General features: G+C 65.6%; 100 protein-coding genes, 1 tRNA gene and 1 riboswitch (2 of these 102 running past the window's edge). Of the genes, 51 read left to right on the top strand and 50 right to left on the bottom strand.

Annotation, left to right across the window (positions count from 1 at the left end; translation table 11 throughout):
- Nucleotides 1-675: the end of a cation:proton antiporter gene (locus EDE12_RS04225; RefSeq protein ID WP_134187991.1), read on the top strand. Its footprint begins 1173 nt before the window's first position; the window shows 675 of its 1848 coding nt (coding positions 1174-1848); its start codon lies beyond the left edge, outside the window; the stop codon is at nt 673-675.
- Nucleotides 676-697: 22 nt separating this feature from the next.
- Here EDE12_RS04225 and EDE12_RS04230 read toward each other — a convergent pair whose 3' ends face one another.
- The 8 genes from EDE12_RS04230 to pdhA all read right to left on the bottom strand — a co-directional run bounded on the left by EDE12_RS04230 (nt 698) and on the right by pdhA (nt 8275).
- Nucleotides 698-1591, bottom strand: coding sequence for a hypothetical protein (locus EDE12_RS04230; protein WP_026599586.1), 894 nt, complete (start codon nt 1589-1591; stop codon nt 698-700).
- Complete coding sequence (locus EDE12_RS04235; RefSeq protein ID WP_026599585.1) at nt 1581-3158, bottom strand: ATP-dependent DNA helicase RecQ; 1578 nt, start codon at nt 3156-3158, stop codon at nt 1581-1583. The genes EDE12_RS04230 and EDE12_RS04235 overlap by 11 nt, the downstream gene beginning before the upstream one ends.
- A 4-nt stretch (nt 3159-3162) precedes the next feature.
- Nucleotides 3163-3792: a response regulator gene (locus EDE12_RS04240; protein WP_024881382.1), complete on the bottom strand. Its 630-nt coding sequence runs from the start codon at nt 3790-3792 to the stop codon at nt 3163-3165.
- Nucleotides 3793-4107: 315 nt separating this feature from the next.
- Nucleotides 4108-4617, bottom strand: a complete 510-nt coding sequence (locus tag EDE12_RS22065) for a hypothetical protein (RefSeq protein WP_198029890.1) — start codon at nt 4615-4617, stop codon at nt 4108-4110.
- Nucleotides 4618-4669: 52 nt separating this feature from the next.
- Nucleotides 4670-4807 (bottom strand): hypothetical protein, encoded by a 138-nt coding sequence (locus EDE12_RS22070; protein ID WP_157198953.1) that lies wholly within the window; start codon nt 4805-4807, stop codon nt 4670-4672.
- 285 nt (nt 4808-5092) lie between these two features.
- The gene (locus EDE12_RS04250; RefSeq protein ID WP_026599584.1) at nt 5093-6220 is read right to left on the bottom strand and encodes a dihydrolipoamide acetyltransferase family protein; all 1128 of its coding nucleotides are present in this window, start codon (nt 6218-6220) and stop codon (nt 5093-5095) included.
- Nucleotides 6217-7197 (bottom strand): alpha-ketoacid dehydrogenase subunit beta, encoded by a 981-nt coding sequence (locus EDE12_RS04255; protein WP_026599583.1) that lies wholly within the window; start codon nt 7195-7197, stop codon nt 6217-6219. Before EDE12_RS04255 ends, EDE12_RS04250 begins: the two co-directional genes overlap by 4 nt.
- Nucleotides 7190-8275, bottom strand: a complete 1086-nt coding sequence (gene pdhA / locus EDE12_RS04260; RefSeq protein WP_026599582.1) for a pyruvate dehydrogenase (acetyl-transferring) E1 component subunit alpha — start codon at nt 8273-8275, stop codon at nt 7190-7192. The genes EDE12_RS04255 and pdhA overlap by 8 nt, the downstream gene beginning before the upstream one ends.
- A 131-nt stretch (nt 8276-8406) precedes the next feature.
- Between pdhA and EDE12_RS04265 the strand changes: the two genes are divergently transcribed.
- Entirely contained in the window at nt 8407-9543 is a 1137-nt protein-coding gene (locus EDE12_RS04265) for a Glu/Leu/Phe/Val dehydrogenase (protein ID WP_051592579.1), read from the top strand.
- A gap of 59 nt (nt 9544-9602) precedes the next feature.
- Here EDE12_RS04265 and EDE12_RS04270 read toward each other — a convergent pair whose 3' ends face one another.
- The 8 genes from EDE12_RS04270 to putA form a co-directional block, all read right to left on the bottom strand.
- On the bottom strand, nt 9603-10793 hold the full coding sequence (locus EDE12_RS04270) for an acetyl-CoA C-acyltransferase (RefSeq protein ID WP_026599580.1): 1191 nt from the start codon (nt 10791-10793) through the stop codon (nt 9603-9605).
- Nucleotides 10790-11839, bottom strand: a complete 1050-nt coding sequence (locus EDE12_RS04275; protein WP_026599579.1) for an enoyl-CoA hydratase/isomerase family protein — start codon at nt 11837-11839, stop codon at nt 10790-10792. The genes EDE12_RS04270 and EDE12_RS04275 overlap by 4 nt, the downstream gene beginning before the upstream one ends.
- The gene (locus EDE12_RS04280; protein ID WP_036291910.1) at nt 11836-12756 is read right to left on the bottom strand and encodes a hydroxymethylglutaryl-CoA lyase; all 921 of its coding nucleotides are present in this window, start codon (nt 12754-12756) and stop codon (nt 11836-11838) included. The genes EDE12_RS04275 and EDE12_RS04280 overlap by 4 nt, the downstream gene beginning before the upstream one ends.
- Nucleotides 12756-14744 (bottom strand): biotin carboxylase N-terminal domain-containing protein, encoded by a 1989-nt coding sequence (locus EDE12_RS04285; protein WP_026599577.1) that lies wholly within the window; start codon nt 14742-14744, stop codon nt 12756-12758. The genes EDE12_RS04280 and EDE12_RS04285 overlap by 1 nt, the downstream gene beginning before the upstream one ends.
- Nucleotides 14734-15534, bottom strand: a complete 801-nt coding sequence (locus tag EDE12_RS04290; RefSeq protein WP_051592578.1) for an enoyl-CoA hydratase-related protein — start codon at nt 15532-15534, stop codon at nt 14734-14736. The genes EDE12_RS04285 and EDE12_RS04290 overlap by 11 nt, the downstream gene beginning before the upstream one ends.
- 7 nt (nt 15535-15541) lie before the next feature.
- Entirely contained in the window at nt 15542-17149 is a 1608-nt protein-coding gene (locus EDE12_RS04295; protein ID WP_026599575.1) for a carboxyl transferase domain-containing protein, read from the bottom strand.
- 52 nt (nt 17150-17201) lie between these two features.
- Nucleotides 17202-18371, bottom strand: a complete 1170-nt coding sequence (locus EDE12_RS04300) for an isovaleryl-CoA dehydrogenase (protein WP_026599574.1) — start codon at nt 18369-18371, stop codon at nt 17202-17204.
- A 90-nt stretch (nt 18372-18461) separates the two neighbouring features.
- On the bottom strand, nt 18462-21527 hold the full coding sequence (gene putA / locus EDE12_RS04305) for a bifunctional proline dehydrogenase/L-glutamate gamma-semialdehyde dehydrogenase PutA (RefSeq protein ID WP_026599573.1): 3066 nt from the start codon (nt 21525-21527) through the stop codon (nt 18462-18464).
- A 247-nt stretch (nt 21528-21774) separates the two neighbouring features.
- Here putA and otsB point away from each other — a divergent pair, with 247 nt between their 5' ends.
- The 3 genes from otsB to otsA are packed head-to-tail and all read left to right on the top strand — an operon-like array spanning nt 21775 to nt 25720.
- Nucleotides 21775-22524 (top strand): trehalose-phosphatase, encoded by a 750-nt coding sequence (gene otsB / locus EDE12_RS04310; RefSeq protein ID WP_026599572.1) that lies wholly within the window; start codon nt 21775-21777, stop codon nt 22522-22524.
- Nucleotides 22521-24335: a glycoside hydrolase family 15 protein gene (locus EDE12_RS04315; RefSeq protein ID WP_024881367.1), complete on the top strand. Its 1815-nt coding sequence runs from the start codon at nt 22521-22523 to the stop codon at nt 24333-24335. Before otsB ends, EDE12_RS04315 begins: the two co-directional genes overlap by 4 nt.
- Nucleotides 24332-25720 carry an alpha,alpha-trehalose-phosphate synthase (UDP-forming) gene (gene otsA / locus EDE12_RS04320; protein WP_024881366.1) on the top strand — a complete coding sequence of 463 codons (1389 nt, stop codon included), beginning with the start codon at nt 24332-24334 and terminating at the stop codon, nt 25718-25720. Before EDE12_RS04315 ends, otsA begins: the two co-directional genes overlap by 4 nt.
- A 114-nt stretch (nt 25721-25834) precedes the next feature.
- Here otsA and EDE12_RS04325 read toward each other — a convergent pair whose 3' ends face one another.
- The 5 genes from EDE12_RS04325 to EDE12_RS04345 form a co-directional block, all read right to left on the bottom strand.
- Entirely contained in the window at nt 25835-26317 is a 483-nt protein-coding gene (locus EDE12_RS04325) for a DUF2867 domain-containing protein (protein ID WP_036291232.1), read from the bottom strand.
- Nucleotides 26318-26324: 7 nt separating this feature from the next.
- On the bottom strand, nt 26325-28145 hold the full coding sequence (typA, locus tag EDE12_RS04330) for a translational GTPase TypA (protein ID WP_024881364.1): 1821 nt from the start codon (nt 28143-28145) through the stop codon (nt 26325-26327).
- Between the two features lie 191 nt (nt 28146-28336).
- On the bottom strand, nt 28337-29257 hold the full coding sequence (locus EDE12_RS04335) for an OmpA family protein (protein WP_026599570.1): 921 nt from the start codon (nt 29255-29257) through the stop codon (nt 28337-28339).
- A gap of 112 nt (nt 29258-29369) precedes the next feature.
- Nucleotides 29370-30707: a TAXI family TRAP transporter solute-binding subunit gene (locus EDE12_RS04340; protein ID WP_245275816.1), complete on the bottom strand. Its 1338-nt coding sequence runs from the start codon at nt 30705-30707 to the stop codon at nt 29370-29372.
- A 156-nt stretch (nt 30708-30863) separates the two neighbouring features.
- On the bottom strand, nt 30864-32111 hold the full coding sequence (locus EDE12_RS04345; RefSeq protein ID WP_026599568.1) for an argininosuccinate synthase: 1248 nt from the start codon (nt 32109-32111) through the stop codon (nt 30864-30866).
- A 139-nt stretch (nt 32112-32250) separates the two neighbouring features.
- Here EDE12_RS04345 and EDE12_RS04350 point away from each other — a divergent pair, with 139 nt between their 5' ends.
- The 5 genes from EDE12_RS04350 to EDE12_RS04370 all read left to right on the top strand — a co-directional run bounded on the left by EDE12_RS04350 (nt 32251) and on the right by EDE12_RS04370 (nt 38668).
- On the top strand, nt 32251-32691 hold the full coding sequence (locus EDE12_RS04350; RefSeq protein WP_024881360.1) for a transcriptional repressor: 441 nt from the start codon (nt 32251-32253) through the stop codon (nt 32689-32691).
- Nucleotides 32692-33071: 380 nt separating this feature from the next.
- A complete protein-coding gene (locus tag EDE12_RS04355; RefSeq protein WP_024881359.1) occupies nt 33072-35015 on the top strand; it encodes a PrkA family serine protein kinase in 1944 nt (647 codons plus the stop codon).
- 37 nt (nt 35016-35052) lie between these two features.
- Entirely contained in the window at nt 35053-36360 is a 1308-nt protein-coding gene (locus EDE12_RS04360; protein ID WP_024881358.1) for a YeaH/YhbH family protein, read from the top strand.
- Nucleotides 36360-37883, top strand: coding sequence for a SpoVR family protein (locus EDE12_RS04365; RefSeq protein WP_024881357.1), 1524 nt, complete (start codon nt 36360-36362; stop codon nt 37881-37883). The genes EDE12_RS04360 and EDE12_RS04365 overlap by 1 nt, the downstream gene beginning before the upstream one ends.
- 164 nt (nt 37884-38047) lie before the next feature.
- Entirely contained in the window at nt 38048-38668 is a 621-nt protein-coding gene (locus EDE12_RS04370; protein WP_026599567.1) for a TetR/AcrR family transcriptional regulator, read from the top strand.
- On the opposite strand, the gene EDE12_RS04375 is transcribed toward EDE12_RS04370, so the two are convergent.
- On the bottom strand, nt 38665-40230 hold the full coding sequence (locus tag EDE12_RS04375; protein ID WP_026599566.1) for a ClC family H(+)/Cl(-) exchange transporter: 1566 nt from the start codon (nt 40228-40230) through the stop codon (nt 38665-38667). The two genes, EDE12_RS04370 and EDE12_RS04375, sit on opposite strands and share 4 nt — an antisense overlap.
- A gap of 205 nt (nt 40231-40435) precedes the next feature.
- On the opposite strand from EDE12_RS04375, the gene EDE12_RS04380 reads away from it, so the two are divergent.
- Nucleotides 40436-40918 (top strand): DUF2852 domain-containing protein, encoded by a 483-nt coding sequence (locus tag EDE12_RS04380; protein WP_084768588.1) that lies wholly within the window; start codon nt 40436-40438, stop codon nt 40916-40918.
- 49 nt (nt 40919-40967) lie between these two features.
- Here EDE12_RS04380 and EDE12_RS04385 read toward each other — a convergent pair whose 3' ends face one another.
- On the bottom strand, nt 40968-42056 hold the full coding sequence (locus EDE12_RS04385; RefSeq protein ID WP_036291229.1) for a metallophosphoesterase: 1089 nt from the start codon (nt 42054-42056) through the stop codon (nt 40968-40970).
- Between the two features lie 276 nt (nt 42057-42332).
- Here EDE12_RS04385 and EDE12_RS04390 point away from each other — a divergent pair, with 276 nt between their 5' ends.
- On the top strand, nt 42333-43268 hold the full coding sequence (locus EDE12_RS04390) for an extensin family protein (protein ID WP_026599564.1): 936 nt from the start codon (nt 42333-42335) through the stop codon (nt 43266-43268).
- Between the two features lie 163 nt (nt 43269-43431).
- Nucleotides 43432-44457, top strand: coding sequence for a sulfate ABC transporter substrate-binding protein (locus tag EDE12_RS04395; RefSeq protein WP_084768644.1), 1026 nt, complete (start codon nt 43432-43434; stop codon nt 44455-44457).
- A 45-nt stretch (nt 44458-44502) separates the two neighbouring features.
- On the opposite strand, the gene EDE12_RS04400 is transcribed toward EDE12_RS04395, so the two are convergent.
- A complete protein-coding gene (locus EDE12_RS04400; RefSeq protein ID WP_051592576.1) occupies nt 44503-45192 on the bottom strand; it encodes a peptidoglycan-binding domain-containing protein in 690 nt (229 codons plus the stop codon).
- Nucleotides 45185-47011, bottom strand: a complete 1827-nt coding sequence (locus EDE12_RS04405) for an ATP-binding protein (RefSeq protein WP_026599562.1) — start codon at nt 47009-47011, stop codon at nt 45185-45187. Before EDE12_RS04405 ends, EDE12_RS04400 begins: the two co-directional genes overlap by 8 nt.
- A gap of 218 nt (nt 47012-47229) precedes the next feature.
- Between EDE12_RS04405 and EDE12_RS04410 the strand changes: the two genes are divergently transcribed.
- The 3 genes from EDE12_RS04410 to cobU all read left to right on the top strand — a co-directional run bounded on the left by EDE12_RS04410 (nt 47230) and on the right by cobU (nt 48773).
- The gene (locus EDE12_RS04410; RefSeq protein WP_026599561.1) at nt 47230-47607 is read left to right on the top strand and encodes a hypothetical protein; all 378 of its coding nucleotides are present in this window, start codon (nt 47230-47232) and stop codon (nt 47605-47607) included.
- A gap of 82 nt (nt 47608-47689) precedes the next feature.
- Nucleotides 47690-48112, top strand: a complete 423-nt coding sequence (locus tag EDE12_RS04415; RefSeq protein WP_026599560.1) for a SufE family protein — start codon at nt 47690-47692, stop codon at nt 48110-48112.
- A gap of 145 nt (nt 48113-48257) precedes the next feature.
- Nucleotides 48258-48773, top strand: a complete 516-nt coding sequence (cobU, locus tag EDE12_RS04420) for a bifunctional adenosylcobinamide kinase/adenosylcobinamide-phosphate guanylyltransferase (RefSeq protein WP_026599559.1) — start codon at nt 48258-48260, stop codon at nt 48771-48773.
- On the opposite strand, the gene EDE12_RS04425 is transcribed toward cobU, so the two are convergent.
- A complete protein-coding gene (locus EDE12_RS04425) occupies nt 48752-49303 on the bottom strand; it encodes a TetR/AcrR family transcriptional regulator (RefSeq protein ID WP_026599558.1) in 552 nt (183 codons plus the stop codon). The genes cobU and EDE12_RS04425 overlap by 22 nt on opposite strands.
- A gap of 113 nt (nt 49304-49416) precedes the next feature.
- Between EDE12_RS04425 and EDE12_RS04430 the strand changes: the two genes are divergently transcribed.
- Entirely contained in the window at nt 49417-49725 is a 309-nt protein-coding gene (locus tag EDE12_RS04430; protein WP_024881343.1) for a carboxymuconolactone decarboxylase family protein, read from the top strand.
- Nucleotides 49726-49853: 128 nt separating this feature from the next.
- Here the strand turns inward: EDE12_RS04430 and EDE12_RS04435 are convergent, their stop codons facing one another.
- The 3 genes from EDE12_RS04435 to EDE12_RS04445 form a co-directional block, all read right to left on the bottom strand.
- Complete coding sequence (locus EDE12_RS04435; RefSeq protein WP_026599557.1) at nt 49854-50552, bottom strand: spore coat biosynthesis protein F; 699 nt, start codon at nt 50550-50552, stop codon at nt 49854-49856.
- Between the two features lie 84 nt (nt 50553-50636).
- A complete protein-coding gene (locus EDE12_RS04440; RefSeq protein ID WP_026599556.1) occupies nt 50637-52193 on the bottom strand; it encodes a pyridoxal-dependent decarboxylase in 1557 nt (518 codons plus the stop codon).
- Between the two features lie 43 nt (nt 52194-52236).
- Complete coding sequence (locus tag EDE12_RS04445; RefSeq protein ID WP_026599555.1) at nt 52237-52950, bottom strand: uracil-DNA glycosylase family protein; 714 nt, start codon at nt 52948-52950, stop codon at nt 52237-52239.
- A 209-nt stretch (nt 52951-53159) separates the two neighbouring features.
- On the opposite strand from EDE12_RS04445, the gene EDE12_RS04450 reads away from it, so the two are divergent.
- Genes EDE12_RS04450 through queC form a run of 3 tightly spaced genes read left to right on the top strand, consistent with a single transcriptional unit; the run spans nt 53160 to nt 55900 of the window.
- On the top strand, nt 53160-54710 hold the full coding sequence (locus EDE12_RS04450; RefSeq protein WP_024881339.1) for an ATP-binding protein: 1551 nt from the start codon (nt 53160-53162) through the stop codon (nt 54708-54710).
- Between the two features lie 58 nt (nt 54711-54768).
- Nucleotides 54769-55143: a DUF4180 domain-containing protein gene (locus EDE12_RS04455; protein WP_024881338.1), complete on the top strand. Its 375-nt coding sequence runs from the start codon at nt 54769-54771 to the stop codon at nt 55141-55143.
- A gap of 37 nt (nt 55144-55180) precedes the next feature.
- Nucleotides 55181-55900 carry a 7-cyano-7-deazaguanine synthase QueC gene (gene queC / locus EDE12_RS04460; RefSeq protein WP_026599554.1) on the top strand — a complete coding sequence of 240 codons (720 nt, stop codon included), beginning with the start codon at nt 55181-55183 and terminating at the stop codon, nt 55898-55900.
- Here the strand turns inward: queC and EDE12_RS04465 are convergent.
- Together EDE12_RS04465 and EDE12_RS04470 are read right to left on the bottom strand one after the other, a co-directional pair.
- Entirely contained in the window at nt 55876-56376 is a 501-nt protein-coding gene (locus tag EDE12_RS04465) for a GNAT family N-acetyltransferase (RefSeq protein WP_024881336.1), read from the bottom strand. The genes queC and EDE12_RS04465 overlap by 25 nt on opposite strands.
- Nucleotides 56377-56398: 22 nt before the next feature.
- Nucleotides 56399-56749, bottom strand: coding sequence for a DUF1491 family protein (locus EDE12_RS04470; RefSeq protein ID WP_024881335.1), 351 nt, complete (start codon nt 56747-56749; stop codon nt 56399-56401).
- Nucleotides 56750-56910: 161 nt separating this feature from the next.
- Nucleotides 56911-56972: riboswitch (Fluoride riboswitch) on the top strand.
- A 298-nt stretch (nt 56973-57270) separates the two neighbouring features.
- Between EDE12_RS04470 and smbP the strand changes: the two genes are divergently transcribed.
- From smbP to EDE12_RS04485, 3 genes are all read left to right on the top strand, one after another.
- Complete coding sequence (gene smbP / locus EDE12_RS04475) at nt 57271-57624, top strand: small metal-binding protein SmbP (protein ID WP_024881333.1); 354 nt, start codon at nt 57271-57273, stop codon at nt 57622-57624.
- Nucleotides 57625-57687: 63 nt separating this feature from the next.
- Nucleotides 57688-58086: a fluoride efflux transporter CrcB gene (gene crcB, locus EDE12_RS04480; protein ID WP_024881332.1), complete on the top strand. Its 399-nt coding sequence runs from the start codon at nt 57688-57690 to the stop codon at nt 58084-58086.
- Between the two features lie 2 nt (nt 58087-58088).
- Nucleotides 58089-58424, top strand: coding sequence for a DUF190 domain-containing protein (locus tag EDE12_RS04485; RefSeq protein ID WP_024881331.1), 336 nt, complete (start codon nt 58089-58091; stop codon nt 58422-58424).
- Here EDE12_RS04485 and EDE12_RS04490 read toward each other — a convergent pair whose 3' ends face one another.
- A complete protein-coding gene (locus tag EDE12_RS04490) occupies nt 58425-62759 on the bottom strand; it encodes a DEAD/DEAH box helicase (protein WP_036291223.1) in 4335 nt (1444 codons plus the stop codon).
- A gap of 191 nt (nt 62760-62950) precedes the next feature.
- On the opposite strand from EDE12_RS04490, the gene EDE12_RS04495 reads away from it, so the two are divergent.
- Together EDE12_RS04495 and EDE12_RS04500 are read left to right on the top strand one after the other, a co-directional pair.
- Nucleotides 62951-65215, top strand: a complete 2265-nt coding sequence (locus EDE12_RS04495; RefSeq protein WP_024881329.1) for a response regulator — start codon at nt 62951-62953, stop codon at nt 65213-65215.
- A 51-nt stretch (nt 65216-65266) separates the two neighbouring features.
- On the top strand, nt 65267-66385 hold the full coding sequence (locus EDE12_RS04500) for an ATP-binding protein (protein ID WP_026599552.1): 1119 nt from the start codon (nt 65267-65269) through the stop codon (nt 66383-66385).
- On the opposite strand, the gene EDE12_RS04505 is transcribed toward EDE12_RS04500, so the two are convergent.
- Nucleotides 66360-67223, bottom strand: coding sequence for an arginine deiminase-related protein (locus tag EDE12_RS04505; protein ID WP_024881327.1), 864 nt, complete (start codon nt 67221-67223; stop codon nt 66360-66362). The two genes, EDE12_RS04500 and EDE12_RS04505, sit on opposite strands and share 26 nt — an antisense overlap.
- Nucleotides 67224-67302: 79 nt before the next feature.
- Nucleotides 67303-68535, bottom strand: coding sequence for an ornithine--oxo-acid transaminase (gene rocD / locus EDE12_RS04510; RefSeq protein ID WP_026599551.1), 1233 nt, complete (start codon nt 68533-68535; stop codon nt 67303-67305).
- Nucleotides 68536-68751: 216 nt separating this feature from the next.
- Here rocD and EDE12_RS04515 point away from each other — a divergent pair, with 216 nt between their 5' ends.
- On the top strand, nt 68752-70284 hold the full coding sequence (locus EDE12_RS04515) for an aldehyde dehydrogenase family protein (RefSeq protein WP_051592574.1): 1533 nt from the start codon (nt 68752-68754) through the stop codon (nt 70282-70284).
- 32 nt (nt 70285-70316) lie between these two features.
- Entirely contained in the window at nt 70317-71702 is a 1386-nt protein-coding gene (locus EDE12_RS04520) for a VOC family protein (RefSeq protein ID WP_036291898.1), read from the top strand.
- Here the strand turns inward: EDE12_RS04520 and EDE12_RS04525 are convergent.
- Nucleotides 71673-72266, bottom strand: a complete 594-nt coding sequence (locus EDE12_RS04525) for a phosphatase PAP2 family protein (protein WP_026599549.1) — start codon at nt 72264-72266, stop codon at nt 71673-71675. The two genes, EDE12_RS04520 and EDE12_RS04525, sit on opposite strands and share 30 nt — an antisense overlap.
- A gap of 223 nt (nt 72267-72489) precedes the next feature.
- A complete protein-coding gene (locus EDE12_RS04530) occupies nt 72490-72702 on the bottom strand; it encodes a hypothetical protein (RefSeq protein ID WP_024881322.1) in 213 nt (70 codons plus the stop codon).
- 400 nt (nt 72703-73102) lie between these two features.
- Between EDE12_RS04530 and EDE12_RS04535 the strand changes: the two genes are divergently transcribed.
- The 12 genes from EDE12_RS04535 (at nt 73103) to EDE12_RS04590 (ending at nt 83602) form a co-directional block, all read left to right on the top strand.
- A complete protein-coding gene (locus EDE12_RS04535) occupies nt 73103-74968 on the top strand; it encodes a methanol/ethanol family PQQ-dependent dehydrogenase (RefSeq protein WP_026599548.1) in 1866 nt (621 codons plus the stop codon).
- Between the two features lie 119 nt (nt 74969-75087).
- A complete protein-coding gene (moxJ, locus tag EDE12_RS04540; RefSeq protein ID WP_026599547.1) occupies nt 75088-75981 on the top strand; it encodes a methanol oxidation system protein MoxJ in 894 nt (297 codons plus the stop codon).
- 31 nt (nt 75982-76012) lie between these two features.
- Complete coding sequence (gene moxG / locus EDE12_RS04545) at nt 76013-76594, top strand: cytochrome c(L), periplasmic (protein WP_024881319.1); 582 nt, start codon at nt 76013-76015, stop codon at nt 76592-76594.
- 130 nt (nt 76595-76724) lie between these two features.
- Nucleotides 76725-76976 carry a methanol dehydrogenase [cytochrome c] subunit gene (locus tag EDE12_RS04550; protein ID WP_245267448.1) on the top strand — a complete coding sequence of 84 codons (252 nt, stop codon included), beginning with the start codon at nt 76725-76727 and terminating at the stop codon, nt 76974-76976.
- Nucleotides 76977-77133: 157 nt separating this feature from the next.
- On the top strand, nt 77134-78165 hold the full coding sequence (locus tag EDE12_RS04555; RefSeq protein ID WP_026599546.1) for a MoxR family ATPase: 1032 nt from the start codon (nt 77134-77136) through the stop codon (nt 78163-78165).
- 16 nt (nt 78166-78181) lie between these two features.
- Nucleotides 78182-79027, top strand: coding sequence for a DUF58 domain-containing protein (locus EDE12_RS04560; RefSeq protein WP_026599545.1), 846 nt, complete (start codon nt 78182-78184; stop codon nt 79025-79027).
- Nucleotide 79028: 1 nt separating this feature from the next.
- Nucleotides 79029-79937, top strand: a complete 909-nt coding sequence (locus EDE12_RS04565) for a hypothetical protein (RefSeq protein ID WP_026599544.1) — start codon at nt 79029-79031, stop codon at nt 79935-79937.
- A complete protein-coding gene (locus tag EDE12_RS04570; RefSeq protein ID WP_026599543.1) occupies nt 79934-80965 on the top strand; it encodes a vWA domain-containing protein in 1032 nt (343 codons plus the stop codon). Before EDE12_RS04565 ends, EDE12_RS04570 begins: the two co-directional genes overlap by 4 nt.
- Nucleotides 80962-81564: a hypothetical protein gene (locus EDE12_RS04575; protein ID WP_024881313.1), complete on the top strand. Its 603-nt coding sequence runs from the start codon at nt 80962-80964 to the stop codon at nt 81562-81564. The genes EDE12_RS04570 and EDE12_RS04575 overlap by 4 nt, the downstream gene beginning before the upstream one ends.
- A 10-nt stretch (nt 81565-81574) precedes the next feature.
- Nucleotides 81575-82576 (top strand): vWA domain-containing protein, encoded by a 1002-nt coding sequence (locus tag EDE12_RS04580; protein ID WP_026599542.1) that lies wholly within the window; start codon nt 81575-81577, stop codon nt 82574-82576.
- On the top strand, nt 82573-83097 hold the full coding sequence (locus EDE12_RS04585) for an SRPBCC family protein (protein WP_026599541.1): 525 nt from the start codon (nt 82573-82575) through the stop codon (nt 83095-83097). The genes EDE12_RS04580 and EDE12_RS04585 overlap by 4 nt, the downstream gene beginning before the upstream one ends.
- Nucleotides 83098-83101: 4 nt before the next feature.
- Nucleotides 83102-83602, top strand: a complete 501-nt coding sequence (locus EDE12_RS04590) for a hypothetical protein (protein ID WP_026599540.1) — start codon at nt 83102-83104, stop codon at nt 83600-83602.
- A gap of 41 nt (nt 83603-83643) precedes the next feature.
- Here the strand turns inward: EDE12_RS04590 and EDE12_RS04595 are convergent, their stop codons facing one another.
- Together EDE12_RS04595 and EDE12_RS04600 are read right to left on the bottom strand one after the other, a co-directional pair.
- A complete protein-coding gene (locus EDE12_RS04595; protein WP_026599539.1) occupies nt 83644-85050 on the bottom strand; it encodes a mannose-1-phosphate guanylyltransferase/mannose-6-phosphate isomerase in 1407 nt (468 codons plus the stop codon).
- 251 nt (nt 85051-85301) lie between these two features.
- On the bottom strand, nt 85302-88502 hold the full coding sequence (locus EDE12_RS04600; RefSeq protein ID WP_026599538.1) for a helicase-related protein: 3201 nt from the start codon (nt 88500-88502) through the stop codon (nt 85302-85304).
- A gap of 757 nt (nt 88503-89259) precedes the next feature.
- On the opposite strand from EDE12_RS04600, the gene EDE12_RS04605 reads away from it, so the two are divergent.
- The 4 genes from EDE12_RS04605 (at nt 89260) to EDE12_RS04620 (ending at nt 94550) form a co-directional block, all read left to right on the top strand.
- Nucleotides 89260-89655: a GtrA family protein gene (locus EDE12_RS04605; protein ID WP_024881306.1), complete on the top strand. Its 396-nt coding sequence runs from the start codon at nt 89260-89262 to the stop codon at nt 89653-89655.
- A complete protein-coding gene (locus tag EDE12_RS04610; protein ID WP_024881305.1) occupies nt 89652-90590 on the top strand; it encodes a glycosyltransferase family 2 protein in 939 nt (312 codons plus the stop codon). The genes EDE12_RS04605 and EDE12_RS04610 overlap by 4 nt, the downstream gene beginning before the upstream one ends.
- A gap of 6 nt (nt 90591-90596) precedes the next feature.
- Complete coding sequence (locus tag EDE12_RS04615) at nt 90597-92123, top strand: hypothetical protein (RefSeq protein WP_026599535.1); 1527 nt, start codon at nt 90597-90599, stop codon at nt 92121-92123.
- Nucleotides 92124-92243: 120 nt separating this feature from the next.
- Nucleotides 92244-94550, top strand: coding sequence for a Tex family protein (locus tag EDE12_RS04620; protein WP_026599534.1), 2307 nt, complete (start codon nt 92244-92246; stop codon nt 94548-94550).
- A gap of 138 nt (nt 94551-94688) precedes the next feature.
- On the opposite strand, the gene EDE12_RS04625 is transcribed toward EDE12_RS04620, so the two are convergent.
- The gene (locus EDE12_RS04625) at nt 94689-94895 is read right to left on the bottom strand and encodes an SEC-C metal-binding domain-containing protein (protein ID WP_026599533.1); all 207 of its coding nucleotides are present in this window, start codon (nt 94893-94895) and stop codon (nt 94689-94691) included.
- A gap of 38 nt (nt 94896-94933) precedes the next feature.
- Nucleotides 94934-95007 (bottom strand) — tRNA-Gly (locus EDE12_RS04630).
- A gap of 239 nt (nt 95008-95246) precedes the next feature.
- On the opposite strand from EDE12_RS04630, the gene EDE12_RS04635 reads away from it, so the two are divergent.
- Nucleotides 95247-95612: a TIGR02300 family protein gene (locus EDE12_RS04635; protein WP_024881301.1), complete on the top strand. Its 366-nt coding sequence runs from the start codon at nt 95247-95249 to the stop codon at nt 95610-95612.
- Nucleotides 95613-95676: 64 nt separating this feature from the next.
- Here EDE12_RS04635 and EDE12_RS04640 read toward each other — a convergent pair whose 3' ends face one another.
- From EDE12_RS04640 to EDE12_RS04655, 3 genes are all read right to left on the bottom strand, one after another.
- Entirely contained in the window at nt 95677-96714 is a 1038-nt protein-coding gene (locus EDE12_RS04640) for a cytochrome c peroxidase (protein ID WP_026599532.1), read from the bottom strand.
- A gap of 106 nt (nt 96715-96820) precedes the next feature.
- Nucleotides 96821-98263 (bottom strand): PepSY domain-containing protein, encoded by a 1443-nt coding sequence (locus tag EDE12_RS04645; protein ID WP_024881299.1) that lies wholly within the window; start codon nt 98261-98263, stop codon nt 96821-96823.
- A gap of 775 nt (nt 98264-99038) precedes the next feature.
- Nucleotides 99039-99434, bottom strand: coding sequence for an ester cyclase (locus EDE12_RS04655; protein ID WP_026599531.1), 396 nt, complete (start codon nt 99432-99434; stop codon nt 99039-99041).
- Between the two features lie 84 nt (nt 99435-99518).
- On the opposite strand from EDE12_RS04655, the gene EDE12_RS04660 reads away from it, so the two are divergent.
- From EDE12_RS04660 to EDE12_RS04670, 3 genes are read left to right on the top strand one after another with little or no spacing between them, the layout of a single operon-like run.
- On the top strand, nt 99519-100001 hold the full coding sequence (locus EDE12_RS04660; protein WP_166671823.1) for a MarR family transcriptional regulator: 483 nt from the start codon (nt 99519-99521) through the stop codon (nt 99999-100001).
- 34 nt (nt 100002-100035) lie between these two features.
- The gene (locus tag EDE12_RS21740; RefSeq protein ID WP_024881296.1) at nt 100036-100296 is read left to right on the top strand and encodes a hypothetical protein; all 261 of its coding nucleotides are present in this window, start codon (nt 100036-100038) and stop codon (nt 100294-100296) included.
- A gap of 21 nt (nt 100297-100317) precedes the next feature.
- Entirely contained in the window at nt 100318-100644 is a 327-nt protein-coding gene (locus EDE12_RS04670; protein WP_026599530.1) for a hypothetical protein, read from the top strand.
- 15 nt (nt 100645-100659) lie between these two features.
- On the opposite strand, the gene EDE12_RS04675 is transcribed toward EDE12_RS04670, so the two are convergent.
- Genes EDE12_RS04675 through EDE12_RS04695 form a run of 5 tightly spaced genes read right to left on the bottom strand, consistent with a single transcriptional unit; the run spans nt 100660 to nt 106748 of the window.
- Nucleotides 100660-101472: a formylmethanofuran dehydrogenase subunit C gene (locus EDE12_RS04675; protein ID WP_026599529.1), complete on the bottom strand. Its 813-nt coding sequence runs from the start codon at nt 101470-101472 to the stop codon at nt 100660-100662.
- Nucleotides 101473-102378, bottom strand: a complete 906-nt coding sequence (gene fhcD, locus EDE12_RS04680) for a formylmethanofuran--tetrahydromethanopterin N-formyltransferase (protein ID WP_026599528.1) — start codon at nt 102376-102378, stop codon at nt 101473-101475.
- Nucleotides 102366-104000, bottom strand: coding sequence for a formylmethanofuran dehydrogenase subunit A (locus EDE12_RS04685; protein WP_026599527.1), 1635 nt, complete (start codon nt 103998-104000; stop codon nt 102366-102368). The genes fhcD and EDE12_RS04685 overlap by 13 nt, the downstream gene beginning before the upstream one ends.
- A 22-nt stretch (nt 104001-104022) precedes the next feature.
- Nucleotides 104023-105657 (bottom strand): formylmethanofuran dehydrogenase subunit A, encoded by a 1635-nt coding sequence (locus EDE12_RS04690; RefSeq protein WP_026599526.1) that lies wholly within the window; start codon nt 105655-105657, stop codon nt 104023-104025.
- Nucleotides 105651-106748, bottom strand: a complete 1098-nt coding sequence (locus tag EDE12_RS04695; RefSeq protein ID WP_026599525.1) for a formylmethanofuran dehydrogenase — start codon at nt 106746-106748, stop codon at nt 105651-105653. The genes EDE12_RS04690 and EDE12_RS04695 overlap by 7 nt, the downstream gene beginning before the upstream one ends.
- A gap of 238 nt (nt 106749-106986) precedes the next feature.
- On the opposite strand from EDE12_RS04695, the gene EDE12_RS04700 reads away from it, so the two are divergent.
- From EDE12_RS04700 to prfB, 4 genes are all read left to right on the top strand, one after another.
- Nucleotides 106987-109116, top strand: a complete 2130-nt coding sequence (locus tag EDE12_RS04700) for a S9 family peptidase (protein WP_026599524.1) — start codon at nt 106987-106989, stop codon at nt 109114-109116.
- A gap of 56 nt (nt 109117-109172) precedes the next feature.
- Nucleotides 109173-109883, top strand: coding sequence for a hypothetical protein (locus tag EDE12_RS04705; RefSeq protein WP_134187992.1), 711 nt, complete (start codon nt 109173-109175; stop codon nt 109881-109883).
- Between the two features lie 83 nt (nt 109884-109966).
- A complete protein-coding gene (locus tag EDE12_RS04710) occupies nt 109967-110905 on the top strand; it encodes an outer membrane beta-barrel protein (protein ID WP_026599522.1) in 939 nt (312 codons plus the stop codon).
- A gap of 165 nt (nt 110906-111070) precedes the next feature.
- Nucleotides 111071-112202, top strand: a protein-coding gene (gene prfB / locus EDE12_RS04715; RefSeq protein ID WP_134187993.1) for a peptide chain release factor 2 whose coding sequence is annotated in 2 segments (ribosomal slippage) — nt 111071-111139 and nt 111141-112202 — 1131 coding nt in all. Because the reading frame shifts where the segments join, the coding sequence is not laid out codon by codon here.
- A gap of 104 nt (nt 112203-112306) precedes the next feature.
- Here the strand turns inward: prfB and glnA are convergent.
- Nucleotides 112307-113716 (bottom strand): type I glutamate--ammonia ligase, encoded by a 1410-nt coding sequence (gene glnA, locus EDE12_RS04720; RefSeq protein WP_026599520.1) that lies wholly within the window; start codon nt 113714-113716, stop codon nt 112307-112309.
- 98 nt (nt 113717-113814) lie between these two features.
- Nucleotides 113815-114095: the 3' portion of a P-II family nitrogen regulator gene (locus tag EDE12_RS04725; protein WP_018267758.1), read on the bottom strand. It continues 58 nt past the right edge of the window; the window shows 281 of its 339 coding nt (coding positions 59-339); the start codon falls outside the window, past its right edge; the stop codon is at nt 113815-113817.

A 114095-nucleotide genomic window follows, 5' to 3' on the forward strand; every position in this document is an offset into this window, starting at 1 on the left:
GCGCTGGCGCGCCTCGGCGAATGGGTCAATCCGGGCCGCCGCCTGCAAGACGACGAGGCCGAGTTCGGCCATCTCGCGCCGGAGCGCGAGATCGCCGCCGGCCGTGTCGTCATTGTCGGCTATGGGCGCGTCGGCGCGCTCATCGGCGCCATGCTGAGCCGTCACGAGATTCCCTTTGTCGCCGTCGACAATGACGTGAAGCTCGTCGCGCAGACGCGCGACAAGGGCGTCGATATTTATTGGGGCAATTGCATGCGGCGCGAGTTTTTGATGCGCCTCGGCGTCGCCCAGGCGCGCGCGCTGGTGGTGACGGTGGAGAATCCGCAAGCGGCGCAGGAGATCGTGCGCCTCGCGCATCAGCAGCGCGCCGATATGACCATTGTTGCGCGCGCCCGCGACGCCTGGCACGCCACGCATCTCTACGAGCTCGGCGCCAGCGACGCGATACCAGAGACGATCGAGTCGAGCCTGCAGCTCGCCGAGACGGTGCTCGTCGATGTCGGCGTGCCCATGGGCTATGTGATCGCTTCCATCCATGAGAAGCGCGACGAATATCGCAAGCTGCTGCAGCCGACCGGCGAGGCGGCGCGCCAACGCGCCGCGCGCGCTTCGACGCGGCTGCGCGAGCTGAAGAAAAGGCGCGCCCGTCCGACGCAGGGGCTGGAAGACGAGTAGGAACGGCGGTTTTGGGCGCTAACTACTGGATCAATTTGAGCAGGGCTTCGCGCATGGCGTTGCGCGCGATCTCCTGCTTGGGGCGGTAGACCTCCGGCGGCGCGAATTTCGGTTTCCAATCGGCAGGAGGCTCGACTTGAAATGTCTTGCCGAAATGCCCTGTCGAGTTTGGAACTTCGGTTTGCGTCCCTCCCTCGAAAGCTGCTTTGTATTCCTCCAAGCCGCCACGGCAGAGCAAGTCGTCATCACGGCGAGCGGACGAGGTGCGGTTTTCGATCGTGATCGCCAAATCGATCATTTTTGCTTTCGTCTCTGCCGGCTGACTCTTCACAAACGAAAAGGTCGAGGGATTGAGGCCCAACAATTGGGTCATGCGATTGCCCGGCGCCGTCAGGTCCTGGCATTTGGCGCCGTCGATCGCGATGAGCGCATAGGCGTAGAGCGCCATCGCGCCCGCCGTTTGGCGCATTCCCTCCGACTGCGACACGGTTCCGACAGTCCATAGCTCGCGCATATAGGCGTAAACGACGAAATATTCCGCGCCGCGCAAGACCCGGCGCTGTAGCCAGTTCATCGCTTTCACGCGGGTGACCGGGGTCTGATCGGCGTCCTTCAGCGCGGCTCCGAGACCGTTCCAATCTTTCATATAGAGAAGACCATTCAGGTCAGCGGCATTCGCCGGAAGCTCCGGCGAAGGAGCATCGGATGCGACTTGCGCGCTGGCAGAGCTCGTCGTCCAAAAAGCGACGAAAAGACGTAACGCGAAAATCGCGCGAAAATGTTTCATGCCACGCTCTGCGTCGTGCCGACGATAAAAAGTACCGAATATCTCCTTACGAAGACGCTTTTTTGACGGAACGCGAATGGCGGACGGCTTCTCGGGACGAAAGTTTTCGATTCGACCTTCATTCGTCATACGCTTCGATTTCGCGCAGAAAGGCCGGCGCGTCGACGATCTCGCCGGGCGGAAAATCGCCGATCATGCTCGGCCGCGTGATCGCGAGCCGACGCAGCATCATGTCGCTGGCCACCGCGCGGGGGGAGAGACGGCCGCGCCTCGCAATATCGAGCCGCAAATGCAGCAACCGCCGATAGAGCCGCTCCTCGGCCACGCTGAGCCGTTCCTCAGTCGGCGCGATGGAGAGGCCCGGCGCCACAGCGGGGATAGACGCCTCCTCCGGCTCGTCGAGCCTCTCGGCGCCGGCGCCGGAGAAGCGGGCGAGCAGCGCCACGCGCCAGCCGAGCGCGACGAGGCCCGCGCGGCGCGGCAGCGCCATCAGGCCGCCGCGGCAATTGTCGCAGCGCCCGCAGCGGCCGCTCTCCTCGCCGAAAGCGGCGAGCAGCGTCTGGAAGCGGCAGGCGGGGGTGAGGCAGAGGCGCGCCATGGCGCGTCGCCGCTCCGTCTCGCCGAGCGCGACCGGATCGTCCGCCGGCGGCGCGAAGCCGAAGCGGCCGGCGAGCTCGCGCGGATCGAAGAGGGCGAGCGCATCGGCCGGCAGTCCGTCGCGGCCGGCGCGGCCGATCTCCTGATAATAGGCCTCGATCGAATCGGGCGGATCGGCGTGGACGACGAAGCGCACGTCCTTTTTGTCGACGCCCATGCCGAAGGCGATGGTCGCGATCATCGCCACGCCGGCGCGTTCGAAGAAAGCGTCCTGATGGGCCGCGCGCGTCGCCGCATCGAGGCCGGCGTGATAGGCGAGCGCGTCGAAGCCGAGCCCGCGCAGCGTGGCCGCCATAGCGTCGGCCTTGCGGCGCGAATTCACATAGACGACGCCGCTCTCTCCCTCCCGCCGGCGCAGGAAGCGCGTCAGCCGCCCCGCCGCATCGCCGCGGGGACGGAAAGAAAGGCGCAGATTGGGCCGCGCGAAGGAGGAGACGAAAACCTCCGGCGCGCGCGTGAACAGGCTGGCGATGATGTCGGCGCGCGTGCGCGGGCCGGCCGTCGCCGTCACCGCCAGCACCGGCGCGCCGAGCCGCGCGGCGATCTCCCCCAGCCGGGCGTAATCCGGGCGAAACTCATGCCCCCAATGGGAGACGCAATGCGCCTCGTCCACGGCGAGCAGCGCCACGCCGGCGGCGCGCAAGAGCGCGATGGTTCCGTCTCCGGCGAGGCGTTCCGGCGCGAGATAGACGAGCTTCGCCCGTCCGCCGGCGATGGCGGCGAGCGCAGCGCCATGCTCTTCCTCGCTCTGGCCCGAATGGAGCGCGACGGCGGCGACGCCCGAGCGCGCGAGGCCGCGCAATTGATCGCGCATCAGCGAAATGAGCGGCGAGACGACCACGACCGGCGCCACGCCCAGGGCCGCCGGCAATTGGTAGAGCAGGGATTTGCCGGCCCCGGTGGGCATCACCGCGAGCGCGTCGCGCCCCTCGAGCAGAGCCGCGACCACGGCCGCCTGTCCCGGCAGAAAATCCTCATGCCCGAAGCGCGTGCGCAGGATGCGCCGCGCCTCTTCCATATCGGCGGGCGAGCGGCGCAATGGCTCAGAAGGATGCGGCGCGCGGGACGAGCACGGATATGCGCACCAGCTCGGACAGGCTCTTGACCTGCATCTTCACCATCAGCCGGGCGCGATGCGCCTCCACTGTGCGGACGCTGATGCCGAGCTCATGGGCGATGATCTTGTTGGGGCGGCCTTCGAGCACGCCGACCAGCACCTCGCGCTCTCGCGCCGTGAGGCTGGCCAGACGGTCGCGCGCTATCGCCGCCTCCGAGCTATGGCCATCGCCCGCGCCGCGAAGACCGAGCGCCTGGCGGACAGAGCGGAGCAGCGTCTCCTCGCCGAAGGGCTTTTCGAGAAGATCGACGGCGCCGGATTTCATCGCTTGAACCGCGAGCGACACATCGGCATGGGCGGTGATGACGATCACCGGCAAATCGAGCCCGCGCGCTTTGATCTCGGCGAGCAGCTCCAGGCCGCTCTCGCCCGGCATGCGCACATCGGTGACGACGCAGCCGCCGTCGCCGGGGCCGAGGCTGGCGAAAAACTCGCGCGCCGAGGCATGGGCGCGAACGTCGAAAGCCTCCATCTTCAGGAGGAGCCTCAGCGAGTCGCGGACGGCGGCGTCATCGTCGATGACATGAACGACCGGAGTATGGGCGAGGGCGCTCATTCGAGCGCTCCGCCGAGCCGAGGCTCCAGGGCGTGCTCGTCAGAAAAGCCGAAATCGAAATAGTCTACCGATTGCATAGAGAAGCGGGTCCGACCACCCGAGCGTTTTGCGCCTCGACAGGCGCGTCGGGCCGGGATGATCCTATGCTGCGCGTCGATTGGCAATAGCCCGCGTGACGCCCACGTGACCTCCGGCGAATGAGGCGTTCCGCTTCGGCGCCGTTCCAGAGTCCTTCCGGCTCGTTCGAATGGGAAGGACTCTGGACGCTATTGCTCTGCTCTGCGCGAGCCGGCTCCCGCTCCGCGCGAAAAAACTCTAACGCTCGCCGCGCAGATAGGACGCCCGCGCGCCGAAGCGCGCGATGATCGGATCGCCGCCACAAAGGGACTCCGGCGGCTCGCCGCGCGCGGCGCGCCGCTCGGTCCGGCGCCCCTCGCGAAAGAAGGACAGCACCACGCCCGGCTCGCGCAGAGGCGCGCCCTTGGCCCCACCGCGGCGGGCGTCGAAATAATGGCCGAGCAGCGCGGTCTCGAAAGCCGCCTCGCTCTCGGCGTGATGCGGACGTTGGGCGCGGCCCGCCTGTGGATGGGCGGTGAGCAGCAGGCGCAGCACGATCAGCAGATCGGCGGCGCGGCCCGTCACGCCGAGATCGAGAAAGCCGCGCAGATCGGCGACAATCATCTCACGCACGGCCTCGAGCCCACGATGGCCGTTGAGCAGATAGCTCTCGAGCAGCGCGTCATGCTCGCAAGAGGGGATGGCGCCGAGAACCAGCTCGTTGGAGGCCAGGCCCGCCTGGGCCGCGCATTGCGACACGGTGATCATGAGAAGCTCCTTACGCGTTACGCAAACTCGTTACAGTTCGATTGAAGGGCGATCAGCAGGCGGCAAATGGGCCGCGGCTGTCGGCGAATGGGCAAAGCGGCTCGGCAAAGACGAGAAGCCGAAAGAAACGCTTCAAATTGATCGATTGCGTGCGGAGATCAAATTGATCCATGGATGTCATCAGCGCCAATTCTCCCTGGGCGGCGAGATTGCAGCGGGCCGCGCTGATCCGTCAATACTTGTTGGCGGCCAATTCCAAAATTAGGACATGTACTTATGCGACGCATCGGCGCCGCGGGTCGTCGCAAAAATCGTTCTATATCAATATATTATGATATAAGCCGGCATGGGGTTGGACGCGGGATTTTTACGATCGTCTGTGAAAGAATAGAAAATTCTATTCATTTATCGAGCGAATATACTACAAATATATTCAAATTCTATGCGTTTTGCCCGAAGGCGCCGCCTCGCTCTTTCACGCGGCGCGGCTAAGATCGGCGATCACCGCGCCGAGAAAGCGCGCGGCCTCGCCGCCGGTGACGACCCGATGGTCGAAGGTGAGGCTCAGCGGCAGCATGCGCCGCGCGACGGGACGGCCTTCGTCATCGGCGACGATCGCGCGGCGGATGCGCCCGGCGCCGAGAATGGCGACGGTCGGCGGCAGCACGATCGGCGCGGCGTAGCGCCCGGCGATCATGCCGAAATTGGAGAGAGTGATGGTGGCGCCGCGCAATTCCTCCGGCGGAATGCGCCGCGCCTCTATATCGGCGCGCATTTTGTTCAGACCGGCGCGCAGATCGGAAGGATCGCGCTGGGCGACATTGCGCAGCACGGGCACGAATAATCCGCCTTCCGCCGAATCGACGGCGATGCCGAGATCGATGGCGGTGAGCACGCGTCGCGCCAGCGCATGGGATTCGAACCAGGCGTTGAGCCCCGGCTCGACGCGGCAGCCGGCGACGAGCGCGCGAATGAGCCGCAATGTCGTATCTTCGCCCTGCGGCCAAGCGTCTATGTCAGCGTCGTCCACCACTGTCGCCGCCGCCACCTCGGCTTGCGCCAACGCCATATTCTGCGCCATGGCGCGACGAAAGCCGCGCAGAGGCTCGGGCGGCGCCGTCTCCGCCAATATGCGCGCCACGCGCTGCACATCGCTCGCGGTGATGACGCCATCGGCGCCGGAAGGCGTCACCATTGCGAGATCGACATCGAGCCGCCGCGCCAGCGCGCGCACTGCCGGCGTCGCGCGAAGGCCGGCGCCATTGCGCCCGAGCGGCGCCGCGCCTTCCTGCAGCACGCGGCCGCTCGTCTCCATCGCGCCGACGACGGTTCCCTTGTCCTCTCGCGTCGCGAGAGGCGCCGCTTCCGCATCGCCCGCAAAGGCGATGAGCGGGCCGCCGATGCGGATGATCTCGCCCGCCTGCGCGAACAGCTTTTCGATGCGTCCGGCTTGCGGCGAAGGAATCTCGACGACCGCCTTCGCCGTCTCCACGGAGACGAGCGGCTGATCGATCGCGACCTCCTCGCCGGGCGCGACATGCCATTGCACCAGCTCGGCCTCTTGCAGTCCCTCGCCGAGATCGGGAAGCTTGAAGACGCTCATGCCGCCTCCATCGTTTTGCGCACGGCGTCGGCGATGCGCGCGACGCTCGGCAAATATTGTCCCTCGAGCCGCGCCAGCGGCATCACGACGTCATAGCCGGTGACGCGTCGCACCGGCGCTTGCAGAAAATACAGCCCGCGCTCGACGATGACGGCGGCGATCTCCGCGCCGAAGCCCGCGGTGCGCGCGGCCTCCTGCACGATGACGCAGCGGCCGGTTTTCTCGACGGATCGCAAAATGGTCTCGGCGTCGAGCGGCTTCAGCGTCGCAATGTCGATGACCTCGCAATCGACGCCTTCGCTCGCGAGGGTTTCCGCCGCCGCAAGCGCCTCGTGCAGCATGCCGCCCCAGGCGATCAGCGTGACGTCGCGTCCCTCGCGCGAGACGAAGCATGTGTCGAGCGGCAGGCTCTCGCCATCATCGATCACCTCCTGCTTGAACAGACGATAGAGCCGCGTCGGCTCGAGGAAGACGACCGGATCGGGATCGCGAATGGCGGCGAGCAGCAGGCCATAGGCGCGCGCGGGCGAAGACGGAATGACGACGCGCAGGCCGGGCGTATGCGCGAGCATGGCCTCGGGGCTTTCCGAATGATGCTCCGGCGCATGAATGCCGCCGCCATTGGGCGCGCGCAAGACCATGGGACAGCTGAGCCGTCCGCGCGTGCGATTGCGCAGGCGCGAGGCGTGATTGATGAGCTGATCCAGCGCCGGATAGATGAAGCCGCTGAATTGAATCTCCATCACCGGCTTCAGCCCCATCGCCGCCATGCCGACGGCGACGCCCGCGATCGCCGCCTCGGCGAGCGGCGTATCGAGAACGCGCGCCGAGCCGAAGCGCTGCTGCAGGCCGAGCGTCGCGCGAAACACGCCGCCATTGACGCCGATATCCTCGCCGAGAAGCAGCACGGTGGGATCATGCTCCAGCGCATGCGCGAGCGCGCGATTGACGGCCTCGACGAGAGTGAGCTCAGCCATGGCCGCCATCCTCCGGCGCGAAGCGCCGCGCCTCCTCATATTGATCGCGCATCGACTCCGGCAGCTGCGCGAAGAGATGATCGAACATTGCCGAGAACGCCTGCGGCGGTGTCGCGAGATAGGCGGCGACGGCGCGCTCCACCTCCTCCGCGCAATCTTTCGCGAGGCGCCTCTCCTGCTCCTCGCTCCACAATCCGCGCGCCGCGAGATATTTGCGCAGCCGCGCGATCGGCTCCTTCTCCGCCTCGCGCCGTACGACCTCGACGTCGCGATAGCGCGACGCGTCATCGGCGGTCGTATGATCGCCGAGCCTGTAGCTCAGCGCCTCTATGAGCGTTGGCCCGCCGCCGTCGCGCGCTTTCGCTATCGCCGCATGCGCGACATGGCGCATGGCGATCACATCATTGCCATCGACCTGACGTCCTTCGACGCCGGCGGCGACGGCCTTTTGCGCGAGAGTCGCCGTCGCCGATTCCATTTCGCGCGGAGTCGAGATCGCCCATTGATTATTATTGATGACCACGACGAGCGGAACGCGCCAGACGGCGGCCATGTTCAAGGCGGAATAGAAATCGCCTGTCGAGGCGCCGCCATCGCCGAGGATCGTCACCGCGACGCGCTTCTCATTACGCAGCTTGAAGGCGTAAGCGGCGCCGGCCGCATGCGCCACCTGCGTGCCGACGGGAACGCAAATGGGAAAGTCGCTTCGAGGCACAGCGTAATCGCTGCCGCGCTCGTCGCCGCCCCAATAGACGAGATTTTCCACCATGGTCATGCCGCGCAGCAATTGCGCGCCATGATCGCGATAGGATGGTGCGAGCACATCCTCGCTGCGCATGGCCGCGCCTATGCCGACGCCGATCGCCTCCTGCCCCAGAGCGGAGGCGAAAGTGCCGAGCTTGCCGGTGCGCTGCAGAGCGATCGCTTTTCCGTCATAAGCGCGCGTGCGCGTCATGGCGCGATAGAGGCCGAGCAAAAGCTCGGGGTCTATCGCTTCGCGCGGCGTCGCGGGGTCGAGCTCGCCCGACGCGGAGAGGAAACGAAGAAAGTCGATCTGGAAGGAGACGCCAATGGTCATCGGGCCTGCCTCGAGCTTCGTCAGAGTGACGTAAGGCGCCGCCGCGTGCTTTTCATCCGCTCTAAGGAATTTTTTGCTGCATACGCCGAAGAGCGCTTGATTCGCGCGCGCTCGCGCCCAGTTCATGATCCATGTCCGCGTCGTCCCTGTCCGCGTCGTTCAAATCAGACGCTTTCCCCTTCGTCGACGAGTTCGGCCCGGCGAAGATCGTCTATGTGAGCACGCCGGGCGTCGGCCTCGAGGCGATCGTCGTCATCGACAATATCGCCGCCGGCCCCGCCATAGGCGGCGTGCGCATGGCGCCGGATGTCGGCGTCGAGGAATGCTTCCGCCTCGCGCGCGCGATGACGTTGAAGAACGCCGCCTGCGGCCTGCGCCATGGCGGCGGCAAATCCGTCATCTTCGGCGATCCTGCGATGCCGCCGCAGGAGAAGGAGCAGCTCATCCGCGCCTTCGCCAAGGCGATCGAGCCTTTGACGGATTACATTCCCGGCCCGGACATGGGCACGAATGAGACATGCATGGCCTATGTGCATGACGAGATCGGCCGCGCCGTGGGATTGCCCGCCGAGCTCGGCGGCGTTCCGCTCGATGAGATCGGCGCGACAGGCTATGGCGTCGCAATAGCCGCCGAGGCCGCTGCGCCATCCGCCGGGCTGAAGCTCCAAGGCGCGCGCGTCGTCGTCGAAGGCTTCGGCGCCGTCGGACGACATGCGGCGCGATTCCTTTCACGCAGAGGCGCGAAATTGGTGGGCGCTTCCGATAGCCGCGGCGCGATCTATGACGCGGCGGGACTCGACATAGAAGCATTGGCGCAAATTCGCAGCGAAGGCCGCAGCGTCGCCAGTTATCCGCGCGGCGAAGCGCTGGCGCCCGATGCGCTGCTCGCCGCGCCTTGCGATATTTTCATCCCCGCCGCGCGGCCTGATGTGCTGCGCGCCGACAATGTCGGCGGCTTGCACTGCAAGCTCGTGGTGCAGGGCGCCAATATTCCCGCGACAGCCGAGGCGGAGCGCATCATGTTCGAGCGTGGAATCGTCGTTGTACCAGATTTTATCGCCAATGCCGGCGGCGTGATTTGCGCTTCCGTGGAATATGCCGGCGGCGACGAGAAGGCCGCCTTTGCGGCGATCGAAGAAAAAATCTCCCGCAACATGCGAGAGATCATCGCGCGCGCCTCCGCAATGCGTGTCTCGCTGCGCGACGCCGCCACCGCGCTGGTGCAGGAGCGTCTGCGTAAGATGATGGCGACGCAGCGCTGGCGCTAGAGTTCTATTCTATCGCGTTTTCTTCACGCGAACCGGTTCCCACTTCGCTCGAAAACACTCTAATTCACGGTCTCTATCGCCACTGCCGCCGCCTCGCCGCCGCCGATGCAGAGCGCGGCGACGCCGCGTCGCAGCCCATATTTGCGCAGCGCCGCGAGCAGAGTAACGACGATGCGCGCGCCCGAGGCGCCGATCGGATGACCGAGCGCACAGGCGCCGCCATGCACATTCACTCTGTCGCGCGGCAGATCGAGCTCGCGCATCGCTGCCATGACGACGACGGCGAACGCCTCGTTGATCTCGAAGAGATCGACGCTCGACAGCGGCCAGCCCAGGCGCTCGGCGAGCTTGCGCATGGCCGAGATCGGCGCCGTCGGAAACAGATTGGGCGGCCCCGCATGCGTCGCATGCGCGCGAATGATTGCGAGTGGCGTGAGGCCGGCGCGCTCGGCGCGATCCCGCCGCATCAAGGTCAGCGCCGCGGCGCCGTCGGAAATGGCGCTGGAATTGGCCGCCGTCACCGTGCCGCCGTCACGAAACGCAGGCTTCAATTTCGCGATCGCCTCGATCTTCGCTTTCGCCGGCAATTCGTCACGCGCAATCGTCGTCGAGTCACGGCCCTGCGTTTCGAGCGGCGCGATCTCCCAGTCGAAGTCGCCCTGCTGCGCCGCACGCCGCGCGCGCTCGAGCGAGAGCGTCGCATAATCATCCTGCATTTGCCGCGTGAATTGATGAGTCGTCGCGCAATCCTCGGCGAAATCGCCCATCAGCCGGCCTTTGTCATAGGCGTCCTCGAGCCCGTCGAGAAACATATGATCGAGGAGCCTCTTATGGCCCATGCGATAGCCTTCGCGCGCGCGCTCCAGCAGATAGGGCGCATTGCTCATGCTCTCCATGCCGCCGGCGACGATGGCGTGCGAGCTGCCGGCGAGCAATTGATCATGCGCGAGCTGGATCGCCTTCATGCCAGAGCCGCACATTTTGTTGATCGTCACGCAGCCCGCGGCCTCCGGCAGACCGGCGGCGAGCGACGCCTGCCGCGCCGGCGCTTGGCCCAATCCCGCCGAGAGCACGCAGCCCATGAGCACATCGTCGATCTGATCTGTCGGCGCATCGGCGCGCGCCACCGCGGCGCGAATCGCCGCTGCGCCGAGCCCCGGCGCCGAAACACTCTTCAGCTCGCCGAGCATCGCCCCGATCGGCGTGCGCGCGGCGCCGATGATGACGACGGGATCGAATGTCTCGCTCATGTCCACGCCCGAAATTCGAGGTCCGGCGCCGCGCCGCCGTCGAGCAGCGCTTTCACCGAGGCGTCGTCCACTTCCGCGAGCGTCGCCGGCGACCAATGCGGATCGCGATCCTTGTCGATGACGGCGGCGCGAATGCCCTCGTAGAGATCATGCGTCGAAAGAAGATTGCAAGCCGTGCGCAACTCCTGACGCAGGCAGGCCTCGAGATTTTCCGCATCGGCGGCGCGGCGCAGCAGCTGCAGCGTCACCTTCAGGCTTGTCGGCGAGCGCATGGCGAGCGTCGCCGCCGCCTCCCGTGCGAATTCCGAACCATCGGCCTCGAGCGCGGCGATGATGCGCTCGACGCTCGAATGCGCCATCACGCGCCGCAGCAAAGTCTCGTGCCGCGACAAAGCGCCGAGGCCGGATGATTTCGCGAAGCGCGCCAGCAGCGACCGCACCTCTTCCGCCTCGCCAATGTCGCATAGAAGGGCGAGCAGCTCGGGAAGCGAGGCCGAATCCACGAGCACATCGGCGAGCCCGGCGAAGATCGCGTCATGCGGACCGACGGTCGCGCCGGAGAGCGCCATGAAGCGTCCGACGCCGCCATTGCGTGTGAGCAGCCAGGAGCCGCCGACATCTGGAATGAAGCCGATTCCCGTCTCCGGCATTGCGAAGCGCGTGCGCTCGGTGACGATGCGAAAATTGCCATGCGCGGAAAGCCCAACGCCGCCGCCCATGACGATTCCGTCCATCACCGCGACATAGGGTTTCGGAAAGGCGGCGATGCGCGCGTTCAACCGATATTCCTCGCGCCAGAAAGTCTCATAGAGGCTGCGCTCGCCATTGCGCAGCTCATAGAGCGCGCGAATGTCGCCGCCGGCGCAAAAGCCGCGCTGACCTTCGCCCGTCACGACGACGGCGACGATCTCCCGATCGGCGCCGAAGCAGTCGAGCGCGCTGGAAAAATCGCGCACCATATCCAGCGTCAGGCTGTTCAGCGCCTTCGGCCGGTTCAAAGATAGGCGCCCGACATTGCGCGTGCGGGAGACGAGAATATCGCTCATGCGACGCGCCTTCTCTCTCGTTGGAGAAGCGATGCGCGCGCGGCGCGGCTCTGACTCTCGCGTCCCAGATTTTCGCAAATGAACGCTCCGGCCTCGATCAGCGCGGCGAGATCGACGCGCGTCTCGATTCCCGAACGCTCGAGCATATAGACGACATCCTCCGTTGCGACATTGCCGCTCGCGCCCGGCGCGAAGGGACAGCCGCCGAGGCCGGCGACGGATGCGTCGACGATGCCGACGCCCATCTCGACGCAAGCGAATATATTGGCGAGCGCCTGGCCATAGCTGTCATGAAAATGAACCGCGATCTGCGCCAATGGAATGTCGCGTCCGACCTCTTCCACGAGCCGCCGCGCTTGCAAAGGCGCGCCGACGCCGATCGTGTCGCCGAGCGAAATCTCGTGGCAGCCGAGCGCGGCGAGATCGCGGGCCAGCGTCGCGACGGCGCGTGGCGCGACCTCGCCTTCATAGGGACAGCCGAGCGCGCAGGAAATATAGCCGCGCACCGCGAGCCCAGCGCCGACCGCCGCTTCGACGACGGGCGCATAACGCGTCAGGCTCTCCGTGATCGAGCAGCCGATATTTTCTTCGGAGAAGCTCTCGCTCGCCGCGGCGAAAATGGCGACGCCGCGCACGCCGCAAGCGAGCGCTTCCTCGAGCCCGCGCATGTTGGGAATGAGGACGGAGAGATGAACATGCGGCGGCAAACGAAGATGTGCGAGCACGCGCTTCGTATCCGCCATTTGCGGAACGCGCCTCGCCGAGACGAAGCTTCCCGCTTCTATGTCGCGCAGCCCCGCCGCGGCCAGCTTTTCGATCAGCGCGACCTTGGTCTCCACTAACACCATTGCGCTCTCGTTCTGCAGGCCGTCGCGCGGGCCGACCTCGACGATTCGCACGCGCTGCGGAATGCTCATCATGCCGCTTCTCCCTCGGCGAAGACGATCAGCCGCTCGCCCTGCCGCACCATATCGCCGATCGTCGTCCGAATCTCCGATATGCGTCCGTCGCGCGGCGCGGACAATGCGATTTCCATCTTCATGGCCTCGAGCATGACGAGCGGCGCGCCTTTCTTCACGCTCTCGCCGACGCTGGCGAAGAGTCCGGTGACGCGCGCCGGCAGCGGCGCCGCGAGCGCCGCCTCATCGTCGCGCTCCGCGCGCGGCGGCGCGAGCGGATCGACGAGCGAAAGCTCGTGGGTGCGTCCATTCCATATGATGACGAAGCCATTCGCGCGCTCGACGATCGAAAGCTTTCGCGCGACACCGTCCACGCGTAGGCTCATGCGACCTGCGTCGCTCTCGAGCGCGACGCAATGCAGCGACTTCGGCGTTTGCAAGCGAAAGGCGCCCTTGGGCAGAGGCGCGAGCGTCAAGGGAATGTCGCGATCCTCGAGGCGGACGAGCAGCTTCTGCCGCGCCGCGCCATTGAGGCGCCAAGCGTCGCACGCGTTCCAAGGCGATTCCTCATTGCGCTCGGCGCGAAGACGGCGCAGCCAAGCGGCGGCGCCCGCAGCGAGCACGATCGTCTCGGCGTCCTCGTCCAGCGCTTCCGATCCCGCGAGGATAAGCTCGAGATGACGCGGAAGAAATCCCGTGTCGATCTCGCCCGCAGCATGCGCTTCGCTGTCGAGAATTGCGCGCAGCAAAAGCAGATTCGTCTCCACGCCGACGATCTCGCAATCGCGCAGCGCCGCGGCGAGCTTTGCGCGCGCGGTCTCTCGGTCTTCGCCATGCGCGACGATCTTGGCGAGCAGCGGATCGTAGAAAGGCGTTACCGCATCGCCTTCACGCACGCCGGTTTCGACACGAATAGCGCCATCCTCGCGCGGCGTGCGCCAGTGCTCGAGCCGGCCGACGCAAGGTAGAAAATCGCGCGCCGGCGCTTCCGCATAGAGCCGCGCCTCGATCGCATGTCCATGCCGCGCGATCTCGTCCTGCTGCGCAGGCAGCGGCTCGCCGGCTGCGACGCGCAGCTGCCATTCGACGAGATCGACGCCCGATATCATTTCGGTGACCGGATGCTCCACTTGGAGCCGCGTGTTCATCTCGAGAAAATAGAAGCTGTCGCCCGTCACGAGAAATTCGACGGTCCCGGCGCCGATATAGGAGACCGCGCGCCCGGCGGCGAGCGCGGCCTCGCGCAAGGCGCACCTCAGCTCCGTCGAAAGGCCCGGTGCGGGCGTCTCCTCGATGATCTTCTGATGACGGCGCTGGATCGAGCAGTCACGTTCTGGGAAAGCGACGAGGGCGCCATGCGTGTCGCCGAAAATCTGCGCTTCTATATGCCGCGCGCCATCGAGCGCCTTCTCGATCAGCAGCGAATCGTCGCCGAATGCGGACGCCGCCTCTCGCCGCGCGCTCTCGATCGCGCCGCGCAGCTCGCCCTGCGTCGCGACGTGGCGCATGCCTTTGCCGCCGCCGCCCGCGGAAGCCTTGACGAGCACGGGAAAGCCGATGCGCGTCGCCGCCGTGACGAGGCTCTCCGTATCTTGCGCGCCGTGAAAGCCCGGCACGATCGGCACGCCGGCGCTTTCCATCAATGCGCGTGCGTGCGTCTTGGAGCCCATGAGACGCATGGCTTGCGGCGTCGGTCCGATGAAGACGAGGCCGGCCTCGGCGCAACGCTCGGCGAAAGCTGCGTTCTCGGAGAGAAAGCCATAGCCGGGATGCACGGCTTGCGCGCCCGCGCGGCGCGCGACGGCGATGATCTTGTCGATTGCGAGATAGCTCTCACGCGCAGGCGCTGCGCCCAGCGGATAGGCTTCGTCGGCGAGCGCCACATGACGCGCATGCGCATCGACGTCGGAATAGACGGCGGCGGCGATGATGCTCATGCGCCGCGCCGTCGCGATCACGCGGCACGCGATCTCCCCGCGATTGGCGATGAGAATCTTACGAAACATCGTCGCGATCTCGTCTCCAATAGGGGGCGCGCTTCTCGAGGAAGGCCGCGAGACCCTCCTTTCCTTCCGCAGACGCGCGCCGTGCGGCGATCCGCTGCGCTGTCTCGCGCATCAGCGCTTCGTCGATTGGATGCTCGGCAAAGAGCGCCATGGAGGCTTTCGCCTCTGCTTGCGCGCTGGGCGCGCCGGCGAGCAGCGCGTCCACGATGCGCGCCAGCCGCGCGTCCAGCTCTGCCGCGGGAGCGATCTCGTGAACGAGGCCGAGCGCGCGCGCCTGCATCGCGGAGATCGTCTCGGCGCTGAGAAAATAGCGCCGCGCCTGGCGCGCGCCGATAGCGCGCTGAACATAAGGACCGATCACCGAGGGCGTGAGGCCGATCCTCGCCTCGCTCAAGCAGAAGCTCGCTGCATCGCTCGCGACGGCGATGTCGCAGCAGGCGACGAGGCCGACGCCGCCGCCATAGGCCGCGCCATGGACGCGCGCGAGCGTCGGCTTGGGCAGCGTGTCGAGCGCGCGCATCGCACGCGCGAGTAGAAGCGCATCCTCCTCATTGGCGCGTGGCGTGTCGGCGGCGACGCGCTTCATCCATTCTATGTCGCCGCCGGCGCAAAAGGCGGGGCCCTCGCCGGCGAGCAAGAGAATGCGCGTCTGCGAATCGTTCGCGGCGCTTTCCAGAGCCGCGATGAGCTCGACGACCATTGCTTGGTCCAGCGCATTGCGACGCTCCGGTCGCGCGAGCGTGAGAGTGGCCAAGCCGCTGGAATCGAGGGACGAGCGAATAAGGGACATTTGCGCCTCACATGCGGAACACACCGAAGCGCGTCGCCTCGAGGGGCGCATTGGACGCCGTGGCGAGAGAGAGCGCAAGCACGCGGCGCGTATCCGCCGGGTCGATGACGCCGTCGTCCCAAAGACGCGCGCTCGCATAATAGGGATGGCCTTGCCGCTCATATTGCGCGCGGATTTGCGCCTGATAGGCGTCATGGTCGGCTTGCGGCCAATCGCGGCCTCTGGCGGCGTAGCTCTCGCCGCGCACGCGGGAGAGAACCTCGGCCGCCTGCTCTCCGCCCATCACGGAAATGCGCGCATTGGGCCAGCTCCACAAGAAGCGCGGACCATAGGCGCGGCCGCACATCGCATAATTGCCGGCGCCGAAGCTGCCGCCGACGACGACGGTAAATTTCGGCACAGCGGCGGTCGCCACCGCCGTCACCATTTTTGCGCCATCCTTGGCGATGCCGCGCGCCTCATAATCGCGACCGACCATAAAGCCGGTGACGTTCTGCAGAAACAGCAAGGGAATCCCGCGCTGCGCGCAGAGCTCGATGAAATGCGCGCCTTTGAGCGCGCTTTCGCCGAACAGCACGCCATTATTCGCGAGCACGCCGATGCGATAGCCGCAAATATGCGCGAAGCCGGCGACGAGCGTCTCGCCATAGAGCTTCTTGAACTCGTCGAAATCGCTCGCATCGACGAGCCGCGCGATCAGCTCGCGCGCGTCATATTGGCGGCGGCGATCGGTCGGAACCAGACCATAGATCTCCATCGGATCATAGAGCGGCTCGCGCGCCTCGCGCTTGTGCAATGAGGGCGGCGGCGCCGCGCCTAGCGTCGCGACGATGTCACGCGCGATGCCGAGCGCATGGCCGTCATTCTCCGCATAATGATCGACGACGCCGGAGCTGCGCGCATGTACTGTGGCGCCGCCCAATTCTTCCGCCGTGACGATCTCACCTGTCGCGGCGCGCACCAGCGGCGGCCCGGCGAGAAAAATCGTGCCGGTATCGCGCACGATGATGGACTCGTCCGACATGGCGGGCACATAGGCGCCGCCGGCCGTGCAAGAGCCCATGACGACCGCGATCTGCGCTATGCCCGCAGCGGACATGTGCGCCTGATTATAGAAAATGCGGCCGAAGTGATCGCGATCGGGAAACACCTCGTCTTGACGCGGAAGATTGGCGCCGCCGCTATCGACGAGATAAAGGCACGGCAGGCGGTTCTGCGCGGCAATCTCTTGCGCGCGCAAATGCTTCTTCACCGTCAGCGGAAAATAGGCGCCGCCCTTCACGGTCGCATCATTGGCGAGGATCATGCAGGCGCGGCCGCAGATACGTCCGACGCCGGCAACGACGCCGGCGCAAGGCGCCTCGCCGTCATAGAGATCATAAGCTGCGAATTGGCCGATCTCGAGAAAAGGCGACATGGGATCGATGAGCGCGTCTATGCGCTCGCGCGCCGTCATCTTGCCGCGGGCGACATGCTTCTCGCGCGCCGCGGCGCCGCCGCCTTCGGCGATGCGCGCAGCCGTTGCGCGCAGATCGGCGACGAGGCCGCGCATCGCCCGCGCATTGGCCGCGAATTGCGCAGAGCTCGTATCCAAGCTCGTCTCCAGAACTGTCATTGCCAAATTCTCTCTTGGCCAATTCTTTCGTCGCGGCAGCTCGCCGCGACCGTCACGCAGTTTCGCTGTAAAGCTCACGGCCGATCAGCATGCGACGAATCTCGCTGGTGCCGGCGCCGATCTCATAGAGCTTGGCGTCGCGTAGCAGCCGGCCGGTCGGATAATCATTGATATAGCCATTGCCGCCGAGGCATTGGATGGCTTCGAGCGCCATGCGCGTCGCGCTTTCGGCGGCGAAGAGAATGGCGCCGGCGGCGTCCTTGCGCGTCGTGCGGCCACGGTCGCAGGCGCGCGCGACGGCATAGACATAGGCGCGCGCTGCATTTTGCGCCGTATACATGTCGGCGAGCTTGGCCTGCATGATCTGGAACTCGCCGATCGGCTGGCCGAACTGCTTGCGATCATGCACATAGGGCACGACAATATCCATGCAGGCGCGCATGATGCCGATGGGGCCTCCGGCGAGAACGGCGCGTTCGTAATCGAGCCCGCTCATCAGCACGTTCACGCCCCGCTCCGGCAGGCCGAGCACATTCTCATCCGGAACCTCGCAATCGCAGAACAGCAATTCGCAAGTGTTGGAGCCGCGCATTCCGAGCTTGTCGAGCTTTTGCGCGGGCGTGAAGCCTTTGAAGCCTTTCTCTATGATAAAAGCAGTAATGCCATGCGCCCCGGCGGCGGGTTCGGTCTTGCCATAGACGATGACGACATCGGCGTTGGGACCATTCGTCACCCACATCTTATCGCCATTCAGCACATAGCGGTCACCGCGCTTTTCCGCGCGCATCGACATGTTGACCACATCGGAGCCGGCGTCCGGCTCGGACATGGCGAGGGCGCCGATGTGCTCGCCGGAAACGAGCTTGGGCAAATAGCGCCGCTTCTGCTCGCATGTGCCGTTGCGGCGAAGCTGGTTGACGCAGAGATTGGAATGCGCGCCATAGGAGAGGCCGACGGAAGCGGAGGCGCGGCTCAGCTCCTCCATAATGACGACATGCTCGAGATAGCCGAGCCCGGCGCCGCCATAATCTTCCTCGACCGTGACGCCGAGCAGGCCGAGCGCGCCCATCTTGAGCCAGAGATCGGAAGGGAAGTCATTCTCGCGATCGATCGTCGCGGCGCGCGGCGCGATCTCTCGCGCGGCGAAAGATTCGACCTGGTCACGCAGCATGTCGGCGGTTTCGCCGAGCGCGAAATCGAGCGAGGGAATCCAGTGACGCATCGGTCCCGTGCCTCCGGACGCGATAGAAGCGTATATTTGGCGGGCGCGCGGCGTTTCAAGACCGAGAACGCGGGCGGACCCTCTTTTGCGTCACTCCTTCATCGCCAACAGCCGCGCGTCGCCGCCGAAGGAGGCGGTGTTGATCGTCACCGTCTCCTCGCGCAGGAAGCGGCGCAGATAGTCGGGGCCGCCGGCCTTCGGCCCGGTGCCGCTCATGCGCGATCCGCCGAAAGGCTGGCTGCCGACCACGGCGCCGATCATGTTGCGATTGACATAGAGATTGCCGGCAGGCGTCGCCTCGGCGCACAGGCGCATGCGCGCCTCTATGCGCGTGTGCAGACCCATGGTGAGGCCGAATCCATTCGCCGAAATTTCATCGATGAGAGTCGACAAATCCTTTTCATCCGCTGCGCGCCAGGTTGCGATATGGAGGACGGGACCGAAAATCTCCTCGCGCAGATCGCCTGCGCGATCGAGCTTCACGATGTGCGGCGCGACGAAGCTGCCGCTCTGTGGCGCCTCGCCGGCGTAGAGCACGCGCCCTTGCGCGCGGCGCTGCGCCAGATAATCGCAAAGCCGCGTTTTCGCCGCGCTATCGATTACGGGGCCGATGTGTGTGCAGGGATCGCGCGGGTCGCCTAGGCGCAGCTCCTTCGTTGCGCCGATCAGCATGGCGAGCGCGTCCTCTGCGATATCCTCCTGCAGGCAGAGAAGCCGTAGCGCCGAGCAGCGCTGGCCTGCGGAACGAAATGCCGAGGCGAGCACATCGTCGACCACTTGCTCGAGCAGGGCCGTCGAATCGACGATCATCGTGTTGACGCCGCCGGTCTCGGCAATGAGCGGAACGATCGGCCCATTCGACGCCGCGAGCGCGCGGTTGATGGATTGCGCGGCTTCGCTCGAGCCGGTGAAGACGACACCGGCGACATGCTCATCCGCCACGAGCGCTGCGCCGAGCGCGCCGTCGCCCGGCATATAATGAAGAGCGTCGCGCGGGACGCCCGCTTCATGCAGAAGCGCGACGGCCTCGCGCGCGACGAGCGGGGTCTGCTCCGCGGGCTTTGCTATGACGCTATTGCCGCTCACGAGCGCAGCCGCGACTTGGCCGAGAAAAATCGCCAAAGGAAAATTCCAGGGCGAGATGCAGACGAAAACGCCACGCCCGCGCCGACGCAGGCGATTGTCTTCGCCCGTCGGACCGGGAAGATTCTCTTCAGCGCAGAGCCGTCGGGCCTGCTCCGCGTAATACCGGCTGAGGTCGGCAGCCTCGCGTATTTCCGCGAGCGCATCGTCGAGTGTTTTGCCACCCTCTCGTTGCAGCAATGCGATGAGAGGGCCGCTGTGCGCCTCGACGAGATCGGCGGCGCGCTCGAGAATGGCGGCGCGCGCTTCTACAGGCGTCGCCTCCCATGCCGGAAAGGCGCGGGATGCCATCGCCATTGCGGCGCGCGCGGTTTCGACATCGGTCTCGACGATGGAGCCGATGAGCGAAGAATCGATCGGGGAACGCAATTCGCGCGGCGCCAGCGCGCTGCGTCCAGACGATGGCGTGGCGGTCAGAATGGCGGGCGCCGCGTCTCTCTCGGCGAGCAATGCAGCGAGCGCGTCACGGTCGCCGAATTCGACGCCTTTGGAATTCGCGCGCAGGGGCCGATAGAGATCGGCCGGGAGCGGCAAGCGCGAATGGCGCGCGCGCGAGGCGTCGGCGATGATCGCGCCGGGGGAGGCGAGCAATTCGCTCTCCGGCGTTGCGGAGTCGGCGGCGCGCGCGATGAAGGATGAATTGGCGCCATTCTCGATGAGGCGCCGGACGAGATAGGCGAGGAGATCGCGGTGCGGGCCGACCGGCGCGTAGACGCGGCAGCTAGAGTTCCTCTGCTCTTCGAGCAACGCGCCGAACAGTTCTTCGCCCATTCCATGCAGACGTTGGAACTCATATTGCGCGGGATCGCCCGCGCGCTCCACGATCGTCGCCACTGTGGCGGCGTTATGTGTCGCGAATTGCGGGAATATGCGCGGCGCGGCGAGCAGACGATCAGCGCAGGCGATGTAATTCAAATCCGTCATCGCCTTGCGCGTGAAGACAGGATAGTCGGCGAGGCCGCGCTCCTGCGCGCGCTTGATTTCCGTATCCCAATAGGCGCCTTTGACGAGGCGGACCATGAAGCGCCGATCATGCGCTTGCGCGAGCGCCTCTATATGGTCGATCACCGCGGCGGCGCGCTTCTGATAGGCTTGAATCGCGAGGCCGAATCCGTCCCAGTCGGCGAGCGACGAATCGGCGACGACGGCGTCTATGACGTCGAGCGACAGTTCGAGACGATCCGCCTCTTCGGCGTCGATGGTGAAGACGAGATCGTGACTGCGGGCGAGGCGCGCGAGCTCTAGCAGCCGCGGCGCCAGCTCGCGCAGCACGCGCGCGCGCGACAAGGGTTCGAAGCGCGGATGCAGCGCGGAGAGCTTGACGGAGACGCCTGGCCGCTGTGGAAGCGTGCGCGCGCCGGCCTTTGCGCCTATGGCGTCGATCGCCGCCGCATAGGCTGCAAAATAGCGCTCGGCGTCCGCGGCGCTGCGCGCGCCTTCGCCGAGCATGTCGAAAGAATAGCGCCAGCGCTCATCGGCGGACGCACGCGCGAGCGCCTCGTCGATCGTCTGGCCGAGCACGAAATGACCGCCCATCAGCTTCATCGCCTGCCGCGCGGCGCCGCGCAGCGCGGGCATGCCGAGACGCCGCGCCGCTTGCGCGACGAGTCCGCGCGGAGTCTCTTCTGTGGCGAAAATCTTGGTCGACAATCCGAGCGCGAAGGCGGCGGCTTGCACGAGCAGCGCATCGGAAGCTGGCGCATGGCGATCGAAGGCGCCGGCGGCGAGCTTGTCGGCTATGAGAAGATCGAGAGTGGAATCGTCGGGCACGCGAAGCAGCGATTCGGCGAGCGCCATGAGCGCGAGCCCTTCGCGCGTCGACAGCGAATATTCCTGCAGCAGCTTCTCCACATTGCCGATGCGCTTCGGCGTGCGCATGGCGGCGAGCAGGCGTCGCGCGAGCGGCTCGACGCGGGCGCTCCGCTCGGCGTCGCCTGGCTGCGACAAGAGTTTCGCCGCGATCTCTTCATCGGCGGGAAACCAAGGCGCATGAAACGGCTCGACAGGCGGCATATCATTCGTCCCGAACGATGGCGCGCCACCGGCGAAGCTCGCGGAGAAGAGACGCGAGCTCTGCTGTCGTGATGGTCGCACATCGTCATTGAAAAGGTGGAAGTCGTCCATAGTTGTTTCACAAGCGAAGGCGGGAACACGCCGTTCGCGAGAGGGCGAGCCGGCGCGAACGTCGCCGTTCCTACCATTCGACATGAGCACGACAAGTCGTTGCGGCAAGATGCGGCCAGAGGGAGACGCTCGAATAATGTTGCCCAATGTCGACGATATCGGTCGCTTCGCGCTGTTTCTCGATCTCGACGGCACAGTCGCAGAAATCGCCGAGCGGCCGGAGGCTGTGCGGGTGGAGGCGGCCACGATCGCGCTGCTCGATGCGTTGCGGCGCACGGCGGGCGATGCTCTCGCTGTTGTCTCGGGCCGCGACATCGCCGTCATCGACGCGCTTCTCAGCCCGCTGCGGCTGCCGGTCGCCGGCGTGCATGGATTGCAGCGTCGCGACGCCGCCGGCCGTATGCATGGCGCCGCTGAAGCCGGCGGCGATCTCGACTCTGTCATACGTACGATCACGCAAGGCCTCGATGGCGAGGAGGGCGTGGTCGTGGAGCGCAAGACGGGCGCGGTCGCGCTGCATTATCGCCTTCGGCCGGAGCTCGAGGAGAAATGCCGCGGCGTCGCCGAGCGCGCGACGCGCGAGCGTCCCGATCTCGAGATTCTGCCGGGAAAGAAGGTTTTCGAGATTCGCCTGCAGGGGGCCGACAAGGGAGACGTCATCGAGGCCTTTTTGAAGGAGGAGCCGTTTCGCGGCCGCATGCCGATTTTCGCGGGCGACGATGTGACCGATGAGGTCGCCTTCGGCGCCGTCAACGCGCTCGGCGGCCTCTCCATCAAAGTGGGGAGAAGCGCCACTCTGGCGCGCTATAGAGCGGCCGATCTGCGCGAGTTGCATCGCTGGCTCGCCGATCTCGCGCGCACATCGCAAGCGGAGCGCGCGAGATGAGCGACGCGCAGCAGAACGAACGCAAGATCAGCGATCTCGAGCTCGGCGTGGTCGGAAATTGCTCCTTCGCCGCGCTGATCGATCGCGACGCCAGCGTCGTTTGGTGCTGCCTGCCGCGTTTCGACGGCGATCCCGTGTTCCACAGCTTGCTCGGCTCGCCGCCGGACATGGAGGATGGCGGCTTTTTCGCGATAGATCTCGAGGATCGCGTGCACAGCGAGCAGGATTATTGCGGCAACACGGCGGTGCTCGAGACTGTGCTACATGGCAAGCAGGGCTCGGTTCGCGTCACTGATTTCGCGCCGCGCTTCTTCTGGCGCGATCGTCTCTATCATCCGAACATGCTGATCCGTCGGCTGACGCCGGTATCCGGCACGCCGCGCATTCGCATTCGGCTGCGTCCGCGCTACGATTATGGCGCGGCTCTTCCCAGCCTCACCTTCGGCTCGCATCACATTCGTTATGTCGGCCCGCATTCGGTTCTGCGGCTCACCACCAATGCGCCGCTCGATTATGTGCGCGAGGAGACGCTGTTCAATCTGAGCAGCCCTGTCGATCTCGTGCTCGGTCCGGACGAGACATTGCACGAGGGCATTGCGCATACGGCGCGCAATTTCGAGGAGCGCACGCGCGACTATTGGCGCCGCTGGGTGCATCGGCTGGCGATTCCCTTCGAATGGCAGAGCGCGGTGCTGCGCGCCGCGATCACGCTGAAGCTCTGCACCTATGAAGGAACGGGCGCCATCGTCGCCGCGCTGACGACGAGCATTCCCGAGGCGCCGGGAACGCAGCGCAATTGGGATTATCGCTATTGCTGGGTGCGCGACGCTTATTTCGTCGTGCGGGCGCTCAATCGCATGGCGGCGATGCGCAAGATGGAGAATTACTTCGATTGGTTGATGAATGTCGTCGCCTCGGCGGCGGGCTCGCATATTCAGCCTGTCTATGGGCTCGGTCTCGAATCGGAGCTCACCGAGCGCATCATTCCCAATCTTCCCGGCTATCGCGGCATGGGGCCGGTGCGCGTCGGCAATCAGGCCTATCAGCATTTTCAGCATGATTCCTACGGCAATGTGATACTCGGCGTCGCGCAGGCCTTTCTCGATCGGCGCCTGTTGTCGCCGCCGACGCGCATGGATTTTCTGCGGCTCGAGGATATGGGCCGGCAGGCGCTCGCCTGCTACGACAAGCCCGACGCCGGCATGTGGGAGCTGCGCTCGCGCGCCCGCATCCATACGACGTCGAGCCTCATGTGCTGGGCGGCCGCGGATCGGCTCGCGCGCATCGCCGATTACATCGGCGAGCCGGAGCGCGCGCGCGATTGGCGCATCGAGGCGGAGCGCATCAAGCAGGTGATTCTCGAGCGTGCCTGGTCGCAGAAGCGCCAGGCCTTCGTCGAATCGTTCGACGGCGAGCATCTCGACGCGGGCGTGCTGCTGATGACGGAGGTCGGCTTCATCGATCCCAATGATCCGCGCATGGTCTCGACGCTCGAGCAGATCGAATCTGCGCTCGGCCGCGGCGCTCATATGATGCGCTATGAGGCGGCCGATGATTTCGGCGAGCCGACGACCGCCTTCACCACCTGCTCCTTCTGGCGCATCGACGCGCTCGCCCGCATGGGTCGGCGCGAGGAGGCGCGCGACTATTTCGAGGCGCTGCTCGCACAGCGCAATCGGCTCGGCATCATGTCCGAGGACATAGACGTCAAAACCGGCGAAGCCTGGGGAAACTATCCGCAGACCTATTCCATGGTCGGTATCATCAACTGCGCCATGAGGCTGTCGCGTTCTTGGGAGAAAGCCATATGAAACGCCTGGTCGTCGTCTCCAATCGCGTCGCCGATCCCGGCTGCAGCCAGGCCGCCGGCGGGCTCGCGGTGTGCATTCTCGACGCTCTGCGCAAGCGCGGCGGCTTATGGTTCGGCTGGAATGGCGAGATCGTGGCCGATGACGCGGAGATCGACGTATCCCGTGTGAAATTCGACGAGCTGACGCTCGCCACCATGCCGCTCAGCGAGCGCGACTATCGCGATTATTATCTCGGCTTCGCCAATGCGGCGCTTTGGCCCGTGCATCATTACCGGCTCGATCTCGCGCGCTTCACGCAAGAGGCGACCGACGGCTATCGCCGCGTCAATGATCGTTTCGCGGAAAAGCTTGCGCCCATGCTGAAGAGCAATGATCTCGTCTGGGTGCATGATTATCATTTCATTCCGCTCGGCGCGGCGTTGCGCGAGCGTGGCGTCTCCAATCGCATCGGCTTCTTTCTGCATATTCCGTTTCCGCCGCCGGATGTGCTCTGCGCCATGCCGGAGCACGAATGGCTGATGAAGGCGCTCGTCGAATATGATCTCGTGGGCTTTCAGACGAAGACCGATCAAGCCAATTTCTTGCGCTTCATGTGCGACTTCATGCAGGGCGAGATGCTGACGCCCGATCTCGTGCGCGTCGGCGGCAAGACGGTGACGGCGTCTGTCTTCCCTGTCGGCATAGACGTCGATTCTTTTGCCGCCATGGCCGAGAGCCCGAGCGCGGCGAAGCGCATCGAGCGCCTGCATCGCGCCGGCGAGCCGCGCATAAATGTCATTGGCGTCGATCGGCTGGATTACACCAAAGGCCTGCCGGATCGCTTGCGCTCCTTCAAGCGGCTGCTCGAAATCTATCCGCAGAATTGCAAGGCGGTGACGCTGATGCAGATCGCGCCGCCGACGCGCGAGGATGTGCAGGCCTATGCCGACATACGTCATGAGCTGGAGGCGCTGTCCGGCGAGATCAACGGGCAGTTCGGCGATTTCGATTGGACGCCGGTGCGCTATCTGCATCGCCGCGTCGACCGCGACACTTTGGCGGCGCTCTATCGCGGCTCACAAGTGGGGCTGGTCACGCCTCTGCGCGACGGCATGAATCTCGTCGCCAAGGAATATGTCGTCGCGCAGGACGCCGAGAACCCCGGCGTGCTGGTGCTGTCGCGCTTCGCCGGCGCGGCGGAGGAGCTGCAGGAAGCGCTGATCGTCAATCCGTACGACGCCGACGAGGTCGCGAATGCGATGCAGAGGGCGATCGTGATGCCGCTCGCCGAACGCCGACAGCGTCACGCGGCGCTGCTCGCGCGCGTGCGCAAGCATGATTCCTTCAATTGGATGGATGGATATTTGCGCGCGCTCAGCGCTTGCCGCATGCCGCTGGCGGCGTGAACACCCGGTCTGTCAGCCGCCGCTGGCGCGCGACGCCGGCGATGCAGAGAATAAGAGAATATTCGCGTGGGCGGGCCGCATAGCATCACATATGCGTTCGGAATCCGCACGGCGTCAGGGAACGCGCGCCAGCATGGCTTTGACGATCACGCGATGAAAAGGCAGGATCGTGGCCAGATAGACGCGGCCGAGCAGATTGTGGGTAGCCACCAGCGTGGTCGCGACGACGCTGCATTCCACGCTCGTTTTGCGAAGCTCGACGATGACGCGGAAGTCGAGATGCTTGTCGTCGAGCCCTAGGACGATGCGATCGGCCGATTGCTCGAGGACCGGAAAAATCCCCACGCGATCGCGCGCCTCGGAAGTGTCGGTCACGAGGCCAAAGGGCGCGACGAGGATATTGCGGAGCGTCATCAGAGCGCCGATCCACGCCGGTCGATCCGACACCATTCGGAGCGCCGCCGTGCGCGCGTCCGGCGCGGCCGAGAGGCCGATCGACACGCTATAAGCGTCGATGAAATCGGAGCCGGGAAGCACGCCGGCCGCATCGTCCGACGGCGCAATCTCGATGATCTCGATTTCGCGGCCGCCGAACATTGCGTTTTTACGCCACCGCGGCCGATTTGCCGCGCGCGCGCTTGCGCTCATTGGGGTCGAGATAGGTCTTGCGCAGGCGGATCGACTTCGGCGTCACCTCGACCAGCTCGTCGTCCTCGATATAGGCCAGCGCCTTCTCCAGCGTCATCTTGATCGGCGGGGTGAGGCGCACGGCCTCGTCCTTGCCCGCGGCGCGGATGTTGGTGAGCTGCTTGCCCTTGAGGACGTTGATCTCGAGGTCGTTGTCGCGCGTATGCTCGCCGACGATCATGCCGCGATAGACCTTCCAGCCCGGCTCGATCATCATCGGACCGCGATCCTCGAGCTTCCACATGGCGTAGGCGACGGCCTCGCCCTGCTCATTGGAGATCAGCACGCCATTGCGACGGCCGACGATCTCGCCCTTGTGGTGCGAATAGGAGTGGAACAGGCGGTTCATGATCGCCGTGCCGCGCGTGTCGGTCAGCAATTCGCCCTGATAGCCGATGAGACCGCGCGTCGGCGCATGGAACACGAGACGCAGGCGATTGCCGCCCGAGGGGCGCATCTCGATCATCTCGGCCTTGCGCTCGGACATTTTCTGCACGACGACGCCGGAATGCTCCTCGTCGACGTCGATCACGACCTCCTCGATCGGCTCCAAAATCTCGCCGTCCTCGTCCTTCTGGAACACGACCTTCGGACGCGAGACGCCGATCTCGAAACCCTCGCGGCGCATGGTCTCGATCAGAATGGAGAGCTGCAATTCGCCGCGGCCGGAGACGATGAAGCTCTCGCCGCCGGGCGAATCTTCGACGCGCAGCGCGACATTGCCCTCGGCTTCCTTGAACAGGCGGGCGCGGATCATGCGGCTCGTGACCTTGTCGCCCTCCGTTCCCGCCAGCGGCGAGTCGTTGACGAGGAAGGTCATGGAGAGCGTCGGCGGATCGATCGGCTGCGCCTGCAATGGCTCGTTCACCTCGAGCGCGCAGAGCGTGTCGGCGACGTTATATTTCTCGAGGCCGGCGATGGCGACGATGTCGCCCGCCTCCGCCTCGTCGATCGGCTGGCGCTCGATGCCGCGGAAGGCGAGAATCTTGGAGACGCGGCCTTGCTCGACGACCTTGCCGGTGCGGTCGAGCACCTTCACCGCCTGATTGGGCTTCACGCTGCCGGCGAAGACGCGGCCGGTGACGATGCGGCCGAGATAGGGATTGGCCTCGAGCAGCGTGCCGAGCATGCGGAAGCCGCCCTCTTCGATCTTGGGCTCCGGCACATGCTTGATGACGAGATCGAACAGCGGCCCCATGCCGTCCTGAGGACCGGTCGGCTCCTCCGCCATCCAGCCCTGCTTGGCGGAGCCGTAGATGATCGGGAAGTCGAGCTGCTCGTCGGTGGCGTCCAGCGCGGCGAAGAGGTCGAACACCTCATTGACGACCTCGCTGATGCGGGCGTCCGGCTTGTCGACCTTGTTGATCGCGACGATCGGGCGAAGGCCGATCTTCAGCGCCTTGCCGACGACAAATTTGGTCTGCGGCATCGGGCCTTCGGCCGCGTCCACCAGCACGATGGCGCCGTCCACCATCGAGAGGATGCGCTCCACCTCGCCGCCGAAATCGGCGTGGCCGGGGGTGTCGACGATATTGATGCGCGTGTCCTTCCAGGCGATGGAGGTCGCCTTGGCCATGATGGTGATGCCACGCTCTTTCTCGAGATCGTTGCTGTCCATCACCCGCTCGGCGACCCGTTGATTCTCGCGGAAGGCGCCCGATTGCCGGAGCAGCTGGTCGACGAGCGTCGTCTTGCCGTGGTCGACGTGGGCGATGATGGCGATGTTACGCAGCTTCATGGGGTAGGGCCGATCGGTTCGCGGGCGAAGCGCGGCCCGGCGCACCTTTCGGGGCGCGAGGCGGACCGCGGCTTTTTGCAGTGCGGCATCTCATACAGGAGCGCGGCGCGAATGGGAAGCGTGGCGGCAAGGGTCGTCGGACTCTCGCTGCAGGCCGGCCCCGCCCGAGGCTGGAGGAGGGAGCCGCCTCATCAGGGGCCGGAGAAGCGTTCCGGCGGCGTCGCCCGGATGAAATCCCCGATAGACGAGGACATTCCGACGCCATAGGTCACGCCCGTCTCGATCCGCTCATAGACATTGTCGATCCCTCTCGGGGTCTCGATGGTGATCCAATTGACGGAATGGCTGCCGGCGCCCGCGGTGGTGAAACGGGACCAGCGGCCGAACTGCCACACCGCCATCGGCTTTTCGGTGGTGAAATCATTCCACGGGCCATGGGTGGTGACGGACCCCGAGGGTAGGGACGGAAGCCCGACGCCGAGGCCGAGGCCGACATAGACGTACATGCAGGCGATGTTGTTGGTCGTGTCCCAGACGGTGAAAACGGCGAAATCGACCAATGGGCCGCCGCCGAGCTTGAGCCGCGCGAATTTGGCAAGCCGGGAGGCATGGGCGGCGGAGATCGCGGTCACCATGGCGATCCGGAATTTCTGGCTGAGCTTGGGTCGCGGCGGGACTTTTTTCGGCGGCCTCGGATCGGTTTTGAGCTTGGGCATGATCCAGAGTCGCACGGCGCGGTCGCGATCGTCGTCCAGCGCGTGAGCCTGGGCCTCTTCCTCGCCGACGGCGTTGGGCTCGATCTGGCTCGCATCGACGCCGTGATCGAGGAGATAGGCCTGGACTGTCCCCACCCGGACCATGGAGGTCTCCATGTTCCAGCCGTTCGTCCCGATGCGGCTCGCCGAGCCGGTCATCCAGACGAATCCTTGATTATGCTCGAGAAGCGGCACGACGCGCTCGGCCAGAAATTTCTGGTGCTCCGTCTTCAGCGGACGAAACTTGCGCTTGTCGAAGTCGTCGAAGTCGAAATTATAGAGCAGGGCCTTCAACATGCCGGCGCCGCTGAAATTCTGGTCGATTTCGACCTTGCCAGGCCCCGTGGGTCGAAACATCGCGCGCTCCATTCGATCGTGAAAAAAGATTTGCGCGGGAAAAGCTCCGCGCCACGGTCGAATTATGCGTGCGTCGCCCGGCCAGACTGTGCGCTGGCGCACAGTCGCCACCCTATTCTGCGATGCGGATATTTTTGAGCGGCGTCACTGTGGCCGCGCCCTTCGCCTCGCAGAGCGTGCGGCGGCGGTCCTGGATCGCGAGCCGCGCCTGGTCCAGCGCCAGCGAGACCACATGCAGCGCGGTTCCGTCCATATTGCGCAGGCGCAGATCCGCGACGGAGCTGACCAGCGCCTGGTCGAGCTCGCGCTCATAGCTGTCGAGCTCGGCGACATCCTGGGCGGCGCGGGCGGCGGGCAGAATCTCGAGCAGGCGCTCGATCAGCTGCTCGGAGCGCTGATGCGTTTTCGTCCGCATGCGGCTGGCGAGCGCCGCCGCGGCGGAGCCCAAGAGCGAGGCGAGCATCGCGCCGAGATAGAAGAAGTCGCTGTATTTGTCGAAGAATCCGCGTTCGTTGCCGTCGATGAAGTCGATCGCGCCCTGATGCGCGGGGACCGCCGCATCCTTGTCGGTGGAGGGCGCCTCGATATTATTGGCGAGCGGCGCGAGCGCGGCGATGGTCGATCTATGGGTCAGGAACTGGCGCGTCGCCTCGCCGGCGACGCTCGCCGGAATCGACGCGCGCCCGACGAGCAGGACGGCGACGCTGGTCGTCTCCAGCGCCTTCTCCGGGCGGGGCGGGTCGCCGCCGAAGGCCCCATGGACGATTTCGGTCGATTCGAGCGTCGGATAGCGCTTGGCGATGGCCTGAGCTTCCGCCACGGGAAGAAAGACCGGCGGCTTGCCGGCGCCGGCGACGATCTGGTGGATGATCTCGCTCGCCGGGCCGATCTGCGGAACGGCGACCAGAAATATGGCGTCCACCTTGCGCGCCCGCAGCGCCGCCTCGACCTCCCCCGGCTGTAGCGTGACTGTCGCAAAGCCTTGCTCGGGAATGTCATATTGAGCCAGGATTGTCCCGAGCAGCCGGACATTGCCATGCCCGCCGACGATCTCCTGGACGACGCCGATTCTCTTGCCGCGCAGATCGGCGACGCGCTTGATCTTGGAGCCGCCCGGCGCGACCAGCACCGCGGCGTTGCGATGCAGGACGACGATGGCCTGCGCCGAGGGCGGCAGCGCGTCGCTGCGCGCCACTGCGAGATCGGCCGAGCCCTGCTCGAGCGCGGCCGCTGCGGCGGCGGAATCGACGACCGGCACGACCTTCAGCCGCACCGGCTCGTGCTGATGCGAGAAGGCCTGCGCCGCCGCTGTGAGCAGGCGGTAGTCCTGCGCACCCTGGGCGACAGCGACCCGCAGCTCCGTCGGGCGGTTATACAGATACAGCGCAGTCGCCGCCCCGCCGACGAGGGCGAGGCAGACGATCAGCGCCACGAGAATGGTTCGCAGCATGGGATCAGCCTCGGGTGCGAAGCCGAACTTCCTCATATAGTGCGACCGTTTCTCGATTTATCGAAGGCGAAGTCGTGGAGGCGGGAGCGTTTCCGGTCCAGAGCGTTTCCGGTCCATGTCTGATCGGAAACGCTCCCTTCCGGCGGAAGCCAGGGGCTAGGGCTTTTCCTTCGCGCCGCGGGCGCTCCGCTTGGCCAAGGTGCGCAGGCGCAGCGCGTTGAGCTTGATGAAGCCCTCGGCGTCGCGATGGTCATAGGCCACCGCGCCCTCCTCGAAGGTGACGAGCTCCTTGTCGTAGAGCGAATAGGGGCTCTCGCGGCCGACGACATGGACAGAGCCCTTGTAGAGCTTCAGCCGCACGCGGCCGGTGACGAGCTCCTGGCTCTTGTCGATCAAGGCCTGCAGCATCTCGCGCTCCGGCGCGAACCAGAAGCCATTGTAGATCAGCTCGGCGTATTTCGGCATGATCTCGTCTTTCAGATGCGCCGCGCCGCGGTCCAGCGTCACGCTCTCTATGCCGCGATGGGCGATCAGCAGAATAGCGCCGCCGGGAGTCTCGTACATGCCGCGCGACTTGATGCCGACGAAGCGGTTCTCGACGAGGTCGAGCCGGCCTATGCCATGGGCGCGGCCGAGTTCGTTGAGCTTGGTCAGCAGCGCCGCCGGAGAGAGCGTCACGCCATCGACGGCGACGGCGTCGCCCTTCTCGAAATCGACGGTGACATATTGCGGGACGTCCGGGGCCTTCTCCGGATCGATGGTGCGGGAATAGACATAATCCGGCACTTCCTCCGCCGGATCCTCGAGCACCTTGCCCTCGGAAGAGGTGTGCAGAAGATTGGCGTCGACCGAGAAGGGGGCGTCGCCGCGCTTGTCCTTGGCGATCGGAATCTGGTTCTTTTCCGCGAAATCGATGAGCGCGGTGCGGGAGGTCAAATCCCATTCGCGCCAGGGGGCGATGACGGTGATGTCCGGCTCCAGCGCGTAATAGCCGAGCTCGAAGCGGACCTGATCATTGCCCTTGCCGGTGGCGCCGTGGCAGACGGCGTCGGCGCCGAGCTTGCGGGCGATCTCGATCTGCTTCTTGGCGATGAGCGGGCGGGCGATCGAGGTTCCGAGCAGATAGAGCCCCTCATATTGGGCGTTGGCGCGGAACATGGGGAAGACGAAGTCGCGGACGAACTCCTCGCGCAGATCCTCGATGAATATGTGCTCGGGCTTGACGCCCAGCAGCTCGGCCTTGGCGCGGGCGGGCTCCAATTCCTCGCCCTGGCCGAGATCGGCGGTGAAGGTCACCACCTCGCAGCCATAGGTCGTCTGCAGCCATTTGAGGATGATCGAGGTGTCGAGGCCGCCGGAATAGGCGAGAACGACGCGTTTGATGTCTTTCTTGGAGCGGGTCATTCGAGATTCTTCTTTCGGCGCCGCCTCGCGCGGGCGCGCATCGCGCCGCGACTATAGAGGCGCGCCGCGCTCGCGCAAGCCGGAGCGCGCCGTGAGCGGGCGCTCTCGTCATCGCGGCCGCGGCGCGCTACAATGGCGCATGACCACCAAGCGAGCGGCGCCGGGGACGACGGCGCGGGGCCTCACGCCGGCGCGGCGCGCCGCGCTGGATATTCTCACCAAGGCGAACCGGCCGGTCGGCGCCTATGAGATGATCGATCTTCTCGCCGGCGAGAGCGGCAAGCGCCCGGCTCCGATCTCGGTCTATCGGGCGCTCGGCTATCTGCTGGACCAGGGACTCGCGCATCGGCTGGCCTCCCGCAACGCTTTCGTCGTCTGCGGCCATGCGCATGAGGCCGGCGAGCCGGTGATCTTTCTGATCTGCGACGAATGCGGCGAGGTGAGCGAGGCGACGAGCCCGGAGCTGACGCGCGGCCTCGCCGGCCTCACTGCGGCGGCCGGCTTCCAGCCGCGCACGCGCGTCGTCGAGATCGCGGGCCTGTGCGGGCGCTGCGCCACGGCGGAGGGAAAAGCGAGCTGAGCTCCTCCTGCTCGAGAACTTTACCATCGGGAAAAGGATTGGTGTCGACGAGACCGCCGATCTTCGTCAATATCTGCGATCGCGCCCCAGTTGATATCGACGGCCCGCGTGGAGCGATATCGGCGCGCGAGTGATGCGGACGCTCTCGGCGACGAGGGAATCGCAACTGTTACGTCTACCCTGAGCAGACATCGATGCTCATATGACAGGAGACGAGCTTTCCGCTGCGACCGGCACAAACCTTGCCTCGAATGCCCTGAACTCGGTCTATGGCCAGTCGACAGGGGTGGGGCGGTCGACAGCGAAGACGAGAGGGCGGCCGATCGATTTCGAGCCGTCTCGGGAATCGTGAGCCATAACGCTCCAGCGACAGGTGCCCCATGACGAACTCCGACGTTTTTGCGGATTTTGCGAGGTCCTACAGAGGCAGAAGAGCCGTCGAGATGACGCTCTCCGAATACCTCGATCTATGCCGCGAGAATCCGAAGACTTATGCGACCGCAGCGGAGCGCATTCTCGACGCGATCGGCGAGCCGGAGCTGATCGACACATCGCGCGACCCGAGGCTCGGCCGGATCTTCATGAACCGCACCATCCGCGTCTATCCGGCCTTCGCCGAATTCTTCGGCATGGAGGAGACGATCGAGCGGATCGTCAGCTTCTTCCGCCATGCGGCGCAGGGGCTCGAGGAGCGCAAGCAGATCCTCTATCTGCTCGGCCCGGTCGGCGGCGGCAAATCCTCCCTCGCCGAGCGTCTGAAGGCGCTGATGGAGATCGATCCCATCTATGTGCTCAAGGCCGGCGAGGAGCTCTCGCCCGTCTTCGAGAGCCCGCTCGGCCTCTTCGATCCGGCGACGGCGGGCGACATGCTCGAGCAGAGCTACGGCATTCCGCGCCGGCGCCTCAATGGGCTGATGAGCCCCTGGTGCCTGAAGCGTCTCGACGAATATGGCGGCGACATCACCCAATTCAGCGTGGTGAAGATCACGCCCTCGCGTCTGCGCCAGATCGGCATAGCCAAGACCGAGCCGGGCGACGAGAATAATCAGGACATCTCCTCGCTCGTCGGCAAGGTGGACATTCGCAAGCTCGAGAATCTCGCGCAGGCGGACCCGGACGCCTACAGCTATTCCGGCGGCCTCAATCGCGCCAATCAGGGCCTGCTCGAATTCGTCGAGATGTTCAAGGCCCCGATCAAGATGCTGCATCCTCTGCTGACGGCGACGCAGGAGGGAAATTACATCGGCACCGAGAATATTGGCGCAATTCCCTTCTCCGGCATCGTCATGGCCCATTCCAACGAGGCGGAATGGCAGAGCTTCAAGAACAACCGCAACAATGAGGCCTTCATCGATCGCATCTATGTGATCAAAGTGCCTTATTGCCTGCGGGTGACGGAAGAGCAGCATATCTACGAGAAGCTGCTGCGCGGCTCTGAGCTCGCCGAGGCGAGCTGCGCCCCGAGCACGCTGGAGATGCTCGCCCGCTTCATCGTGCTCTCGCGCCTGAAGCCGCATGAGAACTCCAATCTCTTCTCCAAGATGCGCGTCTATGACGGCGAGAGCCTGCGCGAGGTGGACCCGCGGGCGCGCAGCATGCTCGAGTATAAGGACGCCGCCGGCGTCGACGAGGGCATGGACGGCTGCTCGACGCGCTTCGCCTTCAAGGTGCTGGCGGCGACCTTCAACCATGACACGGTCGAGGTCGCGGCCGATCCCGTGCATCTCATGTATGTGCTGGAGCAGTCGCTGCGCCGCGAGCAGATGCCGCCGGAAATCGAGAAGCGCTATCTCGAGTTCATCAAGGCCGAGCTCGCGCCGCGCTACGCAGAATTCATCGGCCATGAGATTCAGAAGGCCTATCTAGAGTCCTATCAGGATTACGGACAGAATCTCTTCGACCGTTATATCGACTATGCCGACGCCTGGATCGAGGATCAGGATTTCAAGGACCCGGACACGGGACAGCTGCTGGACCGCGACCTTTTGAACCAGGAGCTGACCAAGATCGAGAAGCCCGCGGGCATCGCCAATCCCAAGGACTTCCGCAATGAGGTGGTGAAGTTCGCGCTGCGCTGGCGCGCGGCGAACGAGGGGCGCAATCCCTCCTGGGCGAGCTATGAGAAGATCCGCGACGTTATCGAGCGGCGCATGTTCTCCCAGGTGGAAGAGCTGCTGCCGATCATTTCATTCGGATCGAAAAAAGACACGCAGACAGAAAAAAAACATGCAGAATTCGTAAGCCGCATGATGGCCCGCGGCTACACGGAGCGCCAGGTGCGCCGTCTGGTCGAGTGGTACATGCGCGTAAAACAAGCCGGTTGACCGAAAGGCGGCCGGCGAAGAAACGGGTGATGAAACGATGCACATCGTCGATCGTCGGTTGAACCCCGGAAGCAAGAGCTTCGCGAACCGCCAGCGCTTTCTCCGCCGCGCCAAGGATATGGTGGAGAAGGCGGTTCGCGAGGCGAGCAAGGACCGCGCGATCGGCGATCTCGAGAGCCCCGGAGAGATTTCCATTCCCTCCGAGGGCACGCGCGAGCCCACATTCCGCCACACGCAGGGCTCGCGGCGCGATCTCGTGCTGCCCGGCAATAAGGATTATGTCGAGGGCGATCTCATCGAGCGCCCGCGCGGCGAAGGCGAGGGCGAAGGCGGCGGCGGTCAGGTCGGCCGCGGCGACGGGCAGGAGGACGCCTTTCGCTTCATCCTCTCGCGTGACGAGTTTTTGAGCATCTTCCTCGATGATCTCGAGCTGCCCGATCTCGCCAAAAGGCGCGTCGCGCAAACAGAGAAGGAAGGGCTGCGCCGCGCCGGCTACACCACCACGGGCACGCCGGCCAATCTCGCGCTGCACCGCACGCTGCAAACCTCGCTCTCGCGGCGCATCGCGCTGAAGCGTCCCAAGCAATCGACGATCGACGATCTCGAGAGCCGCCTCGTGGAGGCGCAGAGCCGCGACGACGCCGACTCCGAGCGCCTCGCCGCCGAGCTCGAGACGCTGCGCAACAAGCGGTCGCGCATCTCCTATCTCGATCCGATCGATCTGCGCTATCGCCGCTTCGAGCGTTTTCCCAAGCCCGTGACGCAGGCGGTGATGTTCTGCCTCATGGACGTCTCCGGCTCCATGACCGAGCATATGAAGGATCTCGCCAAGCGCTTCTTCATGCTGCTGCATGTGTTTTTGACGCGCCGCTACAAGCGCGTGGAGATCGTCTTCATCCGCCATACGGATCGCGCCGGCGAGGTGGACGAGGACACATTCTTCCGCTCCGCCGAGACCGGCGGCACCATGGTCTCCTCCGCTCTGCAGGAGATGCTGAAGGTCATTCGCGAGCGCTATGATCCGGGCGTGTGGAATATTTACGCCGCGCAGGCCTCGGACGGCGACAATCTCTCCAGCGACAATCCGCAGACGCGCGACCTGCTGCAGAACCAAATTCTGCCGCTGTGCCAATATTTCGCCTATGTGGAAGTGAGCGGGCCGAATACCGAGACGCATGGCTATGTGCCGCATCACGGGCAGAGCTCGCTATGGCTCACCTATGCCGCGCTGCAAAAGGAAAGCGAGAAATTCCAGATGCGTCGCGTCTCCCGGCGCGAGCATATCTATTCCGTGTTCCGGCAATTGTTCCAACGGCGCGCGGCCAAGACGGCGGAGGTCGGCTGATGCGCGGCGAGCTGCTCTATGAAGGCAAGGATTGGGATTTCGGCACGATCCAGCGCATCCACGACGCGGTCGCGGACATTGCGCATAAGGAGCTCGGGCTCGACACATTCGCCAATCAGATCGAGATCATCACCGCCGAGCAGATGCTCGACGCCTACGCCTCGACCGGAATGCCGCTCTTCTACAAGCATTGGTCGTTCGGCAAGCGCTTCGCCCAGCACGAGGGCATTTATCGCATGGGGCTGCAGGGCCTCGCCTATGAGATCGTCATCAACGCCGATCCCTGCATCAGCTACATAATGGAGGAGAATTCCGCCACTATGCAGACGCTGGTGATCGCGCACGCCGCCTTTGGCCACAATCATTTCTTCAAGCATAATTACCAGTTCCGGCAATGGACCGATCCAGAAGGCATTCTGGATTATCTCTCCTTCGCCAAGGCCTATATCGCCAATTGCGAGGAGCGCTACGGCCATGCGGAGGTGGAGCGCCTTCTCGACGCCGCCCATGCGCTGATGCCGCAAGGCATAGACCGCTATCCGCGCAAGCGTCCGCTCAATCTCCATATGGAGGAGAAGCGCGAGCAGGATCGCAAGGAGGAGCGCGAGCGCGTCTATGACGATCTGTGGCGCACTGTGCCCGGCCGCGCGCGCGGCGCAATGCAATTGGCCGGCGACAAGCGCCGCGCCCTGCTCGGCCTGCCGCAAGAGAATATCCTCTATTTTCTCGAGAAGGCCGCGCCGCGTCTAAAACCTTGGCAGCGCGAGGTGCTGCGCATCGTGCGGCTCATCGCGCAATATTTCTATCCGCAGCAGCAGACCAAGGTGATGAACGAGGGCTGCGCCACCTATTGCCATTATCGTCTGCTGGGCCGCCTGCACGAGACGGGGCAGATCGGCGACGGCAGCTTCCTCGAGTTCCTCACCTCGCACACCAATGCGACGCGGCAGCCTTTCTACGACAGCCCGTCCTATAATGGCATCAACCCTTATGCGCTCGGCTTCGACATGATGCGCGACATAGAACGCATCGTGCGCGAGCCGACCGAGGAGGATCGCTATTGGTTCCCCGAGATCGCCGGAACCGGCGACGAGATGGAGGTGCTGCGCCATGTCTGGGCGAATTATCGCGACGACAGCTTCATCGCGCAGTTCATGAGCCCGCGGCTCATCCGCAATTGGCGCCTGTTCCATGTCGTCGACGATCGCGAGCAGCCGAATCTCGAGGTGTCGGCGATCCATAATGAGCGCGGCTATCGCGATCTGCGCCGCAGCCTCTCCGCGCAATATGACGTGGGGGGCTATGCGCCGGACATTCAGATCGTCGATGTCGATCTCGCCGGCAATCGCAAGCTCGTGCTGCATCATCGCGTGCGTGACGGCAAGATGCTGGAGCTGACCAACGCCGCAATGGTGCTCGGCCATCTCGCCAATCTCTGGGGCTATGAGGTGCTGCTGCAGGAGATCGACGCCGGCACGGAGCAGGTGCTGAAAGAGCATATGGTGCGGCCGGAGGCGGGGTGAGGGGGATTCGGGCTCTACAATCTCCCTCATGCTGAGGAGCGGCCGATAGGCCGCGTCTCGAAGCGCGCGGCCTCTTATGGTTCCGCAGTGGCGCGCCCACTTCCCTTCGACGCCCATCTGTGCGACGGCTGCGCGAACGCTTCGCCTCACGCACGCCGCCCCGAATGACCATCAAGCGCAAATATCACCATGGCGCCCTCAAGGAGGCGCTGGTCGAGGCTGCGCTCGAGCTGCTGGCGGAAGGCGGGCCGGCTAATCTCAGCCTTGGCGAGGCGGCCAAGCGCGTCGGCGTCACGGCGGCCGCGCCCTATCGCCATTTCGCCAGTCGCGAGGATCTGCTGAACGAGGTCGCCCGGCGCGGCTTTCTCTCCTTCGGCTCGGCGTTGGAAAAAGCCTGGGATGAAGGGCGGCCGGAGGCGGCGGCGGCCATGTGGCGCATGTGCGCGGCCTATCTCTCCTTCGCCCGCGCGGAGCCGGGCCTCTATGCCGCAATGTTCGGCTCGGCGGCGACGCTGGCGAGCGAGCCCTCAGCCGACGCCGCCGATCATGCGCTGGATATTCTGTGGCGCTCTGTGGTGGCTTTTCTCCAACAGCGCAGCGTCCCTGCGCAGGGCGCGCGCAAGCTGGCGTTGCAGCTCTGGGCGCTCGCCCATGGCGTCGCCATGCTGACCATCTCCGGCCATCTCGACGCCGCCAAGGGGCTCGATCCCGTCCCCGTGCTCGACTCCGCCGCGCGCAATCTCATGGAATCCGCCGTCCGCCGCGTGGAGACCCCTTCCGTTTAAGTCTCCGCCCGCCGGGCGAGACGGGCGGAGCGATCCTTCAACGCGTCGTAGATGGGCTCGTTGCGGCAGACGGCGGCGATGGCCATGGCCGCGAAGCAGGCCGCCAGCATGGGCAGCAGAAGCTGGGAATTATCGGTCATCTCGGTAATGAGGATCATGCCTGTGAGCGGCGCGCGCACCACGGCGGCGAAAAACGAGGCCATGCCGATGAGCGCGAATTTCATTCCCATGGTCGGCCCATCCTCGCCCGGGATCATGAGGCCGAAAAAGAGCCCGATCTCGGCTCCGAGCGCCAGCAGCGGCGCGAACAATCCGCCCGGCGTCCCCGCCGCATAGGAGACGACGCCGAGCGCGAAACGCAGCGCGAAGACCAGCGGCAGGGCGTCGAGCGCATAGGCGCCGTCCAGAGTTTTTTGCGTGAGATTATCGCCGCCGCCGACGAGATCGGGCGCGAGAAAGCCGATGGCGCCGACGCCGGCGCCGACCAGAGCGGCCTTCGCCTCCGCCGGCCAGGGCGAGCGATCGGCTATGTCCAGCGCGCGGAGAATGGCGCGATTATAGGCGAGGCTGGCGAGCCCCGTCGCGGCGCCGAGCGCGAGGCCGAGCGGAACATCGAGCGGCCCAACGGGATAATGCGTCGCGACGCGCAATTCCGGCTCCGGCCCGAGCAGAAGGCGCACGACCGATATGGCGCCGACCGAAGCGCCGAGCGCTATGGTCGCATGGCGCATGTCGAAGCGGCGCAGCAATTCCTCGAGCACGAAGGCCGCGCCGGCGAGCGGCGCATTGAAGGCGGCGGCGAGCCCGGCTCCGGCGCCGGCGGCCAGCAGCGATTGCTGATCGCGCCAATCATAGCGCAAATAGCGGCCGAACTGATGCGCGAGTGTCGCGCCCATCTGCACCGACGGCCCTTCGCGGCCGAGCGCGAGGCCGGCGCCCATCGCCAGCACGCCGCCGATGAATTTCACCGGCAGCAGCAGCGGCGGGGAGGGCGGCTCGTCGCCGTCGATCACCGATTCGACATGCGGAATGCCGCTTCCCACCGCCGCCGGGACGAACCGGCGCACGAGATAGGCCGCGAGCCCAGTGGCGAGCGCTGCGCCGGCGACCATGATCGCGAGGCCGAGCAGCGGACGCTCCGCGAACCAATCGGGAATGGCCATGCGCATCCGCCCGGCGGCGTCGAGGATGAGGCGGAAGCTTCCGCAGAGCGCGCCGACGGCGACCCCGGCCAGCAGCGAGACGGCGCCGAGCGAAAAAAGGCCGCGCAGCTCGGACGGCGGTGAGGGCGTCTCCACGGCCGGGGCGGCGTCGGCTATATGGGATTCGACCACCACATCGCTCGTCTCGCCGAGCAGAAGCAGGCGCTCCGTCCCCGCGGCGGCGACCAGCGCCAGGCGGCGCGAGCGGCCGAGCGCCAGCGCGACCGAGGCGGCGCGCGCGCGGCCCTTGCGCCTGCGGCGGCCGAAGGCGAGGCGGAACAGAAAAGGCAGCGCCGCGGCGCCGATGAGCGTCGCCAGAGCGAGGAGAGCGCTTGCGTCCTCGTCGGAAAAACCGGTCATGGAAACGATTCGCGAGAGAGGCCGCGCGCAGGATAGCGCGCCGCAGCGCGGGAGACGAAATCGGCTGGGATGCGCATGGGGCGGAATCTTTGGCGGACCCCTTGCGAAACAACAATGTTAATGTATGTTACATTCACATTGCGACGGCGGCGCACGGATCGTCCGCGCGCGCCCGCGATGAGCGAAGGAACTGGAGAGTCCGAACATGGGCTGTCATCGTCACTCCCGCATGGGCCACGAATCTCACTATCGCTTCGGAGACGGCGGACGGCCATGGAAGCCGCTCGAGCTTCTGGCGATGGTTCTGGGCTTTATCGTCTTCTGGCCGATCGGCCTCGCCATCGTGCTCTTCAAGGTGTGGCAGCGGAAGATGGGCTATGAGGGCGATCTCTTCGCCTTCGCGCAGGAGCGCGCGGCCGATGTCCAGGCCCGCTGGAAAGAGGCGACCGGCCAGCCCGGCCCGACCGGCGGCTGGCGTGGTCCGGGCTTCATGCGCTCCTCGGGCAATGTCGCCTTCGACGATTGGCGCGAGAGCGAGCTCGCCCGCCTCGAGGAGGAGCGCCGCAAGCTCGCCGAGGCCGAGCGCGAGTTCTCCGAGCATATAGACGAGCTGCGCCGCGCTCGGGACCGCGAGGAATTCGAATCCTTCATGCGCGCGCGCCGCGATCGCGGCGAGCCGCAGAGCTGACCCATTTGCGAGATGGGCGCGTCCCGCGGGACGCGCCCTTTTTTTTAGCTTATTTGCAGCTCGTCAGCGGATCGACGCAATAAGCGACATTCTTCCAGCTGAAGACGCTGGGCGTGCGCGCGTCGATGGTCAATCGCAGCCATTCGCCCGGCGCATTGGTCGAGCCCTGGACGGTGACGCGCGTGAGATTGGCCGCCGCCGCCGCATTATGAATCTTGCCGGTCGTGCTCGACGGATCGGCGAGCGGGTGATCCGATCCATAGAGATGCGAATCGCCATTGATGAGCAGCACCGGACGACGAAAGCGCACGGCCTGGTTCGCCAGCTCGCGAACGAAACCGGTGTAGCGATCGAGCCCGTCGCCGCCCGCCGCGAGCGCGGACGGATCCCACATATCCGCCTGCAGGCCGATCACCACAGCGGCCGCATGCTCGCGCTCGGCGAGATTGAAGGCGGCTTGCAGCCAGCGAATATCGGCGTCGGTGCGGGCGGCGATCTCCGCCTCGCGCGCGGTCTTGTCCTCCAGGCTGCTCCAGGGCAGGCCGTCATTGTCCGAGCCCGGCATGTTCACCGTCACGAAGACGGTCCGCGCATCCATCCAGATCACATTCTCGACGAATTGCGCATCGGCCGGATAGGAGGGCGAGAAATATTTCGCCTGGCTGTAGACCTCCATATCACGGAGGCCGAGCGTCCAGCCCGGCCGCGCGAAGAACAGGCTGCGCACGGCGGCCAGCTCCTGCAGCGGCTTGCCGGAAGCGGATTCTTTCGACTTGTGGCAGTCGGTCCATTCATTGTCGCCCGGCGTGTAGACGACCGGCGATTTGAACTTCTGGAAGGCCGCGAAAATCTGCTGATTCCAGCCGGGATTCGACGCCGCGATCGGCGGCAGCGTTCCGGCGCTGGTGCAGGGCATGCTGCCGGAATGAATGTCGCCGACATGCATCACCAGGCTCACCTCGGGATCGGAATTGACCGAGTCGAGCAGCAGATTGGCGTTGTTCAGAAGATTGAGATTATAGGGCCAGTCGCCGAAAACGGCGATCGTGGTCTTGTGCTCGTGGCGCGGCTCCAGCCGCCGCTCCAGGCCGCGCTCATCAGCGCCCGCGGAAACGCCGCTCGCGAGAACAGCCGCCAAAAGCGCTATCGAAAATCGTCTTGCGCGCATGAAAATCCCCCAGCTCGGCCGAGCGCGAAGATGCGCTCTGGTTTCAGCTGGCCCGATTACGACGCGCGCGTGACGGTGGGATGTCGCTCGTTGCGGCCGACGTTCCGGGCGATCGGCGATGATACGGAGAGATTCGTCGAACCGTATCTCGCGCTCGCCGCGCCATTCCGGCTAACGTTCGAGAAACGCTGGCGTTAACCAAACTTCTCGACGCCGCGTTAACGCTTCCGCCGTCATTGTCGCGGCATGGCTCGCCGTATAACGCCATTGCTGCTGCTCTCCCTCGCGCCGCTCGCCGCGGCGGGGCTGTCGGGTTGCGGATTCATGGCCAAGCCGCAGCGCCCGGCCTGGCGCGCCACCGCCGAGAACGCCTGCCTCGCCGAAAAGCGCGTGCAGCCCACCGCCTATGTGCAATTCGCGCCCGAGATCGACGGGCCGGGCATTTGCGGCCTCACCAAGCCGCTGAGGGTCACGGCGCTGCAGGGCGGCGCCGTCGCGTTCAACGCGCGGGCGACGCTCGACTGCTCCATGGTGGCCGAGCTCGACCAATGGCTCGCCGATGTGGTGCAGCCCTCGGCCATGGCGCGCTTCGGCCAGCCGGTGGCGCAGATCAATTCCATGGGCTCCTATTCCTGCCGCGGCATGAATGCGCAGGCGGGCGCGCCGCTCTCGGAACATTCCTTCGGCAATGCGCTCGATATCGGCGGCTTCGTGCTCGCCGACGGGCGCGAGATTTCCATCGTGCGCGATTGGACGCATGGCGAGCAGCAGGTGAAGGATTTTCTCGCCGAGGTGCACGGCGGCTCCTGCCGGCATTTCACCACCGTGCTGTCGCCCGGCTCCAACGCCTTTCATTACAATCATATTCATGTCGATCTCGCCATGCATGGCCGCAATGGCGATCGGCATATCTGCAAGCCGGTCCCGCGCGACGTCGCGCCGCCGCCGGGCCAGGACCCGCAGCTCATCGCCCATGGGCCGGACGACGACGATGTCGACACGCCCGGCGCCCAGCCGCCGCTCGCCGCTTTTCAGGCGCAGGCCTCGCGCGGCGGCGTCAATGACAGCCTCATCCTCGCCGCGCCCATGCCGCCCGTGCGGCCGAAGCCCTCGGCGCTCTCGCCCGAAAGCGGGCCGAAGGATTGGGACGTCACCTCCAGCATCCGCCCCCGCGCGCGCTGATCCGCCCGCGCGGGTTGCGCGGGACGCGTGATTGCCGATATGAACATCAATCTCATAGACTAATAGTCTGCGTCAGCCGGATCGACGGCGCTAAAGAGCGAGCCTTCAGGCTCGCTCTCGACGCCATGCGAATTGAATGATGCGGAGCTTCTCGAGGAGCGACATGCAGACGAATTTCGGTCTTTTCCCGTCTCGCGGGTTTTTGCGCGCGATCGGCCTCGCGCTTTCGTTGAGCCTCGCGACTGCGGCCTCCGGCGAGACGCTGCTCAACGTCTCCTATGATCCGACGCGGGAGCTGTTCAAGGCTATCGACAAGGCCTTCGTCGCCGATTGGAAGAAGAAGACCGGCCAGGATGTGCAGATCCAGGCCTCGCATGGCGGCTCCGGCGCGCAGGCGCGCTCGGTCATAGAGGGGCTCGCCGCCGATGTGGTGACGCTCGCTCTCGCCAATGACATAGACGCCATCGCCAGCAAGACCGGCAAGATTCCGGCCGATTGGCAGAAGCGCCTCCCCAATAATTCCTCGCCCTACACATCGACGATCGTGCTGCTCGTGCGCAAGGGCAATCCCAAGGGGATCAAGGATTGGGACGATCTCGCCAAGCCCGGCGTCGTCGTCGTCGCGCCCAATCCCAAGACCGGCGGCGGCGCGCGCTGGAACTTTCTCGCCGCCTGGGCCTATGGTTTGAAGAAGTTCGACGGCGACGAGGCCAAGACGAAAGAGCTGGTGAAGGCGATCTACAAGAACGCGCCCGTGCTCGACTCCGGCGCGCGCGGCTCCACCACCACCTTCGCGCAGCGCGGCTTCGGCGACGTTCTCATCGCCTGGGAGAACGAGGCCTTTCTCGCCATCGACGAGTTCGGCAAGAACAAATTCGAGATCGTGGTTCCGTCGCTGTCCATTCTCGCCGAGCCGGCGGTGTCGATCGTCGACGGCAATGTGGACGCCAAGGGAACGCGCAAGGCCGCGGAAGCCTATCTCGGCTTCCTCTACACGCCGGCCGGTCAGGCGCTCATCGCCAAGCAAGGCTATCGCCCGTCGAAGCCGGAATTCGCCGCGCCGGAAGATTTGAAGCGCTTCCACGAGCTCGATCTTGTGACGATCGACAAGACTTTCGGCGGCTGGCCGGCGGCGCAGAAGAAATTCTTCGTCGATGGCGCGCTCTTCGACGAGATGCAGAAGCCCTGACGCGAAAGCGGCGGACGCTGGAGGTCCGCCGCTCTTTCCTTTTCGTCAGTGCGCGGCGACGCTCGCCTGGCCTTGCAGCTTGCGCAGCAGCTTTTGCGTCACCTCGCCGGTGACGGGAAGATGATTGTCGCGCTCATATTTCTCGATCGCCTGCTTCGTCGCGCCGCCCATCTTGCCATCCGCATGCAGCGCATAGCCGAGCTTGGCGAGCGCGCGCTGCGCGGCCTGCACATTCTTGTCGGCCTCGTCGGCCTTGGGCGCGGCCTTATGCCCGAGCAGCGCGCCGATCGCGTCGCGCTTCTCGCCGCGCGCCTGCTCCGGCTTCGCCGCGGGCTTGGGCGCCGCCGCATGGGGTACGAGCGCGGGCTGGATGGATTGCGGCTGGGCGGCGGGCGCTGTCGCGGTCTGCGGGCGCGCGGGCGGCAGCGGCGCCGGCGCCTCGACCGCAGCGCGGGATTCCGGCGCGCGGGGTTCGGGCGCAAAGGCGCGGAACAGCGGGGCCGGATGGCGGCCGTCCTGGAAATACAGCGCATTCAGCGGCACGCCGATCGCCGTCGCGCCGGCGAGGCAGAGAAACACGACGCCGCGCCGGCGTCCGCCGAACAGCCTGGTCAGCGCGCCTTTCTTATTGGCCTTCGCCTTGTCCTTGGCGCCGCGGCCGCGCCGCTGCGTCTCGCCGCGATCCTCGTCGCGGAGCAAAAAATCATGATTTGTGGCGGCGAGAGCTTCACGCAATTTTCTTCACCCTGTCTTCGGCGGTCTCGAGCTCCTCGGCGGGACGGATGACGCCGCGGCGGGCGATCGTCTCGATCCTGGCGAGAGCGGGGGCCTTGTTCTGAAAGGGACGGCAATCGAGGGGCAGGCGCACGGTGACGCTGGTGCCGCTGCGCGGCGCGCTTTCCACCGCAATGGTTCCGCCATGCAGTCCGACCAGGCCGCGCACCACGGAGAGGCCGAGGCCGGTGCCTTCATAGGCGCGATCATGGCTGGCGCTGGCCTGGAAGAAAGGATCGCCGAGCCGGCCGAGATCGGAGGCGGAAATGCCGATGCCGCTGTCTGTGACGGAGAGCGCGAGGCAATTGCCGTCCGGAGCGAGGCGGATGCGCACGCGGCCATTGGCGGGCGTGAACTTCACGGCGTTGGAGAGGAGATTGATGATGATCTGCTTGCAGGCGCGCTTATCGCCGACGATCTCCTCGAGCCGCTCGGAATAATCCCGCGAGAGCGTCACCTGGCCTTGCTCGGCCTTCAGCTGCATCATGCTCACGCATTGATCGACGAGCTCGGGCAAAGAGAAGGGCTCGGGCGAAAGCTGCATGGAGCCCGATTCGATCTTCGACATGTCGAGGATGGTGTTGACGACGGCGAGCAGATGCTGGCCCGAATTGCGGATGATCTCGGCATATTCGCGGCGCTTGGCCGGATCGGCCGGCGCGAGCTGCTCGCTCGCCAGCATTTCCGAGAAGCCGATGATGGCGTTGAGCGGCGTGCGCAGCTCATGGCTGACATTGGCGAGGAAGCGCGTCTTGCCGGCGGCGGCCATCTCGCTCTCGCGGCGCGCCGCCTCTATCGTCTCGGCGGCGTGACGCTGGGCCGTCACATCGCGAAGAATGCAGACGACGCCGGCCGCGCGCTCGCCGTCGGCGGCCTCCACCAGGCTGCTGCGCGCCTCGAAGAAATGAAACACCGGCTCGACGAACTCGCCGCGCTCGTTGCGCGCATGGCCGATGCGCAGCCGCAGCGTGGCGCGCATCGCCTCGCCGGTGGCGATGGCGTCGGAGACGAGCTTGAGGAAGGCTGGACGATCGCCGACATGGACGCGCTGGAAAAAGCCGCGCCCCATCAATTCGCGCGCGTCGAGCCCATAGGCCTTGGCGGCCTCTCCGACGACAGAGGCGACCGCGCCGCCCTCGTCGAAGCCGATGACGAGATCGCCCGCCGCCTCGGAGACGAGCCGCAGATCGCGACGATTGCGCGCCTCGGCCTCGGAGCGGACCGTCTCGACCTTCCCCGCGCTGCGGGCGAGCAGCACGACATAGAGGACCAGAGGCGCCGCCAGCAGCGTCTCGAAAAATCCGCCGCCGGTCGCCGCCGTGAGGGCCGCGACGGCGAGCATGGCGAGAGCGGCCGAGGCCGTCGCCGAAACGAGGGTGAGATCGCAGGCGAATGTCGCCTCTATGAGAGCGAGCGCGCCGAAGGGCGCCGCCGCGCCGACATGCGCGCCGGTGAAGAGGCAGGCCGCGGCGAGCGCCAGCCAGCCGAAGGCGGCAATTGATTGCGCGGTCTTCAAATTGTCGAGGCGCAGCAGGGCGACCACCGACAGCAGCGGCAATTGCGCCAGAGCGAAGATCGCGCTCTCGCCCAGCGTCGGCGCGCCATTGACGACGATCCACAGCGGAGCCGCGATCAGCACGCCGGCGGCCAGAACGAGATGAGACAGGAGGAAGGCTTCGCGACGCGCGCGCTCCATCGAATCGATCGCGCGCCCGGATTGCGCCAGACGCTCGATCCATTCATTCGACACGGTCGCCCAAGGTGCAGCTGGCTTACGCAAAATCACACGCTCCCGATTGAGGGCAATGTGACAAATCGGTCTTAAGTGACTGCTAAACCGACCACAGAAATGGAAGATTTCGGTTTTTACGGGCGCTGAACGGCGCATATGGTTTGCGACTTCTTAGCCCCGCGCCGCATTTACGAAGCGGTAACGGCGGCGCGCCATCGTTTCTCTCGCGCGCGGCGGCTCCCCGCCGGCGAAGCGAGGCGGCGGCCGTGGGATTTCTCTTCAAGAGTCTGTTTTTCTTCGGGGTTATCTGTCTCGTCATTCTGCGTGACGCCGAGCGGCGGCCCGCGCCGCGCGACCCCGCCGTGGCGGCGCGGGTCCCCGCTGCGGCCTCGGTCATTCCTCCCGCCAGACCTCGGGCTTCCGCCAAATCCGAGCCCTCGAAATCCGAGCCCTCGCCCGTCGGCTTGGCGCGCGATGCGCTCGCCGATCTCGCCGAGGAGGCGTCCAGCCGAATCGTCGCAGTCGCGCGTGACCATTGCATGGCGCATCCGATGGATTGCCTGCAGGCGGCGGAGCGAATCGGCCGCGCGACGGCGGCGGTCGAGCCGCCGCGCCGGCCCGCCGGTCTCGGCGCGGCGCCGTGATTGCATCATCGCTGGCGATTGCGCCAAAACGGACAGTAGCCATATAACTGTCGGAAAGGCGTCTCGAGCGGGCGAGCGAACAATGGTGATAGACGAGATCATCGGCAATTTCGAAATGCTCGACGAGTGGGAAGATCGGTATCGATATCTCATCGAGCTCGGCCGCACTCTGGAGCCGCTGCCGGACGAAGCCCACACCGAGGAGAACAAGGTGCGCGGCTGCGCGAGCCAGGTCTGGCTCGACAGCAAGGTGATTCGCGAGGGCCGCGGCGCGCCGATCCTGTCGCTGCGCGGCGACAGCGACGCTCATATCGTGCGCGGCCTGGTCGCGCTGATTCTGGCGCTCTATTCCGGCCGTCCGGCCGATGAGATCATCGGTCTCGACGCCATGCCGCTGTTCACCGAGCTCGGCCTCGCCCAGCATCTGACGCCCCAGCGCAGCAATGGCGTCCGCTCCATGGTCGAGCGCATCAAGAACGAGGCGCGCGCCGCTCTCGCGGCGTGAGGCTCTAGCGGCTCGCGGCCCCCTCGCGAAGCGCGCGAGGGGCACGGCCTCTGGCGCATCGTCCCGAAAAGTGCGAAGCGATTTTCGCAATCGAACGCGCAAATAGGGGCCGGCGCCGCGCGCATTCCGCTCGGCGCCGTCGGGCATGACCGAAAATCCAAATGTGACCTTCGTCCTCGGCGGCGCTCGCTCCGGCAAGAGCGCCTTCGCAGAGCGGCTCGTGACCGCCGAGCCCGGCCCGTGGACCTATATCGCCACGGCGCAGGCTTTCGACGAGGAGATGCAGAGCCGCATCGCCGCGCATAGAGAGCGGCGCCCCGGGGATTGGCGCACGGTCGAGGCGCCGCAGGCGCTCGCCGCGGCCATTGGCGAGGCCCCCGCGGAGCTTCCGCTGCTGGTCGATTGCCTCACGCTGTGGCTGACCAATCGCTTGCTCGCCGAAGCGGATTTGCGCGCCGATCGCGCGGCGCTGCTCGAAGCGCTCGCCGAGCGGCGGGCGCCGACGGTGCTGGTCTCCTCCGAGGTCGGCCTCTCCATCGTGCCGGAGAATGCGTTGGCGCGGCGCTTTCGCGACGCCGCCGGCGAGCTGCATCAGGCTGTCGCCACAGCGGCGGGGAGGCTCTATCTCGTCGTCGCCGGTTATCCGCTCACGGTGAAGTGACGGGCAGTCAGGCGCTCGGTCACCTTCTCCAGCACGCCCGGATCATCCATGGCGCGGGCGAGCAGCACGCCGCCCTCGAAAGCCGCGAGCATAGCCTCCGCCTCGGCCGCCTCGCCGCGCAGGGCGAGGCGGAGCCAGGCCAGCGTCTCGGCGAAGAAACGCCGCGCTTCCGCGCCGACATCGGAAGGCAGGCCGCCCACTTCCGCCGCCAACATGCCGAAGAGGCACATGCGTTTCTTTTCCGCCACCGTGCGGCGGAACATTTCCGCCACCAGAGCCACGGCCTCGGCCGGCGTTCGCGCCTGCGGATCGCCCAGCTCCGCGAGGCAGAGATCGGCGTAGCGCCGCGCCACGGCGGCGACCAGCGCCGGCTTGGTGGGGAAAAAATAATGGACGCTGGCGCTCTTCACCCCGACATCCGCGGCGATGTCGCGAAAGCTCACGCCATTATAGCCGTAGCGGCAGAGCCGCTCCTCCGCGCTGTCCAGAATCCTCGCGGCCGTCGCCTCGCCGCGTCGCGCAGTCGTCATTCTGCTCCGTCCTTCCGCCGGGGGAGTAGCGCCATTGACAGGCTCTTCGTCAATGGCGCATGGTGTTAACCTATCTTCTGATAGGTAGGCTCTGTTCACAAGGAGGGAAGGCCATGTACGATATGCAGAATGTGAAGCGGCTGAAAAAGATCGGCGACTCCGCGCCGGCCGCCTGGGAGGCCTTCAAGCAATTCGACGCCGCGGCCATGGCCGATGGCGCTATTCCAAAGAAATACAAGGAGCTGATCGCGCTCGCCGTAGCCATGACGACGCAATGCGCCTATTGCCTCGAGATCCATCGCAAGCAGGCCATCGCCGCCGGCGCGACCGAGACGGAGCTCGCCGAGACGGTCTTCATCGCCGCGGCGCTGCGCGCCGGCGCCGCCGTCACCCATGGAACCCATGTCGCCGGCGTGGAGTGACGGCGCGCCGCGCCGCTCGGAAACGCGCTAGAGCCTTTCCGGTTCGGATCGAACCGAAAAGACTCTAGAGTCTTGGTTCTGTAGTGTTTTCTTCACGCGAACCGGTTCCCACTTCGCTCGAAAACACTCTATTGCGCCGCCAGCCGATCGGCGGCGGCCAATATTTCCGCCAGCGTGAAATCTGTGCGGCCCTCGAAGCTCTGAAAAATCGCCTCTATGCGCGGCAGATCGGCGAGGCTCTCGACGCCGAGCCGCACATCCGGCCGCGCGACCTCCGGCGGAGCCTTCAGGCTCAACGGGCGATAGATTCGGCCGTGCTCGCGCAGAAAAGCGGGGCCGCGGCGACGCTGCTCCGGCTCGCCGCAGCGTTTCTCGGCCTCGGTCAGCGCGGCGGCGGTGAAGCCGTCGATCTCCATGCCGCGCGGATAGGCCGGCGCCAGAGTGTTGCCGATCCAATCCAGCATTCCATCGGTCATTTGCAGCAGATCGGCGACCTGGGTGACGAGCGCCGGATCGATGAGCGGATTGCGCGCATCGAGCGAGACGCCGCCCTTGGCGCCGGCCGCCGCCATCGCCGCGAGCTGGCGGCCGATGAGATCGTCGCGCGCGCCCGTCTGGCATGGCGTTCCGCGCGCGGCGCAAAATTCGCGGATCGGCGCATCGTCCGGCTCGTCGCTGGTGGTGACGACGATTCCGGCGAGCTTTTCCGCATGGGCGAGACGATCGAGCAGCCGCCCCAGCAGCGGCGCGCCGGCGAGCGGCGCCAGCACGCCGGTCGCTTGGCCGTCCTGCGTCGTCGCGGCGGAGATGATGGCGAGGACGTTCATGAACGCCGCCTTTCGTGAGCGGCCGCCCGCGGCGGCCTTCCTCACGAGGCAAAAGCAAGCGATACGCCAGCGTCGCTCGCTCGCTCAATCCTGCGAGAGCGGCTCGCCTTCCTCGCGCGGCGTCGGCAGCGGCGCCAGCGGCGGCTCGCCGCGGGCGCGTTGCGCGGCGCGCTCCAGCATCTGCATGAAGTCGTCTATGTCCGTCTCGCGCGTGCGGTGATTGAAGATCGCCGCGCGGATCGTCGGATGTCCGTCGAGCAGAGTGAGCGACGGCGCCGCCTCGCCGCTCTCATGCAGCTCCATCACGATCTCGCGATTGAGCTGGCCGCTCTCGTCGTCGTCCTTCACGCCGAAGCAGACGACATTGAGCGCCACGGGCGCGCGCATCTCGAAAGTCTGCGAGGCTTCGATATGGCCGCGCAGCCGCTGCGCCAATGCGCAGCTTTTTTCGATGCAGGCGCCGAGCTGCTGCGCGCCGAAGACTTCTATGGTGAACCAGGTCTTCAGCGCGCGAAAGCCGCGCGAGAGATCGGCGCCGAGATCGCAGGGCCAAATCTCACCGGCCGCGAGCCCGCGCGGCGCGCGCGTCAGATAGGCGGCGTTGGCGGCGAAGGCGCGGCGATGCGCCTCCGGGTCGCGGACGAGGAAGAAGCCCGCGTCATAGGGCACATGCAGCCATTTGTGGAAATCGAAGGCGATGGAATCGGCGCGCTCGAGACCCTTCACCAAAGGCTTCAGCGCCGGCGAGAGAACGGCCAGCGCGCCGAAGGCGCCGTCGATGTGGAACCAGAGATCTTCCGCCTTCGCTATGTCGGCGAGCGCGTCGAGATCGTCGATCGCGCCCGTGTCGACCGAGCCCGCCGTGCCGACGACGAGAAACGGATGCAAGCCCGCGGCGCGATCCTCGGCAATGGCGCGCTTCAGCTCGTCGATGCGCAGCGAATGAGAGCCGTCCGACTCGATGAGCCGCAAATGGCGCGCGCCGAGGCCGGCCAGCTCCATCGCCTGCCGCACGCAGTTGTGCGCCTCGCGCGAGGCGTAGGCGACGAGCTGTTCCTCGAGCGCCTTCAGCCCGTTCTTGCGCACATTCTTTTCGCCGAGCGCATGCTCGCGCGCGACCAGCAGCGACAGGAAATTGGCGATCGACGTGCCGGTGACGAAGACGCCGGACGCATCCAGGGGGAAGCCGAAGGCCTCCGCCATCCAGGCGGCGATCTGCCGCTCGACGTCGAGCGCGATATGATTGCGGCCGCCGCAATTGGAGTTGAGCCCGGCCGCGAGCATTTCCGCGATCATGCCCACGGGCGTGCCGGCGCCCTGCGCCCAGCCCATGAACAGCGGATGGATATTGCCATTGGCGTAGGGCTGGATGAAGCGCTCGAAATCTTCCAGCGCGGCGGAGAGGCCATGGCCCTCGGCCGGCAGCGGGCGCCGGAAGCGCTCGCGCGCCTCCGCTGAAGGCTCGCGCCAGACCGGCCGCTCGCGCAGAGTGGCGAGATGGTCGATCATGGCGTCGAGCGCGCGATGGCTCTCGGCGCGGAACGCCTCCCAATCCGTGGGATCGAGATCCGCGGGCGAGGCGTCGGCGGGCGCCGGGACGGCCGCGCCGATCGGCTTCGGCGGCCGTTGTGAGTGGTTCATTCCCGCTTCATCCCCGGGAGCTTCGTAAGTGGGACAGGACTAATCAGCTTTCGCGCTGCGAAGCAATATCGCCGCCGAAAGCGGCGCAGCTTCCGCTCTCGCCCGGGCCGTCCGCTCCGGCCAGCCGGGCGACCTCCGCCCGCACCACTGGCAGGAGCTCCGCCGCGAACCAGGGATTGCGCTTCAGCCAGCCCGTGTTGCGCCAGGACGGATGCGGCAGCGGGATGATCTTCGGGGTGAGCGCCGAAAACTCCCGCCAGCGGCCGACCGTTTCAGTGACGCTCACGCTCGCTCGCAGCGCGACGCCGAGACGGCGCAGATGATAGGCCTGCGCATATTTGCCGACCGCCAAAATCGTCTCCACCCGCGGCAGCGCTGAAAACAGCGCGTCGCGCCAATGTGGCGCGCATTCCCGGCGTGGCGGCAGATCGCCGCCATGGGCGTCATAGCCCGGAAAGCAGAAGCTCATCGCGGCCACGCCGATGCGCGAGACATCGTAGAAAGTCTCGCGGTCGACGCCCATCCAATCGCGCAGCCGATCGCCGGACGGGTCGTCGAAGGGAAGGCCGGAGCGATGCACGCGCATTCCGGGGGCCTGACCGGCGATCAGCAGCCGCGCTCGCGGCGAGACGCGCAGCACCGGCCGCGGCTCATGCGGCAGAGGCGCGCCCTGCGGCCGCTCGACGCAGATGCGGCAGGCGCCGACATCGGCGACGAGCGCGGCCAGAACGGTTTCGCTTTCGGTGGAAAAGGTCACTTTTGCGTTCCCTCGCGGGACCATTCCATCAAATTCGACAAATGTCGTGAGTCCCCCGTTAACGTTTCCGTCCCATTATCGGCGACGCTCGACCTGACGCCTAGATTGCGGAGATTTATTTCGGCTTCTGGAAAGGTCGTGACGGCGTTTCCCTTTTCGGGGTCGCCGTTCGAAGGCGAGAATTTCGTTGCTTGCGGGTCCAGCGTATCATGAATGACATCACCGCCGAGATGATCGAGCGAGGCCGGGGCAAGGATCCGCGCATCGTCGCCGAGCGCCGTCGCCGCAGCGCCGAGGTGCGCGCGGCGCGTGAGAAGCTCACCACCTCGGACACCGGCCATCGCGGCTGCGACGTCGGCCTCTTGCGCGCCTACGCTTCCGCCCGCATCCATTCCGCCGTGCCGGCCACGGCGCTCATCGCCATGGTGGCGGCGCTCACCCGCTATTGGATGGAGGGCGAGCTCGACGTCATCTGGACCGTGCTCGCCTTCTCCAGCCTGCTGCTGTGCTACGGCCTCGCCAAGAAGCTCGAGCGTCTTTCCGACGACGAGATCAATGTCGTCGGCTGGCGCAGCAAATTCGTCGCCGCGGAATTTCTGCACGGCCTCGTCTGGGCGGCGATGGCGCTGCTGCTGCTGCAGGCGAGCGACCCCAACGCCAAGGCTTTCGTCACCGCCATGCTGATGCTGGCGGCGGCCTTCAATACTATGGTGACGGCGACCATACCCTTCGCCGTCTATGCGACGATCACGCCCATGTCGCTCGCCATCGTCGTCTGCCTGCGCATAGACGGGATAGAGGATACGAGCCTCTCGCTGCTGGCGCTGGTGGGCGCGGCGCAGGTCTTCTTCGTCGTGCTGGCCAAGCGCTTTCACCATGTGACGCGCGAGAGCCTGTTCTTCCGTATCGAGAAGGACGATCTCATCGGCGAGCTCGAGCACGCCAAGGCCAATTCCGACGAGGCGCGCCGCCGCGCAGAGGAGGCCAATCTCGCCAAATCGCGCTTCCTCGCCACAATGAGCCATGAGCTGCGCACGCCGCTCAACGCCATTCTCGGCTTCTCGGAAGTGCTGAAGAACGAGCTTTTCGGCGTCCACGCCGTGGCGGCCTATAAGGATTACTCGCAGGACATTCACTCGAGCGGCCAGCATCTCCTGATGCTCATCAATGAGATTCTCGATCTCTCGCGCGTCGAGGCGGGCCGCTACGAGCTGAAGGAAGAGAGCGTGTCGCTCGCCGGCGTCGTCGAGGATTGCCGCCATCTGCTGACCATTCGCGCGCAAAAGCGCGGCATAGAGATGATCGAGGCCAAGGAGCCCGATCTCCCGCGCATTTGGGCGGATGAGCGCGCGGTGCGGCAGATCGTGCTGAACCTCCTGACTAACGCCATCAAATTCACGCCGCAGGGCGGCCAGGTGACGCTCAAGATCGGCTGGACCAGCGCCGGCGGGCAATATGTGGCGATTCGCGACACGGGTCCGGGCATTCCAGAGGAGGAGATCGCCGTCGTCATGTCCTCCTTCGGCCGCGGCACGCTGGCCCAGAAGAATGCGGAGGAAGGCACCGGCCTCGGCCTGCCCATCGTCAAGGGCCTCGTCGATCTGCACGGCGGTCTGTTCAAGCTGAAGTCGAGAGTGCGCGAAGGCACGGAAGCGATCGTCGTCTTCCCGCCGGAGCGCGTGATGAACGCGCTGCCGAAATTCGACGACGACGCCCCGCAATTCGCCAGCCTCGAGCGGCGGAGGAATGCGGCGGCGTGAGGACGCCAGACGCGATTTGAGCTAAAATTGCCTCCCAAAGCTAGAGAAGGCAGGCGATATGACGGATATCGCGCGTGACATCCATGGCGTTCGCACGCTGCTCTGCTGCGCAGAGGGCGCAAAGCTCGAGACGGAGCGCGACGCCAATGCTTTCGTGAGCGCGGCCTGGGAACATCAGGCGAATTTGATGGCCATACCGGTCGCCCGTCTAACGGAAGACTTCTTTCGCCTCGAAACGCGCATCGCGGGCGAAACGATTCAGAAATTCGTCAACTACAGTCTTCGGTTGGCGATCGTCGGGGATATATCCGCTCATACGGATCGAAGCCGATCGACGCGCGATTTCGTCTATGAAGCGAATCTTGGGCGATCCATATGGTTCGTCGACGATATCCAAGCGCTGACTCGCAAGCTCTCGGCGCTGCGTTCCTGACGCTTCCGCCGGCGGCGAACCATATAGAGGCATTGTGTTGACGTCAGACTCCGCCCTCGTCCTCTTCTCCGGCGGGCAGGACTCCGCCACCTGCCTCGCTTTCGCGCTCTCACGCTTCGCGCGCGTCGAGACCGTCGGCTTCGACTATGGCCAGCGTCATCGCGTCGAGCTCGAGCAACGCGGCGTGCTGCGGGAGGGGATGAAGCGCATCTCGCCGCTGTGGGCGGAGCGGCTCGGCGAGGACCACACCATCTCCATAGAAGCGCTCGGCGCCATCTCCGACACGGCGCTGACGCGCGAGGCCGAGATCGCCTTCGACGCCTCTGGTCTCCCCAATACTTTCGTGCCGGGGCGGAACATCCTCTTCCTCACCTTCGCGGCGGCGCTCGCCTATCGGCGCGGGATCGGCAGTCTCGTCGGCGGCATGTGCGAGACGGATTTTTCCGGCTATCCCGATTGCCGCGACGCGACGATCCGCGCGGTGGAGACAGCGCTGACTTTGGGCATGGACCGGAAGCTCGCAATCCTCACGCCGCTGATGTGGATCGACAAGGCCGCGACCTGGAAGCTCGCCGAGGAGCTGGGCGGCGAGCCGCTGGTGCGGCTCATCGTCGAGGAGAGCCACACCTGCTATCTCGGCGAACGCGGCAAGCGTTACGACTGGGGCCATGGCTGCGGCGAATGTCCCGCCTGCCGCCTGCGCGCCGCCGGCTGGGAGAAATATCGCGCGGCTCAGCCTTCCGGCGCGCCGAGCTGACGAAACATCACCAAGGCGTCGACCAAGCCCAGCGTCGGATGCTGGAAGGCGCGCGGCTGCCGGCCGACGATCTCGAAATCGAAAGAGCGCCATAGGCGGATGGCGCGGATGTTCGTCTCGACGACGAAGTTGAACTGCATGCCGCGAAAGCCGCGCTCGCGCGCATGATCCAGCGAATGCGCGCACATTGCGCGGGCGACGCCGCGACCGGCCGCTTCGGCGCTGGTCATATAGCCGCAATTGCAGATATGGGCTCCGCCGCCGGCCTGATTGGCGCGCAGGTAATAGGAGCCGATGATCCTCCCCTCGTCGTCTTCCGCGACGAAGGTCTCGCGATCCGCGCCCAGCCAATAGGCGAGGGCGTCGGCCTCGCTCATGTCGCGATCGAGCGCATAGGTCTCGCCGGCGCGGATGGTCGGGCCGATGACGCGCCAGATCGCCGGCGCGTCGCTGTTTCGAGCGGGGCGAATGCGCATGGGTCGTCCTCGATCGAGCGGCTCAGGCCGTTCGAGCCGCGATATCGACGAAGCTCTTGCCCTCGCGATCCTCGATCTCGACTAGCCATAAATCCGGATCGAAGGCGATCTCCTTGCGGGCGCGCTCCTCGGCCTCCAGCGGCGTCACCCATTCATCCGCGTGCAGACGCGCGAAAAGGCGATCGACGCCTTCCGGCAAATCCACGCTCTGCGGCGCCGGCCCGAGCAGCGCCGCGCGTCCATCCAGGCGGTCGATCTTCACGAAGATCGCGCCCGCTTCCTCGGAGCCGCGGCGGCGCAGCATGGCGACGGAGCCGGCCGTCTCGGCGCGGCGGATGAGGGCGGAGACGAAAAAGTCGGATCGGAGACGCATGAATTCTTTTCAGCCATGAGAACCCGTCCGCGCAAGCGCTTTCGACATTGCCGCCGGCGGCGGCGCTTCGATCGACGAGCGCGAGAACGGCTCGGCTTCAGCCCGTTCTTGACGCTGTCTCATCGCTCAGATACCAATTTCGCCAAGGCCGCCGCTCGCGCGTGCGGCCGGGGGATGGGGTCCCCCTTCAACCGCCGCAAAGGCTGATGACTCCTGCTGATGTCCGATGATCGACCGATCGTCGGAGAGAGCGATCTATTCGCTCGGCAGGAGTCCGTCATGAGTCCGATCGCCGCGGTTTTTCCGTTTCGTAAAGTCCGATCCGTCGAATGCGCGCGCATCGTCGCCGCGCTTTCGATCGAGCTTCGTCGCGCAGAGGCGCGCGCCCTCGGCCGGGCGGTCACGGCCAATCCAATGAGATTCGAATGACCGCGTTCACCGGCTGCGCCGCGTCGGCGCGGCCGGCGACGAAAAATCGAATCCGAAACGCCGACCGCAACGGTCGAAATGAGGAGAGTGAAATGAAAATTCGCAAATTCGGGCTCGCCGCCAGCCTCGGCCTCGCGGCGCTCATCGGGCCGACGCTCGCTCGCGCCGACGACCGGCTGGACCAGGCGATCTATCACGTCAATGAAGCGATCACCCAGGGCGGCAAGCTGCATGACGCCGGCCTGCTCTCCTATCACGCCGATCTCGCGCTCGAGAAAGCCGAGGGCCTTCAGAAGTTCAAGCCCAATCCGCACATGGCCGAGGCGATCGTCCATATAAAGGCGGCGATAGAGGAGGGGCAGGCGAATCACACCGAAGCCGCGACCAAGCAGGCGAAGGAAGCGCTCTCGCATCTCGAGGAAGCGAGCAAAGAGACCGCCCAATAAAGCTCTGCGACGCGCGAGGCCGCGATCGGCCTCGCGCGAAGCTCCCACCGGCAAAGGCTCGAGATGATCTATGTTCTCATCATGATCGGCAGCGCGATCGGCGGCGTCGCGCGCTATTGGCTCTCGGGAGTCGTCTCCCGCTGCTTCGGCGAGGCCTTTCCCTGGGGCACGCTGATCGTGAATGTCTCCGGCTGTTTCGCGATCGGCTTTTTCGCGACGCTCACGTCGCCGGGGGACGGCCGTCTCTTCGTCGATACGCAGACGCGCCAATTCGTGATGATCGGCCTATGCGGGGGCTATACGACCTTCTCCTCCTTCGGCCTGCAGACGCTCAATCTGGCGCGCGGCGGCGAGGCCTTCGCTGCGCTCGCCAATATCGGCCTGTCGTTCGGGCTCTGTCTTTTCGCCGTCTGGCTCGGACATCTCGCCGCCGCTCATCTCAACGCGCTGAAAGGAGCCTGACGATGCAATTGCCTCGAGACGCGACTCTGCTGCGCATCTTCATTGGCGAGGACGAGAAATTCGAAGGGCGACCGCTGCATGAGGCGATCGTGCGGACGGCGCGCGCGCTGCACCTCGCCGGCGCCACCGTGCTGCGCGGCCCTGTAGGATTCGGCCATAACAGCCGGCTGCGCACGACGAAGATATTGAGCCTCTCGGAAGATCTCCCCATTGTCATAGAGATCGTCGACGAAGAGGACAAGATCGACGCCTTTCTGCCGACGCTCGACTCGATGATGAGCGGCGGGCTGGTCACGCTCGAGAAAGTGCGCGTGATGCGCTATGGCGAGAAGACGTGATCACGCCAGATCGGCGAGCTGCCCCCGCGCCGCCGAGCGGATGAGGCGCTTCTCCGCCTCCCATCGCGTCGCCTCATCGACGCTCGTCAGAAATTCGATCTTGCCGCCCGCGAGCGCGGCGATCGGCAATCCGTCGCGAAACAGCAGGCGATTGCCGGTGAGCGCGGCGAGCTTGCCGCCCGGGGTCAGCACGCCGATGAGATTGAGCGGATCGGCCGCCGACAGCGACACATATTGCCCGTCGGCCGGCCGGCGGCGAATCTCGCGCAGCAGGCCGACGGCGTCCGGCAGCGCATATTGCTCGCCGGAAAAGCCGGCGACGAAACGCCCGCCGCGAATTTCGCCGCGCGCCTCGAGCCGTCGATAGACGCGCAAGAGATCGCGCCAGGGCGGCAGCCAGCCGCCTTCGCGCGCCAAAAGGCGCCAGAAGACGACGCCATAACGGCGCAGCAGCGCCTGCGCGATGTGCTCCACGCAAGCATGACGCGCTTGCGAGCCCGGCGGCGCATAGGCGCGGCGAATGAGCGACCAGCGCCCGGCGCTCTCCATGCCGAAGGAAAGCACTTTGCCGCGCCGCCGCGCGCCGTCGAAAGGCTTGCGCTTCTCGGAAGGCACGAGCAGCGCGCGCAGCCCGCCGAAACTATCCGAAGTGACGAGGCCGAGCGCGGCCAGCTCGCCCAGCGCCGTCTCCAGCTCCGAGCGCAACAGCCGCGAGGCGTCGACCAGCTCCTCGAAGAACAGCGCCCCCTCGGCGCGCAGCGTTTCGAGCGCCAATTGCGCGCGGCCGCTCAGCGCCGGCGGCTCGGTGGGGGTGGCGATAGAGGTCCAATCGCCGAGCCGTCGCCGCTCCAAAAGGGCGACCGGCGAGCTTTTGATCGGCGAGACGGCTCGGGCGCCCTTGGCGGCGGCGGGCGGCGTCAGCCGCGCCCAGGCGATGCGGCCGGAGAGGCAGAGCGAATCGAGATATCCGGTCTCGTAATCGGAGAGGCGGGCCGGGAGAATTTCCGTCTCCCACGCGCCCGCCGGCGCTTCATATCCCTCGAGCCCGGAGAGTGCGGCAGGCAGCGCCTCCGGCCCCTTCAGCCGAGCGTCCTCGGCGACATGCTGCCAATCGAAGAGGAAGCGCAGGAAGTCGCGCGCCGCCACCGGCTCGATCTCCGCGCGCAGACGCTTGATCGTGTAATGGTGGATGCGCGCCAGCAGGCGGCGGTCGCACCATTGCTCGTCATTGGCGCCGGGCAGGAAACGCCCGCGCATGATCGTGCCCTCGGCCTCCAGCGCGACGAGCGCCGTCGCGAGGCTCGCGGGCTCGAGGCCGAGCGCTGCGGCGAGCCCCGTTTGCGTGACCGGCCCCAGCCCCTCGAGCCGACCGCGCAAAATCTCGATCAGCGCCTGCTCGGCCGACCATAGCGCCGGCGACTCACTCTCGGGCGGCAAAATCTTCGGCGCCAGCCGCGCCTTGGGCCAGAGGGCGTGAAATTGCGTCAGCCGCTCGGCCGCGACCCAGAACGCCGCCTGCCCGGTCTCGAAACGCGTCGCGCGCTTTTGGCGGGCCAGCGCCTCGAGCCAGCCCGCCCAATCCGGCGCGGCGGCGACCTCCGCCTCTGTGAGGCAACCGATCCACAGCAGCGCGTCATGCAGCTCCTCCGGGTCGATGGGCTCGGGCCAGGCTTCCGACTTCACACGCTCGATCGCCTCCTCGTCCAGCCGGCCGAGATCGGAGGCGCTCTGCGGGTCCTGCCAGCGGCGCGCCATCACCGCCTGCGCGCGGCGCTCCTCGAGCGGGGCGTCGTCGAGGAAAGCGTAAGGCCGCGCCGACAGCACCTCCAGCGCCAGCGGCGAAGGTTGGGTGAGATCGCAGGCGACGACGCGCACCTCGCCAGACTCCATGCGCCGCAGCAAGCGCTCGAGCCCTTCGATGTCCATCGCCTCATGCAGACAGTCCCATATGGTCTGGTTCGTCAGCGGATGGTCGGGAACCTCGCGCTCGCCGGCGAGATTTTCGGCGCAGGCGATCTGATCGGGAAAGACGGCGGCGACGAGGTCCTCGGCCTGCATGCGCAGAAATTGCGGCGGCGTTTTCTTGCCGCCCTGGAAGCGCGGCAGAGCGAGCGAGATTCCCGCCGTCCAGCGCCAGCGCGTCATGAACATTGGCGCGGCGAGCATCGCCTGCACCAGCACGCCGCGCACGCTGTTGGAGTGGAGATATTTCGCCACCTCGGCGAGCTCGAAGCTGTGCGCCGTGGTGAGCGAGAGCAGGATATTGTCCTCTGTGGCCGCTGCCTGCAACTCGAAGTTGAACTTGCGGCAAAAACGCTTGCGCAGCGCGAGGCCGAAAGCGCGATTGATGCGCCCGCCGAAGGGCGAATGCACGACGAGCTGCATGCCGCCGGCCTCGTCGAAGAAGCGCTCCAGCACCAGAATGTCCTGCGTCGGCAGCACGCCGCCGAAAGCGCCGAGCGCCCCGGCGAGATATTCGACCAGCTGCTCCGCGGCGGGCGGCGCGACGCCGACCTCCTCCATCAGCCAGCGCTGCGCCTCGCCGCCGCTGGAGTCCCGGCGCAGACGCTCGGCGATCTCGCCGCGCAGGCGCGAGACGGAGAGGGACAGCTCGTCGGCGCGCGCCGGCGCCTCGCCGAGCCAGAAGGGAATCGTCGGCGGCTGGCCCTGCGCATCCTCGACGCGCAAGGTCCCGCGCTCGACGCGCTGCACGCGATAGGAGGCGTTGCCGAGCTGGAAAATGTCGCCGGCCATGCTCTCGACGGCGAAATCCTCATGCACCGTGCCGACGATGTGATTCTCCGGCTCCAGCAGCACTTGATAATCGGCGGTCTCGGGGATGGCGCCGCCGGAGGTGAGCGCCGTCATGCGCGCGCCGCGCCGCTCGCGCAGAATGTGATTCACCGCATCATGATGCAGCAGCGCGCCGCGCCGTCCACGCCGGGTCGCATAGCCCTCGGCGAGCATCTTCACCACATCGTCGAATTCGGCGCGCTCCAATGCGCGATAGGGCCAGGCGCGCTTGAAACGCTCATAGAGCTCGGCTTCGCCCCATTCTTTCGCCGCAACCTCGGCGACGATCTGCTGGGCGAGCACGTCGAGCGGGCGATGCGGAATTGTGAGCCGGTCCAATTCGCCACGCCGCACGCTGTCGAGCAGCGCCGCGCATTCGACGAGATCGTCGCGCGAGAGGGGAAACAGCCGCCCCTTGGGCAGGCCGCCGACGACATGGCCGGAGCGGCCCACGCGCTGCAGAAAGCTCGCAATGGAGCGCGGCGAGGCGATCTGGCAGACCAGCGTCACATCGCCGATATCGATGCCGAGCTCCAATGAGGCGGTCGCGACGAGCGCTTTCAGCTCGCCGCGCTTCAGCCTTTGCTCGGCGAGCAGGCGATGCTCCTTCGCCATGCTGCCATGATGCGAGGTGACGGCCTCCTCGCCGAGACGATCCGACAATTCCCGCGCGATGCGCTCGGCGAGGCGGCGCGTGTTCACGAAGACCAGAGTGGTGCGATGCTCGGCGATCAGCTCGGCGAGCCGGTCGTAAACTTGCGTCCAGACCTCCGCCGACATCACCGCCTCGAGCGGCGCGCCGGGAACCTCTATGGCGAGATCGCGGGCGCGGTGATGGCCGGAATCGACGATAGCGGGCTCGCGCGCCGGCGTCGCATCCGATCCCGCGCCGACCAGAAAATGCGCCACCGCGGAAATGGGGTTCTGCGTGGCGGAAAGGCCGATGCGCTGCAGTCCGTCGCCGCAGAGCGCGGCGAGCCGTTCCAGCGAGAGCGAAAGATGCGCCCCCCGCTTATTGGGCGCGACGGCGTGGATCTCGTCCACGATGATCGCGCGCGTCGTCGAGAGCGCCTTGCGGCCCGATTCGGAGCCGAGCAGCACATAGAGCGATTCGGGCGTGGTCACGAGAATATGGGGCGGGCGCTTGCGCATTCGCTCGCGCTCGGCCGAGGGCGTGTCGCCGGTGCGCACCAGCACGCGAATATCCACGTCCGGCAGCTCGGCCTGTCTCAGCTTTTCACGCACGCCGGCGAGGGGAGCCTCGAGGTTGCGGCTGACGTCATTGGACAGCGCCTTGAGCGGCGAAACATAGACGATGCGGGTTTCGTCGGGCAGCGTCCCGGCGAGGCCCTGGCGGATGAGATCGTCGATCGCCGCCAGAAAAGCCGCCAGCGTCTTGCCGGAGCCGGTGGGCGCCGCGATCAGGATATTTCGGCCGGATTTGATTTGGGGCCAAGCTTCCGCTTGCGCGGGCGTCGCATTGCGGAAATGATCGGCGAACCATGCCGTAACCGCCGGATGAAAAAGGTGCGACAGATGCATGGCCTTGAGGAGAGGAGAGAGCCCCGTGGAGAGTTCAGGCTAGCGGCGATCGGGTCGCGCGCCAACCATGAGATTTGGGAATTTCGCGGCGCCGCGACAAGCGCGCGGCGGCTTCAGCCACATTTCGGGCCGGACGGGAGGCGGCCGCTCACGGCGAGCGGACGATCCGCCATTGCGCCGAGAGGATGTTCATGCGCAGCAAATTCATCGACACGTCGTCGTTTCTCTATGCCGGCTTCGCCATTCTCGCGGCGTCCTTGTTCGCGGCCTTCGCTTTCGTCGGCAAGCAGGCGACCGACTATCGCGACGTGCGGCAGCTCATCGGCGAAAAGCGGATCCATCACAACATACTCGATCGGCTCCAAGAGGCCGAATCCGCGGAGCGCGGCTATTTGCTGACCAATGACGCGGCCTATCTCGCGCCCTTCGACGCCGCCAAGGCGCGCATAGGCGCGGATTTCGACGCTCTGCTGCGGGTGAGCGAGCCGGGCGAGGAGCGTAATACGCTGGAAGCGCAGCGGGCGCTGGCCAATGAGAAGCTCGCCGAAATGGCCAAGACCGTGGAGCTGCAGGCGGCCGGACGGCATGAGGACGCGGTGGCGATCGTGCGCGCCGGCTCCGGCAAGGCCTTCATGGAGCGGCTGCGCGTCGGCCTCGACGACAAGACCGCTCGCCAGCAGCAGCTTATCGACGCGCAATCGCGCGCCGTGGAGACGAACGGCTCGCTGCTGCGCGCAGGCGCGGCGCTCGCCATTTCCATCACCATTCTCATCGGCGCGGCGACCATCGCTCTGCTGCGCGGCCGGCTCGACGAGATCGCGTCGGCGCAATCGGAGCTGCGCGATGTCAACGCCGCGCTCTCCACCGAGGCGGCGCAGCGCGAGCAGCTCGCCGAGCAATTGCGCCAATCGCAGAAGATGGAGGCGATCGGCCAGCTCACTGGCGGCCTCGCGCATGATTTCAACAATATGCTCGCCGTCGTCATCGGCAGCGTCAATCTCGCCAAGCGGCGGCTCGCGACCGATCCGGCGGAGACGCTGCGCTATCTCGACAGCGCGCTGGAAGGCGCCGAGCATGCGGCGACGTTGACGCATCGGCTGCTCGCCTTCTCGCGCCGCCAGCCGCTCGCGCCCGAGCCGATCGACCCTAATAAAATGGTCTCGTCCATGGCCGAGATGCTGCGCCGCACGCTGGGAGAGGATGTGCGGCTCGAGGCGGTCTTCGCCGGCGGCCTATGGCGCGCCTATGCGGATACCAGCCAGCTCGAGACGACGATCCTCAATCTCGCGCTCAATGCGCGCGACGCCATGCCCCAGGGCGGCAAGCTCACCATAGAGACGAGCAACGCCTATCTCGACGAGGAATATGCCGCGCGCGAGGTGGGCATACCGCCCGGCCAATATGTGCTGATCGCCGTCACCGACACCGGAACCGGCATGAGCCGCGAGACGGTCGCACGCGCTTTCGATCCTTTCTTCACCACCAAGCCCGCCGGGCGCGGCACCGGGCTCGGCCTCAGCCAGGTCTATGGCTTCGTGCGTCAGTCGGGCGGGCATGTCCGCATCTATTCGGAGCAGGGGCTCGGCACGACGGTCAAGCTCTATCTGCCGCGCCATCATGGCCCGGCCAGCGCGACGACCACATCCGCGACGCCTGCGCGCACCGCGCCGCGCAGCGAGAAGAGTGAGACGATCCTCATCGTCGAGGACGATGTGCGCGTGCGCGATCTCACCGCCGACACGCTCGCCGAGCTCGGCTATAATGTGCTCGCCGCCGAGAGCGCCGCCGCCGCGCTGCGCCAGCTCGAGGTGAACCCGAATATTTCGCTGCTGTTCACCGATGTGGTGATGCCCGACACCAATGGCCGCAAGCTCGCCGAGGAGGCGTGGAAGCGCCGGCCCGATCTGAAGATTCTCTTCACCACCGGTTACACGCCCAACGCCGTCGTCCATAATGGCGTGCTGGACCCCGGCGTCGAGCTGATCGTGAAGCCCTATTCGATCGATCGGCTGGCGCGCAAGGTGCGCGATGTGCTGGACGGCGCGCGCGCCGCTCCCCCGGAGACAAAGACGTCGCGGCGCAAGGTCATGATCGTCGACGATGACGCCGCCGTGTGCGAGGCCATGGCGGAGCTGCTGCGCCTCGAGAATTACGACGTCGGCGTCGCCAGCGACGGGATGCGCGCGCTCGAGCTGACGCAGAGCTTCAAGCCCGACGTCGCTCTGCTCGATCTCGGCCTTCCCATCATGGACGGCTATGAGACGGCGCGTAAGCTGCGCGCCACGCCGGAAGGGCGCGACCTTCTCCTCATCGCCTCCACCGGCTCCGGCGGAGACGAGGTGCGGCGTCTCTGCGAGGATGCGGGATTCGATCTCCATCTCGTCAAGCCGATCGATCTCGACACGCTGAAGACGCTGATCGACGGCCAAAAGCCGCACCCCTCTCGTGCGACGTGAGGCGCTCCCCATATAGAGGCGCCGAAGGACCATCGCCTATGGTCAGCGCCAATGAACGCGACGCCCGAGCAGCTGAAGATGATCGTCGAATCGGCCTTCGCCGCGCGATTTCTGATCGCCGACGATCGCATTCTCTATGTCAATCGCGCGACCGAGGACATGTTCGGCTATTCGGCCGAGGAGCTCGTCGGCCGCACCGTCGATATGCTGCTGCCGGATGCGGCGCGCGCCCGCGACGCCGGCCTGCGTGAGGAGTATTACAAGGCGCCGCGCCGCATTCTGCTCGGCGTCGACAAGGATCTTCGCGCGCGCAAGAAATCGGGCGTCGAATTTCCCATTCATCTCGGCCTCGCGCCGATCCGCGAGGACGGACGCTTATACGTCGCCGTGACGGTGTTCGACATCTCGCATCACAAGGAGATCGAGCGGCAGCTCGTCGAGCGCGCCGATGAGCTTCAGCTCGCCAATGAGCGTTTGGCGCGCTTCGCCTATATCGCCTCGCATGATCTGCAGGAGCCGCTGCGCAAGATCGCCGCCTTCGCGGATATCGTCACAGCTTCGATCGCCAAGGGCGATCTCGCGGAGGCCGCGCATGCGAGCGAGGTGGCGCGCGCCTCGGCGCTGCGCGCGCGCCAGCTGGTCGACGGGCTGCTCGCCTTCTCGCGGCAGGTCTCGACGCCGCCGCGGCTGGAGACGTTGGACCTTCGCCGCGAGATCGAGGCCGTCGTCTCCGATTTCTCCGAGCTGATCCGTCAGACGCAGGCGCAAATCGCCGTAACGGTTCCGCCCGGCGTGCTGATCGAGGCCGACAAGCTGCAATTCGAGCGCTGCCTCTCGAGCCTGCTCTCCAATGCGATCAAATATCGCAAGCCCGGCCGCGCGCCGAATATTCGCTTCTTCCTTCAGCGCGAGCCGGAGCTCGCCCTTTCGGTCGCCGATGACGGAATAGGCTTCGAGCCGAAATATGCCGAGGCCATATTCGAGCCGCTGCGCCGTCTCCACAGCTTCACGCAATATCCCGGAACGGGCGTCGGCCTCGCTCTGTGCAAATCCACATGCGAGCGCCACGGCTGGCGCATAGAGGCCGATTCGCAGCTCGGCGCCGGCGCGACTTTCACCATGACCATTCCGCGCGGCGAGAAGGTTAGTCCTCTGAAAGCTTCAGCGTGAGGCATTTGGCGGCGCCGCCGGCCTTCATGAATTCCGAGAGCGGCGTGACGACGGGCGCGAAGCCCGCCTCGCGCAAGCGCTGCTGCAGCTGCGGCGATGCGTCGTTCATCGCGAGGCCGCCATCGAGATCGACGGCGTTGCAGGCAAAGCGCATCGCATCCGCTTCGTCGATCTCTATGCGCTTCTCGGGCGGAACGATCGCCTCGATCGCAGCGCGCGAGGCGGCGTCGAACGCCGGCGGATAATAGAGAAGATAGCCGCCGGCCAGCGGGCAGCAGCATGTATCGAGATGATAGAAGCGCGGATCGACGAGCCTGAGCCCGATCACGCGCCGCCCGATGATGCGCTCCAGCGCCGTCGGCGCCTCATCGGCCGAGCGCATGCCATGGCCGCACCAGACAACCTCGGCGCCGCGATCGATGAGCGCGTCGCCCGCGCCCTCGAAGGGGAGATGCTCTGGCCAAGCCGCGACGCGAAAGCCGCGCGCCTCGAAGAAGGCGCGAAACAAGGGCTCCTCCGGCCGCCGCTCCTCGGCGCGAAAGCGGCTGACGACGGCGATGTTTCCGAGCACGAAGCCGGCGTTGGCGGTGAACACCATATCCGGCAGGCCCGCCGCCGGCGTAACCAGCTCCACCTCGGCGTTCTCTGCGACGAGCGCGCGCAGATTTTGCCATTGCTCCCGCGCGAGCGTGCGCGTGGTGCGGCCGATCTGATGCTCCATCCAGGGATTGATGACATAGCGCACGTCGAAATCATCCGGCGCGCACATCAGCACGCGCTGGCGCCGCTCCTCGCGCGGCGCGCGCGCGGGCTCGAACATGGAATGCCGCTGCGTCATCTCGAGTCCTTTCGTTTCCTGGCATGAAGACGGCGCCGAGACTGCTCCGTCTCGGCGCCGCAACGATGACAGGCGGCGATCAGCTCGCCAGAGCGCGCTTGGCCGGACGCGCGCGCTCGACCAATTCGGCGAGCGTCTCCTCGAAGCGATCGAGCGCCCAATCCAAATCCTCGCGCGCAATGACGAGCGGCGGCGACAGGCGCACGACGCTGTGATGCGTCACCGTGGAGAGCACGCCCTTGTCGCACAGCATCTCGCAGACCTCGCGGCCAGTAGCGTAGCGCGGATCGATCTCGGCGCCCGCCCACAGGCCCTTGCCGCGCACGTCGCGCAGCGCGGGACTGTCCATGTTGCGCAAACGGCGCAGCATATGCTCGCCTAACGTCTGGCTGCGCTCGACGAGCTTCTCGTCGCGCATCACATGCAGCGCCTCGAGCCCCACCGCCGCGGCGAGCGTGTTGCCGCCGAAGGTCGAGCCATGCGAGCCGGGCGTGAACATATCCATCAGCGCGCGCGTGCCGACGAAAGCCGAAACCGGCAGCACGCCGCCGCCGAGCGCCTTGCCGAGCATCACGCCATCCGGCTTGATGTTCTCGTGCTGAAACGCGAACCAGGCGCCGGTGCGCCCGAGCCCCGCCTGCACCTCGTCCACAATGAGCAGCAGGCCGCGCTCGTCGCAGAGCTTACGCAGGCCGGCGAGCCAGCCGACCGGCGGAACGATGACGCCCGCCTCGCCCTGCACGGGCTCGACCATTATGGCGACGGTATCGGGACCGACCGCCGCTTCCGTCGCCGCGAGATCGCCATAGGGAACCGCGCGGAAGCCGCCGCCATAGGGACCGAAATCGTCGCGATAGGACGGCTCCGAAGAAAAGCCGACGATGGTCGTCGTGCGGCCGTGGAAATTGCCCTTGGCCACGATGATCTCGGGGTTTTTCAGCCCGCGCACGCGGCGGCCATAGCGGCGCGCCGCCTTGATCGCCGTCTCCACCGCCTCGGCGCCGGTGTTCATCGGCAGCGCGACATCGAGGCCGGTGAGATTGCACAGCTCCGTGAGGAAAGCATCGAGGCGATCGTCGTAATAAGCGCGCGACGGAACCGCGAGACGCTGCGCCTGCTCGGTGAGGACTTTCAGAATGCGCGGATGCGCATGACCGTGGCTCACCGCGGAATAGGCGCTCATCATATCGACATAGCGTCGACCGTTCACATCGAACAGAAAGGCGCCTTCGCCGCGCGAGAGCGTGACCGGAAGCGGCGCATAATTGCGAGCGCGATGCGGATTATCGACGGACTTGACGTTGGCGTTCATGAACGAATGACCTCGCTGGTTCGTTATGTGGGCGTCGCCTCGACGATTTGCATCAGTGCGGGCGATCGGCGGCTCACGGGACACGACGCCTCTGCGAGCCATTCTCTCGTGGAGCGCGTCGTTACGCCGCTCCGACGTTCGCGTTGCAAATACATCGAACACGGGGTATTTGCGAGACAAATAAAGCAGCAAAACGACGAGATGGGAAGCACAGCTATGGAATCATGTGCAGCAACCAACGATATCGCAGCGAGAGCTGAGGAGCTGCTCTTTCGTATTACTGTTCCGTCTGCGCTATTCCGCGATGGGAATTTGCAAGTGCGAACGCCGATTACCGGCGAAGTCATCGCCAGAGCAAAAACAAAAGACAGCGATGCTTTAGATTTGGCGATCAGCGAGGCCGACGCCGCCTATCGCGAATGGCGCAATATTCCGGCGCCGCGGCGTGGCGAATTGGTGCGCCTCTTCGGCGATGAATTGCGCTCGGCCAAGAATGAGCTCGCCGAGCTCATCACCATAGAAGCCGGCAAGATCGTCTCCGAAGCGCGCGGCGAAGTGCAGGAGATGATCGATATTTGCGACTATGCCGTCGGCCTGTCGCGCCAGCTCTACGGTCTCACAATAGCGACCGAGCGTCCCGGCCATCGCATGATGGAGACATGGCATCCGCTCGGCGTCGTCGGCATCATCTCCAGCTTCAATTTCCCGGTCGCCGTCTGGGCCTGGAACGCCGCCATAGCGCTCGTCTGCGGCGACGCGCTGGTGTGGAAGCCGTCCGAAAAGACGCCGCTGACCGCGCTCGCCACACATGCGCTGTTCGAGCGCGCGCTGGCGCGTTTCGGCGAGGCGCCGAAAGGACTCTCCGCTCTCGTCATCGGCGGGCGCGAGCTCGGCGAGCGGCTCGTCGACGATCGCCGCGTCGCGCTCGTCTCGGCGACCGGCTCCACCGCCATGGGCCGCGCCGTCGGGCCGCGGCTCGCGCAGCGCTTCGCGCGTTCCATTCTCGAGCTCGGCGGCAATAACGCCGCTATCGTCTGTCCGTCGGCGCCGCTCGATCTCGCTGTGCGCGCGATCGCCTTCGCGGCCATGGGCACGGCCGGCCAACGCTGCACCACGCTGCGCCGCCTCATCGTGCACGAGTCCGTCTATGACCAGCTCATCGGCCGGCTCTCGCTCGCCTACGCCTCGGCGCCGGTCGGCGATCCGCGCGAGGGCAAGACGCTCATCGGCCCGCTCATCGACGGCGATTCCTATCGCGCCATGCGACACGCGCTGGACGAGGCGGCGACGATCGGCGGCAAAATCTACGGCGGCCAACGCCTGTTCGCGCAGGAGCGGCCGGACGCGTATTACGCGCGGCCGGCGCTGGTGGAGCTGGCCGAGCCGGCGCCGGTCTCGCGCCGCGAGACTTTCGCGCCTATTCTCTATGCGATGAAATATCGCGATCTCGGCGAGGCGCTGCATATGCAGAACGATGTGAGCCATGGCTTGGCGTCATCGATCTTCACGACCGATCTGCGCGAGGCGGAGCGTTTCCTCTCGGCGGAAGGCTCCGATTGCGGCATCGCCAATGTGAATATCGGCCCTTCCGGCGCCGAGATCGGCGGCGCATTCGGCGGCGAGAAGGAGACCGGCGGCGGCCGCGAGGCCGGCTCCGATTCTTGGAAGGCCTATATGCGCCGCGCCACCAACACGATCAATTATTCGAGCGCTCTGCCGCTCGCGCAAGGCGTCGTCTTCGACGTGTGATCCTTAGGCCGATCGATCTCGAGGAGTCCGACATGACCGAGACCCATGTTTCCGCCGATACGATCCGCTCGATCTTCTCTGCGGCGATGACGCAAATGTATCGCGACGAGGTGCCGCGCTATCAGGAGATGACGCGCATCGTCGGCGAGATCGATGGCGAAGCGCTGGCGCGCGATCCTGCGCTGGAGGCGCGGCTGCGCCGCTCCGGCGCTTTCGATCTCATCGGCGTCGAGCGCCATGGCGCCATTCGCGTCGGACGGCCGGAGGAGCTCGCGGGGCTGCGGCGGCTCTTCGCCGTCATGGGCATGTATCCGGTCGGCTATTACGATCTCACGCCCGCCGGCGTGCCGGTGCATTCGACCTGCTTCCGGCCTGTCGAAGCGGCGTCGATCAGGCGTTGCCCTTTCCGCATCTTCACCTCGCTGCTGCGTCCGGAACTCATAGAGGGCGAGGACCTGCGTCGCGAGGCGCAGGAGATTCTCGCGCGTCGGCGCATCTTCACGCCGCGCTGCCTGCATCTCATCGAGATCTTCGAGGCCAATGGCGGGCTCGGCGAGGCGCTGGCGATCGAGTTCGTGCATGAGGCGCTGCACACCTTCCGCTGGCGCGGCGAGGCCACCGTCACCGCCGGCGTCTACGAGGCCTATCGCAAGGCGCATCCGCTCGTCGCCGATGTCGTCTGCTTCCACGGCCCGCATATCAATCATCTGACGCTGCCGACGCTCGACATAGACGCCGCGCAACAGGCGCTCGCCGAGCGCGGGCTCGATCCGAAATCCATCGTCGAAGGCCCGCCGCAACGGCAGTTCCCGATATTGCTGCGCCAGACGAGCTTCAAGGCCATCGCCGAGCCTGTGCGCTTTGCGGGACGCGATGAGGCGCGCGGCGAGCATCGCGCGCGCTTCGGCGAGATCGAGCAGCGCGGCGCCGCGCTCACCGCAAAGGGCCGCGCGCTCTATGACAGATTGCTCGCCGAGACGCTCGCCGCCAATCCGCCGCGCGATGGCGCGACGAGCGATTACAGAGCCGAGCTGGAGCGCCGCTTCGCCGCCTTCCCGGACGACGCCGCGACATTGCGTGCGCAGGGACTCGCCTTCTTCCGCTATGCGCCGGGTGAGAATCGGGGCGCCCGAGGCGATGTCGAGACGTTGCTGCGCGACGGCGCGCTCATCGCGGAGCCGATCACCTATGAAGATTTTCTGCCGGTGAGCGCGGCGGGAATCTTCCAGTCCAATCTCGGAGAGGGCGGACGCCGCGAGCTATCGGCCTCGGCCAATCGCGAAGCGTTCGAGCATGCGCTCGGAACGAAGGTCGCCGATGAGATGGCGATTTATGCGCATGAGGAGAAAAGCTCGCTGGAGCGCGCGCTCGCCGCGCTCGGGCAGCGATCACCAATGGCCGAGAATGCAGGCCGATAGCGGATAGCCCATGGCGAGGCCGAGCGTCACGCCGCCGAGCACATCGCTGGGATAGTGATGCGCGGTGGCGATGCGCGACCACGCCATGGAGAGCGCGAGCGCAGCGGCGGAAGCGGCGGCCGAAGGCCAGGCGAGAACGATCGGCGCCAGCACGCCGCTGAGCGTCATCATATGGCCGCTCGGAAAGGAATGTTCGTCGAGTATCTTCAGAAGCGACGTCAGCCGCGGATCGACGTGAAACGGACGCTTGCGTCCGATGCGCTTCTTGATGATCGGAAACAGCGTGTGCAAAAGCGCGGCGTTGAGTCCGCCGAGCGCGATCACCGGCCAGGCGTCGCGCCCGACGAGCCAGAAGATCGCCGCGGCGAGGATCGGATAGATCCAGCCATTGCCGAGCTTGCTGATCGTGATCGCGAGCATTCGGCCCAGCGTGAATTGCGTGGAGCGCGCGACGAAATGCACGCCGGCGAGATCGGCGCGCAGCAGGCGCTCGCGCCAGAGGAGCAGCGTCTCGGCGAGAACGAGACGTTCGAGTGAGAGGCGGCGGTTCGAAGCGAGCAGCATGGCGAGAAAGCTAGGCGCCGCGTGCTGCCGTTTCGTGACACATGAACGACGTTTCGATTGCAGCGCGCGCCGCGAACGTCACATCATTGTCAATCCGCACGCGAGCCTGCATGCGCAGAAGGAGATAGATCACGAGCTTCAGCGCAGGGCCGCGCGCGATGTTTTTTTCGCCGCCCGCGAAGCTCGCGCCTATCCGGCAATTTTTCCCGAAGGTCCGCGAGCCCTATTTGGGCGTCGCAGGCGCGGGGTCGAAGAGAAAATAGCGCCCGCCCAGCGCGCCCTCATAAGGCCGGCCGTCGCCGTGGCGTCGCAATTCGAAACGGACCACCGTGTTCGGAACCAGGACGCGCAGCGTCGTCGGCGAGCTAGCCTCGATGGCCACCTGCAGCGGCTCGTCCGCTCGATCGATATCCGTCAGCCAGACGAGGCTTTCCATTTCGACCCTTCCCGTGACCCGCTCGCCATCCCGAGCCGCCGGGCGGCGGCCGCTGCTACGGCTTCGATTGAGGCGACGCCAGTTTGGCGACATCACGGCGCGACTGCGGCGTGAGCAGGACGTCTCACCCGAGGGGTCGTGAGGAAGGCTCGGCGCTCATGCCGATTCTTCCCGTGTCAGATTACCGACAAATCATACAGACAGAGGCGCGGCCGAAAACCTATATCTCGCCGGCCCCGCTCTCCGCTTTTTCGCGCCGATAACGTTGCGACGACGTCGAGGACGATGGCCGACAAACAAAGACATGGCTCGAGAGATCGCGAGCCGATGCTTCACGAGGCGACATCTCCATTCCGCTCTGCGATCCGCCGGGCGATGGCTGTTGCAGGAGGACTCGTCGATGAGGAAACTACTGAATTCGGTATCGCTGCTCGCCGTGCTGACGGTGGCGCCGATCGGCGTCGCTTCGGCCAACGACAAGCTCGACCAGCTCTCCAAGAGCGAAGACAACTGGGTGATGCCCGGTAAGAACTATCATTCGGACAATTACAGCACGCTGACGCAGATCAACACGAGCAACGTCAAGGATCTGAAGGTCGCCTGGACCTTCTCGACCGGCCTGCTCAACGGCCACGAGGGCGCGCCGCTCGTCGTCGACGGCAAGATGTATATTCACACGTCTTTCCCGAACAACACTTTCGCGCTCGATCTGGACGATCCGACCCGCATCCTCTGGCAGGACAAGCCGAAGCAGAATGCGGCCGCCCGCGCGGTGGCCTGCTGCGATCTCGTCAACCGCGGTCTGGCCTATTGGCCGGGCGACTCCAAGACCCCGCCGCTCATCCTGAAGACGCTGCTCGATGGTCATATCGAGGCGCTCAACGCCAAGACCGGCGAGCTCCTGTGGAAGATGGAGAATTCCGACTATAAGGTCGGCTCCACGCTCACCATCGCTCCCTATGTCGTGAAGGACAAGGTTCTCGTCGGCTCCTCCGGCGCCGAGCTCGGCGTGCGCGGCTATGTGACGGCCTATGACGTCCACACGGGCGAGCAGTCCTGGCGCGCTTACGCGACCGGTCCGGACGAGGACGTGCTGCTGGGCAAGGACTTCAACAGCAAGAACCCCCATTACGGCCAGAAGGGCCTCGGCACTTCGACCTGGGAAGGCGACGCCTGGAAGATCGGCGGCGGCACCAATTGGGGCTGGTACGCTTATGATCCGGGCACGAATCTCTTCTACTACGGCTCGGGCAATCCGGCGCCGTGGAACGAGACGATGCGTCCGGGCGATAATAAATGGACGATGACCATCTTCGGCCGCGACATCGACACGGGCGAAGCGAAGTTCGGCTATCAGAAGACCCCGCATGACGAGTGGGACTTCGCCGGCGTGAACTTCATGCTGCTCACCGAGCAGAAGGACAAGGAAGGCAAGGAGCGCAAGCTCCTGACGCATCCGGACCGCAACGGCATCGTCTACACGCTCGACCGCACCAATGGCGATCTCATCTCCGCGGATAAGATCGACGACACGGTCAATGTCTTCAAGACGGTCGATCTGAAGAGCGGCCTGCCGGTTCGCGATCCGGAGTATGGCACGCGCATGGACCATCTCGGCAAGGATATTTGTCCTTCCGCCATGGGCTATCACAATCAGGGCCATGATTCCTACGATCCGACCAAGCAGCTGTTCTTCCTCGGCGTGAACCACATCTGCATGGATTGGGAGCCCTTCATGCTTCCCTATCGCGCGGGTCAGTTCTTCGTCGGCGCGACGCTGAACATGTATCCCGGCCCGAAGGGCGATCGTCAGAAGGGCGAAGGCCTCGGCCAGATCAAGGCCTACAACTCGATCACCGGCCAGTTCAAATGGGAGAAGTTCGAGCGCTTCGCGGTTTGGGGCGGCACCACGGCGACGGCCGGCAACATTGTGTTCTACGGAACGCTGGACGGCTTCATCAAGGCCCGCAACAGCGATAATGGCGAGCTGCTCTGGAAGTTCAAGCTTCCCTCCGGCGTGCTCGGCTATCCGATCGTCTACAACCACAAGGGCACCGAATACGTCGCCATTCTCTACGGCGTCGGCGGTTGGCCGGGAGTGGGCCTCGTGTTCGATCTGCAGGACCCGACCGCCGGCCTCGGCGCGGTGGGCGCGTTCAAGCAGCTCGCCAATTACACGCAGATGGGCGGCGGCGTGATGGTCTTCTCGCTGAACGGCAAGGGTCCTTACGACGACGTGAACCTCGGCGAATATAAGGCCCATTGATCCATCGGCAGTCGTCGGCCGCGTCCTCCCCTGTTCGCGACCGACACAGCGCGCCGCCCGGATGCATGAAGCGCGTCCGGGCGGCATCGCCACACATGCAAACTGATCGGATCGCTCCCATGTCGCGTATCACCTCTCCGCGTCTCGTCGCCTCCGGACTCGCTCTGGCGCTGCTGACCGGCGTCGCCGGCGCTCTCGCGCAAGAGACGAAGCCTTCGGCCGCCGCTTCTGCGAGCAAGGCCGACACATTGCGCATCTGCGCTTCGGAAGCGCAGTCGCCGCTCTCCCTCAAGGACGAATCCGGCCTCGAGAACCGCATCGCCGTCGCGCTCGCCGAGGCGATGGGCCGCAAGGCGGAATTCGTCTGGTCGTCGAAGCCGGCGATTTATCTCGTGAGGGATTATCTCGACAAGAATCAGTGCGACGTCGTCATCGGACTGGACACGGGCGATCCGCGCGTCGCGACGAGCAAGCCCTATTTCCGCACCGGCTATGTGTTCGTGACCAAGGCCGAGAAGAATCTCGATCTCAAATCCTGGTCCGATCCGCGCATCAAAACCTTCAAGCACATCGCCGTGCCATTCGGCTCTCCGGCCGAGGTGATGCTGAAGGAGATCGGCGAATATGAGAACGACATGGCCTATCTCTATTCGCTGGTGAATTTTCGTTCGCCGCGCAATCAATATACGCAGATCGACCCTGCGCGCATGATCGGCGAGGTGGCGAGCGGCAACGCCGAGCTGGCGTCCGCCTTTGCGCCCGATGTGGCGCGTTTCGTCAAATCCTCGCCGACGCCTCTGCGCATGACGCTGATCGACGACGATTCCAAGCGCAGCGACGGACAGAAGATCGGGCAGCACTATGACCAATCGGTCGGCGTGCGCCTTTCGGACAAGGAACTGCTCGCGCAAGTGAATGCGGGCCTCGATCGCGCCAAGCCGAAGATCGACCAAATCCTCACGGCGGAAGGCGTTCCGCTTCTGCCTATCGTCAATCCGGTCGCAGCGCACTGACGCTTGGCGAATATCGAAGAGACCGACAAAAATGAAATCGAGCAAGAAAAAGGCCTGTGTCCTGATCGGCGGCGCCTTCGCCAGCCTGATCGCCCTCTCGGCGATCGCGCAGAATGCGGGCATCACCTTTCGCAACACGATCACCGGCGAAGTGCTGAACTTCGACGACGCGCTTCCCGAGGGCAAGGATACGCCCGGCGTGAAGAAATTCATGCAGACGGGCGTCAATCCTTACAATGAGGATGTGAGCTGTCTGAAGCAGGGAGAGCAGCTCTTTCTCTCCGCCTGCTCTGGTTGCCACGGCCATTTGGGCGAAGGCAAGATCGGCCCCGGCCTCAACGACTCCTATTGGACCTATCCGCAGAACGCGACCGACGAAGGATTTTTCTCGACGATCTTCGGCGGCGCTCAGGCGTCCATGGGGCCGCAATACGCCAATCTTCAGCTCGACGAAATGCTGAAGGTCATGGCCTGGGTCCGCCATCTCTATAAAGATCCCGTTGCCGGAGCGACCTGGCTGACGCCGGAGCAGCGCGCGAAATACAAGCCCTATCCCGGACACGAGACATTCCCCGACGATCCGCCCGGTCAGTGCAAGACCTCGGGAAAATGAAAGACGTCGGGAAAATGAAAGTCGCGCACGCGTGAGCGGCGCGGCGGCCGCGGCGAGAGCCGCGCATAAATTGGAGGAAGGCACGATGGGAGTTTTGAAGATTGCGGCGGCCGTCGGCGTTGCGTTCGTCATGAACGCGGCTGCTATCGGCGCGGCCTCGGCCTATGACGGCACCAAATGCAAGGCCCCCGGCGATTGCTGGGAGCCCAAGCCCGGCTTTCCGGATAAGGTCGCCGGCTCCAAATACGATCCCAAGCACGATCCGAAGGAGCTCGCCAAGAACCAGTCCGCCGTAGCGGCCATGGAAGAGCGCAACAAGAAGCGCGCCGAGCACTTCAAGAAGACGGGCGCGTTCGTCTACGACGTGACCAAAATTCCGTAAGCGCACGCGCGAGAATGCCGTCCCCGCGCCCCCGGGGACGGTCGTCATGCGGCCACGATCCGGGTCCGGCGTTATTCGACAACAACGCGTCGGACCCCTTCCCGGGATCGTGGCCGCAACGTCCTCTCTTCCGACGAGATTGTTGGACCTGTTCAGCGTGACAGACACCGCCGAAACCGACGCCGTCTTGGCCGATTGGCGCGCCAAGGCGCAGGAATTCGAGACGCGCGTCGCGCGCGTCGTCCTCGGCCAGAATCGCGTCATCCGCTTGGTGACCATCGCCATTTTCGCACGCGGCCATGTGCTGCTGGAAGGCGATGTAGGCGTCGGCAAGACGACGCTTTTGCGCGCGGTCGCGCGCGTGCTCGGCGGCGCCTTCTCGCGCATAGAGGGCACGGTCGATCTCATGCCGAGCGACCTCCTCTATCACACCTATCTCGCCGACGACGGCCGCCCGCGCGTCGAGCCCGGCCCGGTGCTGCGGCATGCGGAAGACCTCTCCATCTTCTTCTTCAACGAGATCAATCGCGCGCGTCCGCAGGTGCATTCGCTGCTGCTGCGGCTGATGGCGGAGCGCAGCGTCACGGCCTTCGATCGCGACTATTTCTTTCCCGCGCTGCAAGTGTTCGCCGATCGCAATCTCGTCGAGCGGGAGGAGACATTCGAGCTGCCCGCCGCGGCGCGCGACCGCTTTCTCATGGAGATATCCATGAAGACGCCGAGCGACGCGGCCGCGCGGCGCGCGCTGATCTTCGATCCTCGCTTTCACGACGTCGATCGCCTGCTCGATGAAATCGGCGAGCCCGTCTTCGATTATCGCGCGCTCGCCTCTGTCGCCGAGCTCATCCAGAACCGCGTCCACGCCAGCGAGACGCTAGAAGCCTATGTCGCCAAGCTCTGGGATGCGCTGCTCGATCCCTACGCCGCGGGCGTCGTTCTGCCGGATGTCGAGATGCGCGGCCTGGTGCGCGGCGGCGCGAGCCCGCGTGGCGTCGCCTTTCTCGTGCGCGCGGCGCGCGTGCGCGCCTGGCTCGAAGGACGCGACGCGCTGACGCCGGAGGATATTCGCGAAATCTTCCTCGAGACGATGGCGCATCGCATCTTCGTCGATCCGATCTATGCGATGCGCGGCGACGATATCGTCCGCGATCTGTGCCGCGCCGCTTTCGCGACGGTCCCGGCGCCTTGAGACGCGAGGCGTGACGATGCAGCGCTTCGACCTCGCCTATCGTCCACGCGGCCGCGTCTCCAACGGCTCGGTCGGCGCGCATGGCGGCGTCGATGTCGGCGGCATAGGCGTGTTTCGCGATCACGCGCGCTTCATTCAATTTCCAGACGCCCGCCGCATCGACATTCGCGCGACCATGCGCGACCCGACCGGCGAGACTCATGTGCGCCGCTTCGAGCAGCGCAACGCCATCGACGTCTATGCGCTGGTCGATCTTTCCGCGTCCATGGGCTTTCACGGCGCGGCGCGCCGTCTCGATATCGTCGCCGATCTCTGCGCGGCGCTCGCCTTTTCGGCGACGCGCATCGGCGACCGCTTCGGCGTCATCGCCTGCGACGAGTCATTGCGCAATGATCTTCTGCTGCCGGCGACGCGCGCGCGGGGCGCCGCGGTCGCAGCCGCCGAGCGCTTGCGCGACGCCGCGCCGCGCGGCGCCTCGGCGAAGGCGCTGACGGAAGCCGCCGGCCTCATCGCCGGGCGACGCAAGCTCGTCCTGCTCATCTCCGATTTCCACTGGCCGCGCGACTTTGCGACGCGTCTTTTCGGCCTGCTCGCGCAGCATGATCTCGCGCCCATTCTCATCGCGGATTCCACCGAAGAGCGCGATCTTCCACACTTCGGTCTCGTCGAGCTCGACGATCTCGAGAGCGGCGCGCGGCGGCTCGTCTTCATGCGCCCGAGCCTGCGTGGTCGCTGGCTCGCGCGCGAGGCCGAGCGGCGCGACGCGCTGCGTCGCCTCGCGCTCGCGCATGGGCGTCCGCCTTTCGTCATGAGCGACTCTTTCGACGCCGACGCGCTGTCGCGTCATCTGCTCGGGCTGTGACATGCGCGCAGCGCTCTTCGCTCTTTCGCTTCTTCTCGCGCTGGCCGCGCCCGCTGCGGCGGAAGTGAAATCCGTGCGTCTCTACGCCGATCGCAGCTTCGGCTTCTTCGTCGGCGATCTGGTGAATGCGCGGCTCGAGATCATCGCCGATTCCGCCTCCCGCTTGCAGACGGCGTCGCTGCCACGCCCCGGCGCGCTCGATTATTGGCTCGATCTGCGCGACGTCCATGTTCGCGAGCAGCCCATCGGCGACGGGCTCACACGCTGGGACATAGAGCTCGTCTATCAGCTCTTCTATGTCGCGCTAGATGTGCGCAATCTGCAAATCCCGCCTTTTCCTCTGCGCTTTCTGCGCGAGGGCGAGAGCGAGATCGCGCGCGCGCCCGCCTGGACGATCGGCGTCTCGCCCTTGCGCGAGGTGCTGCCGGCGCGCCGCGACAATCCCACCGATTACATGCGCGCGGACCGCGGCGTCGAGCAAGGCGACGCAACGACTCCGGCGGCGCGCGCAGGCATATTCGCCGCGCTCGCATTCGGCGCGTTGGCGCTGGTCGCGCATGATCGTGGCTGGCCGCCGTTTCATCGTCGCCGCGCGCGCGTCTTCGCGGCCGCCGCGCGTCGCATCGCCGCTCTGACGAAGGGCGATGGCGAGGCGTCGCGCCGCGCGGCGATGCTCGCATTGCATCGCGCGATCGACGAAGCCGCCGGCCGCCGCATCTTCGCCGAGGACCTCGACGCCTTTCTGTCCAGCCATGCGGAATTCGCATCGGTGAAAGAGGCGCTCGGCCGCTTCTTCAACAGCTCGCGCGCGCTTTTCTTCGGCGTCGCCGATGCGGGCGGCGATCTTGCGGCGACAGAGCTGCTCGCGCTGGCGAAAACATTGGCGGCGTTGGAGAGGAGCGTGGGATGAGCTTCGGCCTCGCCTCTCCGCTCGCGCTTTTCCTGCTGCCGCTGGCGCTCGCGCCGCTGCTCTTCTCGCCATTGCGGCTATCGCCCATATCTTCCGTCTCCGCCGCGCCGCAGGATGCGCTCTCGACCCTCGTCGCATGGGCGCTGCGCCTCTTGGCCAGTCTCGCCATCGGCGCGAGCACGCTCGCCGTCGCCGGGCCTTTTCGTGAAGGCCGCGCCATCCAGCGCTATGGCGAAGGCGCGGAAATCTCGATCCTGATCGATCGCAGCGCGAGCATGAACGAGACATTCGCCGGCCGCACGCCGGCCGGCGGCGAGGAGTCGAAAGCTTCCGCCGCCAAGCGATTCATGACGGATTTCGTCGACCGGCGGGCGCATGATCTCTTCGGCGTCACCGCCTTCTCCACCTCGCCGATTATGGTCATGCCGATGACCAATCATCGCGCGGCGGTGCGCGCCGCGATTCAGGCGATCGACCGGCCGGGCCTCGGCTACACGAATATCGGTCGCGGCCTCGCAATGGCGCTCTCGCAATTTCCCGCGGGCGGCGAGATCGAATCGCGCGTGATATTGCTCGTCTCGGACGGCGCAGCCGTCATCGACCCACGCATTCAAGATCAGCTACGCGCCGATTTTCGCAAGATCAGGCCCAATCTCTATTGGCTGTTTCTGCGCACGAGCGGCGCCAAAGGGATAAGCGACCAGCCGGACGCCGGCGAGCTGGACACGCCGCAGGCCTTGCCGGAGCGCCATCTCGATCTCTTCTTCAAATCGCTCGGCATCGGCTATCGCGCTTTCGAGGCGGAAGGCCCCGCCGCTGTGGCCGACGCCATAGCGGAGATCGACCGGCTCGAACGTCGCCCGTTTCGCTATGTCGAGCGCATTCCGCGCAAGGACCTGACGGACCATAGTCTCATCGTCGCCGCCTTCGCGACCTCCGTGCTGGTCGTCGCCAAATTCGCCGAGACGCGTCTGAAGCAGACGGCGCGCGCAGGCGCGTCGCCGCAATTCGCGAAGAGGGCCGCATGAGCGAAGCCCTCCGCGCGCAATTTTTGCAGACGCTCGCGCGCTTCTTGGCGCGCTGGCGTTCGACGCTTCTTCTCGCTTTGCTCGCCGCGGCGCTCGCCGGGGCGCTGCAAAACGCCATCGCCGCATGGCGCGTGCGCGTCGACAATGCCGCGATCGGCGCGCTCGCCGCGGGGCGAGATATAGAGACCGATTCTGCTTCTGCGCCCGAGCTCATCGCTGCGCGCATCGAATTTCTGGCCGAGCGCGAGGAATTCGACAAGGCGCGCGCGCTGCTGGAGCCGCTGGGCGCCGCCGGCCGCGACGAGCTTTCCGCCACCGCCCATTATGATCTCGGCAACGCCTTGCTGCGCCACGCCTTCGATCTCCTGGAGCGCGGCCAGCTCGAGCCGGCGGGTCCCTTCGTCGAGCTGGCGCGTCGCGAATATCGTCGCGCATTGCAATATCGGCCGGAGTTCTGGGACGCGAAATATAATCTCGACGTCGCCGCGCGCCTGGTGCGCGACAATCCGCAGCTCGAGCATTCAGGCGGCGACGAGCTGCCCGCGGACCCCAAGAAAATCTGGACCGATATTCCCGGCGCGCCCAAGGGGCTGCCATGACAGGCCGACGATGATGATCGCCCGCTTGCGCGATGCGCGCTTTCTCTCGCTCGCCTTCGCTCTGGCGATGCTGGTGGCCGCCTTTGCGTTTCCGCGCGCCGAGGTGGTTCGCAATGGCGCCGATGTGCTGGCGACGCTCGACATCACCGGCAGCATGAACACGCGCGATTATTCTCTGGACGGCGCGCCGGCCAGCCGCATCGAATTCGCCAAGCAGGCCTTGCGGCGGCTCGTCGCCGATCTTCCCTGTCCCTCGCGCGTCGGCCTCGCCATCTTCACCGAGCGCGAGCCCTTTCTTCTGTTCGAGCCCATAGACGTCTGCGAGAATTTCGCCGCCCTCGACGCCGCGATCGGCACGCTCGACTGGCGCATGGCCTGGGAGGGCGACAGCCGCATCTCCGCCGGCCTGTTCCGCGCGGTCGAGATGGCGCGACGCACCGGCGCCGATCTCCTCTTCATCACCGATGGCCAGGAGGCGCCGCCGCTGCCGGCCTATGGCGCGCCGGTTTTCGATGGCCAGCGCGGCGAGATATCGGGGCTCATCCTCGGCGCCGGCGGCTATGAGCCCGCGCCCATTCCGAAATTCGACGATCGGGGCCGCGAGACCGGTTTTTTCGGCGTGGACGAGGTGCCGCATGAGAGCCGCTTCGGCCTGCCGCCGCCGGACGCCGAGCAGCGCGAGGGCTATAATCCGCGCAATGCGCCATTCGGCGGAGAGATGCGCGCCGGCACGGAGCATCTCTCCAGCGTGCGCGAGCCCTATCTGCGCCAGCTCGCCGAGACCACGGGCCTCGGTTACGCCCATTTGGAGAAGCCGGATGGGCTCGCGAGCGCGCTGCTCGCCGTCGCGCGGCCGCGGCCGAGCCTCGCGCCTTTCGATCTGCGCCCCGCTTTCGCCGCGGCCGCGCTCGTCGGCTTCGCCAGCCTCTATCTCATCGTCCCGCTCGCGGAGATTTTCACGCGGCGACGCCATTCCCGTCTCGCAACCACACGCTCGAGGAGAATAGAGTGAAACCGAAAATCGCCCTCTTGGCCTTGCTTTTGTCTATCGCGCCGGCGCTGGCGCATGGCCCGACGCCGATCAAGGTCGATGAGAAGATCACCGTCGCCGCCGATCCCAAGGCGGTCTGGGCGCTCGTCGGCCATTTCGGCGCGCTCGACTGGCATCCCGATGTCGCCAGCGTGAAGGCGACCGGCGGCGACGCCAATGGCGCGGTGCGCGAGATCACGCTGCGCAAGGGCGGCGTCGTCACCGAGAGCCTCGACGAATTTGATCCGCAGCAGATGAAGCTCAGCTATCGCATGTCGGACGCCAATCTCGACGCTCTGCCGATCAGCTCCTATTCGGCGACTTTGGCGGTGAAGCCGGCGGCGGGCGGCGGCAGCGAGGTGCAATGGTATGGTCGCCTCTATCGCGGCGACACCAGCAATGAGCCGCCGGACAATCTCAATGACGACGCCGCGCGCGAGGCGATGACCGCCTTCCTGAAGGATGGGCTGCAGGGTCTCGCCAAAAAGCTGCAAGGCAAGTGACGGCATGAGAGCGCCGCGTCTCGCCGCCCTCTGTGCGACGCTCGCGGCGCTGCTCTACGCCTGCGGGGACACGGCTCCGCAGCAGCGCACGGCCGTGGAGGTGAAGCGCAAGGACGAGCTGCCGAAATGGCTGACGCCGATCGATCGCGTCGATCCCGCCTATTGGCTGGCGGCGCGCAAGAGCGGCGGCGGGCCGGTGGACGAGGGCAGGGTGGCGCGATTGCAAGCGGCGCTGGATATCGGCGGCGCGCATTTTCTGGAAGCGCCGCGCATGCTCGCCAATCGCGCCGCGCAGCTCGACGATATGCTTTCCGAGATCGGCGCGGCGGAAGACGAGGCGCAATCGATCGAGAGTCTCGCGCGCGTCGCGGCGGCGACGGGAAGCAAGCAGACCTTCGGCGATCTCTGCCAGCATTATTTCAATCTGCGCAAGCAGGGCGCGACGCGGGAATCGGCGTTCGCCGATTTGTCGGAGCGCTATAGCGTGCAGAAGCGGGGACAATAGATAGGCGAGCCTCGAAAAGGCTCGCCTATTGGCGAACCGCGTCAGCCGCGGTTGTAGACGTCCTGCAGACGCACGATATCGTCCTCGCCGAGGTATGAGCCGGTCTGCACCTCGATGATCTCGAGGTCGATCTTGCCCGGATTGCTCAGGCGATGAATGCAGCCGATCGGCAGATAGACCGACTCGTTCTCATGCACGAGCAGCGTCTCCTCGTCGCGGCCGACTTCCGCCGTGCCCTTGACGACGATCCAATGCTCGGCGCGATGAAAATGCTTCTGCAGCGACAGGCGCGCGCCCGGCTTCACCACAATGCGCTTCACCTGATGCCGATCGCCGGAATCGACCGATTGATAAAAGCCCCAGGGGCGGAAGATGCGCTTGTGCTCGCCCGCCTCGCGGCGATTCTCGCGTTTTAATTGATCGACGAGCTGCTTGACATTGTCGCCATGCTCGTGACCCAGCACCAGCACCGCATCCGGCGTCGTCACCACAATGACATCGTCGACGCCGACGACGGTCGTCAGCGTCTCGTCCGAGCGCACATGAACATTGCGCGAATCGCGCACGACGCCATTGCCGCGCACCGAATTGCCCTGCGCGTCGCGCTCGGTCAGCTCCCACACGGCGCGCCAATTGCCGACGTCCGACCAGCCTATGTCGGCCTCGATCACCGCGGCCTTGCGCGTCTTCTCCATCACGGCGTAATCGATGGAGGTCTTGGGCGCGCGGGCGAAAGATTCGGCGTCCAGCACCAGAAAATCGAGATCGCTGCGGCCTGCGTCGATCGCCTTCTCCGCCGCATCGGCGATCGCCGGCTCGAATTGCGCGATCTCCGCCTGCATCACATCGGCGCGGAAGATGAAATTGCCGCTGTTCCACAAATAGCCGGCGTCGATATAGCGCTGCGCGGTCTCGCGATCGGGCTTCTCGACGAAGGCCTCGAGGTTGAAAACGTCGCCGGCGATGCGCTCGCCGGTGCGAATATAGCCATAGCCGGTGGCCGGATTGTCGGGCTTGACGCCGAGCGTGACGATATAGCCGTCCGTGGCGGCGGCCGCCGCCTTCTTGCACAGAGCGACGAGGCCTTTGGGGTCGCGCACCACATGATCGGCGGCGAGCACGACGACGATGGTCTGCGGCGAGCGGCGCGCGGCGACGCCGGCGGCGACGGCGACCGCTGCGGCCGAATCACGCCGGGTGGGCTCGAGGACGACATCGGCCGAGGCGCCGATGGCGCGCAGCTGATCGGTGACGAGGAAGCGATAATCGGCGTTGGAGATGATGACGGGCTTGTCGAACGCCTCGTCCGACAGCGTCTGAATAGTCGTCTGGAAGGTCGACAGCTCGCCGACGAGCGGAATGAATTGTTTCGGGAGCGTCTCCCGCGATTCGGGCCATACGCGCGTGCCTGCCCCGCCGCACATTATGACAGGAAGTATCTTCGTCATGTATCGCCTTTCGGTGGAAGGCCGTCGTCCAACGCCGCGCTCCTTACGAGACGACGGCGTGGACCGGATCTCGCCCACGGCCCGCATGTCGGGGTCGACGAGGCCCGATAGCATAGGCTGCGCCAATGCGCCAAAGATCACGTCAGCAATAGGCCGAACGACCTGGATTTGGCAAGCCGCCGCAATCGTTTCGAGCGATTCGGCGGTCGCTTCGGAACGGTTCGGACGTCACCAGCTATTTGAGGCGAAATTCAGCTCTTGCCCTTTTTTTCGAGCTCGGCCTTCAGCGCCAGCAGCTTGGCGAAGGGCGAATCAGGATCGGGCAGGCGCTCTTTCTCCCGTCTTTCCGGCGTGGAAAAGCTCCCATTGCCGCGGCGGCGGTCGTCCCGCGGCGGGCGACTGTCGCCGCGCGGTCCGTCGCTCCGCGGCTTGCCGCCGGAGCGGAAGCCGCTCTCCTTGCGGGCGTCGGGCCGCGGCCGATGCTCGGAATGCTCGCCTTCGCCTTGCTCGGGCCGCCGGCCACCGCCCTGGCCATGGCCCTGACCTGGCCCTTGGCCCGGTCGCGGGCCACGGGGGCGCTCGCCGGCCGGCCGCGCGGCGCGGCCTTCCTCCTGGCCCGGAGCGCCGCCGCCGTGACGCCGGCGCGGCGCCTGGGGCGCATGGCGCTGCAAGGTCCAAATCTCGATCGGCGCCGGCTCGGTCGCAACCGGCTCGGCGCTCGCCTCAGTCGCTTCTGTCTCAGTCGCTTCCGTCTCGGCCGCGACAGCGTCCGGCTCTTGCGGCGCGGGACCCGCTTCGATGGGCGCCTCCTCTACGGCCGTCTCTTCGACGACCGGCGACGGAACCTCCTCTGCCTCCGCGACAGGCTCGAGCGCCTCAGCCGGCTCGGCGGCCGATTCGCTGCTTTCCTCGGCCACAGCCAGAACCGGCGCGAGCGGCTCGGTCGCCGCCTTGGCCAGCAGCGGCACGGTGATCGCCGGTCCCTGACGCTCGGCCGATTGATAGCCGAGCGAGCGCAGAATGGAGGCGAAGGCCTCGCCCGCGCAGCCGGTGAGCGAGGTCATCGCCACTGTGACGATGAAACCCTCGCCATCGGCGGCGCCGGGGGGCGGATCGCCGGCAGTCACGCCCGGACGATAGGCGCTCGCCGGGCGGATGAGATCGGCGAGGCGCTCCAATATATCGACGCGCACCACGCGCTCGCCGCAGACGCGGAAGCCGGCGGCGCGATAGAAGCCCTTGGAGATCGCCGGATCGGCGGCGAAGGAGGTGCGGCCGGAGGCGGCGAGATGCGGCACCTCCTCGAGGCCCTTGAGATTGTCGAGCCCGCCATGCTTCAGGCCCCACAGCAGGGCGGCGAGCGAGCGCGGCGCCGGCTTCAGCAGCTGCGGCAGATAGAGGTGATAGGCGCCGAAACGCACGCCCTTCTTGCGCAGGGCGGCGCGGTCCTCCTGGGAGAGCGCCTTGATATCGCGCGCGACGCGGCTGCGCTCCAACACGCCGAGCTCCTCGGCCAGCTGAAAGGCGATGCCGCGGGAAACGCCCTCGAGCCCCTCGCCCTTCTCCAGCTCCTCCAGCGCGCCGAGCAGCTTCTTTATATGCTGGGCCAGCCACAGATCGAGCCGTTGCTGCACTTTCTCCAGCGCCGCGCCGGTCAATTGCTCGTCGGCGAGCAGGCGGACCACCGGGGTCAGCACGGCGGCGCCGGGCGCGATCTTGCCGACAGGCTCGCCGAGCCAGCGGATGGTCCCGTCATTGCCGAGCAGAAAAGCGTCGTCCACCGCGTCGAACACGCGGGCGGCGCGCGCCTCTATCTCGCCGGCGAGCGCTCGCTGCGCGGCGGCGTTCAGCGCCTTCGCCGCTTCGCCCGTGGCCTGTGGGTCGGCCGTGAAACGAAATCCCTGCAACTGTCCGACATGCTGACCTTCGACCATAACGTCGCCGGCAGTAGTGATTTCGGCTTCGAGCATCGCGTTCTCTCTCAGGCGGCGCATCAGCACACTGGTGCGGCGATCGACGAAACGCTGCGTGAGGCGTTCGTGCAGCGCGTCGGACAGACTGTCCTCTACCTGACGCGCGACGCTCTGCCAATGCTCTGGATTCTCGAGCCAGCCAGAACGATTGGCGATGAAGGTCCAGGTGCGCACCTGGGCGAGCCTTGCGGACAGTGTGTGAATGTCGCCGTCGATGCGGTCCACGGCGGAGATTTGCTTTGCGAACCAATCGCCTGGGATCAATCCGCGGCGCACCACAAAGCCATGGACGGCGAGCGCCAGCTCCGCATGAGCGGCCGGCGAGGTCTTGCGATAATCTGGAATTTGGCACACATCCCAGAGTCTCATAATATCTGCGATTGTTTTTGTGTTGCGCTGCACAGTCTCGTCGCGCGCGGCGACCTCGAGCACCATCTGATCCTCGGCGGTCCGCGCCCGCAGCAGGCATTCGTCGGGTGAGGCGCGCTCCAGCGATTCGACCAGCGCCTCGATCGAATCGAAATCGAGATCGCCATTGCGCCATTGCAGCGCGACCAGCGGATCGAACCAATGATTCTCCAGCGCCTCGACCGTCTGCTCGTCGAAGGGCGGGCAGCGGCCGGTGCTGCCGAAGGTCCCGTCATTCATGTTGCGGCCGGCGCGGCCGGCGATCTGCCCCATTTCCGCCGCGGTCAATCGGCGATGGCGCCAGCCGTCGAACTTGCGGTCGGCGGCGAAGGCGATGTGGTCGACATCGAGATTGAGGCCCATGCCTATGGCGTCGGTGGCGATGATGTAATCGACGTCGCCATTCTGGAACAGATCGACCTGGGCGTTGCGCGTGCGCGGCGAGAGCGCGCCCAGCACCACCGCCGCGCCGCCGCGCTGACGCTTGATCCATTCGGCGATGGCGTAGACGTCCTCGGCCGAGAAGGCGACGATGGCGCTGCGCGGCGGCAGCCGCGCCAGCTTGCGCTCGCCGGCGAAGGCGAGATGCGACAGCCGCGGCCGCGTGAAGATGGGAACGCCCGGCAGCAGCCGCTCGATCAAGGAGCGCATGGTTTCCGCGCCGATCAGCAGCGTCTCCTGCCGCCCGCGCCAATGCAGCAGGCGATCGGTGAAGACATGGCCGCGGTCGAGGTCGGCGGCGAGCTGAATTTCGTCCACGGCGACAAAATCCACATCGAGATCGCGCGGCATGGCCTCGACGGTCGAGATCCAATAGCTGGGCGCGCGCGGCTTGATCTTCTCCTCGCCGGTGACGAGCGCGACATTCTCCGTCCCCACCCGCTCGGCGACGCGCGTGTAGACCTCCCGCGCGAGAAGACGCAGCGGCAGGCCGATCATGCCCGTCGAAAAGGAGAGCATTCGCTCTATGGCGTGGTGCGTCTTGCCGGTGTTGGTCGGCCCCAGAACGGCGGCGACGCCGGCGGTCGACGGTCGCACGCCCGGCGCGGCCGGCTTTTTGGCGGTGAGCATGGGGCTCATGATTTTTCTTTATATTTCACCTCGAGCCCCGACGCGAGCCCGGCTCCCCGAATCGATAGCGGCGATCGTCCCGGAATGGAACGGCGAAGATCGCGCTATTTTACGCTTCGAACAGGCGTCGAACGAATCGCGGCCGAATCGCCGACGCTTTTCGAATCACGCTCTGTTCGCTCGAGATATGGTTGGTCCTCACGCCTGCGAACGCTATGGCTTCCAAATCTCGCCTTTTGCAGCAGTCTTGCGCGACGCGCCTCGCATGACTGCGCGCGGACTCCGCCGCGGCTCCCTGTCAACATGCGAATTGCGACGGCCCGACGACGCCGGCGTTAAGCTTTGGAATCTTGCCGGAACGGAGCCGGCACGAATCGGCGATCTCGCCGCGTTGCCGCGTCGTTCCCTCGAGAACTCGAGGCTTTCGCCCGGCCGTCGCGCTATTTCGCGCCGCTTCCGCGCCTCGCCGGCGCGCCGAGCGCGGCGACGCATTTACCTCCTCGTCTCGAAATCGGACGTTTCGGCGCGCGCTCGCAGCGCTCGGAGCGCTTCTCGCCCGGCCTGTCGCGCGCTCGCGCGCCGCCCCAATGCGATTCGCGCGGCGTCGGCAGGGTTAACGCGATACGCCGCGCGAGCGCGCGACGCGCTGCGGCGTAAGCCGAGCGTTAACCTTTCGTAAGCCATGATCCGCCGCGACAGCGAGGCCCAGCGGACGGACAGAGCATTGGCAGAGAATAAGCGTGACTTCCGATCGAGCGTGGCCGCGCTCGTTCTCGCGCCGAGCCCGCGGGCGCTGCGATTCTTCGCCGTCGGCCTCCTCAACACGGCCTTCGGCTATGCGATCTTCTATTTCGTCTGGCGCGCCACGCAGGATTCGACTGTCGCGGCCGGCGTCTCCACCGCGATCGGCGCTCTGTTCAATTTTCTCTCGATCGGCCGCCTCGTCTTCGGCTCCGCCGATCCGCGCTTTCTCGGCCGCTTCATCGCCGTCTATGCCGCGCTCTTCATCGTCGACGCGCTGGCCTTGCGCGCGCTCGAGCATTTGGGCGCCGAGGCGGCGCTCGCGCAGGCGGCGCTGACGCCCGTGCTCGCGACGCTGTCCTATCTCCTCAATCGCGACTTCGTTTTCCGCACGGGAGCGGGCGACGCATGAAAACCATCTCCATCGTCACGCCCTGCTACAATGAAGAGCTGAACATTCGCGAATGCCATGCGCGCGTCGCCGCGCTCTTTGCGGGCGAGCTGAAAGATTATCGCCGCGAGCATGTGTTCTGCGACAACGCCTCCAAAGATCGCAGCGCCGAAATATTGCGCGATCTGGCCGCGAGCGATCCTTGCGTGAAGGTCATTTTCAACGCGCGCAATTTCGGGCCGATGCGCTCCAACTTCAATGGCGTGATGGCCGCGAGCGGCGATGTGGTTCTCTTGTTTCTGCCTGCCGATCTGCAAGACCCGCCGGAGCTGCTGCCGCAATTCGTGAAGCTCTGGGAGGCGGGAAACGAGATCGTCTATGGCATTCGCAAGATTCGCGAGGAGGGCGCCGTCATGCGCATGGCGCGCGGCCTCTATTACCGCATGCTCACCGGCCTCTCGGAATTCACGCTGCCGCCCGGCGTCGGCGATTTTCAGCTCGTCGATCGCAAGGTCGTGGAGGCGATGCGCAGCATAGACGATTCCTATCCCTTCATGCGCATGATGACATTCGAATGCGGCTTCACCGCCGTCGGCGTTCCCTATCGCTGGGTCGAGCGTCGCCGTGGCGTCACCTCCAATAATCTGCCGCGCCTCGTCGATCAGGGCCTCAACGGGCTCGTCACCTTCACGCCGGCGCCTTTGCGCCTGCTGCTGTTTCTCGGCTTCGGCATAGCGGGGCTGGCGCTCGCCTATGCTTTCGTCAGCCTGGCGCTCGGGCTCGTCTTCTTTCGCCAGCTGGCGCCGCCCGGCGTGATGACGATCATCGTCGCCGTCTTCTTCTTCGGCGGCGTGCAGCTCTTCTCCATAGGCGTGCTCGCCGAATATATTCTCGCCATACATTCGCAGGTGCGGCGCAAGCCGGTGGTGTTCGAGCGCGAGCGCATCAACTTCTGAGCCGACATGACCGCGACGACGCTGCTAGCGAAAGACGAAGCCTCAGCGCGGACGCGCGCGCCTCTGCGCAATCTGCTGCTGCTGCAGCTCGGCGTTCTCGTCTTTCTCCTCTCCAACGCCGCGCTCGCCTTCGGCTTTCGCGCCATCGCCGCCACGCCCATTCTCGCGGGCTGCGCGCTCGCGGCATTCCTCCTCTTCTCCTTTCGGCCGAAGCAGAACGGCCTGCTCGCCGCGCCGATCGATACGAAGACTCTCACCGCCTGTCTCGCGCTCGCCGTCGCTCTGCTGCTGCTCGGCGGCGAGACGCATCTTTTCTACGCCAATCTCGATTGGCTGGTGCGCGACGCCGTTCTCTCCGATCTGACGCGGCAGGGCTTTCCGCTCTTCTATCGCTATGAGGGGCAGGATTATCTGCTGCGCGCGCCGCTCGGCATGTATCTCATTCCCGCGACGATCGGACATTATGCGGGGCTCGTCGGCGCGCATATCGCCATGCTGGCGCAAAATGCGCTGCTGCTCGGTCTTTGCCTCTACTTCATCGCGAAGCTCGCCGGCGCGCGCGCGGCGCCCTTTCTCGCGCTCTTCATTCTGTTCAGCGGGCTCGACATTCTCCCGCAGCTCTTGCACGAAGGGCTCGAATTGCCGGACCATCTCGAATGGTGGAATTCGTCGATCCAATATTCCTCACATGTCACGCAATTGTTCTGGGTTCCCAATCATGCGCTGCCGGGCTGGTGGGCGGCGCTGCTGCTGCTGCTGCTGGCGCGCGAGGAGATCGATCTCGCGCTTCTCGCCATTCTCTTCGCAGCGTCGCTGCTGTGGTCGCCGCTCGCCGCGGTCGGCGCCGCGCCGCTCATCGGCTTTTGCGCGCTGCGTCTGCGCCACGCGCTCTTCTCATGGCGCAATATAGCGGCGGCCGCAGCGGGCCTCTGCTTTCTGCCGATCGCGCTCTATCTGACGGTCGACGCGGAATCGGTCAAGCACGGCTGGCTCGCCGCGACGCCGGGATTCGCGCTCCTCTATCTCGCCTTCATTCTCGTCGAAATTCCACAGGCGGCGATCCTCCTCGCGGCACGCGACGCAATCGCGAAAAGCGATCGCGCTTTGATCGGCGCATCCGTCGTCGTTCTGCTGGCGCTGCCCTTCTATTACTTCGGCCCCAATAATGATCTCGCGATGCGCGCCTCCATGCCGGCGCTCTTCCTGCTCGCATTCGCCTTTGCGGGAGTCGCTGTGTCGACGCCGCGCGACGGCGGCCGTCTCGCTTCCCTAATATCGGCGATCGTCATCGTCGCCGCCGCGACGCCGGCGATGGAGATCAAGCGCGCGCTGGTCTCTCCCGCTTTCGCAATATCGGATTGCGATCTTTTGACCAGCTGGCGCAAGACCGATCCTTCCATCTTCCCGACCAATTATCTCGCGCGTCTCGAGAAGCTTCCGGCCTGGCTCGGCGCGGCGAGCGAAGCGCGGCTCGAGATCGAGCGGCGAAGCTGCTGGCCGGCGCATCCGCATCTGCCCGATTCGCGCAAATGAGGCTGCGGCGCGGCGCGCCTGGGATGTCCACAGAATTTCGCTCATCACATTTGGCTTTTGACTTGGCGCCGCGCCGAACGCTAAAAACGCGCCTCTTTGAACAGCCGATAGGGATAGCGCATGGCGTCGATCGTCGAACGAATCAGCACGGAGCTCTCCGCGAAACCTTGGCAGGTGGAGGCGGCGGTCGCTCTGCTCGATCAAGGTTCGACCGTGCCCTTCATCGCCCGCTACCGCAAGGAGGCGACGGGCCAGCTCGACGACATCCAGCTGCGTCATCTGGAAGAGCGCCTGCGCTATTTGCGCGAATTGGAAGACCGCCGCAAAGCGATTCTCGATTCCATCGAAGCGCAGGGAAAGCTGGACGACGCGCTGCGCGCGACGATCATGGACGCCGACAATAAAGCGCGGCTCGAGGATATTTATCTTCCCTATAAGCCCAAGCGCCGCACCAAGGCGCAGATCGCGATCGAGGCCGGTCTCGCGCCGCTCGCCGAAGCTCTGCTCGGCCATCCCGAGCGCGAGCCGAAAGCGCAGGCCGAGCCTTTCGTGAACGCCGAGAAGAATGTCGCCGACGCCACCGCCGCGCTCGAGGGCGCGCGCGCCATTCTCGTCGAGAGATTCGCGGAAGACGCGGATCTCATCGGCCGCCTGCGCGAGACCTTCTGGACGCAGGGCCTGATGAAATCGAAACTGCGCGCCGGCAAGGAGGCTGCAGGCGCGAAATTCTCCGATTATTTCGATTTCTCCGAGCCGCTCACCAAGCTTCCGTCGCATCGCATATTGGCGATGTTCCGCGGCGAGAAGGAGGAGATGCTCGATCTCGAGATGCTCCCCGAGCCGAGCGAAGGCGCCGTCGGCTATGAGGGCCAGATCGCGCAGCGTTTCGTCATCGCCGATCGCGGCCGTCCGGGAGATCGCTGGCTCTTGGACACTGTGCGCTGGGCGTGGCGCACCAAGATCGAGCTGCATCTTTCCGTCGATCTGCGCACGCGTCTGTGGCGTCTCGCGGAGGATGAGGCGATTCGCGTCTTCGCCGCCAATTTGCGCGATCTTCTGCTCGCGGCGCCCGCCGGCGCGCGCGCGACGCTCGGCCTCGATCCGGGCTTTCGTACCGGCGTCAAGGTCGCCGTCATCGACAAGACCGGCAAGATCGTCGCGACGACGGCGATTTATCCGCATGAGCCGCAACGGCGCTGGGACGAATCGCTCTCCATTCTCGCAAAGCTCGCGCGCGAGCACGCCATAGAGCTCATCGCCATCGGCAATGGCACGGCCTCGCGCGAGACCGACAAGCTCGCCGGCGATCTGATGTCGAAATTCCCGGAGCTGAAGCTCACCAAAATCGTCGTGTCGGAGGCGGGCGCGTCTGTCTATTCCGCCTCGGAATACGCATCGCGCGAATTGCCCGATCTCGATGTGTCGCTGCGCGGCGCGGCGTCGATCGCGCGCCGCCTGCAAGACCCGCTCGCCGAGCTGGTGAAGATCGAGCCCAAGGCGATCGGCGTCGGCCAATATCAGCACGACCTCTCCGAGGTGAAGCTCTCCCACTCGCTCGACGCCGTCGTCGAGGATTGCGTGAACGCCGTCGGCGTCGACGTCAACACCGCCTCTGCGCCGCTGCTGGCGCGCGTGTCGGGCGTCGGCGAGTTGCTGGCCTCCAACATCGTCGCGCATCGCGACGCAAATGGTCCGTTCCGCACGCGCGACGCGCTGAAGAAAGTGCCGCGCCTCGGCCCGAAGGCCTTCGAGCAGAGCGCGGGCTTCCTGCGCATCGTCGATGGCGAGGATCCGCTCGATCGCTCCGGCGTGCATCCGGAGGCCTATCCGGTGGTGCGGCGCATTCTCGCCGCCGCCAAGACCGACATAAAGCAGCTCATCGGCAATGCGACGGAACTGCGCAAGCTGAGCCCTAAGCAATTCGTCGACGAGAGCTTCGGCCTGCCGACCGTCACCGACATTTTCGCCGAGCTGGAGAAGCCCGGCCGCGATCCGCGCCCCGCCTTCAAAACCGCGACCTTCCAGGAGGGCGTCGAGAAGATTTCCGATCTGAAGCCCGGCATGATTCTCGAGGGCGTCGTCACCAATGTCGCCGCCTTCGGCGCCTTTGTGGATGTGGGCGTGCATCAGGACGGGCTCGTCCATATTTCCGCAATGTCCAAGACCTTCATCAAGGACCCGCGGCAGGCGGCCAAGCCCGGCGATATCGTCAAGGTGAAGGTGCTGGAGATCGACGCGCCGCGTAAGCGCATCTCGCTCACCATGCGGCTCGACGACACGCCCGATCAGCGCCAGGCCCCGTCAGGCGGCCAGCGCCGCGACGGCGCGAGCCCACGCCAGATGCGCCAGCCGGAGCCGCAAAAGGGCGCAGGCGCGCTGGGCGAGGCGCTGCTGGCGGCGATGCGCACGCCGCAGAAGGGCCGCTAGCTAGAGTTTCGAGCGAAGCGGGAGCGGCTTCGCTCGAAAACACGGGCGGAATAAAGGAATCCTAGAGTTTTTCCGGTTCGATCTGAACCGGAAAAACTCTAGCCTAGTCGCGGAAAGTAGTGATGTCTCGTCGCGCCGTCATACCGGCCCGTCTTCATGCAGCAGCGCTTGAAAGCTACGGCCGGAGCCGCAGGGGCAGGGGTCCGCGCGGCCCAGCTTTTCGACGAGCTCCTTGTCGCCGTGGACAAAGCGCAGGCCGCGCTTGACGTTGGCTTCCGAATTAAAGCCCTTGCGGCGCTTGGATGTGGGCTCGAAAGCACGCCGGGGCGTCGAAATCGCTGTCATACTTCATGACCGCCTCCCCTATGATGGAATGTGAGCATTGGAGCGGGTGAAGGGAATCGAACCCTCGTATTCAGCTTGGAAGGCTGCTGCTCTACCATTGAGCTACACCCGCGGTGACGGAGATATGCCAAGTCGCGCCGCGCTTGGCAATGGCCCTCGCGCGGCCGGCGCCGCGCCAAAGGCGCGATTTTCGGCGATTCGCGTGTAAACCGGGGCTTTTCGGCGCGTGCGGCTTGACAGGCTCGCGTTCGATTTCTCATTTGACAGCCGGGCAAGGGCAAACTAACCGAGCGCCCGACCAAAGTCTCCACGGGCGGTCCCACACCGCTCTATCTCGAGGATGCAAGGACCGTGGCCAAACCCGAACTCGGCGCCAAGCGCCAATGTCAGTCTTGTGGCGTCAAATTTTTCGATCTGAACAAGGATCCGGTCGTCTGCCCGAAGTGCGGAGCGATTTTCCATATCGTGACGTCGCGAATCGCCTCCCGCAATGTCGATCCGGACGAAGCGGCCGAGGGCGAGAAGGACGCGGAGATCGTCTCCCTCGACGAGGTGGAAGCCGCCGAGAACAAGGCCGAATCGATCGAGGTGGATGAGGACGTCGAGATCGACGATGCGGCCGAGGAGGACGACACCTTCCTCGAGAATGAGGAGGAGGAGGACGACGACGTCGCCGGCCTCATCGACGGCGACATCGACACGGATGAAGAAGGTTGAGACGAAAACGGCGGCCCCGAGCTTCGGGGCCGCCGCTTTTTCTCGAGCGCGATTGTTTTCAGAATTATTTTTTCGCCGGCTCGTCCGGGAAAGGCGTGAGCGCGGAGTAGTTGGCCGGCACGGGCTGCGTCAGCGCGCCGAGGAAAGCGGTGATCGCCGCGACATCCTTGTCGGAGAGATCGGCGCCCAATTGGACCTTGGCCATCACGCGCACCGCCTGCGGCAGCTCGGCCACCGAGCCGTCATGGAAATAGGGGCCGGTCTTGGCGACATTGCGCAGGCTCGGGACCTTGAAGACATAGAGGTCCGCGTCATTCTTGGTCACATCGGCGCGGCCCTTGTCCGGGTCCTTGGAGCCGGTCTGCTTCCAATAGTCCTCGACGACGCCGAATTTGGAGAAAGCGGTTCCGCCGAGGCCGACGCCGTCGTGACAGCCGGCGCAGCCGATATCGACGAATTTGCGCAGGCCCGCCTGCTCGGCCGGGGTCAGCGCCTTGGCGTCGCCGTTCAGATAAGCGTCGAAGCGCGTCGGCTGCGGCAGCGTGCGCTCATAGACGCCCAGCGCCTTGCCCCAGTTTTTCTGCGTCACCGGGTCGGCCTCGCCGGGGAAGGCCTTGGCGAAGGCCTCCGTATAGCCAGGGATGGATTTCAGCTTGGCGATCACCGTCGCGAAATCGGGATTGCCGAAGCTCACCGCGCCGGTCGGCGATTTCTCGGCCTGCTCCTCGATCGTCTCGCGATCGCCGCGCCAATGCGCCTTGAACTGAAGCGCGGCGTTGAAAATCGTCGGCGCGTTGCGCGGATTGAGCTTGCCGAGCACGCCGAAGGATTTCGGCAGCCCATCGGCGCCCTGCTTGTCCGGCAAATGGCAATGCGAGCAGCTGATATTGCCGTCGGCGGAAACGCGATTTTCGAAGAACAGCCGCCGGCCCAGCTCGGCTTGATTCGTTATGGCGCTCGGCGAGGCTGGCAGAGGCGCGAAAACGCGCTTGGCGTCGGAAAGGAGCGCGGCGTCGGCGCCGGCCGCGACAGCGGTCGCGGCGAGGCACAATCCCGCAGCCGCAAATCCGACCAGCGCGGAAATTTTTACGTAGGAAGTCATGATGGTCCGCCGTTTCTCGTAGTCGGAGCTGGGGCTCCGGCGGGCGCATCCTGTATCGATTTATGAGAGCCGGCAAGCCCGGCTCTCATAAAATCATACTTCGCAGCTAGGGTTGGCGCGCGGCGCCGATCGGGCGCAATCCGAGCCAGCGGCTCGCGCTCGGAAAAGCGCGGCGGATGACCGTTTCCGCCGCGATCACTGCGAGGAGAGATAGGCCGAGCGTCGGCAGAAAGAGGCCGAGGGCGAGGATGAGGCTCAGCATGAAAGGCGCGAGGCGCGGCTCGGGCGAGAAGGCCGGCGGCGCGCCCAGGGCGCCGCGCGGGCGCCGCCGCCACCATAAAACGACGGAAGAGACCACGAGCAGCAGATAGGCGACGACAGTCAGCAGGCCGAGCAGCTGATTGAGCCAGCCGAACAGCTGCCCCTCATGCGCGGCGACGCCGATTCCGAAGATGCGGTCGATGAGCGGAGACGTGGCGAAGCCCGTCTCGCGCAATTGCTCGAAGCTCGCCGGGTCGAATTCGATCGTCCTGCGCAGCGGGCGGTTCTGCGTTCGCGATTGGACCTTCCAAGCGGCGCCTTCCGGTCCGGGCGGCGAGATCGTCACCGGCTCGGCGAGGCCGAGCCCGGCCGCGATCGGCGCGATTCGATCGAAACCGACGCGCGTCGCGGTCATGGCGCCGGCGGCGGCGTGATGCGCATGGTGCTCCGCATGTTCGCTCGGCGCGGGCGCGGCTTGCTGGAATTGTTCCTTGCGCTGCTCCCGTGCGTCGGCTGGCCCCGTCGTCCAATCGGGATGGACGAGCATCGTCTCGCCGATATTGCGCACATAGCGGAAGCTCTCGCCCCAGACCAATGTCCAGGGCAGCGCCGTGACGAGCAGGAACAGAGCGAAAAACGACACCCACAGACCGGTGACGGCGTGGAGGTCGCGCCAGAAAATTCGGCCGCCCTCGGCGAGGCGCGGATAGGCGACGCCGGCCAGGCCTTTCGCGTCGCGCGGCCACCAGAGATAGAGGCCGCTGACGATCATGACGATGGCCCAGGCGCCGGCGAGCTCCAGCAGCACATGGCCGGGCGTCCCCAGCAGCAGATCGCCATGAATGGCGCCGGCGAGCCGTGACGGGCGGTATTTGTCGTCCTGAACCGCGAGAATTTCCAGCGTGTCGGGACGCACCAGCACGCGCTGGATCGCGAAATCTTCGGAGCCGCGGCGCCCGGTCATGAAGGTCACGCGGGCGGCGTCGGCTGGATCGGCGCGTAGCTCGAGCGCGGTCAACCGCGCGTCGGGCAGGGCCGCCTGCGCCGCCGCCACTTGCGCGTCGAGCGATTGCGGCGCGCCATTCAGCGCCATATGGTCGTAGGGCCGGTCGAGCCAGGCGTCGATTTGCGGCTTGAAGAGATAGACCGCGCCGCTGAGCGACAGCACGACGACGAAGGGCAGGCAGAACAGCCCCGCATAGAAATGCCAGCGCCAGATGGTGCGATAGGCCGCGGAACGGACGGATGCATCCTGCGATCCGACGAGATTGCGGACGATCATATTCATATTTGGCCTCCTCGACGACGCCGGCGCCCGCCGCGGGCCGGTCGTGTCTTTTCTTACTTCGATGCGATGGCTCGCCGATGAAAAGCTCGGCCGTCTCATTGGGAGCGTAACGCCGGCTCCGTGCGATTGTCGAGATCGCGCATGAGGGGACGTCGCATTAGAAGACGTCAATGGGGACGTCGCGCGAGAGGGGCCGACGCGAGCGTTCGCGCATTATGGCGTAGGCAGGGACGAGGAGCGCCCTGCCGCGGCAGGCGCTGGCGCGCAAAAAATTACGAGCCGGTAAGAAGGTCGCCTCCGTGAGGAGAGCGGGCTTCCTACCGGCTCGCTGAATTCGGCCGCTTCATGACAGAAGCGGCGAGCGCGAAATCCGTTCAGATCTCGGCGGATTCGTAGCTGGTGATTTCCATGCCGACGCAGACTTCGACGATCACCGGGGTGGTCCAGGCCATGTTCATCTCCTCCGTTCGAAGAAATCGCCCTTTCGAGGCGAATGTCTCATCCCGCTTCTCGCTGCTTTGCGCTTGGCCGCATGAGCCGGCAGGTTTGAGCTAGGCGATTGACTAGCATGAAGCTCTGCCCCACGCAATTCGGCAATTTGAGACGGCGTGTTTTCAAATCTTCCCGACGTCGTAGCAACCTATGGAAGTTGCGAGAGGAACGACGTTCGCCGCGGCGGCCCCGCGCGGCTGTGATCGGGCAATCCTCCCATATGAGGCCGGCGGCTCGCTGACGAATGAGATTTCGGATCAGGCGTCTCGCCTCGCGGCCGCGGTCAAAGCGTCACCGCTCCGATCTGCTGCAAGACACCCAATCGATCGACTTGTAGCCATGCTCGGGAGAGCTTGCCGTCGGAGGCGTGATAGATGGCGATGCCCTCTTGAACGGCCATCTTGCCTGTCGCAGCGACGTTGGCCAGCGGTCCGAGCTGCGCCGCCCGGAATCGCCAGCGCAGGCACACTTTGTCGTCCGCCGCGAACAAATCCTCGATCTCGAATTGGAGGTCGGGAAACGCAGTGACCATGCGTTCGATCGTCCGCCTGAAGCCTTCGGGGCCGTTTTCGCCATTCGCGCCGACGAAACCCGGCGCCAGATATTCGTCCAGCCGGTCCAGCTGACGTTTGTTCAGACAATCCGCATAGAGGCCCTCGACGAGCTCCGCCGGCGTCATGACGCACCCTCCATTGACAATATGTTGTCTTTTGCCATATTGACAATATATTGTCAATATCTCGGCTGTTCAGGGAGATCCGTCATGCCTACGCCGCGCGGCGAAGCCCTGAGCGGGCTCGTATGGGAGATATTGCTGACCGCGGGCCGATTGACGGAGTTCGGCAATAGGCTCACCGCGCCCTTTGGCTTGACCGCCGCCCGTTGGCAGGTCATGGGCGTCATCGTCCACCGAGCGGCGACCATAGCGGAAATCGGCCGCCGCCTGTCGCAAAGCCGGCAGGGCGTCCAGCGCTTGGGCGATGAGTTGGCGCGGGAGGGTTTTGCGCTCTACAGCTCCAATCCGAAGCACGCGCGCGCCAAGCTGCTCGGCCCTACGCCGCAGGGCGCGGCCGCGTATCGAGAGGTGATGAAGCTGCAAGCCGAGTGGATGGACGCTCTATCGGCGAAAATGCAGGTCGAGAACATCGCCGCGGCGCGGGCGCTGCTCGCGACGCTCGCGTCCGGGCTGGAAGAAGGCCGAACGCAACATGCAGCAGAAGGGCGCGAGCGCGCGTCGAGCGGTTGATGGTTCGGCGTCGGTGTCTCGAGCGCTGCTGCGCATGGCTCACGCCCTCGGCCGTCCCGGCACGATGATCGTGCTCCTCGCCCGCCGCGCTTTCGACGATGATGATGCTCCGGCGCAGCCGATCGCCGGCGCGCGCGCCGACGTCGCCGGCGCCACGACACGCCCGCCGGACATGCCGGGAATCTCGCCTGCGAGCCGCGCCCAGGAAATCCCCGGCGTCGATCTCGAACATCGCGCCTATCTGGGCCGGGATTCGGGCAAGTTTCCCGTAGTGCGGTGGGGTTCTGGAGCCTAACGTTAGGCAGAGGAGGGGCGAATGTCACCTGAATGGCGCGCGCAGCTCGACGTCTTCACGCGGCTGACTTTGGAGCAGCGCATCGCTTGGTACGGCCGGGCGATTCATCTCTGCACGATTTTCGCTCGTGACACCTATGTCGTCGGCTCAGAGGAGATCGCCGATCCGGCGCGGCTGCGGCGTTTCAATGAGCTCATTCATAGAATAGCGGGTCGCCAGGTCGTGCTCGCGACAAAGGGAGAGGCCGATGGGTTCGATGAATCATTCTTCGAAATGATGAGCATTGCCGCAGGCGAGTTGCGCGTGAGCGCCGCGCTGCTCGCCTCGATCGAATCTCTATCCCTCTGAACGCCCTTCGGCCGCTCACGCCGGCAGCAGCACCTCGCCCTTGCCGAACACCGCCGTGTCGCCGGCGAAGCGCTGCAGACGGCCGGAGAGCAGGCGCGAGGCGCCGCGACTCTCTCCCGCCAGCGATTTGGCGAAGAGCTTGGCGAAGCCGAGATTATGCGCGCCGCAATCGACATAGGTCGGTCCGAGCTCGCGCTGCTCGGAGAGCACGATGGATGCGCGCTTGTTGAGATAGCCGATGCGCTCGCCCTCGGCGGTCCCCAGCACGATGATCGTGCCGGCGATGGCTCTAGCGCCCAAATCCTCGCCCGCATCGCCCTCGACGATGATGATGCCGCGGCGCAGGCGATCTCCGCAACGCGCGCCGACGCTGCCGCGCACGATGACGCGGCCGCCGGACATGCCGGGGATCTCGCCCGCGAGCGGCGCGCCCAGGAAATCCCCGGCGTCGCCGTAAATATCGATATTCGCGCCCGCGGATTGCGAGGCGACATAGGGGCCGGCGTCGCCGGCGACCGTGATGGTCCCGCCCTTGGCCGCGCGGCCGAGCTGCGCGCCGACATCGCCTTCGACATGAATGGCGAAGCCCGGCAGCAGCTTGGCGCCCAGAAGATCGAAACGATCGGAGCCGCCGTCGAAGCGCACCGAGGTCACGTCGCCGAGCTTGACCTTGAAGATGTCGCCGACCGTCACGCTCTCGCGCGTCGTGCCGATGGAGAGGGACTCGATTTCCTTCGCCGAGCGGCCGACGAGCCGATCGGGCGTCAGGGGCGAGAGGTCGAGCCGCTGGTCGGGCTCGGCTTTCAGCGTGAAGAGAAGCGGCTTCACTTACACGAGATCCTTCAAATGATAGTGGAAGGGGCCGAGTTTCCCGCCGTAATTGCCGGCGCCGACGCGCTTGGCGCCCTGCTTGGGGCCGAGCGCGATGATCGCCTTCAAGCCGGCGCGCATCCCCGCCGCGACTGCCTCGCTGGTGAGGCCGTCGATGACGATCTCCAGCACGCAGCCGATGTCGGCGTCGAGCGCGCTATTGGTCGCGCCGCGCAGCGTCGGACAATAGGCGTCATTGGTCGAGGCGCCCATGCCCTTATATTTCGAGCCGACCTTGGAGCCGGAGCGCACCACGCCGCCGGGGAAGGGGGCGATGGCGTCGGGCGTCGCATGGACGGCCTCCACGGCGGCCTCGGTCGCGCGCATCGTGCTGGCCCAATCCTCGCCCATGATGAGCAGATTGCCGCCGCCGACCGATTTCTTGGTGAGGCCGACGGAAGATTCCGCCAGGAACTCGCCGTCCATCACCGGCACGCGCCAATAGCGGCGGCCGTCGATCGCCTTGGAAATCTGCCATTTGTCGCCGAATTGGCGCATGGAGTCGCCGACCTTGATCTTCGCCTCGCCGTCGAAGGCGGAGAAGACGGCTGAGCCGGGACAGGTCAGCACGCATTGGCCGATGCGATTGACCAGCGCCTTCTCGACGCTCTTGGGCGAGAAGCCGAAGAGCAGGACGCGCACGCCCGGACGTCCGTCCGGCGTCTCGCGCGTCGAAAGCTCGCGGTCTATGCCGGCCTCGCAGTCGCAGCCGATGACCGACGTCGCGTAGCCGGTCATTGTGGTCGCGGCCTGCATGGCCCATTTGCGGGTCGGCGCGGTGACGACCACGCCGGAGCCGGTCATCGGAAAGGCCTCGGCGAAGCTCTCGTCGATGCGAATTCCCTTGCGGATCAGCTGCGGCATGGGACCTCCGCGAAGGCGTCCGCATTGGGGAGCGCCGCATCCTGCACCTCGAACATGGAGCGCGGCAGGCCATAGAGGCCGTCGTAATATTTGTCGAGGCGACTGTTGATCTTGCGATCGTATTCGGGCCGCACGCGCAGCGTCCTTCCCTTGGTGTAATGCGAGACTTTGCCGTCGCGCACGACGAGATTGCCATCCTTGAAGACATAGGCGGCGCTACGAAACATCGCCGCTTTGTCCTTCTGCGGCTTATAGACCGCAATATCGGCGACCGAGCCCGCGCCCAATTGGCCGCGATCCTCGAAGCCATAGAGCTTGCGTGGCGCCGCGCGGGTCATGGTCGCGATCTCATAGAAGGAATATTCGCGCTTCAGCGCCGGAAGATTGGTCAGCTCCAGCACATCGGCCGGCAGGCGCGAGCAATATTGCGCGCGCTTGTCGGCGCTCATCAGCAGAGCGAAGACTTCCGGATAGGTGGTGAAGGGCGCGCCATTGGGATGATCGGTGGTGAAGAACACCTGCATCGGATCATCGACCAGCAGGAACAGCTCGAGGCCCGCCGCCCATTGCACCGCGTTGAAGAAGTCCGACACGCGGTAGGAATAAGGCACGACGCCGAGGCCGTTGGAGTCGCCGTCGAAGATGACGCCCTTCTTCGGCCGCCCGCCGGGCAGGCTGTTGAACTGCTTCATCACATCGGAAGAGATGGTGACGATATCGGCGAACATCACCTGACCGACGTCGACGGTGACATTCTTATTGGCGTTGATCTTCTCGGCGAATCTCGCCGCCGCCGAGGAGAAGCCGTTCTTGCCCTCTGTGCCATAGGCGTAGAATTGCACATGGGCGAGATGCAGCGGCAGGCCCTGCGCGGAGTCGATCGTCGCCAGCGCCGTCTCGACATTGCCGGGCAGGCCGAGATTATTCATGTGCAGATGCAGCGGATGGCGGATCTTGGTGGCGTTCACCGCCCGCTGCAAGGTCTGGAAAATCTCGCGCGAGGAGAGGCCATATTCCGGCACCACATCGTCGAGCGAGAAATGGCGGATATTCTGCTTGAAGGCGTCGACGCCGCCGGCGTTCACGCATTTGACGCCGATCGCGCGCGTCGCCTCGAGCGTGGCGCCGATGTAATCGACCACCGAATCCTGAGTCGCGCCGTCGCGGAAGGCGGAGAGGAGGAAATCCTCATTGCCGAGCACCGTCAGGAAGCCCTTGTCGATGATCGGAATATCGGCGAGCTCGAGATGGGCGTGCAGCGCGTGATGGGGCGACACGGCCGGCTCTATGACCGTCGTGTAGCCCATTTGCGCATAGAGGCGGCCGGTCTCGAAGGTGGACCAGCCGGCCGTCGACAGCGGGGTGTTGGCGGGCCGCGGCCGATGGGCGCGATGCGCCTCCGGCAGCAGCAGGCGCGCGGTGTTCACGCCGCCGCCGGCGATATGGGAGTGGATGTCTATGGCGCCGGCCATGACGATATGGCCGGAGACGTCATGCTCGACGTCCGCCGACCGTCCCTCGGGCGGCGCGACGATGCGGCCGTCCTCGAAATAGAGGTCGCCGACGCCATCGACGCCATTGACCGGGTCGACGACATGGCCGCCGTAGAGACGGGTCAGCATGACGCGTGCTCCCAAGGGCGAATCAATTGCGACATGCGACCTCCGCATAGACGCTTCGGCCGGCGAGCGCCGCCTCGGGCACGTCGAAGATCGAGCGCGAGAGGCCATAGAGCTCGTCGTAATAGGCGTCGAGACGCTTCTCGATCGCGCGGTCGTAGCCAGGGCGCACGCGCAGCGTCTTGCCCTTGGTGTAGCGCGTCACGACGCCGTCGCGCACGACGTTTTCGCCGTCCTTGAACACATAGGCGGCGTTGCGGAACATTCCCGCCTTATCTTTTTGCGGCTTATAGACGGCGATATCGGCGACGGCGCCTTCGCCGAGACGGCCGCGATCGGTAAAGCCATAGAGGCGCGCCGGCCCGGCCCGGCTCATCAGCGCGATCTCATGGAGCGTATATTCGCGCTTGATCGACGGGAGAGACGTCATCTCCAGCACATCGGCCGGCAGGCGCTCCATCCATTGCGCGCGCAGCTCCGCGCTCATCAGCAGCGCGAACAGCTCCGGATAGGTGGTGAACGGCCCGCCATTGGGATGGTCGGTGGTGAAGAAGACCTGCAGCGGATCCTCGATCAGCAGGAACAGCTCGAGGCCCGCCGCCCATTGTATGGCGTTGTAATAATTGGAGATACGATAGGCGTAGGGCACGACGCCGCCGCCATTGGCGTCGCCGTCGAAGATGACGCCCTTCTTCGGGATCGCGCCCGACAGGCTGTTGAACTGGCGCAGCACGTCGGAGGAGATGGTCACCGTGTCGCCGAACATCACAGCGCCGACGTCGACGGTGATGTTCTTATTGGCGTTGATCTTGGCCGCGAGCGCGGGGGCCGCGGAGGAGAAGGCGTTCTTGCCCTCGAGGCCATAGGCGTAGAATTGCACATGGGCGAGATGCATCGGCAGGCCCTCGGCGGCGTCGATCGTCGCGAGCGCCGTGTCGATATTGCCGGCGATGCCGAGATTGTTCATGTGCAGATGCAGCGGATGCGGAATGCCGACCGTCTGCGTCGCCTTTTGCAGCGATTTGAAGATCTGCCGCGAGGTCACGCCATAGAAGGGCACGATCTCGTCGAGGCCGAAGGCGCGCATATTCTGCTTGAAGGCGTCGGCGCCGCCGGGATTGATGCATTTGAGGCCGAGCGTGCCCGTCGCCTCGACGGTCTGCGCGACATAATCGGCGATGGCGGTCTCGCTCTCCCGCTCGCGCAGCGCGGCGAGCAGGAAGTCGTCATTGCCGAGCACCGTCAGCGCGCCCTTGTCGATGATCGGAACGTCGCCGAGCTCCAAATGCGAATGCAGCGCGTGGTGCGGCGCGACGGCGGGCTCGACCACAGTGGTGAAGCCCATTTGCGCATAGAGGCGGCCGGTCTCGAAGGTCGACCATTTGGCGGTCGCGAGCGGCGTTCCGTCGAGGCGCGCGCGGATCGAGCGGTGCATCTCGGGCAGCAGCAGCCGCGCCGAATTCACATTGCCGCCGGCGATATGGGAGTGGATGTCGATCGCGCCGGCCATGACGATATGGCCGGAGACGTCATAATCCTCGTCCGGCTCGCGGCCCTGCGGCGGAGCGACGATCCGCCCATCCTCGAAATAGACGTCGGCGACGCCGTCGACGCCCGTCGCGGGATCGACGACATGACCGCCGCGCAGACGGATCAGCACGGCAAATCCTCCGAAAATTTGGCGCTGATGGCGGCGATCGCCTCGGCGACCGTCGGCAGCCCGGCCGGCGCGCTCGCCCGCCGCAGCACCATCGAGCTGGTCTCCTGCGCGAATTCCACCGCGTCGTAATTCTCGCCCGGCTTGCCGACGGCGATGAACAGGCCATGCTTGGGGGCCGAGCCCGGCGGTCCCAGCGTTATCAGCGGAATATCGACATCCTCCCACGGCGGCGCCTCGCCGCTATAGGCGGAAATCCACAGCGCGGCGTCGGCCTCGCCGCTCTCGACGAGCCGGCTCGCCTCGAAGCGCCAAGTGTCGTGCTCGGGATAGCCGCGGCCGAAGCCCGTGCGCGGCGGAAAGCCGGTCATCCAGGCGGAGGTCTGCAGCACGCCGGTGGCGTTCCCCCTTCCGCCGATCGGCACGCCGGTGAAGCGCGTCGTGGCGTTGAGCTCGGTGATCATGCCCTGCAGCATTTCCACCATCAGCGAATCGAGCCCGGCCGCCGACCAGACGGCGACGCCGAATCGCGCCGATTTCAGCGCCTCGGCCGCAGCGTCGAGCTTCTTGGCCGCGGCCGCCGGAAGCGTCACGGGCCGTCCGCCGACGCGCGCCCGCAGCGCCGCCAGCACGCCGGGAAGCTCCGCCTCGGTCGCCGGAATGGTCTCGACCTCGACGCCCTCGATCTTGGCCTCGCCCCGCTTGGCGCCGACCCAGAGCACGCGGCGCTTGGTCTTGCCGCCGTGGACAGTCTCCTTGTCGAGCGCGAGGCGATCGAAGATCGCCGGCCAGTAGCCCGTCAGTCCGGGGCCGACCAGCAGCACGAGGTCGGCGCGCACGCGGGCCTCATTGGGCGTTGTCACGAAAATCCCCGCGGAGCGCACGACCTCGAGGTCGGCCAGCGAATCGCGCGAGGCGAGATGATCGAAAGCGCCTCTCAGCCGCTCGGCCAGCAGGATCGCGGCCTGGGCTCCCGCCACATCGGCGCCGAGACCGGCGACGAGGGGGAAATTCGCGGCTTGCAGGATTTCGGCCGCTTTTTCGTAGGCGTCTTCGGAAGAAATGGATTTGCCGTCGAGCGTCGCGTTGCTCATTGCCCCAACCGATGTTTCCACCACGCCCGGGTTTGCGCCCAGGCATTTTTTGTCCGCTCCCGGCGCGACGGCCGAAAGCGAAGGCAAGAGCGGCGCGGCCCCTCGCCGGAGCCTGCGTCGCGCGCTATGCCTATCAGCCACGGCGCAGGAAGTCGAGACATCGAAGCGCCCCAATTCTATTCTCCGGCTCCCGAGGCTTTGCGAGCCTTCGGGCGCGCCACCAGCGAGGAGACACAAAATGGCGGCATCCGCCGACCGGCCCACCGCCTTCGCACTTTCCGGCGCGACGCCGCCGACCGCCGAGAAGCGGGAGAGCCGGCGCGTGACCCATGGCCGCGTCCTCGACGACCCATACGCCTGGCTCGCGGCCGAGAATTGGCGCGACGTGCTGAGCGACCCCGCGACGCTGCCGGAGGACATAGCCGCGCTGGTGCGGGCCGAGAACGCCTATTGCGGGCAAGTCCTCGCCCCGCTGGCCAAGCTCCGCGAGACGCTGCAGGCGGAGCTGCGCGGCCGCATAAAGGAGGACGACAGCGAGCCGCCGTGGCCGGACGGCGCTTTCGCCTATTTCGAGCGCTATCGCGAGGGCGGCGAGCATGCGCTCTATTGCCGCACGAAGCGCGACGGCGGCGCGGAGACGATCCTCTTCGACGGCGATGAAGAAGCCGGCGAGGAGCATTTCTTCGACATAGGCGAGATCGATCATTCGCCCGACCATGCGCAGCTCGCCTGGAGCGTCGACGACAAGGGCTCGGAATATTATTCGATCCGCACGCGCGCGCTCTCCGACGGAAAGGACCGCGCGGATGTCGTCCCCCATACGGACGGCTCGCTCGTCTGGAGCGCCGATTCCAACAGCTTCTATTATGTGCGCGTCGACGACAATCACCGCACGGCGCAAGTCTTCCGCCACGACGTCGGCTCCGATCCCGTGACCGATACGCTGATCGTCGAGGAGCTCGATCCGGCCTGGTTCGTCTCGCTCGATCGCAGCCGTTGCGGACGCTTCGCCATTGTCTCCATTCGCGGCCATGACGCCAGCGAATGCCATCTCGTCGATCTGCGCGACAAAAGCGCAAAGCCTCGTCTCGTTGCCGAGCGCGAGCCCAAATTGCGCTATGACGTCGAGCCGCATGGCGACGATCTCTATATTCGCTCCAACGCCGACGGCGCCGAGGATTTCGCGATTTTTCGCGCGCCTCTGACCACCATGACGCGCGCCGATTGGCGCGAGGTGGTTCCGCATGTCGCGGGACGGCTCATCGTCATCGGCACTGTCTATGCGCGTCATCTCGTTTGGGTGGAGCGCGCCAATGGCCTGCCGCGCATTCTAATTCGCGCGCTGGAGGGCGGCGAGGAGCACGCCATCGCCTTCGATGAGGAAGCTTACGCGCTCTATCTTCTGCCCGGCCTCGAATTCGACACGGACACTCTGCGCTTCACCTATTCCTCCATGACGACTCCGGAGGAGACCTATGATTACGACATGCGCACGCGCGCCCGCACGCTGCTGAAGCGCGAGGAAATTCCTTCCGGTCATGATCCGAAAAATTATGTGACGCGCCGCTTCTTCGCCAAAGCGGCGGATGGCGCGGAGGTTCCCGTCACTCTGCTGCATCGCGCCGATTTTACGCCCGGCGCCGGCGCGCCGACTCTGCTCTACGGCTATGGCGCCTATGGGCATCCGCTCTCGGCGAGCTTCGATCCTCATGCGCTGTCGCTGGTCGATCGCGGCTTCGTCTATGCGCTCGCCCATACGCGCGGCGGCACGGACAAGGGCTGGAGCTGGTATGAGAAGGGCAAGCTCGAGCACAAGCCCAACACATTCTCCGACTTCATCACTGTGGCGCGCCATCTCGTCGCGACGGGCTATGCGAGCCGAGGCGGAATCGTCGCGCAAGGCGCCAGCGCCGGCGGCATGCTGATGGGCGCCATCGCCAATCAGGCCCCGGAGCTGTTTTCGGGAATCATCGCCGGCGTTCCTTTCGTCGATGTGCTGAGCACAATGCTGCGCGACGACCTGCCGCTGACGCCGCCCGAATGGGAGGAATGGGGCAATCCGATCGCCGACGTCACGGCGTACGATCGGCTCGCCTCCTACTCGCCTTACGACAATGTGGGCGCGAAGGCCTATCCGGCGATTCTCGCCCTCGCCGGCCTCACCGATCCGCGCGTGACCTATTGGGAGCCGCTGAAATGGGTGGCGCGCCTGCGGGAGCGCATGGCCGGCGGCGGTCCCGTTCTGCTGCGCACCAATATGGAGGCCGGCCACGCCGGCGCCTCGGGCCGTTTCGAGCGGCTGGAGGAAGTCGCGCTGGAATGGGCCTTCGCGCTCGCCTGCGCGGGGAAGGCGCTCTCGCTGGATTGACGAAAGCGGGCTGCGCGATAGGATCGGCCCCGCTCATTGCGGCGGAGCCGATTTTCATGACCGATGATTTGAACGAGCCGATCGAGATACGCTGGCGTTTCGCGCATCACGGCGCGGCGGCGATGTTGCTGCCGCCACTCGCGATTTGGGCATTTTGGACGGGTTTCGCCGAGCCGGGCCTCCGGTTCCTGACCCCTTTCTGGTTCGCCGCTCTGTTCCAAGGGCTCGTCGCTTTGGCGCGCATGATCGACCGACGGCCCAAGATCGTGCTGACGCGCGACGGCTTTTCCTGTCCCGGCTGGTTCGACGGACGTCTCGCATGGGACGATGTCGCGCAGGTCGGGGAGGTCTCGCTCCTCGGAGCGTCTTTCCCATATTTCATGTTGCGGCGGGAGGCTGCCGATCGCTTGGCTTGGCGTGGAGTCGATCGCTGGATGCGGCTCACGCAGCGCGGACGACGCGCGCCCCTTCTGTTTCGGATCGGCGAGATGGATATGAGCGCGGCGCGCTTCTCGGCGATCGTGACGGCGCGCATCCTCCCGGCGCCCGAGCCCGCCAGGCCGCCGGTGACACTGGCGCAGTTGAGCTTCTCGCCGCTCTATGGGCGCGAATTCGCCCTCACCTGGCTCGCGCTGCCCGCGACCTTGCTGTTCGAGCCTCCTCCGGCCTTCGTTCCGTTCATTTGGCTGCAGATTGCGCTCTTCGCCTTCCTCACTGTCGGACCCGAATCGCTTTCTGGCCGAAGAACTCCTTCACCCTCTCCGTGACCCCCGCAAATTGTTCGAGTCTCGTCGGCTGAGCACAATCCCCATGACGCGCGAATCGGCTCGCGCCTTCAAGGGGATTGTCGATGAAGAGGCTCGCGGCGACCATCGTCTGCGTTTTGTTCGGCCTCGGCGCGGCGCATGCGCAGGATATCGCTCTCGCGAAGATCGTCGCGCCCGCTGTCGTCGTTCCGCTTCCGCCGCCGCCGCTGTGGGGCGGCGCCTATGTGGGGCTCAACGCGGGCTGGGGCTTCGGCGGCTCCAATGAGGTTCCGACATTCGGAACCTCGATCTTTGATTGGGCCGCGGGCGCGCTCGGCATGCCCTTCGGCTTTTCCTCGCCCTATGTCACCGGTCTCGCGCGCCTCGAGCAGAGCGGCTTTCTCGGCGGCGCGCAGCTCGGCTACAATCATCTCTGGTCGCCCAATATATTGCTCGGCGTCGAGACCGACATAGACGGCGCCATCATCCGCGGCTCCGGCTCCTCCCAGGGCTTCGCCGGCGCGGTGGACGAGCACGGCCTGCTGCATCTGCAGACGGGCGTCGCCAGCACGCGCGCCGGGCTCTCCTGGCTCGGCTCGCTGCGCGGCAGGCTCGGCTATATCGTCGCCCCCAGCCTGCTCGTCTATGGGACGGGCGGCCTCGCCTATGGCGGCGGCTTCGCCAATGTCTTCACCTATGGCGCGCATTGGCATCCGCAGGACCCGATCGACCATCCCGACAATCCGGTGACGCCCAATTGGGGCAATTACAGCGACACGCGCACCGGCTGGATCGCGGGCGGCGGCCTCGAATGGATGTTCGCGCCGCGCTGGAGCTTGAAGGTGGAAGGGCTCTATTACGATCTCGGCGAGGCGACGCTCTCCACATCGCCGAGCGCTGTCATCAATCCCGCCGCGCCGGGTTCGATCGCCATTCTGAACATTGCGACGACGCGCGTGAAATATGACGGCGCCATAGCGCGATTCGGCGTCGATTATCATTTCGGCTGGGTCGATCCGCCGCCGGTGGTCGCGAAATACTAGTGGTCTGCGTCATTATCGAGAGCGAGCCTTCAGGCTCGCTCTTGCGGGTTACGCAGACCACTAGAGCTTCGGAGCGCGCGGCGTCGGGGCTTCATCTTTTGCGCGTCTTGCTCTAATACCTCCGGCCTCGGGCCGCCGGCCCTGAGCCCAAAAGGGAAGAGACACATGCGCGCCGAGCCGCTTGCGCTGAAAGAACAGATCGAGCAGTCCATGGGACTGCTGAGGAGGCATCTTTGACGTCGAGACTTCAACGCGCCGTCTCGCCGAGCTGAACGCCAGGGTCGAAGATCCCGATCTCTGGAACGACGCCGAAGCCGCGCAGAAGATCATGCGCGAACGCACCCAGCTCGAGGATCAGCTCGGCTCTATCGCGCGGCTCGACCGCGACCTCGAGGACGCCATCACCCTCGTCGAGCTCGGCGAGGCCGAGAATGACGCCGACACTGAGAAAGAAGGCATAGCGCAGCTCGTGGCGCTGCTGAAGGAATCGCGCGAGCGCCAGATCGAGGCGCTGTTCTCGGGCGAGGCCGACGGCAATGACACTTTCATCGAGGTGCATTCGGGCGCCGGCGGCACCGAGAGCTGCGACTGGGCGCGCATGCTGTTCCGCATGTACGCGCGCTGGGCGGAGCGCAAGAAGTTCAAGGTCGAGGTGATCGAGGAGACCGCCGGCGACGAGGCCGGCATCAAATCGGCGACGCTGCTGGTCAAGGGCATGAACGCCCATGGCTGGGCCAAGACCGAATCGGGCGTGCATCGCCTCGTCCGCATCTCGCCCTTCGACTCCAATGCGCGGCGGCACACGAGCTTCGCCTCGGTCTGGGTCTATCCGGTCATCGACGACAAGATCGACATTCAGATCAACGAATCCGATTGCCGCATCGACACGTATCGCTCGTCGGGCGCGGGCGGCCAGCACGTCAACACGACGGACTCGGCCATTCGCATCACCCATATTCCGTCCGGCATCGTCGTCGCCTGTCAGGCGGAGCGCTCGCAGCACAAGAACCGCGCCACCGCCTGGAACATGCTGCGCGCTCGCCTCTATGAGATGGAGCTGGAAAGGCGCGAGGCGGAGGCCAATGCGGTCGAAGCGTCGAAGTCCGAAATCGGCTGGGGCCATCAGATTCGCAGCTATGTGCTGCAGCCCTATCAGCTGGTGAAGGATTTGCGCACCGGCCACACCTCCGGCACGCCGAGCGAGGTGCTGGACGGCGAGCTCGACGATTTCATGCAGGCCTCGCTCGCCCAGCGCGTGCTCGGCGGCGGGCCGGAGAAGGTCGACGACGTGGAGTAATCTTTCGGCGCGTGGGCGAGGTTTCGTCCTCGCCCAATCGCTGAGGACAAACAAAAAGGGCGGCCTCTCGGCCGCCCTTTCGTTTCTACAGGATCGCGGAGCGATCAGTAGGAATAATACATGTCGTATTCGACCGGGTGAGGCGTCATCTCGAAGCGATAGACGTCCTGATACTTGAGGTCGATGTAGGAGAGGATGAAGTCCTCGTTGAAGACGCCGCCGGCCGTCAGGAAGGCGTGGTCGGCCTTCAGGCTGTCGAGGGCCTCGCGGAGCGAGCCGCAGACCGTCGGGATCGCCTTCAGCTCCTCCGGCGGCAGATCGTAGAGGTCCTTGTCGGACGGCGCGCCCGGATCGATCTTGTTGGCGATGCCGTCGAGGCCGGCCATCAGCATGGCCGAGAAGGCGAGATAGGGATTGGCCGTCGGATCGGGGAAGCGAACCTCGACGCGCTTCGCCTTCGGGCTGGTCGCGAAGGGGATGCGGCAGGAGGCCGAGCGGTTGCGCGACGAATAGGCGAGCAGCACCGGAGCCTCGAAGCCCGGAACCAGGCGCTTATAGGAGTTCGTCGACGGGTTGGTGAAGGCGTTCAGCGCCTTGGCGTGCTTGATGATGCCGCCGATATACCACAGGCACTCCTGGGAGAGGCCGGCGTATTTGTCGCCCGCGAACACCGGCTTGCCTTCCTTCCAGATCGACTGGTGGACGTGCATGCCCGAGCCATTGTCGCCATAGACCGGCTTCGGCATGAAGGTCGCCGTCTTGCCGTAGGAATGCGCCACCTGATGAATGGCGTATTTGTAGATCTGCAGATGGTCGGCGACCTGGACCAGCGTCGCGAACTTCAGGCCGAGCTCGTGCTGCGCGGAAGCGACCTCGTGATGGTGCTTCTCGACGGCGACGCCCATGGACGCCATGGCCGCCAGCATCTCGCCGCGCATGTCCTGGGCGGAGTCGATCGGCGGAACCGGGAAATAGCCGCCCTTGGTGCGCACGCGATGGCCGAGATTGCCGCCCTCATAGGCGGTGTCGGAATTGGTGGGCAGCTCGACGGAGTCGACGGTGAAGCCGGTGTTGTAGGGATCGGTCGAGAAGCGCACGTCGTCGAAGACGAAGAATTCGGCTTCCGGACCGAAGAAGGAGGTGTCGCCGACGCCGGTCGACTGCAGATAGGCCTGCGCCTTTTTGGCGATGCCGCGCGGGTCGCGGTTGTAGGGCTGGCCGGTGGTGGGCTCGACGACGTCGCAGACGATGGACAGCGTGGAGGCGGCGAAGAAGGGGTCGTGCGTGACGGTCGAGAGATCGGGCAGGAGAGTCATGTCCGACTCGTTGATCGCCTTCCAGCCGGCGATCGAGGAGCCGTCGAACATGATGCCTTCGTTCAGCGCGTCCTCATCGACGATCGACACGTCGAAGGTGACGTGCTGCCACTTGCCGCGCGGATCCGTGAAGCGGAAATCCACATATTTTACGTCGTTATCGGCGATCTGCTTGAGAACGTCCTTGGCCGTGGTCATGTCGTGGAGCCTCTGTTCGAAGTGGACAATCGAGTCCAGCGCGGGAGACGAGAATGAAGCCGCAGAGCGGAGGGGCTTTTAAGTGAGAGCCGCGCGGATCAGATGGCGTCCGCGCCGGTCTCTCCCGTGCGGATGCGGACGGCGCCTTCGACATTCGAAACGAAGATTTTTCCGTCGCCGATGCGTCCGGTTTGCGCGGCTTTGCGGATGGCCTCGACGGCGCGGTCCACCGCATCGTCGGCGAGCACGATCTCGATTTTCACCTTGGGAAGAAAATCGACCACATATTCCGCGCCGCGGTAGAGCTCCGTATGCCCCTTCTGGCGACCAAAACCTTTCGCCTCGGTGACAGTAATGCCTTGCAGGCCGGCGCCTTGCA

It is taken from the genome of Methylosinus sp. sav-2, assembly GCF_004366495.1.
Classification (GTDB): Bacteria; Pseudomonadota; Alphaproteobacteria; order Rhizobiales; family Beijerinckiaceae; genus Methylosinus.

Excerpts from the sequence above, each read along its gene's own strand:
- EDE12_RS04430 (WP_024881343.1), top strand. The coding sequence starts at position 49,417 with ATGTACGATATGCAGAATGTGAAGCGGCTGAAAAAGATCGGCGACTCC.
- EDE12_RS04485 (WP_024881331.1), top strand. The coding sequence starts at position 58,089 with ATGCAATTGCCTCGAGACGCGACTCTGCTGCGCATCTTCATTGGCGAG.
- EDE12_RS04335 (WP_026599570.1), bottom strand. The coding sequence starts at position 29,257 with ATGTTTCGACCCACGGGGCCTGGCAAGGTCGAAATCGACCAGAATTTC.
- EDE12_RS04370 (WP_026599567.1), top strand. The coding sequence starts at position 38,048 with ATGACCATCAAGCGCAAATATCACCATGGCGCCCTCAAGGAGGCGCTG.
- moxJ (WP_026599547.1), top strand. The coding sequence starts at position 75,088 with ATGTCGCGTATCACCTCTCCGCGTCTCGTCGCCTCCGGACTCGCTCTG.
- EDE12_RS04670 (WP_026599530.1), top strand. The coding sequence starts at position 100,318 with ATGTCACCTGAATGGCGCGCGCAGCTCGACGTCTTCACGCGGCTGACT.
- EDE12_RS04600 (WP_026599538.1), bottom strand. The coding sequence starts at position 88,502 with ATGCTCACCGCCAAAAAGCCGGCCGCGCCGGGCGTGCGACCGTCGACC.
- EDE12_RS04325 (WP_036291232.1), bottom strand. The coding sequence starts at position 26,317 with ATGTTCGGCGGCCGCGAAATCGAGATCATCGAGATTGCGCCGTCGGAC.
- EDE12_RS04580 (WP_026599542.1), top strand. The coding sequence starts at position 81,575 with ATGATGATCGCCCGCTTGCGCGATGCGCGCTTTCTCTCGCTCGCCTTC.
- EDE12_RS04530 (WP_024881322.1), bottom strand. The coding sequence starts at position 72,702 with ATGGAAAGCCTCGTCTGGCTGACGGATATCGATCGAGCGGACGAGCCG.
- EDE12_RS04315 (WP_024881367.1), top strand. The coding sequence starts at position 22,521 with ATGAGCGACGCGCAGCAGAACGAACGCAAGATCAGCGATCTCGAGCTC.
- EDE12_RS04365 (WP_024881357.1), top strand. The coding sequence starts at position 36,360 with ATGCGCGGCGAGCTGCTCTATGAAGGCAAGGATTGGGATTTCGGCACG.
- EDE12_RS04300 (WP_026599574.1), bottom strand. The coding sequence starts at position 18,371 with ATGCGTCACTGGATTCCCTCGCTCGATTTCGCGCTCGGCGAAACCGCC.
- EDE12_RS04390 (WP_026599564.1), top strand. The coding sequence starts at position 42,333 with ATGGCTCGCCGTATAACGCCATTGCTGCTGCTCTCCCTCGCGCCGCTC.
- EDE12_RS04495 (WP_024881329.1), top strand. The coding sequence starts at position 62,951 with ATGCGCAGCAAATTCATCGACACGTCGTCGTTTCTCTATGCCGGCTTC.
- EDE12_RS21740 (WP_024881296.1), top strand. The coding sequence starts at position 100,036 with ATGGCTCACGCCCTCGGCCGTCCCGGCACGATGATCGTGCTCCTCGCC.
- EDE12_RS04265 (WP_051592579.1), top strand. The coding sequence starts at position 8,407 with ATGTCCGCGTCGTCCCTGTCCGCGTCGTTCAAATCAGACGCTTTCCCC.
- EDE12_RS04490 (WP_036291223.1), bottom strand. The coding sequence starts at position 62,759 with ATGCATCTGTCGCACCTTTTTCATCCGGCGGTTACGGCATGGTTCGCC.
- EDE12_RS04550 (WP_245267448.1), top strand. The coding sequence starts at position 76,725 with ATGAACGCGGCTGCTATCGGCGCGGCCTCGGCCTATGACGGCACCAAA.
- putA (WP_026599573.1), bottom strand. The coding sequence starts at position 21,527 with ATGCCGCCTGTCGAGCCGTTTCATGCGCCTTGGTTTCCCGCCGATGAA.
- EDE12_RS04380 (WP_084768588.1), top strand. The coding sequence starts at position 40,436 with ATGGGCTGTCATCGTCACTCCCGCATGGGCCACGAATCTCACTATCGC.
- EDE12_RS04355 (WP_024881359.1), top strand. The coding sequence starts at position 33,072 with ATGACGAACTCCGACGTTTTTGCGGATTTTGCGAGGTCCTACAGAGGC.
- EDE12_RS04440 (WP_026599556.1), bottom strand. The coding sequence starts at position 52,193 with ATGAACCACTCACAACGGCCGCCGAAGCCGATCGGCGCGGCCGTCCCG.
- EDE12_RS04425 (WP_026599558.1), bottom strand. The coding sequence starts at position 49,303 with ATGACGACTGCGCGACGCGGCGAGGCGACGGCCGCGAGGATTCTGGAC.
- EDE12_RS04595 (WP_026599539.1), bottom strand. The coding sequence starts at position 85,050 with ATGACGAAGATACTTCCTGTCATAATGTGCGGCGGGGCAGGCACGCGC.
- EDE12_RS04290 (WP_051592578.1), bottom strand. The coding sequence starts at position 15,534 with ATGTCCCTTATTCGCTCGTCCCTCGATTCCAGCGGCTTGGCCACTCTC.
- EDE12_RS04525 (WP_026599549.1), bottom strand. The coding sequence starts at position 72,266 with ATGCTGCTCGCTTCGAACCGCCGCCTCTCACTCGAACGTCTCGTTCTC.
- EDE12_RS04610 (WP_024881305.1), top strand. The coding sequence starts at position 89,652 with ATGAAAACCATCTCCATCGTCACGCCCTGCTACAATGAAGAGCTGAAC.
- EDE12_RS04230 (WP_026599586.1), bottom strand. The coding sequence starts at position 1,591 with ATGACGAATGAAGGTCGAATCGAAAACTTTCGTCCCGAGAAGCCGTCC.
- EDE12_RS04350 (WP_024881360.1), top strand. The coding sequence starts at position 32,251 with ATGACCACCAAGCGAGCGGCGCCGGGGACGACGGCGCGGGGCCTCACG.
- EDE12_RS04710 (WP_026599522.1), top strand. The coding sequence starts at position 109,967 with ATGAAGAGGCTCGCGGCGACCATCGTCTGCGTTTTGTTCGGCCTCGGC.
- EDE12_RS04535 (WP_026599548.1), top strand. The coding sequence starts at position 73,103 with ATGAGGAAACTACTGAATTCGGTATCGCTGCTCGCCGTGCTGACGGTG.
- EDE12_RS04565 (WP_026599544.1), top strand. The coding sequence starts at position 79,029 with ATGCGCGCAGCGCTCTTCGCTCTTTCGCTTCTTCTCGCGCTGGCCGCG.
- EDE12_RS04615 (WP_026599535.1), top strand. The coding sequence starts at position 90,597 with ATGACCGCGACGACGCTGCTAGCGAAAGACGAAGCCTCAGCGCGGACG.
- EDE12_RS04240 (WP_024881382.1), bottom strand. The coding sequence starts at position 3,792 with ATGAGCGCCCTCGCCCATACTCCGGTCGTTCATGTCATCGACGATGAC.
- EDE12_RS04645 (WP_024881299.1), bottom strand. The coding sequence starts at position 98,263 with ATGAATATGATCGTCCGCAATCTCGTCGGATCGCAGGATGCATCCGTC.
- EDE12_RS04470 (WP_024881335.1), bottom strand. The coding sequence starts at position 56,749 with ATGCGTCTCCGATCCGACTTTTTCGTCTCCGCCCTCATCCGCCGCGCC.
- EDE12_RS04280 (WP_036291910.1), bottom strand. The coding sequence starts at position 12,756 with ATGAGCATTCCGCAGCGCGTGCGAATCGTCGAGGTCGGCCCGCGCGAC.
- otsB (WP_026599572.1), top strand. The coding sequence starts at position 21,775 with ATGTTGCCCAATGTCGACGATATCGGTCGCTTCGCGCTGTTTCTCGAT.
- moxG (WP_024881319.1), top strand. The coding sequence starts at position 76,013 with ATGAAATCGAGCAAGAAAAAGGCCTGTGTCCTGATCGGCGGCGCCTTC.
- otsA (WP_024881366.1), top strand. The coding sequence starts at position 24,332 with ATGAAACGCCTGGTCGTCGTCTCCAATCGCGTCGCCGATCCCGGCTGC.
- EDE12_RS04705 (WP_134187992.1), top strand. The coding sequence starts at position 109,173 with ATGACCGATGATTTGAACGAGCCGATCGAGATACGCTGGCGTTTCGCG.
- EDE12_RS04455 (WP_024881338.1), top strand. The coding sequence starts at position 54,769 with ATGACGGATATCGCGCGTGACATCCATGGCGTTCGCACGCTGCTCTGC.
- fhcD (WP_026599528.1), bottom strand. The coding sequence starts at position 102,378 with ATGCCGCAGCTGATCCGCAAGGGAATTCGCATCGACGAGAGCTTCGCC.
- glnA (WP_026599520.1), bottom strand. The coding sequence starts at position 113,716 with ATGACCACGGCCAAGGACGTTCTCAAGCAGATCGCCGATAACGACGTA.
- EDE12_RS04435 (WP_026599557.1), bottom strand. The coding sequence starts at position 50,552 with ATGAACGTCCTCGCCATCATCTCCGCCGCGACGACGCAGGACGGCCAA.
- EDE12_RS04685 (WP_026599527.1), bottom strand. The coding sequence starts at position 104,000 with ATGCTGACCCGTCTCTACGGCGGCCATGTCGTCGACCCGGTCAATGGC.
- cobU (WP_026599559.1), top strand. The coding sequence starts at position 48,258 with ATGACCGAAAATCCAAATGTGACCTTCGTCCTCGGCGGCGCTCGCTCC.
- EDE12_RS04345 (WP_026599568.1), bottom strand. The coding sequence starts at position 32,111 with ATGACCCGCTCCAAGAAAGACATCAAACGCGTCGTTCTCGCCTATTCC.
- EDE12_RS04340 (WP_245275816.1), bottom strand. The coding sequence starts at position 30,707 with ATGCTGCGAACCATTCTCGTGGCGCTGATCGTCTGCCTCGCCCTCGTC.
- EDE12_RS04505 (WP_024881327.1), bottom strand. The coding sequence starts at position 67,223 with ATGACGCAGCGGCATTCCATGTTCGAGCCCGCGCGCGCGCCGCGCGAG.
- EDE12_RS04250 (WP_026599584.1), bottom strand. The coding sequence starts at position 6,220 with ATGAGCGTCTTCAAGCTTCCCGATCTCGGCGAGGGACTGCAAGAGGCC.
- EDE12_RS04575 (WP_024881313.1), top strand. The coding sequence starts at position 80,962 with ATGAGCGAAGCCCTCCGCGCGCAATTTTTGCAGACGCTCGCGCGCTTC.
- EDE12_RS04415 (WP_026599560.1), top strand. The coding sequence starts at position 47,690 with ATGGTGATAGACGAGATCATCGGCAATTTCGAAATGCTCGACGAGTGG.
- typA (WP_024881364.1), bottom strand. The coding sequence starts at position 28,145 with ATGAAGCTGCGTAACATCGCCATCATCGCCCACGTCGACCACGGCAAG.
- EDE12_RS04520 (WP_036291898.1), top strand. The coding sequence starts at position 70,317 with ATGACCGAGACCCATGTTTCCGCCGATACGATCCGCTCGATCTTCTCT.
- EDE12_RS04450 (WP_024881339.1), top strand. The coding sequence starts at position 53,160 with ATGAATGACATCACCGCCGAGATGATCGAGCGAGGCCGGGGCAAGGAT.
- EDE12_RS04660 (WP_166671823.1), top strand. The coding sequence starts at position 99,519 with ATGCCTACGCCGCGCGGCGAAGCCCTGAGCGGGCTCGTATGGGAGATA.
- pdhA (WP_026599582.1), bottom strand. The coding sequence starts at position 8,275 with ATGACCATTGGCGTCTCCTTCCAGATCGACTTTCTTCGTTTCCTCTCC.
- crcB (WP_024881332.1), top strand. The coding sequence starts at position 57,688 with ATGATCTATGTTCTCATCATGATCGGCAGCGCGATCGGCGGCGTCGCG.
- EDE12_RS04640 (WP_026599532.1), bottom strand. The coding sequence starts at position 96,714 with ATGACTTCCTACGTAAAAATTTCCGCGCTGGTCGGATTTGCGGCTGCG.
- EDE12_RS04285 (WP_026599577.1), bottom strand. The coding sequence starts at position 14,744 with ATGTTTCGTAAGATTCTCATCGCCAATCGCGGGGAGATCGCGTGCCGC.
- EDE12_RS04500 (WP_026599552.1), top strand. The coding sequence starts at position 65,267 with ATGAACGCGACGCCCGAGCAGCTGAAGATGATCGTCGAATCGGCCTTC.
- EDE12_RS04360 (WP_024881358.1), top strand. The coding sequence starts at position 35,053 with ATGCACATCGTCGATCGTCGGTTGAACCCCGGAAGCAAGAGCTTCGCG.
- EDE12_RS04700 (WP_026599524.1), top strand. The coding sequence starts at position 106,987 with ATGGCGGCATCCGCCGACCGGCCCACCGCCTTCGCACTTTCCGGCGCG.
- EDE12_RS04515 (WP_051592574.1), top strand. The coding sequence starts at position 68,752 with ATGGAATCATGTGCAGCAACCAACGATATCGCAGCGAGAGCTGAGGAG.
- rocD (WP_026599551.1), bottom strand. The coding sequence starts at position 68,535 with ATGAACGCCAACGTCAAGTCCGTCGATAATCCGCATCGCGCTCGCAAT.
- EDE12_RS04375 (WP_026599566.1), bottom strand. The coding sequence starts at position 40,230 with ATGACCGGTTTTTCCGACGAGGACGCAAGCGCTCTCCTCGCTCTGGCG.
- EDE12_RS04275 (WP_026599579.1), bottom strand. The coding sequence starts at position 11,839 with ATGAGCGATATTCTCGTCTCCCGCACGCGCAATGTCGGGCGCCTATCT.
- EDE12_RS04655 (WP_026599531.1), bottom strand. The coding sequence starts at position 99,434 with ATGACGCCGGCGGAGCTCGTCGAGGGCCTCTATGCGGATTGTCTGAAC.
- EDE12_RS04620 (WP_026599534.1), top strand. The coding sequence starts at position 92,244 with ATGGCGTCGATCGTCGAACGAATCAGCACGGAGCTCTCCGCGAAACCT.
- EDE12_RS04255 (WP_026599583.1), bottom strand. The coding sequence starts at position 7,197 with ATGGCTGAGCTCACTCTCGTCGAGGCCGTCAATCGCGCGCTCGCGCAT.
- EDE12_RS04570 (WP_026599543.1), top strand. The coding sequence starts at position 79,934 with ATGAGCTTCGGCCTCGCCTCTCCGCTCGCGCTTTTCCTGCTGCCGCTG.
- EDE12_RS04560 (WP_026599545.1), top strand. The coding sequence starts at position 78,182 with ATGCAGCGCTTCGACCTCGCCTATCGTCCACGCGGCCGCGTCTCCAAC.
- EDE12_RS04625 (WP_026599533.1), bottom strand. The coding sequence starts at position 94,895 with ATGACAGCGATTTCGACGCCCCGGCGTGCTTTCGAGCCCACATCCAAG.
- EDE12_RS04590 (WP_026599540.1), top strand. The coding sequence starts at position 83,102 with ATGAGAGCGCCGCGTCTCGCCGCCCTCTGTGCGACGCTCGCGGCGCTG.
- EDE12_RS04295 (WP_026599575.1), bottom strand. The coding sequence starts at position 17,149 with ATGACAGTTCTGGAGACGAGCTTGGATACGAGCTCTGCGCAATTCGCG.
- EDE12_RS04270 (WP_026599580.1), bottom strand. The coding sequence starts at position 10,793 with ATGAGCGAGACATTCGATCCCGTCGTCATCATCGGCGCCGCGCGCACG.
- EDE12_RS04695 (WP_026599525.1), bottom strand. The coding sequence starts at position 106,748 with ATGAGCAACGCGACGCTCGACGGCAAATCCATTTCTTCCGAAGACGCC.
- EDE12_RS22065 (WP_198029890.1), bottom strand. The coding sequence starts at position 4,617 with ATGATCACCGTGTCGCAATGCGCGGCCCAGGCGGGCCTGGCCTCCAAC.
- EDE12_RS04395 (WP_084768644.1), top strand. The coding sequence starts at position 43,432 with ATGCAGACGAATTTCGGTCTTTTCCCGTCTCGCGGGTTTTTGCGCGCG.
- smbP (WP_024881333.1), top strand. The coding sequence starts at position 57,271 with ATGAAAATTCGCAAATTCGGGCTCGCCGCCAGCCTCGGCCTCGCGGCG.
- EDE12_RS04465 (WP_024881336.1), bottom strand. The coding sequence starts at position 56,376 with ATGCGCATTCGCCCCGCTCGAAACAGCGACGCGCCGGCGATCTGGCGC.